The organism is Ramlibacter sp. GS1-15, from assembly GCF_057785015.1.
Genome location: NZ_JBYNTU010000001.1, coordinates 3,359,744 through 3,469,400, shown reverse-complemented (window position 1 = coordinate 3,469,400; position 109,657 = coordinate 3,359,744). Strand labels below are relative to the sequence as shown.

Genomic DNA, 109,657 nt, shown 5'->3' with positions numbered 1-109,657 from the left:
CGCACGCGGATGAAGCTGCCGGGCACCGTGCCGCCGAAGGTCCAGAAGGTGTAGCTCACGCCTTCGGAGATCGGCATCTCCTTCTCGACCACCTCGAGGTCGACGATCACCTTCGCCGGGTAGCTGCGGTTGACCGGCGGCGGCACATGCGGCGGGCTCGTGAGCACGGCCTTGATCGGCTTGCCCCGCGGCGGGCCGAAGTCCCCGGCGAGCTTCGGTGTCGCGGCGAAGGCGATGAGCGGCGCGGCGAGCGCCGCAAGGAGCAAGGCGTGGACGGTTCTCATGGCAGGTCCTTGGGGAAGTGAAGGTGCATCTGGTGCGCACCTTATTCCGCCAATGAGCTGCCGGATTTGCGCTATATCAACGTTGTGCTGACACGAGCAGGCGGCGGCCCATCGTGATCACGCAGGCGCTGACCACGACCGGAACGACCGAGAGCTGCACGAGCATGTCCGGAACGGCGACGGCGAGCAGCGCCGCCGGCAGCAGGACGGCGCCGATGTACCTTCCCACGGGGTCGTACGTCGGCGCCCGGCCCGAAGTCGCGACGAAGACGACGAAGCACGCGAGGATCGCGACCGTCGGCACCCAGCCCAGGGCGGCGGACAGACCGGCGTATGCGGCGACAATCACCGCCAGGTCCGCGACAACATCGAACCATGCGCCTGCTGTCGAAGGCGTTCCGAAGCGGCGCACCAGCGCGCCGTCGCACGAGTCGGACAGCATTGCTGCGGCGACGAGAACGGCCGCAAGGTTCATCCGCGCGTCGACGATGGCCTGGTAGACCAGCGGCGCACTCAACGCGCGCGACAGCGTCATCGCGTGCCCGGCCGACGCAAGCAGGCGGCGCACGGCGGGATGGCGCTGCATGCCAGCCCCTCCTTCAATCCGGCGCGAGCGCGATCTGCAGCGCGGCGTCGCGTGCCATCGCGGCGGCGCGCTCCGTGTTCGTCCCGGGGTAGCTCCTGGGCGATTCGTTCGGCCGGCTCGACGTGTAGCCGTAGCGGCCCAGCACGCGGCCGTGCAGCGCGGCGACTTCATCGGCCGTCTTCGCCATCGCCGGCCCGGCTTCTTCGGCGGCGGTGAAGACCAGGACCACGGGCTTGTTGCGGAAGTCGCCCACGCGGGCCACGTACGCCGAAAGCGGAGTCGCGGCTCTCTCCAGGTAGACCGGCGTCCCCAGCACGACCAGCGCGTAGGCGGATACGTCGGCCGGCGCTTGCCGGCTCGCAGTCGTCACGTCCACGCGCCAGCCGGCGCGGGCCAGGCCATCCGCGAACGAGCCCGTGACCTGCTTCGGGAATCCGCTCAGCCCGGGGTGATAGACGAGCAACGCGCGGCCGCGCTGGCCCGTCGGGTTCAAGGTCGTCACGGCCGAGGCGACTTCGCGGGAAGCCGCCCACCACGTCACGCCCAACGAAACGACAGCGAGGACGATCACCGCTGCCGCAACCGATGCCCATCTGGTGATACGCATGGCACCTCCTGGACCTGCCTCGATGAGAGCAATCTAGGCCGCACACGGTGCGGTGCGATTGATCTTGATCAATGCGCGAGGCGCGCCGGCGGGCTATCAAATCCTTAATGAAGCTCGCAAGCGGAGGCACAGCATGCACACGATCGATGAAGCCGCATCCGAGTTCCTCGCCCAGAAGCGCCTCGCCGTGACCGGCGTGTCGCGGCATCCGCGGGACCACGGATCCAACACCGTCTTCAAGCGACTGCGCGACCGCGGCTACCAGGTGTTCGCGGTCAACCCGAATGCCGACGAGGTCGAGGGCACCCGCAGTTACCACGACCTGCACAGCATCCCCGGCGGTGTCGACGCCGTCATCATCGCCACCGCACCCGACAAGGCGGAGGGCACGATGCGCGAATGCGAGGAGCTGGGCATCAGGCGCGTGTGGATGCACCGGGCCTGGGGCCACGGCAGCGTCAGCCCCGAAGCTGCGGCCTACGGGCGCGAACACGGCATCACCGTGATCGACGGGGGCTGCCCGCTCATGTTCGACCCGGCGTCGGACATCGGGCACAAGGTGATGCGCAGGGTCTTCGGCGGCCACGTGCCGAAGACAGTTTGAACCGCAGAACGGAGGTGTGTCATGAGCTACCTCGAACTGCACGCTCATCTGAAGATCCGGCCCGGTCAGCTGGAAGGGTTCAAGGCCCAGGCCGCCGAGATCCTGCGGATCACGCGTGAGCTGGACGCGAAGACCTTGCGCTACGACTGGTTCATCAACGAGGAGGGCACCGAGTGCGAGGTCCACGAGGCCTACGTCGACGAGGAAGGGCTGTTCGAGCACAACGCGCATGTGATGGACGCGCGGGCGAAGCTCTTCGGGAAGTACGCATTCGACCACCGCATGACCGCGTTCGGCGAAGTGTCGCCGCGCCTGCGGGAACTCGCCAACCGGCACGCGGGAGGGATCGCCGTGTATCCGTTCCTGCAGGGCCTCGACGAGCAGGCGACCGCCTGGCGCGGCGAGCCCTGGGCCGCAGGAGCAACGTCGCCATGACACGCCGCCAGCTTGCCTGCGGCCTCATCCTCGTCGTCGAGGCCGCCTATGTCGTCTGGGGTGCGATGGCGGCAGCCATGCCCGAGGTCCTGCCGGGGCCCGGCGGCAAGGCGATCCTGCCTGCCGGCTATGAGGGTTACTCCGGCGGCTCCTGGCCGCAGCTGCTGAACAGCTCGCCGATGACGGCCGCCTACATCGTCGTGCTTTACCGGATGTACGGCATCTACTGTGTGCTGTTCGGCCTGATGGCCGGGGCCATCGCGGCCACCGCTTTTCGCGCCGGCGAACGCTGGGCATGGTGGACGCTGCTCGTGGGCAACACGATCGCACTCGTGTCTGCGATGCGCTACGACTGGATCGTGAATGCCATCGGGCCGTTCGAGCTGACCGAGTACCTGGGGCTCCTGATGGTCTACGCGGCCCTGGCCCTGACAGCCCCCATGGGGACGCTCAAGCAAGCAGCGCGTTCACCCGCTTGACGTAAGCCGCCGGGTCGTCGGGCAGCCCGCCCTCGGCCAGCAAGGCCTGGTCGAACAGGATGTGCGCGAGGTCGTCGAAGTGCGCCTCGTCGCCCTCGAGCCTCTTGACGAGCGCGTGGCCTGCGTTGATCTCGAGCACCGGCTTGACCTCCGGCGCCTTCTGGCCGGCCTGCTTCAACATCCGCGCGAGCTGCATGCTCATGCCGCCTTCGGTCACCACCAGGCATGCGGGTGAATCCACGAGGCGCGAAGTCACGCGCACGTCCTGTGCCTTGTCCTTCAGCGCAGCCTTCAGCTTCTCGAGCACCGGCTTGAAGGTTTCGGCCGCTTCCTCTGCGGCCTTCTTCTCGGCCTCATCCTGCAACTTGCCGAGATCCACCTGCCCCTTGGCCACCGACTGCAGCGGTGTGCCGTCGAATTCGGCGAGGTAGTTCAGCGCCCATTCGTCGACGCGGTCCGTCATGAACAGCACCTCGAGCCCCTTCTTGCGGAAGATCTCCAGCTGCGGGCTGTTCTTCGCCGCGGCGAGCGTCTCGGCGGTGATGTAGTAGATCGCCTCCTGGCCTTCCTTCATGCGCGCCTTGTAGTCGGCCAGCGACACGCTCACCGTGTCCGACTGGGTCGAGGCGAAGCGCAGCAGCTTGGCGATGCGGTCCTTGTTGGCGAAGTCCTCGCCCAGGCCTTCCTTCAGCACGGCGCCGAACTCGGCGTAGAACCGGTCGAATTTCGACCGGTCCTCGGCCTTCGCCAGGTCCTCCAGCATCGCCAGCACGCGCTTCGTCGAGCCCTCGCGGATCGCCTTCACGTCGCGGCTTTCCTGCAGCAGCTCGCGGCTGACGTTCAGCGGCAGGTCGGCCGAGTCGATGACGCCGCGCACGAAGCGCAGGTACACCGGCATCAGCGCCTGCGCATCGTCCATGATGAAGACGCGTCGCACGTACAGCTTCACGCCCGCGGCCTTGTCGCGGTTCCAGAGGTCGAACGGCGCCTTGGCCGGGATGTACAGCAGCTGCGTGTACTCGCTGGCCCCTTCGACGCGGTTGTGCGACCAGGCGAGCGGCGGCTCCCAGTCGTGGCTGATCTGCTTGTAGAACTCCTGGTATTGCTCGTCGGTGATGTCCTTCCGGGGCCGCGTCCACAGCGCGCTCGCCTGGTTGACGCGCTCCCATTCGCCGGTGAGGACCATCTCGCCGGGCTGGCCGTCCTGGCCTTCCTTCCATTCCTCCTTGCGCATCAGGATCGGCAGGGAGATGTGGTCGGAGTAGCGGGAGATGATCTCCTTGAGCTTCCACGTGGACAGGAACTCCGTCGCGTCCTCGCGCAGGTGCAGCGTGACGCTGGTGCCGCGCGCGGGTTTCGTGATCGTCTCGACTTCGAACTCGCCGGTGCCGCCGCTGGTCCAGCGCACGCCTTCCCCGGCCGGCAGGCCGGCGCGGCGCGATTCCACGACGACCTTGTCGGCGACGATGAACGCGGAATAGAAGCCGACGCCGAACTGGCCGATCAGCTGCGCGTCCTGTTTCTGGTCGCCCGACAGGCGCTGCATGAACTCGCGCGTGCCGCTCTTGGCGATGGTGCCCAGGTTCTCCACGGCCTCGATCTGCGACAGGCCGATGCCGTTGTCGCTCACGGTGAGCGTCCTGGCGTCCTTGTCGAACGCGATGCGCACTTCGAGGTTGGGCTGGTCCTCGTACAGTGCGTTGTTGTCGAGCGCCTCGAAGCGCAGCTTGTCGCAGGCATCCGACGCGTTGGACACCAGCTCGCGCAGGAAGATCTCCTTGTTGGAGTACAGGGAGTGGGTGACGAGGTGCAGCAGCTGCGCGACCTCGGCCTGGAAGGAAAGCTTCTGTTTCTGGCTCATTTTGTCGTGGGTGGGAAGGCGAATGAACCGCAATTTTCGGGCAAGCGGCGAAATTTCAAGTCGGCGCGCCGGCGTGACAAAGTGGCGGCGCGGCCGACTTTCGGCGCCGCCGCGGCCCGCGCTTCCCGCGCCTTGCTACATTAGCTGCATGAGCACCGACCTTTCGCCCCTGGGCGATCCCGCGGCCGAAACGCGCGCGGCCCCTGCCGCCACTCCCGGCGAAGGGCAGACGCTCACCTTGTCGCTGCGGATCGGCCGCCTGGCCGGTGCGGAGACCATGGCCGGCCGCCTGTCGCTGCGGGCTACCGAGGCGCCTCTGCCCGGCCTGCAGCACGTGCGCGTCGTGCCGGCGCCGGACGCGGCGCCGCTCACGATCACCTTTTTCTAGTTCAGGCGACTTCGATGCGCGCGATGAGGCCGCTGCGGTCGCTGCGGTTGCGCAGCACCACGCGCAAGCCGCAACGCTGCGCGGCCGACTGCGCAATCGCCAGGCCCAGCCCGCTGCCGCGCGCCGTGCTGCCCGGCACGCGGAAAAAGCGGTCGAACACGCGATCGAGCAGCTCGGGCGGGATGCCCGGCCCGGTGTCGACCACCTCGATCGCCGGGTTGCCGCCTTCCTGCGTCACGCGCACATCCACCACGCCGCCTTCGGGCGTGTAGCGCAGCGCGTTTTCGACCAGGTTGTCCAGCACGCTGCGCAGGTCGCCGGGCGCGCAGCGCAGCCTGGCGGGCGGCCCGGCCGTGTCGCCGGTCACGCCCAGGTCGATATTGCGCTGGTCCGCCAGCGCGATCAGCGCACTGATGCTCTCACGCACCTGCGCATGCAGGTCCACGGTGGTCGATGCCTCGGGCGCCACGGACTCCTGCCGTGTCATCTTGAGCATCTGGTCCACCAGCCGGGTGGCGCGCTGCACGCCGCCTTCGAGCTGCGCGAAGCTCTGCTGGCAACTCTCGCGGGGCACTTCGCGCCGCAGGTTCTCCAGTTGCAGCGACAAGGCCGTGAGCGGCGTGCGCAACTCGTGTGCGGCGTCCTGGACGAAGCGGCGCTTGGCGTCGTAGGTGTCTCGCAAGCGCGTGAGCAGGTTGTTGAAGGAGCCCACCAGCGGCTTGATCTCGTACGGCACGCGATCGAGCGGCAGCTCCTTCAGGGTATGGAAGTCCAGCGACTCGGCCTGCTTGCCGATTCCCTGCACCGCGACCGACACGGCGCGCGCCACGCTCCACAGCACGAAAATCGCCAGCGGCAGCAGGATCAACACCGGCACCGCGGACGCAATGGCTTGTTCGGCGGCCAGGTGCTGACGGAAGCTGGCGCACTGGATCACCTGCACACGATGGCCGGAACTGCCGGCCTCGGTCGTGTACACGCGCCAGGCCTTGCCGCCCAGGATGATGTGGGAGAAACCGGGCTGCGCCTGCAGCGGCGCCGCCAGCTGCGGCCACGAGGTGTTCAGCAGGCTGCCTTGCCGGTCCCAGACCTGCACGACGTACATGCCCCACTTCTCGATGCGCTCCTGCGACAGCGGCGGCGGCATCAGGCTGCCGTCGTTGCTGGCGAGGGACTGCCCGAGCTGCTCCATCTGGGTGTCCATGAACTCGTTGACCATGCGCCCGTGGCTGAAGTACGAGAAGCAGGCGGAGCTCACCCCGACCAGCAGGAACAGCGGCACCAGCCACAGGAGCAGGGCGCGGCGCAGCGAGCACATGCGCCCCATCGGGAAGATATGGAGGCGCCAGCGTTGGCCTTCCTGCGCGCGAACGGGCAGGGGGCCGAGTGTGGTTCCGGCGGATTTCATCATGAGCCGACCGCCGAAGGCGCCGAGATGCGCCAGCCGAGGCCGCGCACGTTGCGGATCGTGTCCTGGCCCAGCTTGCGGCGCATGCCGTGGATCAGGACGTCCACCGCGTTGCTGGAGACTTCCTCGCCCCAGCCGTAAATGCGGTTCTCGAGCTGTTCGCGCGAGAGGATCGCGCCCGGCCGCTCGAGCAATGCGTGCAGCAACGCGAACTCGCGCGCCGACAACTGCGAGCGCTCGCCGCTGACGATCACTTCGCGCGTCGTCAGGTCCAGCTGCAGCTCGGGCGAGCCGATCAGCGAATGCGCCGCGCCGTCGCGACGGCGGATCACCGCCCGCATGCGCGCCAGAAGTTCGCGGAATTCGTAGGGCTTGACCAGGTAATCGTCGGCGCCGATGTCCAGGCCCGTGATGCGGTCGTCGATGCCGTCGCGCGCCGTGAGCACGACGACCGGCGTGTGGTCGCCGGTTTCGCGCGCCTTGCGCAGCACCTCGATGCCGTCACGTTTGGGCAGGCCCAGGTCGAGCAGCACGCAGGCGTAGTCGCCGTCGCCCAGCGCGCTTTGGGCGAGCAGGCCGTCCTTGACCCAGTCGACCGACCAGCCGCTCGCCCCCAGAGCCTGCTTCAGGCTCTGGCCGATCATTTCGTCGTCTTCGACCAGGAGGACACGCATACGCCGATTTTCATCGCAATCGATAGCCGGCGTCCCAGCGCGCTTCGCGCAGCCGGCGATGCAGCAGGACCCCACCGGCGACGAGCGCGGCCGACAGGCCCAGCGCCGCGATGGCGAGCGGCGCCGTGAGCGCCATGCCCAGCGCCACCACGCCGGCCAGCACGAGGGCGGCGAGGGTGCAAAGCATGAGCAAGGCGAAGGCCAGGATCTGCGAGCGCGGGCTGTACATGGTCGTTCCCCGGGGTGTTCGATGGAATGCCCGCAGTTTAGGGATGGACATTTAGGCCGGAATTAGCGGACTAGAACTTTTCTCCGGACCCGAGATAGCGCCACTGCCCCAGCGGCAGCTGCCCGAGCGTGACCCGGCCGATGCGCACGCGCTTGAGGCCGACCACCTTCAGGCCCACGAGCTCGCACATGCGGCGGATCTGGCGCTTCTTGCCTTCGGTCAGCACGAAGCGCAGCTGCTCGGGGTTCTGCCACTCGACCTGCGCCGGCTTGAGCGGCCGGCCGTCGAGCGCCAGGCCATGGCGCAGGCGCGCGAGCTGCGCGGACGGCAGGGCGGCCTGCACGTTGGCCGCGATGTCGCCGTACTGCACGCGCACGAGGTATTCCTTCTCGACGCCGCTGTCCTCGCCGATCAACTGGCGCGCGATGCGGCCGTCCTGCGTCAGCACGAGCAGGCCGGTGGAGTCGATGTCCAGGCGCCCCGCGGGCGCGAGACCTCGCAGCTGGGCGGGTGCAAAGCGCAGCCGGCTCGCGTCACCCTTCCAGTGGCTGCGGGGAGAGATGAGCGTCACGGCCGGCTGGTAGCCCTCCTCGGCCTGGCCGCTGACATAGCCGATCGGCTTGTGCAGCAGGATCGTGACCTGCTGCTGTTGCTGTCCTTGCGCGCGGCGGTCGACCTCGATGCGGGCCTGAGGGGCGACCTGCATGCCCATCGCCGCGACCTCGCCGTCCACGCGCACCCAGCCGCGCGCGATCCAGTCGTCGGCTTCGCGGCGCGAGCACAGGCCGAGTTCGGCCATGCGCTTGTTCAGTCGGGTGGTGGGCGAATCGGGCAAGGTGCGGCTCGAAGGATGAGGCGGACGAGAGCCGGATTGTCGCCGCTGGACGTCCGCGCGGGGCCCTCGACGGCAAGGGCCCATGTCCGACAGACGTCAGGTGCACCGGACCGATACTGGGTGGAAGCTTTGGAGGAACACCTATGGCTATGCACCAGATCAAAGACGTGATGAGCCGCGACGTGCAGGTGATCAGCCCTGACGCGACGCTGGCCGATGCGGCGCGCTGCATGCGCGACGGCGATTTCGGGATGATGCCCGTGGGCGAAAACGACCGGATGGTCGGCGCGATTTCCGATCGCGATATCGCCGTGCGCGGGATTGCGGAAGGTTGCGACGGCAGCACCAAGGTGCGCGACGTGATGTCGCAGGGCATCTGCTGGGCCTACGAAGACGACCCGGTGGAACGCGCAGCGGAACTCATGAGCCAGAACCAGGTGCGGCGCCTGCCCATCGTCAACCGCGACAAGCGGCTGGTCGGCATCGTCGCGCTGGGCGATCTCGCCGTGAAGGAGCGGGAGACCCAGCCCGCGGCCCAGGCCCTGTCGGAAATCTCCGAGCCGGCCTGAGCCCGGATGCATACCGATCCCCCGCCGCAGCCGATGCCGCCTTTGGGACCGGAGCCCGAACCACCGGGCCCGGTGCCCACATCGCCGCCGATCAAGGAGCCGGGTCCAGCGCATCCGCCCGAACGGGTGGAGGGTTACTGACGAGCGCTCGAGCGCAGCGCCTCGAATTGCAGGATGCGGACGCCGCCGTACTCGACGCGGATCGTGCCCTGCGCCTCGAGTGTCGCGAGCGCCTCGTTCACGCGCTGCCTTGACAGCCCCACGAGGTAGGCCAATTCCTGCTGCGTGATCCGCAGCACGTTCCCCACGCCCGGAAACAGCACCGGATTGAACAGCGCCGCCAGGCTGCGCGCCACGCGCAGGTCGGGGTTGTTCATGCGGTCGATCTCGCGCGCCGCGATGAACTGGCCCAGCCGCTCGTTGAGCTGGTCCATGATGAAGCGGTTGAACCCGATCGAGTGGTCGAGCAGCCAGTGGAAGGTGTCCACGGGCAGGCCCGCGACCACGCTCTTGCGCAGCGCCTGGATGTTGTAGCGGTAGGCCTCGCGCTTCAGCGCCGTGCCTTCGCCGAACCAGCCGCCGGGCGGCAGGCCGCTGAAGGTCACGCTGTGGCCTTGCGCCGTGTCGCTGCTCATCTTCAGCAGGCCTTCGATCACGCCGAACCAGTAGGTGACCGGCCGGCCGACGCGGCACACGTAATCGCCCGGCTGGGCATCGCCCACCTTGATGTGGCTGGCGGCGGCGTGGTACTCCTCGGGCCGCAGCAATTTCAGCCACGGGATGCCCTCGAGTTCGTCGCGCGTCGGGTCGCGCCGGCGCTGGTGCAAGGTGAGGTCGTGGGCCATCGAATGGATCTGGTTCGGGGACGCCCTACTGGGACATTCCCTAGGAATGTCGTCGCAAAGACAACATGGCGTCAAAGCCGATCCTACATTCGCGGCAATCGGAAGCCAAGCACCATGCAGACGACATTTCCCGCCCTGCTTCTCGCGCACGCCGAACAGCGGCCGGATGACGCCGCCATGCGCGAGAAGGAATACGGCATCTGGCAGACCATCACCTGGTCGCGGATGGCGCAGCTGGTCGAGGCCCTCGCCTGCGGTCTGCATGAGGCGGGCCTGAAGCGCGGCGAGCACATCGTCGTGATCGGCGCGAACCGGCCGCGCCTGTACGCGACGATGCTGGCCGCACAGTCGCTCGGCGCGGTCCCCGTGCCGCTGTACCAGGATGCGGTGGCGGCCGAGTGCGTCTTCCCGATCAACAACGCCGAGGTGCGCTTCGCGCTGGCGGAGGACCAGGAGCAGGTCGACAAGCTGCTCGAAATCCGCCCGCAATGCCCGCAGCTCGCGACGATCTTCTACGACGACCCGCGCGGGCTGCGCAACTACAGCGAAGCGGGCCTGCAGTCCCTCGACGCGCTCGCCGCGTCGGGCCAGGTGTTCGCGGAGGTGCACCCCGACCTGTTCGGCACCGAAGTGGCGATGGGCCAGGCGGACGACGTGGCGGCGATGTTCTTCACCTCGGGCACGACGGGCAACCCCAAGGGCGTGGTGCACACCCACCGCACACTGCTCGATCGCGCGCGCGCCGGCGCGGAATTCGACCAGCTCACGCACGAGGAAGAGGTGCTGGCTTACCTGCCGCCCGCGTGGATCGGCCAGAACATCTTCAGCTACGCGCAGTGGCTGGCCTGCGGCTACGTGGTGAACTGCCCCGAATCGGCAGGCACCGTCGCGATCGACCTGAAGGAGATCGGGCCCACCTACTACTTCGCGCCGCCGCGGATCTTCGAGGGCCTGCTCACCACCGTCATGATCCGCATGGAGGACGCTGGCTGGATCAAGCGCACCATGTTCCGCAAGTTCATGGACATCGCCAGGCGCGTCGGCCCGGCGCTGCGTGACTGCAAGCCCGTGGGCTTCATCGACCGCGTGAAGTACGCGATCGGCGACATCCTCGTGTACGGGCCGCTGCGCAACAACCTGGGCTTCTCGCGCGTGCGCGTGGCCTACACGGCGGGCGAGGCGATCGGGCCGGACCTGTTCACCTTCTACCGCTCGATCGGCGTGAACCTGAAGCAGCTGTACGGCTCCACGGAGACGGCGGTGTTCGTCTGCCTGCAGCCGGACGACCAGGTGAAGGCCGACACCTGCGGCGTGCCGATCCGGGGCGTCGAGCTGAAGGTCAGCGACACCGGCGAGGTGCTGGTGCGCTCGCCCGGCCTGCTCAAGGAGTACTACAAGAACCCCGCGGCCACGGCCGAGGCGCTCACGGCCGACGGCTGGTTCCACACCAACGACGCCGGCTTCATCGACGCGCAGGGGCACCTGAAGATCATCGACCGCGTGAAGGACGTCGGCCGCATCCAGGGCGGGCCGAACAACGGCGCGATGTTCGCGCCCAAGTACGTCGAGAACAAGCTGAAGTTCTTCCCGTACATCAAGGAAGCGGTGGCTTACGGCGACGGGCGCGAGCGCGTGTGCGTGATGGTCAACATCGACTTCGAGGCGGTGGGCAACTGGGCCGAGCGGCGCAACCTGCCGTACGCCGGCTACACCGACCTCGCGCAGAAACCCGAGGTGTACGCCCTCGTCAAGGACTGCGTCGAGAAGGTCAACGCCGATCTGGCGGCCGACGAGCGCCTCGCGGGCTCGCAGGTCAGCCGCTTCCTCGTGCTGCACAAGGAGCTCGACGCCGACGACGGCGAGCTCACGCGCACCAACAAGGTCCGCCGCGGCTTCATCGCCGAGAAATACCAGGCGCTGGTCGATGCGCTGTATGGCGGCAAGTCCGAGCAGTACATCGAGACGCAGGTGAAGTTCGAGGACGGGCGCACCGGCGTCGTGTCCGCGACGCTGAAGATCGTGGACACCAAGGTGTTCGACCCCGTGAAGGCCGCCGCATGAACGCATTCCTGAACGCGGAGTCCGCCGAGGTCGCCGAGTCGCTGCGGATGCCGGCCGAAACCCCGGCGGCGCCGGCGCGCCGGATCGGCGAGGTCCTGCTGCACGTGGACAACATCTCGCTGTCCTTCGGCGGCGTCAAGGCGCTCACCGACATCTCCTTCGACGTGCGCGAGCACGAGATCCGCGCCATCATCGGCCCCAACGGCGCCGGCAAGAGCTCGATGCTCAACTGCATCAACGGCGTGTACCAGCCGCAGGAAGGATCGATCACCTTCCAGGGCAAGACCTTCAAGCACATGAACCCGCGCCAGGTCGCCGAGATGGGCGTGGCGCGCACCTTCCAGAACCTGGCCCTGTTCAAGGGCATGAGCGTGCTGGACAACATCATGACCGGCCGCAACCTGCGCATCCGCAGCAACCTGCTGCTGCAGGCGCTGCGCATCGGGCCGGCGGAAAGGGAGGAGATCCGCCACCGCGAGTTCGTCGAGCGGATCATCGACTTCCTGGAGATCCAGGCCTTTCGCAAGGTGCCCGTGGGCCAGCTGCCCTACGGCCTGCAAAAGCGCGTCGACCTGGGGCGGGCGCTCGCGATGGAGCCGAAGCTGCTGCTGCTGGACGAGCCGATGGCCGGCATGAACGTGGAGGAAAAGCAGGACATGTGCCGCTTCGTGCTGGACGTGAACGACGAGTTCGGCACGACGGTGGTCCTCATCGAGCACGACATGGGGGTCGTGATGGACATCAGCGACCGCGTCGTCGTGCTGGACTACGGCAAGAAGATCGGCGACGGCCCGCCGGATGACGTGCGGCGCAATCCGGACGTGATCAAGGCCTACCTCGGAACCTCGCACTAAGGACACGCGATGGGCTTCTTCCTCGAAACGCTGATCGGCGGCCTGATGACGGGCATGCTTTACGCCCTGGTGGCGCTCGGCTTCGTGCTGATCTTCAAGGCCTCGGGCGTGTTCAATTTCGCGCAGGGCGCGATGGTGCTGTTCGCGGCGCTCGCGATGGCGCGGCTGTCGGAGTGGATCCCGCAGTGGACCGGCATCGACATCAAGATCGTCGCGGACCTGCTCGCCTTCGTCGCGGCCGGCGCGATCATGTTCGTCGTGGCGTGGATCGTGGAAAAGCTGGTGCTGCGCCACCTCGTCAACCAGGAAGGCGCGACGCTGCTGATGGCGACGCTGGGCATCGCCTACTTCCTCGAAGGCGTGGGCCAGTCGATCTTCGGCAGCAGCATCTACAAGATCGACATCGGCATGCCCAAGGACCCGGTGTTCATCCTGGAAAACACCTTCCAGGGCGGCGTGCTGGTGAACAAGGAAGACCTGTACGCGGCGCTGATCGCCGCCGTGCTGGTCGCGGCGCTGAGCCTGTTCTTCCAGAAGACCGGCACCGGCCGCGCGCTGCGCGCGGTGGCCGACGACCACCAGGCCGCGCAGTCGATCGGTATCCCGCTCAACCGCATCTGGGTGATCGTGTGGTGCGTGGCAGGCGTCGTGGCGCTGGTCGCCGGGGTCATCTGGGGGTCCAAGCTGGGCGTGCAGTTCTCGCTGACGACGGTCGCCCTGCGCGCGCTGCCGGTGGTGATCCTGGGCGGCCTGACGTCGGTGCCCGGCGCGATCATCGGCGGGCTGATCATCGGGGTGGGCGAGAAGCTGTCGGAGGTCTACATCGGCCCGATGGTCGGCGGCGGCATCGAGATCTGGTTCGCCTACGTGCTCGCGCTCGGGTTCCTGCTGGTGAGGCCCCAGGGCCTGTTCGGCGAAAAGATCATCGATCGGGTCTGACCATGTTTTATCGCGAAAACGGCCAGTTCAAGACCAGCTACCGCGCCGACCAGCAGATCTTCCCGATCCTGCAGGACCGCGTCGCCATCGTCCTGCTCATCGCCGCGGCCTTCGTGCTGGTGCCGGCGGTGGCGAGCGACTACCTGTTCCGCGCGATCCTGATCCCGTTCCTGATCATGGCGCTGGCGGCGCTGGGCGTGAACATCCTGGTCGGCTACTGCGGGCAGATCTCGCTGGGCTCCGGCGCCTTCATGGCCGTGGGCGCCTACGGGGCCTACAACTTCTTCGTGCGCGTGCCCGGCATGCCGCTGGTCGCCGCGCTCGTGCTGGGCGGCCTGTGCGCGACGCTGTTCGGCATCGTCTTCGGCCTGCCGAGCCTGCGCGTCAAGGGCCTGTACCTCGCGGTCGCCACGCTGGCAGCGCAGTTCTTCGCCGACTGGATGTTCCTGCGCATCAAGTGGCTCACCAACGATTCGCCCTCGGGCTCGGTGTCCGTCAACGGCCTGCAGGTCTTCGGCTGGCCGGTCGAAGGCGCGATCAACAAGTACTGGTTCTGCCTGGCCATCCTGTGCGTGGTGGCGCTGCTCGCCAAGAACCTCGTGCGCAGCGCGATCGGGCGCGAGTGGATGGCGATGCGCGACATGGATGTCGCCGCCGAAGTGATCGGCATCCGGCCCGTGTACGCCAAGCTCAGCGCGTTCGCCGTGAGCTCCTTCATCGTCGGTCTGGCCGGCGGGCTGTGGGCGTTCGTCTACCTGGGCGCGTGGGAGCCGGCGGCGTTCAACGTCGACGTGTCGTTCCGCCTGCTGTTCATGGTGATCATCGGCGGGCTGGGCTCGATCATGGGTGCGTTCTTCGGCGCGGCCTTCATCGTCGTGCTGCCGATCTTCCTGAACCAGTTCCTGCCGGCCGTGGCGGGCGCCTTCGGCGTGAACGTGTCGACGGAAACGGCCTCGCACGCCGAGCTGATCGTCTTCGGCGCGCTGATCGTGTGGTTCCTCGTCGTCGAGCCGCACGGCCTGGCGAAACTTTGGTCCACAGGCAAGCAGAAGCTGCGGCTGTGGCCGTTCCCGCATTGAGGCGGCCTTTGCTCGCAATCCCCGATGCGCGCCTCACCGCTTTCCCCCTTTACTGAGCGCCTCGCTTTCATTCATCCAACCAGGAGACATCCATGAAGCTACGCACCACGCTACTCGCGCTCGCCGGCCTGGCGACCGCGGCCGCGTTCGCGCCCGGCGCGGCCTTCGCGCAGGCGAAGGAGCAGTTCTTTCCCTTGCTGTCGTACCGCACCGGGCCGTACGCGCCGAACGGCACGCCCTGGGCCAACGGCAAGCAGGACTACCTGAAGATGATCAACGCGCGCGACGGCGGCGTGAACGGCGTCAAGCTCACCTGGGAAGAGTGCGAAACCGGCTATGCGACGGACCGCGGCGTGGAGTGCTACGAGCGCCTCAAGAGCCACCCGGGGGTGACGCTGTTCGATCCGCAGGCGACCGGCATCACGTTCGCCCTCACCGAGAAGGTCGACAAGGACAAGATCCCGCTGGTCACGCTGGGCTACGGCCTGTCGGTCTCGCAGGACGGCAACGCGTTCAAGTGGAACTTCCCGCTCATGGGCAGCTACTGGACCGGCGCGGACATCATCATCCAGGCGATCGCCAAGCGCGAAGGCGGTTTCGACAAGCTCAAGGGCAAGAAGATCGCGCTGGTCTACCACGACTCGCCCTTCGGCAAGGAGCCGATCCCGCTGCTGCAGGAGCGCTCGCGCACGCACGGCTTCCAGCTCGACCTGATCCCGGTCACCGCGCCCGGCGTGGAGCAGAAGGCGGCCTGGCTGCAGGTGCGCCAGCAGCGTCCCGACTACGTGCTGCTGTGGGGCTGGGGCGTGATGAACTCCACCGCGCTGAAGGAGGCGCAGGCCACCGGCTACCCGCGCGACAAGATGTACGGCGTGTGGTGGTCGGGCGCCGAGCCCGATGTCAAGGACGTCGGCGAAGGCGCGAAGGGCTACAACGCGCTGGCGCTGAACTCCGCCGGCCAGCATCCGAAGGTGATCCAGGACATCCTGAAGTACGTGCACGACAAGGGCCAGGGCACCGGTCCGCGCGACGAGGTGGGCTCCGTGCTGTACACGCGCGGCGTGATCATCCAGGCGCTGGGTGTCGAGGCCGTGCGCCGCGCGCAGGAGCGCTTCGGCAAGGGCAAGGTGATGACGTCCGAGCAGGTGCGCTGGGGCCTGGAGAACCTCGCGCTCGACCAGAAGCGCCTGCAGCAGCTGGGGCTGGAGGAGGTCATGAAGCCGATCAGCACCTCGTGCGCCGACCACATGGGTTCGACCACGGCGCGCATCGAGACCTGGGACGGCAAGAAGTGGGTGGTCCACCCCGAGTACTACACGGCCGACGAGGCGATCATCAAGCCGATGGTCAAGACCGGCGCGGACAAGTACCTCGCCGACAAGAAGCTGCAGCGCCGCCCGGCGAGCGAGTGCGGCAACGCCTGACGCGCGTTCCCGTGATGGCGGGCGGCGCCCGCCATCTTCGCAAGCGCTGCGCGCAGCGCTTGCGAAGAGGCCAGCATGGACCAGAGAAACATCGTACTGAACGTCAACGGCATCGAGGTCATCTACAACCACGTGATCCTCGTGCTCAAGGGTGTGTCGCTGAAGGTCGCCGAAGGGCAGATCGTCGCGCTGCTGGGCGGCAACGGCGCCGGCAAGACGACCACCTTGCGCGCCGTGTCGAACCTGCTCAAGGGCGAGCGCGGCGAAGTGACCAAGGGCTCGATCGAGCTGCGCGGCGAGCGCATCGAGAACCTCACGCCGGCCGAGCTCGTGCAGCGCGGCGTGGTGCAGGTGATGGAAGGGCGCCACTGCTTCGCGCACCTCACGATCGAGGAGAACCTGCTCACCGGCGCCTACACGCGCGGCGACAAGGGCGAGGTCGCGGCCAACCTCGAGAAGGTCTACGCCTATTTCCCGCGCCTGAAGACGCGCCGCACTTCGCAGGCCGCCTACACCTCGGGGGGCGAGCAGCAGATGTGCGCCATCGGCCGCGCGCTGATGGCCAACCCGTCGATGGTGCTGCTGGACGAACCCTCGATGGGCCTGGCGCCGCAGATCGTCGAGGAAGTGTTCGAGATCGTGAAGGACCTGAACGCGAAGGAGAAGGTGACCTTCCTGCTGGCCGAGCAGAACACCAACATGGCCCTGAAGTATGGCGACTACGGCTACATCATGGAGAGCGGCCGGGTGGTGATGGACGGGCCCGCCGCGGACCTCGCGAACAATGAGGACGTGAAGGAGTTCTACCTCGGTGTCGGCGGCTCCGAGCGCAAGTCCTTCCGTGAAGTCAAGAGCTACAAGCGCCGCAAGCGCTGGCTGGCGTAAGCAGGAAACCGGATGACCCATTTCGACACGCTCGAAACGCGCGATCCCGCGCAGCGCGAGGCGCAGCTGATGGCGGCGCTGCCGCAGCAGGTGGCGCATGCGAAGAAGAACAGCGCGGCGTTTGCCGAATTGCTGGCGGGCATCGATCCCGCGGGCGTCACCTCGCGCGCGGCACTGGCGAAGCTGCCGGTGATCCGCAAGCACGAATTGCTCGAGCGCCAGCAGGCGCAGCGCGCGCGCGACCCGTTCGGCGGCTTCTCCACGCTGGTGCGCGGGCCGGGAATGCGCCGCGCCTACGCCTCGCCGGGGCCGATCTACGAACCCGAAGGCATGGCCCGCGACTACTGGCGCTGCGCGCGCGGCCTGTTCGCCGCGGGCTTTCGCGCCGGCGACCTGGTGCACAACGCGTTCAGCTACCACATGACGCCCGGCGCCTTCATCATGGAATCGGGGGCCTTCGCGGTCGGCTGCACCGTGTTCCCCGCCGGCGTCGGCCAGACCGAGCAGCAACTGGAGGCCATCGCCGAACTCAGGCCGGACGCCTACACCGGCACGCCCAGCTTCCTGCGCATCCTGCTGGAGAAGGCGAAGGACGCGGGCACCGACATCTCGAGCATGCGCAAGGCGATGACGGGCGGCGAGGCGCTGCCGCCCACGCTCACCACCTGGTTCGCCCAGCACGGGATCGATGTCTACCAGAGCTACGCGACGGCCGACCTCGGCCTCATCGCCTACGAGACCTCCGCGCGCCAGGGGCTCGTGGTCGACGAGGGCGTGATCGTCGAGATCGTGCGGCCCGGCACGGGCGACCCGGTGGCCGAGGGCGAAGTGGGCGAGGTGGTGGTCACCACGTTCAATCCCGATTACCCGCTGGTGCGCTTCGGCACCGGCGACCTCTCGGCGATCCTGCCGGGCACCTGTCCGACCGGCCGCACCAATGCGCGCATCAAGGGCTGGATGGGTCGCGCCGACCAGACCACCAAGATCCGCGGCATGTTCGTGCACCCGGGCCAGGTGGCCGACATCGCGCGGCGCTTCCCTGAAGTGCTGAAGGCGCGCCTGGTCGTGAGCGGCGAGATGGCCAACGACATCATGACGCTCAAGGTCGAGGCGCGCGGCGCGGCGCAGGACCTGGCTCCCCGCATCGGCGATGCGGTCCGTGAAGTGACCAAATTGCGCGGCGACGTCGTGCTGGTCGAGCCGGGCAGCCTGCCCAACGACGGCAAGGTCATCGAGGACGCCCGCAGCTACAAGTAGCCGCTACGTAATTCCCGCGATGGGCGCGGCGCGTCCGGGCCGTACCATGTTCGCATTGCTTAACGTAGGTGCGACCATGAACAACATCCTGAAGCCGATCGCCGCCGCGATCGCGTTCGCGGCACTCGCCGCCCATGCGGCGGACTTCCCGTCGAAGCCCATCACCATCGTCGTGCCCTTCGCGGCCGGCGGCCCCACGGACCGCGTGGCGCGCGACCTGGCCGAGGCCATGCGCAAGCCCCTGGGCGGCGTGAGCATCATCGTGGACAACGCCGCGGGGGCCGGCGGCTCGATCGGCGCGAACAAGGTCGCGAAGTCGACCGCGGACGGCTACACGCTGCTGCTGCACCACATCGGCATGGCCACCATGCCCACGCTCGTGCGCAACATCCCGTTCAAGGTGGAGAGCGACTTCGAGTACCTCGGCATGGTCAACGACGTGCCGATGACGCTGCTCGGCCGTCCCTCGCTGCCGGCCGACGACTTCAAGCAGCTCTCGACCTGGATCTCGCAGAACAAGGGCAAGATCAACCTCGGCAATGCCGGCGTGGGCTCGGCCTCGCACCTGTGCGGCCTGCTGTTCCAGTCGGCGATGAAGGTCGACATGACGCCCGTGCCGTACAAGGGCACCGGCCCGGCCATGACGGACCTGATCGGCGGCCAGATCGACCTGATGTGCGACCAGTCCACCAACACCACGCCGCACATCGAGGCGAAGAAGGTGAAGGCCTTCGGCGTGACGACCGCCAAGCGCCTCACGACCCCGGCGCTCAAGGACCTGCCGACGTTGCAGGAAGTGGGCCTGAAGGGCTTCACCGTGACGATCTGGCACGGCCTGTATGCGCCCAAGGGCACGCCCCCGGACGTGCAGAAGAAACTGAACGACGCGCTGAAGGCCGCCCTGAAGGACCCGGACTTCATCAAGCGCCAGGAAGGGCTGGGCGCCGTGGTCGTCAACGACAAGCGCATGGAGCCGGCCGAGCACAAGAAGTTCGTGCAGTCCGAGATCGCCAAGTGGAGCCCGATCATCAAGGCGGCGGGCGTGTACGCCGACTGACGACGCTTTTTCGCTAGAGTGGCGGGACAAGCTTCCAACAGGAGACATCCCGTGAGCCGTCCCGCCCTGTCCCGCCGCGAGCTGCTCGCGGCGCTCGCCGCCTCCGTCGCCGCACCGGCCTTCGCGCAATCGAGCTGGCCGACGAAGCCCGTGCGCATCGTCGTGCCGTTCGCGGCCGGTGGCACCACCGACATCCTCGCCCGCGCGATCGCGCCCGAGCTGTCGAAGGCCTTCGGCCAGCAGTTCATCGTCGACAACCGCGCAGGGGCGGGCGGCAACGTCGGCGCGGAGATCGTCGCGCACTCCCCGCCCGACGGCTACACGCTGCTGATGGGCACCGTCGGCACGCACGGCATCAACCGGGCGCTGTACGCCAAGCTGCCTTACGACCCGATCAAGGATTTCGCGCCGATCACGATGGTGGCCGGCGTGCCCAACGTGATGGAGATGCCCACCGAGAGGGCGAAGCAGCTGGGCATCAACAACGTGCGGGACTTCATCCGGTACGCGAAGGAACACCCCGGCAAGTTGAACATGGCCTCGAGCGGCAACGGCACCTCGATCCACCTCGCGGGCGAGCTGTTCAAGAGCATGTCGGGCACCTACCTGGTCCACTTCCCGTACCGGGGATCGGGGCCGGCGCTGATGGACATGGTCTCGGGCACGATGGACGTGATGTTCGACAACCTGCCGTCGTCGCTGCCGCACATCAAGGCCGGCAAGCTCAAGGCGCTGGCAGTGACGAGCCGCCAGCGCTCGGCCGCTCTTCCCGATGTGCCGACCGTCGAGGAAGCCGCGGGCCTGAAAGGCTACGACGCCACCTCCTGGTTCGGCCTGCTGGCGCCCGCCGGCACGCCGGCCGACATCGTGAACCGCATCCAGCAGGAAGTCGCGAAGTCGCTGGCCACGCCCGCCGTGAAGGACAAGCTGCTGTCGCAAGGCGCGATCCCCAGCGGCGACACGCCGGCGGAGTTCGCGAAGCACATCGCCGCCGAGCACGTGAAGTGGGCGAAGGTGGTGAAGGAGTCGGGCGCGAAGGTGGATTGACCGTTGTTCAGCGGCCGTCTATCAGGCGAGCGAAGTCGACGGACCGGAAGCGCTCCAGGACGAAGTCCACGAAGACCCTCGTCTTGGCGGCCAGCATCCTCTTGCTTGGATAGTAGAGCGAGAGCGGGCCCGCATCGCTGTACCAGCCGGGCAGGAGCCGGACGAGTTCGCCGGACCGGATGGAGCCGAATGCGAATGGCATCGGCAGCAGTGCAACGCCGAGGCCCTGTCGTGCCGCCTGCGCGACCGCTTCGGGATCGCTGAGGATGATTCGCGGCTCGCACTGGATCGTTTGTTCGGTCGAACGACGCGACCCCAGCGTCCACGGCCGCACGCGGCCTGTGGGCGTGGAGCGCCGCATGATGCATTCGAAGGACGCAAGATCCTGCGGCGTGCGCGGCGCCGTGCGCCCCGCCATGTAGCCTGGCGATGCCACGGCGACGATATGAACCGGCCCCAGTTCGCGTGCGACGACGCCGGCCGCCATCGGAAAGCCGCCCCCGATCGCGGCATCGAATCCTTCGCCGACGATATCGACCTGCCGGTTGTCGAAATGCCAGTCGGGCACCACCCGTGGATACCGGGAGAGGAACTCCCCGAGCAGCGGTACCAGGAAGTTGCGGCCGAACGCGTGCCCCATGCTGATCTTCAAGGTGCCGGCCGGAACCTCGTCGACACCACTGCCGGCAGCCACGGCCATCTGCAGCGATTCGAGCGGGCCATTGACCTGCCCCAGGAAGTGCTCGCCCTTCTCCGTGAGAGACAGGCGCCGCGTGCTGCGATGAAAGAGGCGCGCGCCCAGCTCCGCCTCGAGACGCGAGACGTTCTTGCTCACCCCTGCGGGCGTCAAGCCAAGAACCCGCGCCGCAGCCGAGAAGCTGCCGTGTTCCGCCGTCTGGACGAACGAGATCAGGTGCTGCAGGTGCGCCATGGCTCCATCTTAAACCGCCGGTTGAAGCTGATTTTGCTGCTTCCGGGATGGTCATTGCGCTGTTGCCCACCGATACTGGCTCGAACACGTCACGAGGTTTTCATGCGCACCTTCACACATCTTCTCTTCGCATCCCTGATCGGACTGGCCGTGCCCGCCATTTCCTCGGCACAGGACTGGGGATTCCCGGGCTTCGCCGTGCGCGAAGCCGCAGTCAACGGCGTCACCATCCACACGCGCTCGGGCGGCTCGGGGCCCGCAGTCATCCTGCTGCACGGCTACGGGGAAACCGGTGACATGTGGGGCCCCCTGGCGGCTGACCTTGCGCGGGACCACACGGTGATCGTCCCGGACTTGCGCGGGCTCGGCCTGTCGTCGAAGCCGGCGGGCGGCTTCGACAAGAAAACCCAGGCAGCCGATGTGGACGCGCTGCTCACCGCCATGAATGTGAAACAGGCCGACGTCGTCGCGCACGACATCGGCAACATGGTGGCGTTCCAGTTCGCCGCGCAGCATCCGGACCGGGTCCGGCGGCTCGTACTGATCGATGCACCGGTGCCCGGGGTCGGCCCGTGGGAAGAGATCCTGAAGAACCCGCTGCTCTGGCATTTCCGGTTCGGCGGGCCGGACATGGAGCGTCTGGTGGCCGGCCGCGAGCGCATTTACCTGGATCGGTTCTGGAACGAGTTTTCGGCGTCGCCGGATCGTTTCAGCGAGGCGGCCCGGCGTCACTACGCGGCGCTCTATGCGCTCCCCGGAGCCATGCACTCAGGCTTCGCGCAGTTCGCCGCGTTCGACCAGGACGCCATCGACAACCGCGAGTTCCTGGCTCGCGGCCGGCTGAAGATGCCCGTCCTCGCGGTCGGTGGGGAAAGATCGTTCGGCCCGATGATGGCGACGGTCATGCGTGCCGCGGGCGACGACGTGACCGAAGGCATCGTTCCGGATTCGGGGCACTGGATCATGGAAGAGAACCCGCGCGCCACGGTCCGGCTGGTCCGAGAGTTTCTTTCGCGGTGAGGCGTCCATGAACGCGACATCCATGGCATCGCGCGAGGAAACCTTCGAAGGCGTGGGCGGCCTGAACATCTTCTTGCGCGTGTGGAGACCGGCCGGACCCGCCCGGGGCGTCATCGTCATCGTGCACGGGTTCAACGCGCACAGCGGCCACTATGCGTGGGCGGCGGAGCAGTTCACGGCGCGCGGTCTCGCCGTCTACGCGCTGGATCTGCGTGGCCGCGGCAAATCCGACGGCGAGCGGTTCTACGTCGAGCAGTTCGGGGACTATGTGGGCGACGTGGCCTCGCTCGTGCGCCTGGCCAAATCGCGGGAAGCGGCGCTGCCGGTCTTCCTGCTGGGCCACAGCGCGGGGGGTGTCGTCGCGTGCCTCTACGCCATCGAGCACCAGTCGGAACTCGCCGGACTGATCTGCGAGAGCTTCGCCTTCCAGGTGCCGGCGCCGGACTTCGCCCTCGCCGTCCTGAAGGGCCTCAGCCACCTCGCGCCGCATGCTCATGTGCTGCGCCTGAAGAACGAAGACTTTTCGCGCGACCCGGAGGTCGTGGCGGCGATGAATGCCGATCCCTTGATCGCGAACGAGGTGCAACCGACGAAGACGGTCGCGGAAATGGTGCGTGCCGACGAGCGGCTGAAGAGGGACTTCCCGTCGATCCGGTTGCCTGTCCTGATTCTTCACGGCACGGAGGATCACGCCGCGAAGCCGGACGGAAGCCGCTTCTTCCTGGACCACGCGGGCTCCGCGGACAAGACGCTGAAGCTCTACGAAGGCCATTATCACGACCTTCTGCGCGATCTCGGCAAGGAGGGCGTCATGGACGACATCACCGACTGGATCTCCGGGCGCCTGCCCGGTGGGCTCGAGCCGCGCAAGCCAGAAGGCGCGTGAACTTCCCGCCGTTGGCAGTCATTGGCCGACTGCTTGGCTAAGCCGAAGACCAGGTCACCAGCGCGCAGGCCGCCGCAGCGGCGATCGCGCGCACGCCCCCGAGCGCCACGCGATCCGGCTGACGCGCCCAGGCGTCACTCAGGACGAGTGCGGCGCCCACGGCGCCGGCCGCCAGCACCAGCTCGATGCGCGCCGCCGGCAACGCCAGCGCGCAGCCGCGCGCCACGATGCAGATCACCGCGCATGCCGGGCCATGGCTGCACAGGAGCTGGATCATCTTGCCCACCCGTGACCGGCGCGGCCGCGATCAGAAGCGATGCGCGTACCGCACCTGCACCAAGTTCTCGCCCGGGTTCGGCTTCTTGATGTCGGCGTTCGAGAAATGCTCGTAGCCGACGGAGATCTCGTCCGCCTGGTTGGGCCCGAAGCGGCGGCCGACCGCGATGCGGTCGCCGAAGTTGAACGTGGTGGAGAACTTGCGCGAGTCGTTGTGGTACATCGGCGTGATCGCGTTGGCGCCGATGCCGGCTTCGGCGAACCATCCTGCGGAGATGCCGCCCGGGTACAGGCGCAGGACCGGCGTGACGCCGAACTGGTTGAAACCGCGGTCGTCGGGGCGGCCGCGCGTGCGCCAGCGGGCGGCGTCCAATTCGGTGTAGCCGGTCAAGGTGCCGATCTCGAACTCATGCTGCCACCGCCAGTCCCAGGTGAGGCCGACGGTGGCCGATTCGACGTGGCTCCAGGAGCCGCCCTGCACGAACACGCTGCTGGGCCGCAAGCCCGGTTCGAAGGCAAACGATGACGATGAAGCGGCGAGGGCCATCGCCGCGATGGCGCAAGAAGTGAGTGTCTTCATTGGAATCAATGGCGCATCGGCACGATGCCAAAGCGCGTCACGTCGTCGGACTGGGCCAGTTCCTGCGCGAGCTGCGCCGGCGACGTCGCCCGGGACCGGTCGAGCGCGACGACGCAAAGCCGCCAGACCGGATGGTTGTCGTAGAAGCTGAAACTGATGCTGCCCGGCATCACGCGGTAGCCGTGAGCGCGCGCGATGTCCTCGATTTCGGCGAGCTGCGGGTTCGCGCGGCGCTGGAAGGTCAGCGTGACGTCGAAACTGGCGCGACCCGGAAGGCTCCTTTCGATCTGGTGGACCAGCGTCATCGACAGCATGCACAGCACCGCCAGCAGCAGCGCCGAGGCGTACAGGCCCACGCCAAGCAGCACGCCGACCGCAGAGGCGGCCCAGATCGAGGCCGCCGTCGTGAGGCCGCTGATGTTCAGGCCATCCTTGACGATCACGCCCGCGCACAGGAAGCCGATGCCCGTGACCACGCCCTGCACGACGCGGGTCGCGTCGGGGATGCCGTTGTTCGCGGCGCCGCCGTACCACAGCGGCGCATAACCGACGAAGATCGTGAGCGCGGTGGATGCCATGCACACGAGTCCGTACGTGCGCATGCCCGCGGCGCGGCCGTTGAACGATCTTTCGTAGCCCACGGCCATGCCGAGCAGCAATGCGCCGACGAGGTTCAGGCCGATGAAGGCGTTGGCAGCGAGGAAGTCGCCGCTCCAGTACATGGCGAGCGAGCGGGCGGTCATCATGGCTGCGGCTCCTCGATGGCATCGGTCTCGACCGCAGCGGTGCTCGCATCCAACCCGAGGCTGCGACGCAGCCGCTGGAACTCGGGCGAGGCGCGCAGCTGCTCGCGGCCGGCCTCCTGCAGGGCGCGCGAATCCGCCGGCAGGATCTCGAACGCGGTCGGCACGTGCATCAGCCGCCGGCGCCGCCCGGCGTCGGGCACGTCGCGCAAGCGCACGTTGATGACGAAGATGTCCGCGTCGGACGCGAACGGGCTGCCTTCGCGGCCGCGCGCCTGCCGCAGTTCCTCGGCCGCGCGCCTGGCGGTGTCCTTCACGATCTCGGTGGTCTCTTCGGTCCAGCGCGAGCCCGCGCCGAAGATCATGGAATCGAGCACCTGGATCGTGCCGGGCACGCGATCGCTCTGGTCGATCCTGTCGGCCGTGTCGCGCTCCGAATTCACCACGATCAGCACGATGCGATGCACGGAGCCCGGCGGCAGCGTATGGAAGCTCTCGTGTAGCGAGCCGCTCGCGATCGTGTGGTCGACCAGGCCGCGCACGCCGAGGTTGTCCGCCAGGCCGCCGTCCACGAGGTGGATGTACGGGCGCTCCTGCGCGTTGCGGTAGCTCTCCGCGATCATGCGCAACAGGCGGGCCGACAGGTTGCGATGCGCCTGCGATTCGCCGCGGGTGCGGGTCGCGCTCGGACAGCTGCCGCCGTAGTTGCGCACCGTCATCGGGCTCAGGAGCAAAGGCACCGATGACGATGCGGCCACGGCAAAACTCAGGGGCACCGAATCGAGGTCCGAGCAGATCAGCGCGAACTGCTCGGGCGTGAATTCGAAGGGCGCACCGGTCGTGAGGTCCGTCGCGGTGACGAGCAGGCGCGGCCACGGGCGGCGCCGGCGCAGCTCGCCGAAGGTCGTGCCGCGATACACATGCTCCAGACGCTTTTCGAGCACGTTGGCGCGTCCGTACCAAGGCGAGCCCAGGTCGTACAGCGTCGCGGGCGCCAGGGCCTGCCGAATGAGGCCGGTCTGGAAGTTCACGAGCAGGAAGTCCTGCTCGAAGTGGTCGAAGGTCTCGTCGCCGAAGGCGGCGTAGTAGCTCGCGAGGATGCTGCCGCCCGACACGCCGCTGACGAGCCCGATCTCGTCGAGAAGCGTCGTCTCGCGGCCGTCGATCTCGAAGTGCGTGGCCTTCAGCTCCTGCAGCACGCCCAGGCCGAAGGCCGCCGCCCGCGCGCCGCCACCGGACAGCGTCACGGCAGCAACGATGGGGCGCGGCGCGGGCGAGATCACCGGCTCGTCCGCGACGGGCGCATCGGGCGGCATGGGCTGGTTCAGCCACGGATGGGTGGTGGAGCACGCGGCCAGCGTGATCGCCACGAGGGTGACGGCTGCGCGTCGCAAGAGGCGAATCATGGGGCAGCGCTCCTGGCGCGCCGGCGCCACCACCGCCACGCGACACATCCGGCCAGCAGGCAAGCCAGCCCGGCGAGGAGATGCGAATGGATGCGATCGAGCGTGGCGAGCACGACGTCGATCCGGCCGCGCAGCAGCACGCCCGCGACGAGAAGCGGCGCGCTGTAGAGCACGGCGCCGATGGAGGTGAGCGTGAGGAACCGGCTGGTCTTCATGCCCCATGCACCGGCGAGCGGCGGGGCCACGAGCGTCACGCCGGGAAGGAAGTGGCCGAACACGAGCGTCGACGGTCCCCACCGGACGAAATCCCGCTCGGCACGCGTGACGTGCTTGTCGGCGGCCAGCGAGAACCGGCGCAGCACATCGAGGACGGCCGCGCCGCGGCGGCGGCCGGCGATGAACCATGCGAGGTTCGTGACCAGCGTCATGACGACCATCGCGGCCAGGAACGCGGCGAAGTGGGCGCCGCTCCCGATGCCGCGTGCGGCGAGGAACATGGCCACCGGGGTGATCGGCAAGGGCACGCCGCTCTCGTGCAGCAGGGTGGCCAGCGCAAGCAGCCCCAGTGCGGCCGGACCGTGGATCGACGCGAGTGCGTCCATGCTCTTGCCTCGCCGATCAAGCCGCGGTCGCGGCGAGCGCGCCGGGGGTCGCAGGCGCGGGCTCGCGCTTGACCTTGAACCACGCCGCGTACAGCGCCGGCACGAAGAAGATCGTGAGCACCGTGGCGATGGTCAGGCCGCCCATGATGGCGAGCGCCATCGGGCCCCAGAACACGCTGCGCGTGAGAGGGATCATCGCCAGCACCGTCGCGGCCGCGGTCAGCACCACGGGGCGCGTCCGGTGCAACGCGGCATCGACGATCGCGTTCCACATGTCGCGACCCTCTTCCATCTCGGTGCGCACCTGGTCGATCAGGATCACCGAGTTGCGCATGATCATCCCGCCCAGCGCGATGATGCCCAGGATCGCGACGAAGCCCAGCGGCGCGCGGAACACCAGCAGTGCGGCGACCACGCCGATCAGGCCAAGCGGCGCGGTGAGGAACACCATCGCCATCGTCGAGAAGCTTTGCAGCTGCAGCATGAGGATCAGCAGGATCGTGAGGACCATCACCGGCGCGACGGCGGCGAGCGCCTGGTTCGCCGTGTCGCTTTCTTCCACCGCGCCACCGACGTCGACGCGGTAGCCGGCGGGCAGCGCGGCCCGGATGTCCTTGAGCAGCGGATCGATCTCCTTCGTCACCGACACGGCCTGCTCGCCGTCCTTGACGTCGGCGCGCACCGTGATCGCCATGTCGCGGTTGCGGCGCCACAGCACCGGCTCCTCGAGCTCGTACCTGATCTTCGCGACTTCCGCGAGCGGCACGACACTGCCCGTGCGCGTGTAGATGTTCACGTCCTTGATCGTGTCGATATCCAGGCGCTCCTTCGGCACCGCGCGCGCAACGATGTCCACGAGGTTCTCGTGCTCGCGCAGCTGGGACAGCGTTGCGCCGTTCATCACAGTCTGTGTCACGACGTTCACGTCGGCGGGCGTGAGGCCCAGCATGCGCGCCTTGTCCTGGTCGAGCTCGACCTTCATCGTGCGCACGGGGTCGTTCCAGTCGAGCTGCACGTCGCGCACCTTGGAGCTCGATGCCATCACGTGCTCGACCTGACGCGCGATCTCGCGGACCTTTTGCGTATCGGGACCGACGACGCGGAACTGCACCGGGTAGCCGACGGCAGGCCCCATCTCCAGTCGCGTGATGCGAACCCAGGCTTGCGGGAATTCCTTGTCCATCGCCGCCATCAGCTTGGTGCGCACGCGCTCGCGCGCTTCCATGTCCTTGGTCATCAGGATGAACTGCGCATAACCCGGGTTCGGCAGCTCGGGCGACAGCGCGAGGTAGAAGCGCGGTGCGCCCGCGCCGGTGTACGCGGTGAAGAACTTGATGTCCTCTTCCTGCTTCAGGATCGCTTCCATGCGCCTGACCTGCTCGCTGGTGGCCTGGAAGGACGAGCCTTCCTTCATGCGCAGGTCGAGGATCAGCTCCGGGCGCTCGCTGTTCGGGAAGAACTGCTGCGGCACGAACTTCATGCCGGCCAGCGCGAGCACGAGCGCGCCTGCCGTCGCGGCGATGATGAGCCAGCGCTTTTCGAGCGCGAAATCGATCCAGCCGCGCAGCTTGCGATAGAACGGCGTGCCGTAGGGATCGGCGCCGTGGTGATGCTGGCCGAAATCCTTGGGCAGCATCTTCACCGCCAGATAGGGGGTGATGATGCCCGAGCACACCCACGAGAACACGACGGCGATGCCGACGATCCAGAAGATGCCGCCCGCATATTCGGCGGTCGTGGAATGCGCGAAGCCGATCGGCATGAAGCCGGCGACGGTGATGAGCGCGCCGGACAGCCGGGGCATCGCGGTGGCGGAATACGAGAACGCAGCCGCCTTGACGCGGTCCCAGCCGCCTTCCATCTTCACCACCATCATCTCGATGGCGATGATCGCGTCGTCCACAAGCAGGCCCAGCGCGATGATGAGCGAGCCGAGGGAAATCCGCTCCAGATTCCATCCCATCGCGAGCATCACCATCGCGACCACGCCGAGCACCAGCGGCACCGAGATCGCGACGATCAGGCCCGTGCGCAAACCCAGGCTCACGAGGCTCACCGCGAGCACGATCACCAGCGCTTCCATCAGTGAGCGCTCGAACTCCCACACGGAGTCCTTCACGGTGGTGGGCTGGTCGGCGACGCGTTCAAGCTCGACGCCGTGGGGCAATTCGGCCCGCACTTTCGCCACCGTCTCGTCGACGGTCTTGCCCAGCTCCACGACGTTGCCGTCGTCGGCCATCACGAGGCCGAGCATCAGCACGTCCTGGCCGTTGTGGCGAATCGTGTAGAGCGGCGGATCCTGGAAGCCGCGCGTCACCGTGGCGATGTCGCCGAGCTTGATCGTGCGGCCGCCGGCGGCGATCGGCACGTTCCGGATGTCATCCAGGTTCTTGAATTCGCCGCTCACGCGCACGAACACCCGATCGGACTTCGTGTCTATCGAGCCGCCGGGCATCATCGCGTTCTGGCTCTTCAGACTTTCGGCAATCGCGAGCGGCGTGACGCCCAGCGCGGCGAGCCGCTGGTTGGAGAACTCGACGTAGACCTTCTGGTCCTGTTTGCCCAGCAGGTCGACCTTCTTCACGTAAGGCGCCTTCAGCAGCCGGCGCTTGATGTCCTCGGAGATGTCGGAGAGTTCCGCGTGTCCGATCCCATCACCCTTGACGGCGTAGAGCAGCGAATACACGTCGCCGAATTCGTCGTTGAAGATCGGCCCGACGACGCCTTCCGGAAGCTCCATCTTCAAGTCCGAGACTTTCTTGCGCGCCTGGTACCACGCTTCCTGCTGGTCCTTGTGCGACGTGCCGCCCTTCACGGTGATGGTCATGCCGCCATAGCCCTGGCGCGAGAAGCTCACCACCTTCTCGAAATGATCGAGCTGCTCGAACTTTTTCTCCATGCGATTGAGCACTTCGTCCTGGATCTGCTGCGCGCTCGCGCCGGGCCAGATCACCGTAGCGGTCATCGAGGGCACGGAGAACTTCGGGTCCTCGAGTTGGCCCAGCTTGCTGAAGCTGAAGATGCCGGCGATCGAGATCACGATGATCAGGAACAGCACCACGGCGCGGTGCTCGAGCGCCCATTCGGTGAGGTTGAACGATTTCATTTCGCGGCCACCTTCTCGTTGGCCGGGGCGGACGCGGCCGCCGCCGGGAGCGCGACCTGCAGGCCGGGCGCCATCTTGTGCACGCCGGCGGTCACGATCACCGTGCCTGCCGGCAGGCCGGAGACGAGCACGTCGTCGTTGCGATAGCCGCCCACCGTCACGCGCGCGAGTTCGACCGTTGCCGCCTGTTCGCCGCTCTTGCGCCGCACCACCCACACGGCGGGCTGCCCACCGCTTTGCGTGATCGCCGCGGTCGGGATCGCGGCGACCTGCGACTGCGCGGCCGCCCGTTCCGCAACCAGCGTGGCCGTCGCGCCGAGCGGGAGCTTGCGCGCCTGCGCGGGCTTCAGCCGCGCCTGGTAGGTGCGCGTCTGTGCGGCGGCCTGCGGCGAGAGTTCGCGCAGGATCACATCGAACGTTTCGTCCGGTGCGCTCGCGAGCGTCGCCTTGTATCCCGCCTTCTTGAACGACGCGACCTGGTCTTCCGGCACGTCGACCACGATCTCGGGCTCGCCCTCGGCGGCGATCGACACCACCGGCTGGCCTTCGGCGACCACCTGGCCCGCTTCGAACTTCACCGCCGTCACGACACCGGTGCGCGACGCGCGCAGCACCGTGTACTTCAGGCGGTTGCGCGCGAGATCGAGCTGCTTCGCCGCCGCTTCCGCGTTCGCGGACGTGCTGTGCGCCGCCGTGCGGGCCTTCTCGTCATCGGACTCGCTCACCGAGCCGTCCTTACGGAGCGCTTCCAGGCGCTTGTGGTCCGACTCGGCCTGGCGGGCCTGCGATGCCGCGGCAGTGGCTGCTTGCTGGGCGGCGTCGGCGGCGAGCTTGTAGTCGCTGTCGTCGATGACCGCGAGCACGTCGCCCTCATGGACGACCTGGCCGACGTCGACCTTGCGCTGCGCGATCTTGCCGCCGACCCGGAACGCCTCGTCCACCTCGTGGCGCGAGCGTACGACGCCCGCGTACCGGTTGGTCTCGTGCACGCCGTCGTAGCGCAGCTCGACCGTGCGAACGGGTCGCAGCGGCTCGGCCGGCGGGGCTTTCGTACCGCAGGCCGCCAGCAGGGCCGCCAGGGGGATGGCCAACATGGCCTGGGTGTGTGTGGGTTTCAAGGTCGACTCCTCGTCGGCAATCAATGGGTTTGGGAATGGGGTTCGAAGTCCTGCCAGCCGCCGCCGAGCGCCTTGAACAGGCGCACGCTGGCGAGCTGCAGTTGGGTCTCGCTCTCGTTGGCGCCGAGGCGAACGGCCAGGCGCGTGCGCTGCGCGTCCAGCAGCGGCAAGAGATCGATCTGTCCGCGGTCGTACAACGATTGCGCGCGGCCGAGCGCCGAGTCGGCCGACGCGGCAGCCAGGCGCAGCGAGTCGGCGCGCTGGCGTTCGTCCTGCAGGGTGACCAGCGAGTTCTCGACATCCTCGAGCGCGCGAACGATGCCGTCCTCGTAGCGCGCGAGCGCTTCGCGCTGGTTGGCTTCGGCGACCTCGTTGATCGCCTTCGTGCGGCCCGCATTGAAGATCGGCATCGTCAGCAGCGCCGAGGCGTTGGTGAAGCGTGCCTGGCCGATGTTCGTGCCGTTCAGCTCCAGCGAGTCGCGGCCGAACATCGCGCCGAGGAACAGGCGGGGGAACCATTCGGCGGCGGCCTGCTGACGGCGGAAGTTGGAGGCTTCGAGCTGCGCCTTCAGCGCGAGCAGGTCGGGCCGGCGCTCGAGCAGGGATGCGGGTTGGCCTGCGCGCGCCGGCGGCACGACGACGTCACCGTTCCGAGGCACGATCGTCGCCGCATTGGCCGCCTGGTCGCCGATCAGCACCGCGATGCGATGGCGCGAGACCGCGGCCAGCGTCTGCAGCGGCGGGATCGCGGCGTCGGCCTGCAGCGCCGCGGTCAGGGCCCGCTCGACGTCGAACGGCGTGGCCAGGCCCGCGCGCTGGCGCGCCTGCACGAGGCGCAAGGACTCGTGCTGCGCGGCGGCGATCGCGCGCACCGTCTCGAGCTGCCGCTGCGCGCCGATGAGCGTGAAGTAGTTCGTCGCGACGTCGCTCACGACGAGCAGTCGCACGCCCCGCGCGCTGTCGGCCGCGGCTTCCGCCTCGGCCTTCGCTGCGGCCGCACCCGCGCGCACGCGGCCCGTGATGTCGACCTCCCACGACACGTCCAGGCCGATGCCCTCGCGCCGCACGTCCGGGCTTTGTGCCTTGAACGCGGGGCTTCGGCCCGTGTCGCTGTACTGGCCCAGCCCCGATACGCCTACGGTGGGCAGCAGCGCCGAGCGGCTGATGGTCTCGCCGGCACGCGCCGCACGCACGCGCTCCAGCGCCATCTTCACGTCGCGGTTCTCGCTCGCGGCGCGGCGCACGAGCTGCGACAGGACGGGGTCGTCGAAGCTGTCCCACCACGCGACCTCGGGTTCCTGTTGAGCGGTGTCGGTCACAGAGGCGAAGTTCGCCGGAATGTCGACGGAGGACTGCAGTCGTGGCGTGGAGCAGCCGGCGAGCATCAATGCGATCGCGCCGGCGAGCGCCGTCGCGACAAGGGGAGAAGGTTTGCATCTCATGGGTGGTTCCTCAAATGCGGTCGCGCGCCGCAAACGCGCTTTCGGGTGCGCACGCGATGAACGCCTGCATCGGCAGCAAGTCGAGGGCAACGCGTTGGAGCGCGGCTTCGTGCCGGGCGGCTGCATCCAGCGTCGGCCAGGCGGGCGGACTCTCGAGCGGCGCGTCGGGCGTCCGCCCCTCGTCGGCGGGCTCGCCATCGGCTTGCGGCACGAACAGGAAGCACGTGTCCGAATCACCTTCGTCCGCGGGCAAGGTGACTGGCTCCTGCGCGTGCGCGAGCAGCGCCACCGGCAGGAGTGAGCACAGGAAAAGCTTCTTCATGGGATTTCCTTCGGGGGCAGATCGGCTGGGGATTCGGGGGAGCCGGGTAGCGCAGTGCCCGCGTGGCTGGAGAGCCACCCGAGCAACTCGTCGCTGCTGGTGAAATCGATGCTGTCGCCGCTCGACACGTGCTCGATCCGCCCGGCCAGGCGGCCGGCCTGGGGCAGCGCGTCACGGTGAAGCCGCAGCACGTAGCGGCCGGCGGCGGGGTAGATCGGATGGGGGTTCAGGATCATGTTCGGCAGTGTGGGCAAACGGGCCGTGCAAGTCGTCCTGCGGCGGTCCCGATTCGGTCCCGGTTCGGTCTCATGCGCTCAGCGCGCGGGCGCACTGCTCGCGTAGCACCCGCTTGTTGGGCTTGCCCACACTTGTCTTTGCGATCGCGTCGACGACCAGCACGTGTTCCGGGACGGCGTATTTCGAGATCCGCCCGGCACGCACGAACGCTTCGAGGTGATCGCGGATGCCTTCGGTGTCCACGCTCTGTCCGGCGCGCGGCACGACGAAGGCAACGGGCCGCTCGCCCCAGCGCGTGTCGGCGATACCCACGACCGCGACTTCGCCGACGGCTGGATGGCGCGAAACGAGGTCCTCGATCTCCAGCGAGGACACCCATTCGCCGCCCGTCTTGATCACGTCCTTCAGGCGGTCCGTGATGCGCAGGTATCCCTGCTCGTCGATGCAGGCCACGTCGTTGGTGTGCAGCCAGCCGCCGCGCCACAGCCGCTCCGATTGTTCGGGATCGTCGACGTAGCCCGCGGTCAGCCACGGGGCTCGCACGACCACCTCGCCGACGGACTTGCCGTCGTGCGGCAGCTCGCGCATCTGTTCGTCCATGATGCGCAGGTCCGCCAACGGGATCGGCATGCCCGCGAACGTGCGCACTTCGAGCGCGCGTTCGGCATTCGCGGCCAGCGGCGTCTTGACCTGCGCGACGGCGAGCACCGGGCAGGTCTCGGACATGCCGTAGCCCGCGAACACGTCGATGCCACGCTCGACGGCCATGCGCGCAAGCCCCTGGGGTAGCGCCGACCCGCCGACGATCACCTTCAGGCCTCGCAGGTCCACATCGGCCGACGCCGGGTGCGTGAGCAGCATGTGAAGCAGCGTCGGCACACCGTGCGAGACCGTGACCTTTTCGCGCCGGATGAGCGCAAGGAGCGCGTCCGGCGCGTAGCGTCCGGGATAGACCTGCTTCAGGCCCATCAGCGTCGCGACGTACGGCATGCCCCAGGCGTGCACGTGGAACATCGGCGTCATCGGCATGTACACGTCGTCGCGATGGACATGTCCCTGGCTGGGCGCGCTGCCGAGCATCGCCATCGCGGCCAGCGTGTGGAGCACGAGCTGCCGGTGGCTGAACGACACGCCCTTCGGCAGTCCCGTCGTGCCCGTCGTGTAGAACGTGGTGGCCGTCGAGTTCTCGTCCCAGTCGGGGAATTCGAAATCGGGCGCGGCCGAGTCCATCAGGCGCTCGTATTCGTCGACGAAACCGCGCGGGACTTCCAGCGCCGCGCCGTCGGCGATCAGGACGAAGGTGTCCACCGTTTCGAGCTGCGGCATCAACTGCGTGACGACCGGCAGGAAATCGGCGTGCACGAGCAGCGTCCTCGCGCCCGAGTGGTTGAGCGTGTAGGCGATCTGCTCCGGCGACAGGCGTACGTTCACCGTCATCAGGACGGCGCCCATCATCGGGACCGCGAAGTACGCCTCGAGGTAGCGATGGCTGTCCCAGTCCATCACGGCCACGGTTTCACCGGCCTGCACGCCCATGCGGTGCAGGCTCGTGGCCAGGCGCCCGATGCGCTCGCGAAACTCGCGGTACGTATAGCGATGGGCGTCGCGGTAGACGATCTCCTGTCCGGGGTTGGTCGCCAGGGGGGTCAGGAGCAACTGTTTCAGCAGCAACGACGAGGTCTCGTGCTGCGCGATGGAGTGAGGTTTGGACGTCATGGACCGCAGTCTCGGCAGAGTGCCTGCTGCAGTCGTCCCGTGGCGGTCCCGAATCGGTCCCGGATCGGTATCGCCGTGCGCCCGCGAATACTCAGTTCCCGCAACGTCGTGCCCGTGTCCACCGGCACGACGTTGCCGGAGAGGGACCGTGGCGCGTGTCCGACGAACACGCGATCCACTCCGCGAACGGTGATGCCATGCGCAAGCTCGCGTTCGGCGAGTACGCAAGAAATGGTGGCTTCACTCCGGCTCTCGAGCGCCGAGACCAGCTCGAGCCAATGCGCGTGCCCAGGCGGCAGCGAATGGACGATGCCCGCAGTGCCTGTTCGCGTCGGAATCTCCAGCATCAGCGGCAGAGTCCGCAGGGCATCCTGGGCCGCAGCCAGCTGCCGGTCCGACAGCTTCGCCGCCCAGGCGAATGCCCCGCCGGGAAGCTTCGCGATCATCCGGATTTCCACCGGATCGAGCTGCGCGAACTCATGATCGCGGCGGCTGCGTACCGCGTGCACGAAAGGTACTGCCAGGAACTCGCATGCCGGCAGCGGACCGCATGCGGGATCGACCAGGTCGCCGACGCAGATCAGGCGGTCGCTCGCTTCGTCGAAGTCGATTCGATGCATGGCCTGGGCCAAGGCGTCGAACCTGCCCCGGACGGGGCCGGCCAGGAAATCCCGCCCGCGCGGGTTCGGCGGCAGGCGGCCGACCAGGCGGTCAGCCAGGACACTGCCGTATTCACCGTCTGGCCCGAGCGGTGCACCGAGCAGTTGGGGAATCGATCGTGCAGAGATGTTCATGCGTTTGACGTGTTGACGCCGACAACGAGCGTCGATGACCGCTCGCCGCTGGCAAAATGGCCGATGTCACAAGGCGGAATCGAATGAGGTTTGAGCATCACGGACGCCAGTCTCGGCATGGCACGCCTGCAAGTCGTCCCGTGGCGGTCCCGGTTCGGTCCGCGTCCGGTCTCGGTCGCGCGGCGATATGACCGGAACCGATCAGCTTCGCGCCCGCTTCGGCCCGTTCCGGCTGGACGAAGCCGAGGCCTTGCTCGAGCGTGACGGCCAGGCCGTCGAAATCCCGCCACGCGCTTTCCAGGTGCTGTGCGAACTCGCGCGACGGCCGGGCCAGCTCGTGACCAAGGACGCGCTGCTCGACGCGGTGTGGGGCCACCGGTACATCAACGAGTCCGCGCTCAAGAACATCGTGAGCCAGCTGCGGCAGGCGCTGGGCGACGACGCGCGCGAGTCGCAGTTCATCGAGACCGCGCCGCGCCGCGGCTACCGCTTCATCGCGCCGCTGGGCGAGACGGCCGTGCGCGCCGCGACGGTCGAAGCCCCGGAGGCGGCAAGGCCCGCGAACCAGGATCAGGAGCAAGGGGTCGTCGTCGGCCGCAGCCACGCCCTCGCCCGGCTGGACTCGGCCTGGGCAGCCGCGCGGCGCGGCCAGCGGCAACTCGTGTTCGTGCTCGGCGATGCCGGCGTCGGCAAGAGCACCCTGATCGAACGCTTCGTGGCCGAATCGGGCGCGCGTGTCGCGTTCGGGCAGTGCATCGAGCACTACGGCAGCGGCGAGCCCTACATGCCGGTCCTCGAAGCGTTGAACGCCCTGTGCCGCAGCACGGGCGGCGACGTCGTGGTGAATGCGATGCGCGAGGTCGCCCCCACGTGGCTGCTGCAGATGCCATGGTTCGTCAGCGACGAGGACCGGCGCACTCTCCAGCGCGAAGCAGCCGGCGCGACGCAGGACCGCATGCTGCGCGAGTTCGGCGAGCTGGTCGACCGCCTGCCAGCGGACTGGCCGGTGCTGGTCGTGCTGGAGGACCTGCACTGGAGCGACCACGCGACGGTACAGCTGCTCGGCTACCTGGCGCACCGCCGCGGGCCGGCGCCCTTCATGGTGCTCGGCACCCTGCGTCCGACGGAGCTGGTCCTCGAGGAACATCCCCTCGCGGGATTGAGGCAGCAGTTGCGCGCGCGACGCCTGATCGTCGATATCGACCTCGAGTCCCTGTCCGAGGCCGACATCGGCACCTACCTCGCCGCGCGGTTCGGGGCCGGAGTGCCGGACGGTTTCGTGCGGTCACTGCACGCGCACACGTCGGGTCTGCCGCTGTTCGTCGTCAATGTGGTCGACGAACTGGAGAACTCGGGCCTGCTGCGGCGTGAGGCCGGTGGCTGGCGCTTTCCCGAAGCGAACGCGCTGCCGGTGCCGCGCAGCGTGCGGGACCTGATCGAAACGCAGATTGCCCGCCTGCCGCCGGAGCACCAGCGCATGCTCGGGGCCGCGAGCGTGAGCGGCGTGGAGTTCCTCCACGTACCGCTCGCGGACGTGCTGGGCCTGGCGGCGGATTCGTTGCTCCCGATGCTGGACGGCACGGCACGGCGCGTCCCCTGGTTGCGTGCCGCGGGCGCGAAATCCCTGGTCGACGGCCGCATCGCCTCTCGTTATACGTTCGGCCACTCGATGTACCGGCAGGTCCTGTACGAACGGCTGGCAGCGGCGCAGCGGCTGCAATGGCACCGGCAATGGGCGGCTGCACTCGCTTCGGCCTACGGCGCGGCCAGCGGCGAAATCGCCGCGGAACTTGCGTTGCATTTCGAACGCGGCGAGCTCGCGCCGGCCGCTGCGGAGCAACTCGCCATCGTGTCGGCACGCGCGCTGGAACGCGGTGCAGCCTACGAGTCGGTCGCGGCGGCACGTCGTGCGCTCGAGCTCGCCAGCGGGCGGCTGCCGAAGGCGCAGGAGCTCGAACTGCGCGTGCTCGAAGGTGTTGCGCTGACGCGGCTGCACGTCGTGGCGGATCCGGAAGTCACCGCTGCCTTCGATCGCGCGCTCGCCTTGCGCGCCGAGGGCGCGCCGGCATGGCCGCGCGCGTTGCAAGGCGCCTGGTGGGGCTACTACGCGCGCGGCGAGATCGGGCAGGCGCGGTCGCTCGCGATGCAGATGCTCGCGCTGGCCGTCCCCGGCGATGCGGGGCTGCGCCTGGCCGCGCACAACGCCATGGGCCTGGTGCACATGCTGGTCGGCGACCTCGCGCCGGCGCGCGCCGAGCTCGAGGCAGCGCTCGAGATCCATGCACGGGAAGGCATGTCCCTGCCGCCCACGCAATTCGTCCAGGCCCCGCAGGTGGAGGCCACCTGCGCGCTCGCCCTCGTCTGCTGGCTCGGTGGCGAGCCGCGGCGCGCGCGCGAACTGGCGCGCCAGGCGGCCGAGCTTGCCGCGGCCGACCGGCACGCGTTGAGCGAAGTCACCGCGCTGTCGACCGGCGCGATCCTGCACGCGCTCGCGCGCGAGTTCGACACGGTCCTGGAGCTCACGCAGCGGCTGTCCGGCGTGATCGAGGAACACGCCTTGCCCACGGTGCCGACCGATTTCGCGTGGCTGCACGGGCGCGCCATGGTGGCGCGTGGTCAAGTCGAGGAAGGACTGCAGCTGATGCGAGCGGCCGCGGCCAGCGCCGAGAAGGTCGGCATGCGCTTCGGGCTGTGTGGCTACCACACGCACCATGTATCGGCCTGCCTTGCGGCCGGTCTCGCCGACGAGGCCCGCGCGTCGGCCGATGCCGGCATCGCACTCGCCGAGCGCCTCGGTGGCCACCTCGTGCTGCCGTCACTGCTGCGCCAGCGTGCGGAAATGCTGACCGAGGACGGTGACCACGAAGGCGCCGCCGCCGCCCTCCAGCGGGCGATCGTCACGGCCCGCACGACCGGCTCCGCGTATTTCGAATTGCTCGCGCTGGCGACCGCGCAGCGGCTGCACAGCCCGCTGGCCGATCGCGCGCGGTTTGCCGAACTGCTCGCGTTGTACGAAGGCGATCCCGCTCCGCACCTCGCCGAGGTGCGCAGGGCCTGAGCGCCGGTACCGAACCGGGACCGAAACGGGACGACTGCCGCGTGCGCCGCCGGGACACTGGCGGCATGAAAAGAATTTCTCCTCTCCTCCTGCTGGCCGCCGCGGCCGGTCCCTCACTCGCCCAGGCGGGTGCACCCACCGGATCGACCCTCGTCGAGAGCGCGCACGTGCGTTCGTCCACGCCGGTCTATTCCGAAGTGCAGGTGCCACGCACGGAATGCACGACGCAAACCGTGGCGGCGGAAAGGCCTGCTCCAGACTCGAAGCCGAACATGCTCGGCGCCGGCATCGGCGCGGTGGCCGGTGGCCTGCTCGGCCACACCGTGGGCGGCGGCAACGGCCGGGCCGCGACGACGGCCGTGGGCGCCGTCGCGGGCGCGCTGGTCGGTAACGAGCTTGCGAACCGCAGTGCGACCACCCAATCTCCGCAGGCGCCGGCCGAAGTGAGGGACTGCAAGACGGTGCATGAGACGCAAACGCGGCTGATGGGCTATCGCGTGCGCTACGAATACGGCGGCCGCGAATTCGAGGCCATGGTGCGCGACAGCCCCGGCAAGACGATCCCGGTGCGCGTGTCGGTGGTGCCGGTGGACGCGCGGTGATCATGGACCACCGCCACTCGCATCTCGCAGGGTTCGCGCTCGCGGGCGCCTTGTTGCTGGCCGGCGCCGGCGCGGCCCATGCCGAGAGTCACGATCCTCTGGAGCCGGTCAATCGCGGCGTGAACCAGTTCAACTACAACGCCGACAAGGTCACGCTCAGGCCAGCCGCCCAGGCGTACGAGAAGGGCGTGCCGGCCGTGGTGCGCACGGGCGTGTCGAATTTCTTCGGCAATCTCGGGGATGCCTGGTCGGCGGTGAACAGCTTGCTGCAACTCAAGGTGCCCGAGGCCGCACAGGATGCGACACGGTTCGCGTTCAACACGGTGTTTGGTCTGGGCGGCGTGCTCGACATCGCCGGCGAAGGCGGCCTGGAGCGACACAAAGCGGATTTCGGCACGACGCTCGCGCATTGGGGCGTGCCGGCCGGCCCGTATATCGAGCTGCCCGTGCTCGGACCGTCGACGCTGCGCGACGCGCTCGCGCTGCCTGTCGACCTGGCCGGCAATCCTGTCAAGTACGTCTCTCCCGCGGTGGACCGGAATGCGCTGCTCGCAGCACGCGCCGTCGATACACGCGCCCGGGTCCTGCCCATCGAGCCGATGTTGGACTCGGCGATGGACCGCTACACGCTCACTCGGGACATGTACCTGCAGCACCGGCAGGCCGAGGTCTCGAATGGGGCAGAAGCCGACATCCAGTCTGACGTCCAGTCCGCGGACCCGCCGCAGGGCCCGTGACATATGGTCAAATAGCGGCTCATTTGTACACTTGTGTTCAATGTCATCCCCATGTCATCCCATCGTCTGCGTTCCTCCCATCGACGCATCCACTCCGCCGCGATCAAGCTTTTCGCCGAGACAGGCGCCACGCAACTGGCCGTCAGTGAACTCGCCGCCGCCGCCGGCGTGGCGCGCGGCACGATCTACAACAACTTCAGCGACGGGAGCGGGCTGTTCGACGAGGTCGCCGGCCGGCTGGTGATGGAGATGAGTGAGCGCATGGCGCTCGTGTTCGCGACGGTGGACGACCCCGCCGAACGCCTGGCGTACGGCGTGCGCTGGTACGCCCAGCGCGCGCACGAGGAGCCGGACTGGGGCCGTTTCGTCACGCGGTTCGCCTACAGCTGTGCGCCGCTGCGGCGCATGTGGGAAGGCGGGCCTGGAGAGAACCTGAGGCTCGGGATCGACAAGCGGCGTTATGCGCTGCGGCGCGGACAGATGCGCGCTGCGCTCGGCATGGTGGTCGGCGGCGTGCTCAGCGGGATGGCCGCGGTGCTCGACGGCGATGCCACGTGGCGCGTGGCGGGCTGCGACACCGCCGAATTGCTGTTGGCAGGTCTCGGCGTGGAACGCAGGGAAGCGCGCGCCATCGCGGTGCTGCCGCTGCCTGCGTTGCCTCCGCTTTCTTGAAGGAACCCCACCATGTCCCGAATTGCCCTGCTGGGCGCGACCGGATCGCTCGGCTCCCATGTGGCTCGTCTGGCCGTCGAGACGGATCACGAGTTGTCCGTTTTCGTTCGCACCCCCTCCAAGCTCGCACCGAAGGTTGCGTCGGCCGCGGACATCAGTACCGGCGACCTGTTGCTGGCGCCGAAGGCGCAGCTTGCCCAGTTCATCGCCGATCATGACGCGTTGATCAGCTGTGCCGGCCTGGTGAGCGAGGGCGTGCTCTTCGTCGACCTTGTCGATCGCGTCGTGTCGGCGGTCGAAGCCCTGCCCACTCACCGGCAACCCAAGGTGTGCTGGTTCCTCGCCGGTGCGGGCCTGCTCGACATCGATGCGTCGTGGCGGTGCGGTATCGATTTGCCCAAAGTCGGCAGGACGTACTGGCCGCACAGGGACAACTTCATCCGTCTGCAGCATTCGATGATCAACTGGCGACTGCTTTGTCCGGGGCCCATGGTTCCGGGCGAGCCGGTCGGGCTCGAGCGACTTCGTGTGTCGATCGACCACCTTCCCACACCCATGCCAGGCTGGACCGTTCACCTGCCCGGCGCGCTCGTGCTGCCATTCTTCGCCGCGCGCATTCCCGAGATGATCATCCCGTACGCGGATGCCGCTGCCTTCATGCTGGCCAACCTCGCGCCGGAAGGACCGATGGTGCGCAAGCGCATCGGACTCGCACTGCCGGCGGGCATGAAGGGAACCAAGAAGCACTGGGTCGCGCAGCCGAGCGCGCGATCGTGACGCCGGGCGGCGTTCACTGCTCCGCCTGCGCGACGTTTCCCCGTTGCATCGTCGGCGAGATCGGCCCAGGTGCCGCAAGCAAGCTGAAGCCGCACATCGTTTCGACAAGGCTCCACCGGGGCGACCTGCTGTCCGAGGAAGGCTCGACGTCCGAGGCGACGCGGTCGATCAAACTGGGCAATGCCTTCGTCATGCGCCGCGGAACCACCGGCGAGTTCAAACCGGTGGCCATCATCGGCCGCGGCGCGCCGGTCGCGCTGCTCGGTTTTTTCGGCCTGCGCAACCAGACAACGGTCATCGCGGCCGGGCCGGTCCTCGTCTGCGACGTTCCGCACAAGCGCGTGCGGGAATGCGCGCTCGCGGAACCTGCGATCGATCGCCGGCTGATCGAGCTCGCGGCGCGGGCCACCGGCAACATCGCCGACTGGTCCGCTGGCGTACGTGAGACCGGTGCCGTCAACCAGCTCGCCCATGTCCTTCTCCTGCTTCAACGCAGCGAAGGCAGCGCGGTCGTCGAGCTTCCGCAGCACCAGGACATCGCCGACCTGCTCGGCGCACGGCGCGAGACGATCGCTCGCGCGTTTTCGGCGCTCGAAACGGAAGGCGCCCTGCGTCGCATCGGTGGGCGCCGGTACGAACTCGCGGCCGAGCGCCTGGGCGAACGGCTCGGCCATTTCGCACAGTCGCCTGGCTCCGCCCGCGACTGAGGCCTGCGCACTCGCGTGCGCGATCCGTCACTTTCGGTGCGGATTCGCGCTTTCGCGGCGGCTTCTTCTATGAAACCCTTGATACATCCGCTTGCACCAAGCGGTCATTGAGGTTAACGGAAGAAGGCGCAATGGGGGCAATGCCAGGTTCATTGATGCGGCTGCTCGACGGTGTCGTGCGGGGCGGCCTGCCGTCGATCCTCGTGGTCGATGGGCGGGGCACCGTTTCAGTCTATCCGCAGCAGCACTGCTACGTGACGGACGTGCAGGACTGGGACGGCGTCTACGGCGCCTCGTGCGACGACATCCAGGTGCGGCCTTCGACGTGGGGGTCACCACCCGATGACGCGCAGCCGCTGGAAGAATTGCAATGGCGGCTGGCCTACCACGACGCGCAGCGGGACGGCAATCTCGACGGACACGCGCTTTTGCACCTGAAATCCTGGCCGAACCTCACGCGGCTTCCACAGGAACTTGTCGTGCCCGTCACGCGCGTCTGCGCGCTGCTGTGGCGCAAGCCGACGGTCGGCTACCTCGTCGCGCGCGTGCTCGACCTCCCGGCCGACCAGGTGGCAAATGTCTTGCGCGTCCTGCAGAGGTTCGGGCACGTCACGTGTCCGGCGGTGATCGCAGCGGGTGCAACCGCAAGCGCCGCACTATCAGAGGATGCCGAGCCGCCGGCGGCGCCGGCCGGTGCCGCAACGATCGCTTCGCGCTTCCTGCAGCGCTTGCTGCGCCTTCAGGCCGCCTGATATGGAGTGGGCCATCCTGTTCGCCGGCCCCGTCGGCGCCGGCAAGACGCAAGCCATCCGCACGGCGAGCGACATCGACGTCGTCGCGACGGAAGCGGCCGCGACCGACGAGACGGCGCTCCTGAAGCGCCACACCACGGTCGCCATGGACATGGGGGTGATGAGCCTGGACGCGGGCGATCGCATCCGCCTGCTCGGCGCCCCGGGGCAGGACCGTTTCGATTTCATGTGGGACATCCTCCTGGAGCAGGCGCGCGGCCTCGTGCTGCTCATCGATCACAGCCGCCCCAGCGCGTTGGAGGACCTGCGCTTCTACGCCAACCGGCTCGTGCCGGGCGAGTCTTCGCGCTGGGTGCCCTGGATCGTGGGAGTGACGCACATCGATGAGTCGGGGAGCGCCGACCTGCGCGCCTATCGCGATTTGCTCGACGCGTCGCCCCGCCCCGCGGGCATCGGCCCCGTGCCGGTGCTGGAGGTCGACGCGCGCGATCGCCGCGATGTGCGCACGTTGCTGCTCGGGCTGGCCGCCATGCTCGATGTCGCGCAACGGATTCCCCTGCGCGGGGTCGCGTGCGGCACGGCCCGATGACCCCGCCGCCGGTCCTCGAGCTGCGCGGGTTCGGCGTGGCTTACGGCGCGCGCGTCGTGCTCGACGCCGTCGACCTCGACGTGCCCGCCAGCGGGTGCACCGTGCTGCTGGGCCCCAGCGGCACGGGCAAGTCCACGCTGCTGCGCACGATCGCTGGCCACAACGCCGCGAACCCCGAGGTGCGGACATGGGGCAGCTGCCGCTACGCCGCAGCGGCATGCGAAGGTGATCACCGGCCCTCGCTGGTCGCGCAGAACTCGCGCCTGCTCGTCTCGAACGTGCTGGAAAACCTCGTCTTCCGTTTGCCGGGGCGCAGCGCGCTCACGCGACGCAGGCAGATCGATGCCGTGAAGCCGCTGGTCGAGGAATGCGGTCAGCTGGGGCTGCTCGAGGAATTGAATACGCCGGTCGTCGAAAGGCCGCTCGCGCAGCAGCGCGCGATCGCGATCCTGCGCGAAGCGATCGCCGCGCCCGAGTTGCTCCTGGTCGATGAACCCACGGCCGGTCTCGCACCGGCGGAAGCGCAGGGGCTCGTCCAGCTGATCGGGGCCCTGTCGCGCAAGCGTGCGCTTCTGGTCGTGCTGCACAACCTGCAGGAGGCCCGGCAACTCGCGAGCCATATCGCGCTGATCGCGGGCGGCCGGCTGCAGGAATCCGGCGAGCCGCGCGCGTTCTTCGAGCATCCCAGCTCGGAGAGCGGGCGCCTGTTTCTCGCGACGGGGTCGTGTCCGGAGCCCGCGCGCATCTCCGTGCCGCAGGGGGAAGCGCCCGGATCCGCTCCGAGTGCGGCCTGTGGCCCGCGCGGTTTCGCCTGGCTGCTGCCCGGGCGTCTTGCCGGCACGCCCTGGCCCGGCCTCATTCACGGGGTCGACTACGACCTGCAACTGCTCTGCGGCGTCGGTGTGACGCAGCTCGTGTCGCTCACCGAAGAACGTTTCGATCCCGGCTGGGCTGCCGCACACGGGATCGGCTGCCGCGCCTATCCGATGCCCGACATGCACGCGCCTAGCATGCCGCAGGCGCTGGCGATGTGCCGTGAGATCGACGCGATGCTCGCCGCGGGCGAAGTCGTCGCGGTGCATTGCCGTGCCGGCATGGGGCGCACCGGCACCGTGCTCGCCGCCTATTGGCTGTGGCGCGCCGCGGGAAGCCTCGACGCCCTGCGGGCACTCGAGGACGTGCGCCGCATCGAAGCGGGCTGGGTGCAATCGCCCGCGCAGGTGCGCTTTCTCGAGGAGTTCGCGCGGCACCTCGCAGCCGGCGCCATCGGAACAACGAGAGAGACGCGATGACCCCGCAGATCGACGACGCCTGGGCGCACCGTGCACGCGGATTGTTGCGCACCCTGCACGCCACGTCCGACTGCGTGCGCTCCAGCGGCGTATTCACCTACGACGGCTTGATTCAGGCGTGCGTGCTGGCGCCGGGCGTCGACGGCGACCGCTTCGGCGCGATGTGCGCGTCGCTGCTGGCGCTGTCGTCGCGGGCCGCGAAAGAAGTGGAACGCGGTCCGCTGCGGCAGGTGATCCTCGACGGCGAACTGGGCCCCATGCTGCTCACGCGCGCGGGAGACGCCGGCTGTCTCGCGGTCGCCGCCGACCCGACCCGAACGCTGGGCAAGTTGATCCTGGACACGCGCCACACGGCCGCCGCGATTGCCGCGCTCGGGCCGAGGGCTGCGCCATGAGTGACTGGCTGGATGTATCGCTCGCATCGACGCACGCGCATTGTCCCGGCCTGCTCGGCGCCCTCGTCGCGACGAAGGAGGGACTGCCTCTTGCGTCGACCGGCGCCCTCGCGGGCGACGCTCCCGCAGCCGCGTCCCTGCAGGTGGTGGACAGCGTCGACGGCGCGCTCGCGCCGGCCGGCGCGGGCTGCACCGAGGTGCTGGTCTGGACACCGGCGGCCCTGTGGGGCATCGCCCGCCTGCCCTCGCGGCACGTGCTGATGCTCCACGCATCGCCCGAATGCAGGGCGGCGCAGCTGCGCCTCGCCCTCGGCCGGCTGCGCCTCGACCTGGGCGGCCCGCTAGCGAATCTCGCCGGCGAAGCCGGCCCGCCACAGTCGCCGGAGGCGGTTCCATCCGGCAGCGATTCCAACGATGAAAGAGGAAATCACATGAGCAATCTGGACAACATGCTGCAGAAGGCGGTCACCGCGGTGCCCGACTGTGTTGCGGCCGGCTACGTCGATCTGGGCTCGGGCATGCTCCTGGGGATCAAGTCGGTCGACTCGCATCCGCGCGAAGTGATCGAGCTGCTCGCGGCGGCGACCACGGACCTGTTCCAGGGATCGAACGTCGTCGCGATCGAGAAGATGTTCCGATCCGCACGCGGCGTGGCCGAGGACGGCAAACACTACTTCCAGGAGATCATCGTCAACAGCGACAACCTGATCCATGTGTTCCTGCGCGGGCGCAAGCAGCAGCAGATCGCGACCTTCGTGTGCCGCAAGGGCGCGAACCTGGGGATGGTGCTGACCAAGGCGCGCATGCTGATGCCGGAACTGGAATCCGCGCTCTGATCGACGGGGGAAGGTAGCCAACGCGCACGCCGCGGCGTAATCTCGGCCCATGAAGCCGATCCAGGAAGCGACGACGCGCGCGCTGCTGCTGCGCTGCGCCGTTCGCGTTGCCGCGGCGCACACGGTGAACGACGAAGCGGTCGCGCGCGTGATCGCGATGGCGGAAGTCGCACCCGCCGATTTCCGCGATCAGTTCGGCAGTCCCGATGCACTCTGGCAGGCAGCCGCCGACAGCCTGAGCAACGAATTCATCGCGATCATCGAGTCCACCTCAGGCGATTTCGTCGATCCCGCCAAACGCATTGCCGGCGGCGTGCGGATGTACCTGCACCTCGCTCGCGAGTGCTCCGTGTTCGCGAAAATCGTCGCGCATCGCGGCATCGATGTCGCCGGTGCAGCGAGCCTCATCCACAGCCACCTTCCGGGTCATATTGCTTCGGGAACGCACTCGGCGCGTTTCGCCGATGCGCCGACGGAAGCGGCGATCGACCTCATCGCCGGCGCGACACTCGCCGCACTGACACGCATCGCCAGCGGCACGGCGCCGGCCGACCACCCCGAAAACGTGGCGCTCGCGATCCTCAAAGGCCTCGGTGTTCCGGGCTTGCAGGCCAGGCGGCTGGTCAAGACCGAATTGCCATCGTTCCAGCCCGCCATCGGCGGCATGCTGGAACTGGCCTGCTCGCTTCACTGACAGAGGCGCCCGCGAGACGTCGCGGCGCCGTCCTTAACGGCTGCTTCTGGCCGAAAGCAGGCGCCCGGGTGTCGTCAGACTCGATCCGGTGCGCTCAACGATCCGACCGCTCGACGATGACCTCGCTCAACTGGGCCACCGGCACGATGTCGGTGTAGTTGGCGATGTCGCCCCGTATCTCGGCGCTGTGCTCCTGGCTGGCGGCCAGGTAGGCTTCGGCCGAATCACAGTAGAACGCGCACATCGCCACGAACGCGGGCGGTGTACCGGGCGCCCTGCCGGACAGGCCTTTTTCGACGGTGTAGTAGGCGCAGGCGCTGCCCAGCCTCGCCTTCACCATCGGCATGTGCCGGTCGCGGTAGTAGGCGTGGTCGAAACGCGCGCCCTCGGTGTACGGGTACATCACGGTGACCTTGATCATGCGGTTTTCCTTGCCATTGCCGTCCTCGCCCACTGCGCCTGGAAAGAACCAGTCACCCAGCGCACGCACGGCTCGCGGTTATCTGACTCCGCCCGCCTGGGCCGCCTTGACTGCATCCAGGACCTGCACGAACAGCTCATCGCACTCCACCCGCAGCGATTCAAGCCTGGCCTTCAGTTCCACGGGCTCCTGGCCTTTGCCATGGGCGAAATCGTCGAGCGCCGCTTCCAGGGCTTTGCTGGTGTCCTGCAGGAGCTGCCGCCTGTCGCGCCAGGCACCGAAGGCCTGCTCGACGCGCATGTTCAGTGGGTGCATCGGGTGCGGAGCATACTCAACTAGACCGGTGACGACAACGCCGACTGACCAGCGCGCGTCGCGGCCGTGGTACCCGACGCTGCCTGCTGCGTGGTTCGTGTGCCGGACGCACGCCGCGGGAGGCGAACGGTGAAGGTCGTTCCTGCGTCTTCTGCGGATTCGACTCCGACATCGCCGCCGTGGGCGCGGGCGATTTCCCTCACGATGTAAAGGCCCAGGCCCAGGCCCAGGCCCGACGAGCCCTCGTCCCTGTCCGTCGACTGCATCGCGGGCCGCATGGTCGGATCGAACAGGCTGGGCATGGCCTCGGGAGCGATCGGCGGCCCCTCGTTGTGCACCTCGAGGCGGACTTCCTGCCCGGCCCCGACGAGCCCGATCGTGATTGCACCGTTCTCCTTTCCGTGCTGTATGGCATTCGCGACGAGATTGGAGACGAGCTGGCCCAGCCTGTGCGCGTCCCATTCACCGCCAAGATCGCCCTCGCAGTGCACGCGCAGCACGTGCTCCGGCTGGAACGCTTCGAGCTCGTCGACCACCTGCCGGCAGACTCGCCCGAAGTCGGCGGCGGCCGGCTCGATCGGCAGACCGCCCCCCAGCCGCGTGCGCGTGAAGTCGAGCAAGTCCTGGACCATCTCGCGCATACGCCTGGTACTCGACTGGATGCGAGCTGCGGCCTCGGTCTGCGCCTGCGTCAGTCCTTTCGAGCGCAGCAAGTATTCCGTCGACAGGCGCGCCGCGCTGAGTGGGGTGCGCAGATCGTGCCCCAGCACGTCCAGCAGCAAGTTGCGCGATTCCTCGACCCGTTCGACATACGAGGCGGTCGACTCGCCGATCGCCTGGTCGATGGCCTCGTTGAACCGGACCAGTTCCTCGAGCGTGTCCATGTCCGCGCCCCGCAGCCGATCGGTCCATCTGCGCAGCACGCTGGCTCGCAGGGCACGGTACTCGGCCAACATCTCGTTGAGCGAAAAGCCCTGGCGGAAGCGCTGGTCGGCGTCCCTTCGGGCCATCTGCGTGAGTTTCGGCGCGTTCTCCGGGCGATTGCCTCGTGACTTTTCGTGCTGTTCGCCGCCGCTCTGCGCGCTGTCCATGTCCTGCGCGATCGCCCGCAGCAGCACCTTGGCCGCGCCACGCAGGTCCTCGGGCGGCAACTCCCTGGCCGGCGGCAGATTCGTCTGCGCGAACTCCGCCCATTCTTCGACAATCTCGTCGACATTTCGCCGGATGAAGCCGGCGAGGCAGGTTTGTCGAGGGTTCATGCCGCGCACTCCACATCCAAGAATATGCGCAGTCCGGGCAGGTGTACAGGCCGGCAGGCTCAGGCTGATGCATACGCCGATGCGACCTCGAGGCTGCCGGCAAACTCATCCGGAGAGCGCGCTTTCAGCCGTGGATCTTCTCGCCTCGGGCCAGCATCTCCACCAGCGCTTCAATCCGCCTCGAACGCGTCTCCGGTCGCTTCGCAGTCTGAATCCGCCACAGGACGGCATAGCGGTTCGCGCCATCCAGCTGAGCGAAGAAGCTTCGGGCCTCGGGCCGTGCATCGAGGGCTGTCTGCAGGTCGGGCGGCACGACTGCCGTCCGTGCACCGTCGTAAGCCGCGTGCCATCGCCCGTAGCCTTTGGCCCGGACGATCTCCGCGATTCCACTGGGCTGCATCCGACCCGATTGGATCAAGGCCTCCGCTTTTTCGCGATTGGCCTTCGACCACAGGCTGCCCGCACGCCTGGGCGTGAAGCGCTGCAGCCAGTGCTGCTCGTCAAGACCCTTCTTCTGCCCGTCGATCCACCCGTAGCAAAGCGCGATTTCCACGGCCTGTGGATAGGTGACCGTCGGTTCCTCGGCACCAGCCTTGGCAATCAGTAGCCAGACGCCACCGGAAGATGCATGGTTCTTGCGCAGCCAGGCCTCGAACGCGCGGGCGGTCGCAAAGCGAAGTGGCTCCGGCTTCGAGACCGTTCCATCAGCCATGACCGCAGTGTACGTATCGCAGTTGGGCGGGAGAAAGTCGTCCTTCCATGTCGAGAACCTGGGCCGCCGTTCGTCGTGAGCGGGAGGCGCGCCCATCCGGGCCGCACGCCCCTTTGAAAGGACCACCGATGAAACTCCTGCTGACTTCCGCGGGTGTCAAGAACGCAGGCATTCACAAGGCGCTGCTCGAGTTGCTGGGCAAACCGATCGCCGAATGCGATGCGCTTTGCATCCCCACGGCCGGTTACGGCCATCCGCGCGGATCGCCGGCCGGTGCGTGGCGTTTCGTCAGCGGCCGGGAGCCGCGATGCCCGATGGTCGAACTCGGGTGGAAATCCCTGGGCCTGCTCGAGCTCACGGCGCTGCCGCACATCTCCCGGGAGCGATGGACGACGTGGGTGCGCAGCGCCGACATACTGCTGGTCAACGGCGGTGACGCTGTTTTCCTGGCCCATTGGATGCGGCAATCCGGCTTGGCCGACCTGTTGCCGTCGCTGCGCGACAAGGTCTGGATGGGACTGAGCGCCGGAAGCATGGCGCTGACACCGCGCGTGGGCGACGCCTTCGTGGAAATGAAGCCCTCCATCACCGGCGATGACAGGGGCCTGGGCATCGTCGACTTCTCCATCTTCCCTCATCTGGACTTCCCGGACTTTCCGGAGAACGCCATGCCTTATGCGGAGCGTTGGGCCGCAGGGCTGGGAAACCCGTCTTACGCGATCGACGACCAGACCGCGATCCAGGTCGTGAACGGCACGGTCAAGGTGATCTCCGAAGGGAACTGGAGATACTTTGGCTGACGCCGGCGTGAATCGCTGCTTTCGATCCTAGGCGAGCGCGACGATGTCCGTCAGGCCCATGTCGATGCCCGCCTGCGAGAGCAGCGTCGTGATTTGGCCGCGATGGTGCGTCTGGTGATTGAACAAGTGGGTCATCGCCTGCCAGGCGGCGTGCTCGCGGGGCGCGCCTTTGGTGTTGGTGTACCGGATGGTCCGCATCGGGAAATCCTGCGGCATGTCACGCACCCACGCCTCCACCGCGATGTCGAGCGCGCGTCGAGCTGTCCGCAGCTGCGCCCAATCCTCGTGAATGATGGTGTCGTGGACCGCTCCTAGCGGCAGCTCCAGCAGCTCGGGAGCCAGCGCGGGAAAGGCAACTCCCTGCGCGGCGAAGCGCCGCAGCCACAGTCGATCAGCCCACAGAAGGTGATTCAGCGAACCGGCAATGGACCGGAAGAACGCCCCGCGATCGCGACGTCGCTCCGCATCCGGAAGCCGCTCGCAGGCGTCGTAGAGGCGTTCGTTGAACCAGCGGTTGTACCTGGCGAGGAGCCGGTAATTCGAGAGGAAGGCGTCGTCACACTTGTCCATGCTGCGATCACACGCCCCAGACGATTTCCTTTTTTTCCCTCTCGCAGCGCTTCAGCATGTCGATGAACGGCAGCGCGCGCTGGCGCAGCGAAACGCCCTCGAAGCGCGGCGCTACCTGTCCCTTGGCGATGGCTTCCTCGACCGCGGCTTTCTGCTCGATCTCCTCCTGCGCGATCGCCTTCTCGAGCGCGGCGATCGCGCCGGGCATCTCCTCGGGCAGGATGATGCCCTTGGCGCCCGGGTCCTTGCCGATGATCTCCAGCACGCGCCGGCCATTGGGCTGCAGCATGATCAGGTCGCCCGCGGCCTTCGATTTGAACTTGTAGAGCATTGCTAGCGCTGGTCGCGGTACATGTACTCGCGGTTGAAGGGGTAGCTCGATTGTGCGCCGTGCAGGTTGCCGGACTCGAGCTGGCCGTCGGGCCGGATCGCCAGCACCTGGTGCAGGCTGATCCAGCCGCGCTCGAAACTCATGGCGCAGCCGGCCAGGTACAGGCGATAGGCCCGCAGCACCTTGCCCGCGTCGCGCGCCACGCCGGTCGTTTCCAGCACGCGCTGGGCCTCGCCGAGCCGGTCTTCCAGCGCGTCCGACCAGGCCCACAGCGTGCGCGCGTAGTGCGGGCGCAGGTTCTCGACATCGACCATCTCCAGGCCGCTGACCGCGAGCTCGCGCAGCACGTGGCTCACGTGCAGCAGCTCGCCGCCCGGGAAGATGTACTTCTCGATGAAGTTGCCCATGCCGGCACCGAGCTGCCCCGGTTCGAGGTTGCCGGAGGTGATGCCATGGTTCATCGCGAGGCCGCCGGGTTTCAGCAGCGAGCGCATCTTGGCGAAGTAGGCCACCATGTTCGCCTGGCCGACATGCTCGAACATGCCGACCGACGCGATCTTGTCGAAGCTGCCGTTGCCTTCCAGGTCGCGGTAGTCGCGCAGCTCCATCCGCACGCGCCCCTTGAGCCCCTTGTCCTCGATCAGCCGGTTCACGTGGGCGTGCTGGTTCTTCGAGAGGGTGATGCCGGTCGCATCGACGCCGTAGTTCTCGGCGGCCCACAGCAGCAGGCCGCCCCAGCCGGCACCGATGTCCAGGAACTTCTCGCCCGGCTGCAGCATGAGCTTGCGGCAGATGTGGTCGAGCTTGGCTTCCTGCGCCTCGCCGAGCGGCATCTGCACGTCGCGGTAGTACGCGCAGGAATAGACGCGGCGCGGATCCAGCCAGAGCGCGTAGAAGTCGTCGGAGACGTCGTAATGGAACTGGATCTGCTGCGCGTCCTTCTGCGGCGTGTGCAGCGCCAGCGACTTCGCGCGCCGCATCATCTGGGTCCACCAGCCGGTGTCGCTGTTGACGGGCTCGCCGGGCAGCAGCTGCGCGGCGACGGCCATGACGTCGCGCATGCGGCCCTCGAGCTGCACGCGGTCCTCGACGATGTCCTCGGCAATGCGGCCGATCTGCCCGGCCGCGAGCGTCGCCATGCTCGACCAGTCGTTGAACGTGAGCGTGACGGCCGGGGCGGCTGAGCCCACGCGCTGGCCGCCCGGCAGCTTGAACGCGACCGGCACGGACAGTTCGGCCAGCTGCGATTCGATCTTGCGCACCAAAGGTTCCATGGTTCCTTTCCGGCAAAAAGCTCCCCTTAGGGTAGCGCATGCCGAGAAACCCGTGTTGACACCGATTGATTGAGGCCTAAACTATTTAGGGTTCGCAGAATCAACGTGAAGGACCGGCCGATGGACATGGAAGCGCGCGCGCACAGCGAGCACCCCGAGGCGCTGCGCCTGTGGCTGCGGCTGCTCACCTGCACCCAGATCGTCGAAAAGCAGGTGCGCAGCAACCTGCGCGAGCGCTTCGACACCACGTTGCCCCGCTTCGACCTGATGGCGCAGCTCGAGCGCGCGCCCGAGGGCCTGAAGATGAACGAGCTCTCGCGCCGCATGATGGTCACGGGCGGCAACGTCACCGGCATCACCGACCAGCTCGCGGCCGAGGGGCTGGTGGACCGGGTGGACGTGGAAGGCGACCGGCGCGCCTACCGCGTGCGCCTCACGCCCAAGGGCCGCAAGCTCTTCCATGACATGGCGCACCAGCACGAGCGCTGGATCGTGGACGCCTTTGCCGCGCTGTCCGACAAGGAGATCGCGACCCTGCACAAGTTGCTGGGCAAGGTGAAGGACCATGCCCGTTCGCATTCGGAGGCTGCTGAATGAGCGCACAGGTCGACCGCTTCGTGCACGAGCGGCTGCCGCCGCAGGACCAGTGGCCGACGCTGCGTTACGACCGGCCCGAGCTGCAGTTCCCGCCGCAAGTGAACGTGGTCGAGGAGCTGCTCGACAAGGCGGCGCAAAAGGGGTGGGGCGCGCGGCCGCTATTGCGCTCGTCCAGGATCGTGCTGACCTACGAGGACGTGCGCGACCGCGTCGACCGCATCGGCCGCGTGCTCACGGAAGACCTGGGCCTGGTGCCGGGCAACCGGGTGCTGCTGCGCGGCGGCAATTCGATCGGACTCGCGCTGGCGTGGCTCGCCGTCGTGAAGGCCGGCCTGGTGGCGGTCGCGACCATGCCGCTGCTGCGCGCACGCGAGCTGGGCGACATCATCGACAAGGCGCAGCCGACCCTGGCGCTGTGCGACATCAAGCTGCTGGAGGAGCTGGAACTCGCGCGCCGGGAGCGGCCCGTGCTCGCGACGGTCGTGCCCTTCAACGCGCCGACCGAACCCGGCTCGCTGGCGGTGCGCTCGGCCCGGAAGGAGGGCGGTGTCGCGGCCTGCCCCACCTCGGCCGACGACATCGCGATGATGGCGTTCACCTCCGGCACCACGGGCAAGCCGAAGGCGGCGGTGCACACGCACCGCGACATCCTCGCCGCCTGCGAAGCCTGGCCGCGCCACGTGCTGCGCGCCACGCCCGAGGACATCGTGGTCGGCTCTCCGCCGCTCGCGTTCACCTTCGGCCTGGGCGGCCTGCTGGTGTTCCCGATGTGGGCCGGCTGCAGCGTGTACTTCCCCGATGCGCCGTACACGCCGGAGACGATGGTCAAGACCATCAAGGATGTCGGCGCGACCATCTGCTACACCGCGCCGACCTTCTACCGCGCCATGGCGCCGTTCGCCAGGCAGAACGGTGTCGGCGCCTTGCGCATCAGCGTGAGCGCGGGCGAGGGCCTGCCGGACGCGACGCGCCAGCTGTGGAAGCAGGCGAGCGGCATCGAGATCACCGACGGCATCGGCGCGACCGAGATGTTCCACATCTTCATCTCGTCGCCGCCCGAAGAGGTGAAGCGCGGCGCGATCGGCAAGGTGGTGCCGGGCTATGAAGCGAAGGTGGTGGACGACGAGGGCAACGAAGTGCCGCGCGGCACGATCGGCAAGCTGGCTGTGATCGGGCCGACCGGCTGCAAGTACCTCGATGACGCGCGCCAGGCCCATTACGTGAAGAACGGCTGGAACTACCCGGGCGACGCGTTCGTGCAGGACGAGGAGGGCTACTTCGTCTACCAGGCGCGCGCCGACGACATGATCATCACGGCCGGCTACAACGTCGGCGGTCCCGAGGTCGAGGACGCGCTGCTGCGCCATCCGGCCGTGGCCGAATGCGGCGTGATCGGCAAGCCCGACGAGGAACGCGGCATGATCGTCAAGGCCTTCGTCGTGCTCAAGCCCGGCAACGAGGCCGACGCCGCCATGGTCAGGGCCTTGCAGGAGCACGTGAAGTCGACCATCGCGCCCTACAAGTACCCGCGCGAGATCGAGTTCGTGCAGGCGCTGCCGCGCACCGAAACCGGCAAGCTGCAGCGGTTCAGGCTGCGGCAGCTCTGAGCGGCGGCGGGACATAATCCCGCCATGCCCGCCTATTCCTTCGAAGCGCTCGATCCGCAAGGCGAGACCCGCCGCGGGGTGATGGAGGCCGACACGGCCAAGGCGGTGCGCGGCCTGCTGCGGGCGCAATCGCTGGTGCCGCTGCAGGTGCAGCCGGTCGCGGGGGCCGCCAATGACGCGGGGGCGGCTCTCGGGCAGCGGCTCTTCAGCCGGTCCGTCTTCACCAGCACGGGCCTGGCGATCTGGACGCGGCAGCTGGCGGGCCTGGTCACCTCGGGCCTGCCGCTCGAGCGGGCGCTCACGGCGCTGACCGAAGAATCCGAGGACGAGCGCGAGCGCAACCTGGTGGCCGCGCTGCGCTCCGAAGTCAACGCCGGCTCGACCTTCGCCAAGGCCCTGTCGCGGTTCCCGCGCGAATTTCCCGAGATCTACATCGCGGTGGTCGGTGCCGGCGAGCAGAGCGGCAGCCTGGGCATCGTGCTGGAGCGCCTGGCCGACGACCTCGAGGAGCGGCAGGCGCTCAATGCGCGCCTGCTCGGTGCGGCGCTCTATCCGGCGATCGTCACGGTGGTCGCGATCGTGATCGTGCTCTTCCTGGTGGCCTATGTCGTGCCGCAGGTCGCGAACGTGTTTGCCGGCACCAAGCGCGCGCTGCCGTTCCTGACGGTGGCGATGCTCGCGATCGGCAACGGCGTGCGGCAGTGGGGCTGGCTGCTGGTGCTGCTGCTGGTGGCCGGCTTCGTGGCGCTGCGCCTGGCCCTGCGCAACCCGGCGACGCGCGAGCGTTTCGATGCCGCCTGGCTGCGGCTTCCGGTGATCGGGCGGCTCGCGCGCGGCTACAACGCCGCGCGCTTTGCCAGCACGCTCGCGATGCTGGCCGGCGCCGGCGTGCCGATCCTGCGCGCGCTGCAGGCCGCGGCCGAGACACTCGGCAACCGCGCGATGCGCGCCGATGCGATGGACGCGCTGGTGCTGGTGCGCGAGGGCGCGCCGCTCGCTTCCGCCATGGCGCAGAAGAAGCGCTTCCCGGGCCTGATCCCGATGTTCGCGCGCCTGGGCGAGCAGACCGGCCAGCTCGCCACCATGCTGCAGCGCGCGGCCAACCAGCTCGGCGCCGAGGTGCAGCGGCGCGCGATGCAACTGGCCACGGTGCTCGAGCCCTTGCTGATCGTCAGCATGGGCTTCGTCGTGATGCTGATCGTGCTCGCGGTCCTCTTGCCGATCATCCAGCTCAACCAGTTCGCGAAGTGAAGCGTTAGAGCACCATGGCCGTGACCCTCGACGACAAGCTGGTGGTGGCGATCTCCTCGCGGGCCCTCTTCAACTTCGAGGAGGAGAACGCGATCTTCGAATCGGGCGACCCCCAGTCGTACATGAAATTGCAGCTGGAGCGTCTGGACGTGCCCGCGCGGCCCGGCATCGCCTATTCGCTGATCAGGAAGCTGCTCGCCTTCAACGACGACAAGGTCCAGCGCGTCGAGGTGGTGATCCTGTCGCGCAACGACCCGGTCTCGGGCATGCGGGTGTTCCGCTCGGGCGCGGCCAACGAAATCAAGCTGGTGCGCGGCGTCTTCACGCAAGGCCGCTCGCCCTTCCGCTACCTGCGACCGCTCGGCGCGAAGCTGTTCCTCTCGGCCAACGCCGACGATGTGCGCGAGGCCCTGGCGGCCGGTTTTCCCGCCGCGCGCGTGCTGATGGAATCCGTGCTCGCCGGCGACAACTACCCGGACGAAGTGCGCATCGCCTTCGATGGCGACGCGGTGATCTTCTCCGACGAGGCGGAGCGCGTGTTCCAGAAGGATGGGCTCGACGCCTTCCAGCAACATGAGCTCAGTCACGCGCTGCAGCCGCTGCGCGAAGGGCCGTTCACGCCTTTCCTGGCGGCGCTGCACCGGCTGCAGCAGGCGGGCAGTGCGCCGATGCGCATCCGCACCGCGCTCGTGACGGCGCGCAGCGCGCCGGCGCACGAGCGCGCGATCCGCACGCTGATGTCCTGGAACATCCGCGTGGACGAGGCGATGTTCCTCGGCGGCCTGCCCAAGGGCGAGTTCCTGCGCGAGTTCGAGCCCGACTTCTTCTTCGACGACCAGACCGGCCACGTCGACCATGCCGCACGCCATGTGCCTTCCGGCCACGTCGCGGCCGGCATCGCGAATCTGAAGCACTGAGCGCGCGCGGCTTGCGGCCGCCCCGATTTCGGCTATGGTGAATCCACACCCGCGGAGGCAGCCATGCAGGACTCTCTCGGCAATGCGGTCACCACCTCGTCTCACGAGGCCTTGCGCCTGATCGATTCGGCCATCGACCTCCATGCGCGGGCCTGGCCCGGCGCGCTGGAAGCGGCGGAGAGTGCGACGCAGGAAGACCCGGACCTGGCGCTCGGCCACGCGCTGAAGTCGCTCATCCACATCGTCTGGGGACGCCGCGAGGCCTCGAATGCCGCGATGGTGCGGGCGCTGGACCTTGCCCACCGGACTTCCCCACGGGAGCGTTCGCTGATCGAGCTTCTCGACCATGTGGTCCACGGGCGTTCGCATGCAGGGCTGGCGTGGCTGCTCATGCACGTTCGCCAGTATCCGGGCGACCTGCTCGCACTGACCACGGGAATGGGCGCGTACGGGCTGTTCGCGTTCAGCGGCCGGGCCGACCACAACGAACTGCGCTTGCACCTGCTCGATGAACTCGAGCCCCACTACCCGCGTGACTACCCCTGGCTGCTCGCGTACCGCGGTTGGGCACGCATCGAACTCGGCGCCGTCGACGAAGGCTTGTGGATGGCCCGGCAAGCGATCGGCGTGCGCCCGCAGAACGCGCACAACGCCCACATCCTGGCCCACGGCTGGCACGAAGCACGGCGTGGGGCGGAGTACCTCGAGTTCCTGTCCGGGTGGCTGCCCGCCTATCCGGATGACGCCTTGATGTGGGGCCACCTGCAGTGGCACGCGGCACTGGCGGAACTGGCGCTGGGCCGCGACGAGGCCGCCCTCCGACGCTGCCTCGGGCCGGTGATGTCCTATCTCGAACGGGGTGCGCCTTTCATGGGACTGGCGGATGGGGCGTCGCTGTTGTGGCGGCTCGGCCTGCGCGGGATGCGCGAGCTGCCCTGGGCGTGTGTGAGCCGGCATGCCTCGAACGATTTTCCCAATGGATCGAATCCGTTCGGCGAGATCCATCTCGCCATGCTGGCGGCTGCCCGGCGCGACCGGGCCGCGCTGGACGAGCGCCGCAAGCGCCTGGAGCGACTGGCCGGCGAAGGAAACCTCGGCGCCCGGCCCGCGCTCGCCTGGGTCGCGGGCCTGAAGGCACTCCTCGAGGACGACACGCGCGAGGCCGAGCTGGACCTCGCGGCGTGCGAAGCCGAGGCCGTGCGTTTCGGCGGCAGCGGGGCGCAGCGCGGGATCATTGCGCTGACACGGCAGGCGAAGCGAGTCCCGGCAGCCTGACCTGCGGCTACGATGGCCGCTCCTGACCCGGGGGCCGCCATGCCGAAAGAACACAAGTTCGCCGCCTTCGCCACCGCCACCCGCCGCACCTGGGCGCTCGCGGTGCCGTACTTCTCCTCCGAGGACAAGTGGAAGGCGCGCGGCATGCTCGCCGCGATCGTCGTCCTGAACCTCGCGGCGGTCTACATGCTGGTGCTGCTCAACGAGTGGAACCGCACCTTCTACGACGCGCTGCAGAACAAGGACCAGGCGGTGTTCTGGCAGCAGCTCACGCGCTGGGCGGTGCTGGTGCTCATCTACCTCGTGATCGCCGTCTACAAGTTCTACGTGCGCCAGCTGCTGGAGATCCGCTGGCGCGCATGGATGACGGCGCACTACCTGCAGCGCTGGCTGGCGAACAAGGCGTTCTACCAGCTGGAGCTCGCGCGCTTCGGCAAGGAGGGCGCGCCGCCGGACAACCCCGACCAGCGCATCCAGGAGGACCTGCAGCTGTTCACGCAGGACACGCTGTTCCTGGGCGCGGGCCTGCTCGATTCCGTGGTGACGCTGGTGAGTTTCATCGGCATCCTGTGGGGCCTGTCGGGCGCGTTCTCCTTTGCCCTCGGCGGGCACGAATGGACCATTCCCGGCTTCATGGTGTGGGCCGCCATCGCCTACGCGCTGGTGGGCAGCGTGCTCACGAACTACATCGGCCGGCCGCAGATCGCGTTGAACTTCAACCAGCAGCGGCTCGAAGCGGACTTCCGCCACCACCTCGTGCGCGTGCGCGAGTACAGCGAGGCGATCGCGCTCGACAAGGGCGAGAAGGTGGAGCGCGAACATCTCGACCTGCGCTTCTCGCGCGTGCTGGCGAATTACCTGCAGCTCATCCGCAAGCAGAAGAACCTGATCTGGTTCACGGTGTCCTTCGGCCAGGCCTCCAGCGTTTTCCCCCTGATCGTTGCGGCGCCGCGCTACTTCTCCGGCGCGATCCAGCTTGGCGAGTTGATGCAGATCGCCCAGGCCTTCAGCCAGGTCTCCGACGCGCTCTCCTGGTTCGTCGACAACTACCCGCGCTTTGCCGCCTGGCGCGCCACCGTGGACCGTCTCACCACGTTCGAGGCAAGCCTGCAGAAGACCGCGGCGGAGGGCGCGCCCGAACAGCGCGTGGAAGGCCGCGAGCTCGCGGCGCGGGACCTCACCGTCGCGCTGCCCGATGGCCGCGTCCTGCTCGAAGGCGTGAACGTGCTGGCGCAGCCGGGCGAGACTGTGCTGCTGCGCGGGCCTTCGGGCAGCGGCAAGTCGTCCTTGCTGCGCGCGTTGGCGGGCATCTGGCCGTTCGCGCGCGGGCGCGTGGAGATGCCGCGCGACGCCATGACCGTGCCGCAGAACCCGTACTTCCCCGACGGCAGCCTGCGCGCCGCACTCGCGTACCCCGAGCCGGCGTCGGCGTACGGCGACGAGCAGCTGCGCAAGGCGCTGGAGGACGCGCTGCTGCCGCAACTCGTGGCGCGCCTGGACGACGAGGACGCCTGGACCCAGAAGCTGTCGGGCGGCGAGCGCCAGCGGCTGGCCCTGGCCCGCGTGTTCCTCAAGCAGCCCACGTGGGTGCTGGCCGACGAAGCGACGAGCGCGCTCGACGAGCCCGCCGAGCGCACGCTGTACGAGCGGCTGCTCGCGCTCGTGAAGACGCAAGGCGGCGGCCTGGTCTCGATCACGCATCGCCCGGCGCTGGAGCGCTTCCACGAAAAGCACTGGGAGCTCGTGCCGGCGCGGGGGACGGCGGCCGGGCAGCTCCAGGCGCGGTAGCGCCCACTGTCCTGTACCAAAGTCGTAGGACCGGCGTACGCAGGTCCAATGGCCGGGCGCGCCCGTCGTGCGTAACCTGCGTCCAGCATCGTGGGAATCACTTCAAATGCCGGCAACACCGCTCGTCGCGATCATCGACGACGACCCCTCCATTCGCGACACCACCCGGGACCTGCTCGAGTCGGCGCGCCTGCAGGCCGCGACCTTCGCGTCGGCGGAAGCCTTCCTCGACGCGGCGCAGCAGGCGGGCGTCGCGTGCGTGGTGGCGGACATGTGCATGCCCGGCATGAGCGGCCTCGCGCTGCATGAGCATCTCGTCGCGGCGGGCCGGCGGCTGCCGGTCATCCTGATGACGGCCTATCCCGACGAGCCGGCCCGCGTGCGCGCGCTCAAGGCCGGCGTGGTGGCTTACCTGACCAAGCCGTTCGGCGACGACGAACTGCTCGGCTGCATCGAGGCCGCGGTGGCCACAGCCTGACACCGCCGGGCCTGGAGAGTGACTATGCCTGTTTCCCTGAATGAGTCCCGCGCCGCCATCGCGGTGCTTCCCGTGACGCCGGAGATGGCGTGGACGGTGCCGCAGCTGCTCAAGCGCTGCCGGCTCGTGGCGCCGGGCATCGTCACGACGACGGGCGTGCTGCGCGGCGTGATCAGGATGCCGGAGCACGACGAGCGGTTCGTCAAGGCGCTCACCGATTCGGGCTTCCTGTCGTGCGACAGGGCGATCGGGCAGGTGCGCTGGAAGCTGGACATCGACGAGATGATGGCGATGTACCGCAGTGCCGCGGGCGCGCAGGTGCCGGCGCATTGCCGCTCGCTGCTGCTGCGCGAGCGCACCAACGAGCCCTTCGACTGGGAGGTCGTGCTCGCCGAGCTGCGGGCGCTCAATTCATCGCTGCCCGAACTCCTCACGATCGAGCTGCTGGAGCAGCTCTATACCCGGCTTCACGCGCTCCATGTCCGCAGCGTGCAGGCCGCCCGGAGCTGGCTGGCATTCCAGGGAGCACACCATGCATGAGGGCGACGCGCAAGCCGGGGGCCTGCGGATCCTGGTCGTCGACGACAACCACGACAGCGCGGCCACCTTGGCCGAACTGCTCCGGCTCGCCGGCCACCGCACCAGCACGGCCCACAACGGCCTGGACGCGATCCGCGCCGCCGTTCGCACGCGCTTCGACGCCGTTCTGCTCGACCTCGGGATGCCGATCATGGACGGGTTCGAGGCGGCTTCCATGCTGGGGCAACTCGAGCCCGCGCCCGTGCTGATCGCCTGTTCCGCCTGGGACGATCCGGACACCCGCCGGCGAACCGCCGAGCTCGGCTTTTTCGCCCACCTGCGAAAGCCCGTGCCCTTCGACATGCTGAAAGCGACGCTGCGGCGGCTCATTGGGTGACCTCCGGCACGCGCCGCAACGCGTCGCCCATGCGAACCAGCTCGGGCAGGGACTTCGCCCGCATCTTGCGCATGATCTGCCCGCGGTGGACCTTGACGGTCACCTCGCTCACACCCAGCTCGTCGGCGACCTGCTTGTTCAGCCGCCCCCGGATCACGAGGGCCATCACTTCGCGCTCGCGCGGGGTGAGGGCGTCGTAGCGCTGCTTCAGCTCCTGCAGCACGGCCGCCTCGCGCCGCTGCATGCGATCGCGTTCGATCGCCGCGTTCACGGCGTCGAGCAGATCCTGGTCGCGGAAGGGCTTGGTGAGGAACTCCATGGCCCCGGCCTTGATGGCGCGCACGGACATCGGGATGTCGCCGTGCCCGGTGACGAAGATGACGGGGATGGATACGCCCGCCCGTGCGAGCTCCTGCTGGAAGGCCAGGCCGCTCGAGCCCGGCAGGCGGACGTCGAGCACCAGGCAGGCCGCCGCGTCCGGCCGGTGCGCGTCCAGGAACTCTCCGGGTGACGCGAACCCGCGGGCCTGGAGGCCGATCGAGGCGATGAGGTCCTGGATGGCCTCGCGCATCGAGCGGTCGTCGTCGACGATGTAGACCACGGGCCGGTCGCTGGACATTCACGCCTCCGGCGGGCGCCGGGGCAGCACGACCCGGAAAGTGGCGCCACGCGGCACGTTGGGCGTCACCGACAGGCGCCCGCCATGCGCCTCGACGATCGAGCGGCTGATCGACAGGCCCATGCCGATGCCTTCGTCCTTGGTCGTGTAGAAGGCCTCGAAGAGCCGGTCGGCATGCTCGGGGGCTATGCCGGGACCCGAGTCGCGCACTTCCACGGCAACGGCGCTGCCGCCGTCGCGCGTGCTCGTCACGGCCAGCTCGCGCACAGGCGTGCCGCTGCCGTCCATCACCTCGATCGCATTGACCAGGAGGTTCAGGACCACCTGCTGCAGCTGGACCCGGTCGCCCTCGATGGCCGGCAGGTCCGGCGCGAGCGAGGTGTGCAGCGCAATGGCCTTGCGCCGCATTTCGTCGCGCGTGAGCGCGATCACCTCGAGGATCGCCTTGTTGACGTCCACGCGGTCCCGCCGCGGCGCCTGGCGGTTCACCAGGGCGCGGATGCGGTCGACGACCTGACCCGCCCGCCGGCCGTCGGCGGTGATGCGTTGCAGCGCCGACCGCGCCTTCTCGATCTCGGGCGGCTGCGCCGCCAGCCAGCGGGCACCGGCAGCGGCGCTCGTGATCATGGCGCCCAGCGGCTGGTTGACCTCGTGCGCGATCGAGGCGGCGAGCACGCCCAGCGTCGTCACGCGGTTCACCCGCGCCAGCGCGGCCTCGGCATCGCGCAGCGCCTCGGACGCGAGCATGTGGTCGGTGAGGTCGCGCGTGATCGCCAGGGCCGCTTCGACCTGCTCGGAGCCCAGCCGCAGCGGCGCATAGATCACCGAGTAGTAGAAGCGGCCGCGCGCGTTGGTGAACCAGTCGGCGAACGACACCTGCTCGCCCGCGAAGCAGCGATCCAGGCGCGGCTTGAGCACCTGCTCGAAGACCTGCTCGCCGAACAGGTCGCGCACACGCAGGCCGATGATCCGTTCGGCCGGCATGTTCCAGTTGCTTTCATACACCGGGTTCACGCGCTGGTAGCGGTAGTCGCGGCCGATGATGACCATGCCGTCCGGCGCCGTCTCGAAAAGGTGGCGGGTCAGCTGTTGCGCCCGCCGGCGCTCGGTGATGTCCATGATGCTCACGAGCGTGCTGGCGGCCTTCGCGCCGCGCGGCGGGAAGGCGACGGCGAGCAGCACCGACAGCCGCTCGCCGCCCAGCGTGCGCATCGCGGTCTCGCCCTGGAACGATGTCCGGCCGTCGGCCAGGGCGATCAGCTGCTCGGCGAGGACCGCTTCGGCCTCCGGCACGAACAGGTCGGGCAGCGCGCCCTGCAGCTGCTCCTTCGATGTCGCGCCGAACAGCCGCAGCGTCGCATCGTTGACGTCGCGGACTCGGATCAGCGGGATCGCGTGGCGAACGAACTCCGGGTGCGCGGCGATGTAGCCGCGGAAGTCGCTCACGCCGCACTGGCGCAGCGCGTCGATCGCCGCCTCGATGCGGGAGAAGTCCGCCTCCCAGATCGAGACGTTGGCCTCCTGGAAGATGCGGCGGTGGCGCAGCGCGCTCGCACGCAGTTCCTCCTGCGCGTGCCGCAGCTCCGTGACGTCCTGCACGGTGCCGAAGGCGCGCGGGCTGCCTTCAGGCGCATCGCGTGTCGCCTCGCCGCGGCTGTGCACGATGCGCACTTCTCCATTGGGGCGCACGACCCGGAACTCCAGCTCGAATCGCCCGTTGCCGTTCCCCGCAGCCTCGATGGCGTCGACCAGCGTCGAGCGGTCGTCCGGATGCACGAGTTCGAGGATCCGTCCCTGCCAGGATGGAAGCTGATGCTGATCGAGACCATAGATGCGGCAGGCCTCGTCCGAGAGGACGAGGCGCTGCTCGCGCAGGTCGGCTTCGAAGTAACCCATGTGGCCGATGCGCTGGGCCTCCTCGAGTTTTCGCTCGCTCTCGCGCTGGCTACGGAACATGAGAAGGCTGGTGAGCGCATCGTCGAGGCGGCGGCCGATCTCCTCGAACAGGCGCCGCTCCTGCTCGCTCCACGTGCGCGCGTGGGAACACTGGTGTACGCCGAACAGGTAGGCGCGGTCGACCTTCGGCCGCACGGCCATCACCATCTGCGAGCGCACGCCGAAGCGATCGGCGACCGGTCGCGGCACCTGCAATTCGTGGCCGGGACCGAACAGCACGGCACCGTCGCAGCCGCGGGCCGCGCGGAACACGGTGGCGGTGCCGTCGCTGGTAGGTACCTCCGTCCCCAGGGCGAATGCTCCGGGGAATTGCGCGCGCGTGTGTTCCATGACGGCCCGCCACGCCGGCGTCTCGGGGTCGCAGGGATAGACCAGCCAGGCGCGGTCGCAGGCGAAGATCTCCAGCACCGCATCGAGCACGTTGCTCAACATGTGCTCGAGGTCGTTGGTGCCGGTCATCACGCGGTTGATGCGGTCCATGCTCTCCAGGAACCACAGGTGCGCGGCGCGCTCTTCGTCGGCCACCTTGCGATCGTGGATGTCGGTGTGCACGCCGTACCACTTCAGGACCTTGCCGTGCTCGTCGCGCAGCGGCACGACCCGGCCGAGGAACCAGCGGTACTCGCCGTCGTGGCGGCGCAGCCGCACCTCTTCCTCGAAGGGCTCGCCGGTGTCGATGCTGTGCCGGCGCGCGGCCTGGTAGCGCGCAGCGTCCTCGGGATGGATCGCGGCTTGCGAATTGACGCCGTCGGCCCCGAGCCCGGTGTACTCGAGCCAGCGCCGGTTGCCGATGGCATTTCGGCCGCGGGCGTCGGTGACGAAGGCCATGGCCGGCATGGTCTCGACGATGTCGCGCAGCTCCTTCTCGCGCTGGCGCAGCGTCTCCTCCGAGCGCTTGCGTTGCGTGATGTTCCGGCCGACGCCCCGGTAGCCGACGAAGTTGCCGGCATCGTCGAACACCGGCAGCCCGGAGACCGACACGTAGCGCTTGCCGCCGCTGGGTGTCGGGCGCGCGAGCTCGAAATCGCGGAAGGGCAGATGGGCGTCGAGCGTCTCGCGGTGCTTGCGCCAGGCCTCCTCGTCCGGCTCCAGGTAGGGCACTTCCCAGCGCGTCTTGCCCAGCTCGCTGCCGGGGGCGGGCCATTCCGACGTGTCGCTGCCGTCGAATTCCTGCCGCACGAAGCGATGCTGGCTGTCCGTTTCCCAGTACACGTCGAACGAGAACTGCACGAGGGTGCGGAAGCGCTCCTCGCTGTCGCGCAGCGCCTCTTCGGCGTGCTTGCGTTCGGTCACGTCCTCGCAGGCCACCAGCAGGACGGGCCGGCTCCTGAGCATGACGGCATTCGCCGTTTCGCGCACCCAGAGGACCTGGCCGTCCTTGCGCACCTTGCGCGCCTCCCAGCGGAAGGTGCGGCCCGGCTGGGACAAGCAGTCCGTCGCGTTCTGCTGCACGAAGGGGCGGTCGGCCTCGCAGAAGACATCCAGCACCGGCCGGCCGACGAGCTCGGCCACTTCGTAGCCCAGCTGCTGCGCGCCGAAGCGGTTCACCGACACGATGGCACCGGCCTCATCGATGATGAAGTACATGGTCGGGTTCGCCTCGAAGGCGACGCGCCACAACTCCTCGAGCTCAGGTGGGCCCTCCGCCGGGCGCACGAGGCGACCTGCCCGTGCGCTGGGCGGGCCCGGCGCGTACGACAGCGCCTCCTGCTGTACTGTGGTGGCCACGGTCGGCCTCCAATCGCTCTGCGGAAAGCCGTGTCGGCATTGTGCTCCGCAGGCCCGGCCTTGTCACCGGAAGGGACCGCCGTCAGCCTGACTCAGCAGTCCCTGTGTGCGGCCGCAGGCCCGGCGTGTCCATCGTCGCGCGCATCACGCATCCGGTCGTGGAGTTCGTGCAGAAGATCTCGCGATTTCCTGCACCCCCGAAAGCCAGGTTCGTGATCGATTCGCCCGGCGCGCCGCGCAGTACCTCGACCGGTTCGGCGCGTCCGTTGAGCACCCACACGTACGCGAGCCCCGGATTCGCGACGAGCAGGCGACCCGCGGTGTCCATGGCCAGGCCGTCGGGCCCGCTCGGGCCATAGGACGTGAAGAATTGCCCGGCCTTGCTCACGCTGCCGTCCGCCAGCAACGGCATGCGCCAGACGCAATTGCCGCGCGTCACCGCCACGAAGAGAAAGCGTTCGTCCGGCGACAGCACGATGCCGTTCGGGCTGGGCACGTTGGACAGCAGCATGTCGAGCCGGCCGCCCGGCGCGAGGCGATACACGCGCCCGCTCGGGTCGTGCAGTCCCGTCTGGCCCTGGTCGGTGAAATACAGGTTGCCGCGGCTGTCGAACGTGAGGTCGTTCACGCCCTTGAAGCGTTCGCTGTTGCGCCGCTCGAGGAAGGGCTTCACCTGGCCCGTGCGCACGTCGAGCAGGACGAGCCCGTTGCGGTAGTCGGTGACGAGCAGTTCGTGGCGCGAGTGGAACTTCATGCCGTTCGGCTCGCCGTCCCATTCGCCGACCAGTTCCCATTCGCCGCGCGCGTCGATCCGGAACACGCGTCCCCACGGGATGTCGGTCACGTACAGGCGGCCCGCGTCGTCGAACACGGGTCCTTCGAGGAACGAGTCGGCGAGCCGGCCCCCCTGGTTCGCGTCGGCCCACGCGCTGCGCCGGCCGGTGCGGCGGAACCGCGCAGGCATCGAGGAGAACACCTCGAGCTCGCGAACCACGGGCGGATTCAACAGGAACATCGCACGATTATTGGCGTTCGAACGAGGCGGTGGCGGCCACCTTGCCCCAGGCGGCGGTGCTCTCCTTGAGCATCCTGCCGAACTCGGCAGCGCCGACTTCGCGCGGCTGGGCGCCCAGGCCTTCGGTGAATTTCACCATGTCGGGCGTTGCCATGGCGGTGGCCACTTCCTTCTGGAGCCGCTCGATCACCGCCGGCGGCGTGCCCTTCGGGGCCCACAGGCCCGTCCAGTTCACCACGCCATCCCATTTCACACCGGCTTCGCGGAAGGTCGGCACGTCCGGCAGCGCCGCGAGCCTTTTGTCGCCGCTGATCGCGAGCAGGCGCATCTTGCCGCCGCGCACCTGGCCCATCAGGCCGGTGGTCGATGCCATCTGCATGTCGATCGTGTGGGCCAGGATCGCTTGCGTTGCTTCCGCGGCGCCTTTGAAGGGCACGTGCATGAACTTGACGCCCGCCGCCGCGCCCAGTGCTTCGGCGGCGAAATGAGGCGTGGTCCCCGCGCCGCCCGAGCCGTAGGTGACCTTGGCAGGGTGCGCCGCCGCTTCATCGATCAGTTGCTTGACGGTCTTGAAGCGCGAATCCGCATTGACGGCCAAGCCCATCGGCGCGAAGACGAAGGCCGCGACGGCAACGAGGTCACGCTCGTGATCGAAGGGCAGCTTCTTGAAGATGTGGGGCAGCAGCGAATACGTGGTGTCGTTCGCCATCAGCGTGTAGCCGTCCGGCTCCGACCGAGCGACTTGCTGCGCGCCGATGGTGCCGGTCGCTCCGGCGCGGTTCTCGACGATGAAGGTCTGGCCGGTCTGCTGGCTGAGCTTTTCGGCCATCTTGCGCGTGACGACGTCGACGGCGCCGCCGGGGCCATAAGGCACCACGATGCGGACCACCTTCGACGGCCAGGGTTGCTCGGCATGGGCGGCGGCAAGGACGGCGCAGGACGCAACCAGCGCGATGAGCAATCTGGACATGAATGTCTCCGGAACCTAAGCGATGGACGCAGGCGCGACGCCTTCGACGACACTGCGCGCATTGCGGACCGCGGCGAGGCCCATGTTGACGTAGGCGTCGCTCGTGACGCCGCCGATGTGAGGGCTCAAGATCGCGTTCGGCGCGCCCTGGAAGGGATGGCCCGGGGTCATCGGCTCGGCGGCGAAGCTGTCCAGGCCAGCCGCGAAGACCTGTCCGCTGCGCAGCGCGTCGAGCAGTGCGGTCTCATCGACCAGGCCGCCGCGCGCGGTGTTCACGACGATCACGCCGCGCTTGCATTTCGCGAGCGTCGCCGCGTTCAGCAGGTGGCGGTTGTCCGCGGTGAGCGGGCAGTGCAGCGAGATCGCGTCGGACTCGCGCCAGAGTGTCTCCAGCTCGACCTGCTGCACGAACTGAGGCACTTGCGACGCGTACGGGTCATAGCCGATCACGCGCATCTCCATCGCCGCGGCCATGCGCGCGAAACGCAACCCGATCGCGCCCAGGCCCACCAGGCCCACGGTTCGGCCGTTCAGCTCGATGCTCTTGTGCATGGCCTTGTCCCAGTGGCCTGCGCGCATGCGCGCGTCCAGCTGGGGCACGGACTTCGCGCAGGCCAGCAGCAGCGCCATCGCGTGTTCCGCCACGGCCGCCGCGTTGGCGCCGGCGGCGGCCTTCACCTCGACGCCGCGCGCGCGTGCGGCCTGCTGGTCGATCGTGTCGGTCCCGCTGCCGTGCTTGGAGATCACGCGCAGCGACGGCGCTGCGGCGATGGCGTCGGCGCCGACCTTGCCGTAGCGCACGATGATCGCCACCGGGTCGAAGCGCCGGCACAAGGCGACGATGTCCTCCTCGCCGGGCGTCTTGCCGGCATACACGACCTCGTAATCGCGCAGCAGCGCGAGCGCTTGCGGCGCGAGGTCCGCAGCGGTGACCAGGACGACCGGTTTGCTCACAGGGTCTCGCCTTCCCCGAGCACGCCCGCGGTGCGCAGCGCGCCGGTGAGCCACTTCGCGGCCGTGTCGCCCTTCTTGATCGCTTCGACGCGCGCGGCTTCGTCGGCGACCTTCTTCGCGGCCAGCGGCAGCAGGCCGGCGATCTTCTCGCGCTCGACGACGACGACGCCGTCCGCATCGCCGATCACGAAGTCGCCCGGGCGCACCGTGACGCCGCCGACGGAGACCGGATGGCCGATGCGGCCGGGAACGTTCTTGGTCGGGCCGTTGGGGTTGGAGCCGGCGGCGAACACCGGGTAGCCCAGCTCCTCGATCTCGAGCGTGTCGCGCACCGCGCCGTCGATCACGACCCCGGCGATGCCCAGCTGCTTGCAGGCCGTGATCATGATGGTGCCCATGAGGGCGGCGCCGAGGTCGCCCTTGCCATCGACGACGAGCACGTCGCCGGGCTTGGCGAGCGACATGGCGGCGTGGATCATCAGGTTGTCGCCGGGGCGCACTTCCACCGTGAAGGCGGAGCCGGCGAATTTCATGCTCGGGCGCACGGCGCGGATGCGTCCGTTCAAGGCGCCGCGGCGGCCGGCGACGTCGGCGAGGATCGCGGCCTGGTAGCCGGCGGCCTCCCGCACGATGCCGGCGGGAACGCGTTCGAAGTGGGTGATGATGTCGGGGTTCATGAGGTGTCCTGTTTTCCTGTTCAATCCAGCTTGGCGCCCGAGTCCTTGACGACCTGGCCCCATTTCGCGATGTCGGTGCGGATCAGCGCGCCGAACTGTTCGGGCGTGCTGGCCGCGAGGTCGACGCCTTGCTCGCTCAGCTTCTTCTTCAGTTCGGGCGATTGCAGGGCCTTGGCGACTTCCGCGTTCACGCGCGTCACGACCTCGGGCGGCAGCTTCGCCGGGCCCAGCACGCCGAACCAGGTCACGGCTTCGAAGCCCTTGTAGCCGGACTCGGCGATCGTCGGAACTTCCGGAAGATCGTTCACCCGCCTGGCCGACGTGACGGCCAGCGCGCGCAGCTTGCCGGTGCGGATGTGGCCGATCAGCGTGGGGATCGACGACATGTACAGCTGCACCGAGCCGCCGATCACGTCCATCACGCCCTGCGAGGCGCCCTTGTACGGGATGTGCGTGAGCTTGATGCCTGCTTCCTTCTGGAACATCTCGGTCGCCAGGTGCGCGACGGTCCCGTTGCCGGAGGTCGCGAAGTTGATCGCGCCGGGCTTGGCCCGGGCGGCCTTCACGACGTCGGCCACGGTCTTGTACGGCGAGTTGGTCGCGACCACCAGCGCCAGCGGCGAGCTGCCGATCAGCGACACGGGCGTCAGGTCCTTCACCGGGTCGTAGGGCAGCTTGCTATACAGCGTGGGGTTGATGGCGAGATTGCTGGTCTGGCCGATCACGAGCGTGTAGCCGTCCGGCGCCGACTTGGCGGCGGCGTCGATGCCGATGTTGCCGCCCGAACCGGCCTTGTTCTCCACGACGAAGTTCCACTTCGTGGTGGCCGTGATCTGGTGCGCCACTTCGCGGGCGATGATGTCCGTGCCGCCACCGGCCGGGAACGGGACGATCAGGTGGATCGGCTTCGAGGGCCAGGTGTCCGCGTGGGCGGCCGCAGCCAGTGTGAGGGCGAGGGCTGCCGCCAGGGCAGCGCGCCGCGTGAGCAAGTTCATCGAATCTGTCTCCTGTATGCCGGCCGCGAATGGCCGATCTCGCCACTGTAGGCGCGTGTTGCACGGCGTACAATGACGTTTCGCAGAATGAACCATGGTCCGGGATACGAAATCGTCCGGTGAAGATGCCGGCGGCGTCACCGCCGTCACGCGGGCGCTGGCCCTGATGGAATGTTTCCAGGTGGGCGAAGCCTCGCTGCCCCTGGCCGAGCTCAGCCGCCGCTGCGGCATGCACAAGACCACCGTCCTGCGCCTGGCGCGGACGCTGGCGATGTCGCAGTACATGGTGCAGACCGAGGACGGGCAGTGGCGCCTCGGGCCGGCCACGGGCTGGCTGGGCACGCGCTACCAGGCGGCATTCGACGTCAACAACGTCGTCGAGCCGACTCTGCACGAGCTCGTGAAGGCGAGCGGGGAGAGCGCATCCTTCTACGTGCGCGAAGGCGACATCCGCTCCTGCATCGCCCGCGTGGAAGGGCCGCGCTCGGTGCGCCACCACGTGCGCATCGGCGAGCGCCTGCCCCTGAACAAGGGGGCGCCGGGCCGCGTGATCCTCGCGTTCTCGGGGGCGAAGGGCGAGATCTATGAGGAAATTCGCCAGCGCGGCTATCACATTTCCATGGGCGAGCGCGAGGCCGATGTGTCCAGCGTCGCGGCGCCGGTGTTCGGGCTGAACTGGCGCCTGCTCGGCTCGGTCTGCATCTCCGGCCCGAGTTCGCGCCTGACCACGGCCCGCCTGGAGAGCCTCGCGAAGATCGTGATCCGCGCGGCGAACCAGCTGTCTTACGGCATCGCCGGTGCGAAGTCGACCCAGACGCCCGCGGTCGTATCGAAGTGGCATCCATGAGGCGGCGGCGCGAGCCGCGGGATGCCCCACGATAATCTCCACGAATTGCTTTGCGATGGAGCCGGCATGAAGTGCGCATTGGTGGGATCACGTTACTTTGGCGCTTTGGTGTTCGAGACGCTGCGCCATGAGGAGGGCATCGAGTTCACGAGCGTGGTCGCACCCGCGGCCGATGACCGCCTCGCGCTGGCCGCGACGGCCGCCGGCTACGCGGTTCACGTGCTCGAGAACCCCAAGCTGGTGCCGGCGGAAGCCATCGCGCCGGGCACCGACCTGATCGTGGCTGCGCACACGCACGCGCGCGTGAGCAACGAGGCCCTGGCGCGATCGCGCCTCGGCGGCATCGGCTACCACCCGTCGCTGCTGCCGCGCCACCGGGGCATCGCCGCGGTGGAGTGGACCATCATGGAAGGTGACCCGATCGCGGGCGGCTCGGTGTACCACCTGGCCGACGGCTGGGACGCCGGCGCCATCGCCGCGCAGGACTGGTGCTTCGTCGCCAAGGGCGAGACCGCCCGTGACTTGTGGGAACGCGCGCTGGCGCCTATGGGCCTGCGCTTGCTGTCGCAGGTCGTGCAGTATGCGCGCCAGCACGGCAGCTTGCCGGCTTATCCGCAGGACCCGCGCTTTGCCACCAAGGCGCCGATGATCCGCAAGCCCGTGGTCCACGCCGAGGGCGAGGCGCCCGCCGCGATCTCGCTGGTGGTCACGATCATGGGCCGCGACCGGCCGGGCATCGTCAGTTCGCTCGCGGATTGCGCGCAACGCTTCGGTGCCAATTGGGCGGCCAGCCGCATGGCACGTGCGGCCGGCGAGTTCGCCGGCATGGTCCAGTTCGATGTGCCGCGCGAAAACGCCGACAAGCTGGCGGAGTCGCTGCGCGGTCTCGAATCCGGCGGCTTGCAGGTCGTGATCGCGAAGAGCGGCGCCGCGCCGGTGCCGGCGTCGATGCGTGCGTTCGATCTCGAACTCGTCGGCGACGACCAGATCGGGATCGTCAGCCGCCTCACGCGCATGCTGGCGCAACGCGGCATCAGCATCGCGAACCTGCATACCGAGATCGTCGGTGGCGGATCGGGCAAGCCGACCTTCAAGATCGGCGCGCAGCTGCTCGTTCCCGCTGCGATCCCGGTGGATGCGTTGCGGCAGGAACTGGACGGGCTCGCCAGCGAAATGGCCGTGGATATCGGCCTGGGCGAGCGCGCGGCCTAAGCCGGCAGGCGCCTCGCCTCGCGCCGCGCGATCCACAGCGTCGAGGCGCAGATCACCGCGCCGCCGACCAGCGTCGACTGGCTCGGCATGTCGCCGAACGCCAGCCATCCGAGCAAGGTGGCCCACACCAGGTCCAGGAACTTCACCGACTGGGTCGCCGAGATGTCGGCCACGCTGAACGAGCGCGTGAGCATGTAGTGGCCGAGGCTGCCGAGGCAGCCGCAGGTGGCGAATGCGAGCAGTTGCAAGGCCGTGGGCGTGGTCCAGTGCGTCACGCCCAGCGGCAGGCTGAGCAGCGCCACCGAGATCGCCTGCCACACGACGATGACCTCCGGCCGTTCGTATTTCGTCAGGCTCTTGGTGATCAGGTAGGAGAGCGCGAACACCGGTGCCGAGCCGAGCATCACCAGCGTGTACCAGCCGCCGCCGCCCGTCAGTTTGGGCGCGACCACGATCAGCACGCCGGCGAAGCCGATGCCTGCGGCCAGCCAGCGCTCCCAGCGCATGCGCTCACCGAACATCCAGGCGGCGCCCAGCATGATGAAGATCGGGCCGGTGAAGCCGATGGCGGTGGTGTCGGCGATGGTGATGTAGGGCAGCGCTGCGAACCAGAGCAGCAGGCCCACGGTGTGCACGCCGCCGCGCACGAACTGGCCGGCGATGCTGTGCGGGATGTAGCTGCGCCAGCCCGCGCGCAGCACGAAGGGCAGCATCACGGCCAGGCCGAACGCGTAGCGCAGGAACTGGGTCTCGAAGGTGCCGACCTGCGCGGTGAGCTTGCGCATGATCGTGTTGAGCAGCGCGAAGGTCAGGCCCGACGCGGCGGACCAGATGAGTCCGCGCACCGTCGGCGGCAGGCGCGAGATGCGCCATTGCGCCACGGCCGCCTGCCGCACCATCGCATGCCGCTTGCGCACCCCACCGCCCGAAACTGCCACGGTCCGTCTCCTTGCGGGACGACTATAGCCCAGAGCGTTAGCATGCTACGAAAGAGCTAGGGAGCAGTCGCGCAGGCGTCTGCAGGGGTCTTGCATCCGGCTTAGGATAGTGTCGTCTTCAGGGCGGGGTGCAATTCCCCACCGGCGGTAGGCGGCTCGAAAGGGCCGTGAGCCCGCGAGCGCGTTCAGTTGAACGGTCAGCAGATCCAGGCAAGAGCTGGAGCCGACGGTCACAGTCCGGATGAAAGAAGATATGCGTTGCGGCGTGCTTGATTGGGGTCAGAGTCCAATCAAGCTTGACCTGCTGCGCAGGTCTTTGATCGCATCGCATTGCGATGTGCTTAATTGGTCTCTGCCCCCAATTGAGCTGCCTTGAAGCGTTTTTGTTCAACAACAGGAGCGTTTCATGACGACGACGATTTCCCAGTCCGTTCTTGCCTTGACCCCGATGCCGGAGGTCATCGCGCAGGTCGCGGCCGGCCGGCCGGTGCTCGTGCTCGATGACGCGGCGCGCGAGAACGAGGCCGACCTCATATGCGCCGCCGATCGCATCACGCCCGCCGTGATGGCGATGATGATCCGCGAAGGCAGCGGCATCGTGTGCCTGTGCATCACGCGCGAGAAGGCGAGCGAGCTGAAGCTGCGGCCGATGGTCGAGGTGAACCGCTCGCGCTTCGCCACCGCGTTCACGCAATCGATCGAAGCGGCGCACGGCGTGACGACCGGCGTCTCGGCGGCCGATCGCGTGCAGACCATCCAGTGCGCGCTGCGCTCGACGCTGGAGCGCAGCGAGATCGTCAGCCCCGGCCACGTGTTCCCGCTGGTCGCGAAACCGGGCGGCACGATCGAGCGCGACGGCCACACCGAAGCGGCGATCGACCTGCCCCGGCTCGCCGGCCTGCCGCCCGCGGGCGTGCTGTGCGAGCTGATGAACCCGGATGGCACGATGGCCCGCGGCGAGCAGGTGCGCGCCTTCGCCGAAAGACACGGCCTGGCGTGCACCACGGTGCAGGCGATCGCTCAGTGGCGGCGCCTCAAGCGCCTTTGAACTCGGGCTTGCGCTTGGCGAGGAAGGCGTCCATGCCTTCCTTCTGGTCGCGCGTGGCGAAGAGCGAGTGGAAGATGCGGCGCTCGAACATCACGCCGTCCGACAGCCCGCCTTCGAAGGCGCGGTTCACCGCTTCCTTGGCCGCCATCGCCGCCAGGCGCGGCATGTCGGCGATCGTGAGCGCGGCGGCGAGCGCCTCGTCCATCAATTTGCCCTGCGGCACGATGCGGCTCACCAGGCCGGCGCGCTCGGCTTCCTGCGCGTCCATCATGCGCGCGGTCAGCACGAGGTCCATCGCCTTCGACTTGCCCAATGCGCGCGGCAGGCGCTGCGTGCCGCCGGCGCCGGGGATGATGCCGATCTTGATCTCGGGCTGGCCGAACTTCGCGTTGTCGGCGGCGATGATGAAGTCGCACATCATCGCCAGCTCGCAGCCGCCGCCCAATGCGAAGCCGCTCACGGCCGCGATCACCGGCTTGCGGATCGAGCGGATGGTTTCCCAGTTGCGCGTGATGAAGTCGCGCTGGTAGACGTCGGCGAATTCGTACTTCGCCATCGCGCTGATGTCGGCGCCGGCCGCGAAGGCCTTCTCGCTGCCGGTCACGATGATGCAGCCGATCGCATCCTGGGCATCGAACGCCTTCAGCGCCGCGCCCAGCTCGTCCATGAGCTGGTCGTTCAGTGCGTTCAATTGCTTGGGGCGGTTGAGCGTGATCACGCCGACCTTGCCGCCTTCGGTGCGGACTTCGATCGCTTCGTAGGCCATGTCTGTTCTCCTTCGGCAAGGACTATACCGAAGGGAAATCCATTAGCCGACCAATCGGTCGGGCAATGGTAAAGTGGCCGCCGGTACAGGAGACGACGATGACCGAACCGAACGTGCTGTACGAGGCGCGCGACAGCGTGGCGCTCGTGACGCTCCATCGCCCGCAGGCCCTGAACAGCTTCACGCGCGCGATGCACGAGGAGCTGTGGGGCGTGCTCGATCGCATCGAGGCCGACAAGGCGATCCGCGCGATGGTGCTCACCGGCGCGGGCCGGGGCTTCTGCGCCGGCGCGGACCTCGCGGAGTTCGATTTCGCGCCGGGGCCGGACCTGGCAAAGCGGGCGGACCCGGGGCCCATCATCGAGAAAGCCTTCAATCCCACGGTGCGCAAGCTGCAGGCGCTGCGCGTGCCCACCATCGCCGCGATCAACGGCAGCGCGGCCGGCGCGGGCGTGTCGATCGCGCTGGGTTGCGACATGGCGCTGGCCGCCTCCAACGCGAGCTTCACGCTGGCCTTCAGCAAGATCGGCCTGGTGCCCGATGCCGGCGGAACCTGGTTCCTGGTCAAGAAGCTGGGCTTGGCGCGGGCGATGGGCGCGGCGATGCTGAGCGACAAGATCGCCGCGCAGGACGCGAAGGAATGGGGATTGATCTGGGACGTCGTGCCCGAGGGCCAGGACTGCGTAGCCGCGGCGATGACGCTCGCGCAGCGGCTTGCCGCCATGCCGACCCGGGCGCTGGTCGAAACGCGCAAGCTGCTGCGCGCCGCAGCGACCAACGAGCTCGACAAGCAGCTCGACCTCGAACGCGACACGCAATCGGCGCTGGGCCGCACGCACGACTACATCGAAGGCGTGATGGCGTTCCGCGAGAAGCGCGCGCCCCGGTTCAAGGGCGAGTGATGGTGACACCCGAGCAGCTCGCCACGCGCGTCGGCGAAGCGATGTTCGCGGCCGACCGCGCCAGCCGCGAATTCATGAAGATGGAGCTGCTGAGCTGCACGCCGGGCCGCGCCGTGATGCGCATGGCCGTGCGCCGGGAGATGCTCAACGGACACGAGATCTGCCACGGCGGCTTCATCTTCACGCTGGCGGATTCGACCTTCGCCTTCGCCTGCAACAGCCACAACAAGGTGACGGTGGCCGCCGGCTGCAGCATCGAGTTCCTCAAGCCCGGCAAGCTGGGTGACGTGCTCACCTGCGAGGGCGTCGAGCAGGTGCTGCAGGGCCGCCACGGCATCTACGACATGAAGGTGACCAACCAGCACGGCGAAGTCGTCGCGATGTTCCGCGGCAAGAGCGCCCACATCCAGGGCCATGTGATTCCGCAGGAGGGCGCGCCATGACCATGATCCATCGGCAGTTCGAACTCGAGCCGATCGAGAAGGCCTCGGTCGACGAATTGCGCGCGCTGCAGTTCAAGCGCCTGCAGTCCACGCTCGCCCACGCCTACGCGAATTCGCCCGTGTACCGCAAGAAGTTCGACGCCGCCGGCGTGCATCCGGATGACTGCCGCACGCTCGCCGACCTCGCGAAATTCCCGTTCACGACCAAGCAGGACCTGCGCGACCACTATCCGTTCGGCATGTTCGCGGTGCCGCGCGAGCAGTGCGTGCGCATCCACGCGTCGAGCGGCACGACCGGCAAGCCGACGGTGGTCGGCTACACGAGGAACGACATCGACACCTGGTCGACCGTGATGGCGCGCAGCATCCGCGCCTCCGGCGCGATGCCCGGCGACCTCGTGCATGTGAGTTACGGCTACGGCCTGTTCACCGGCGGGCTCGGCGCGCATTACGGCGCGGAGCGGCTCGGGCTGACGGTGGTGCCGTTCGGCGGCGGGCAGACCGAGCGGCAGGTGCAATTGATCAACGACTTCCGCCCGGACATCATCATGGTCACGCCCAGCTACATGCTGGCGATCGCCGACGAGTTCGAGCGCCAGGGCCTGAACCCGCGCGAGTCGTCGCTGCGCATCGGCATCTTCGGCGCCGAGCCCTGGACCAACGACATGCGCCATGCGATCGAGCAGCGCATGAACATGGACGCGGTGGACATCTACGGCCTGTCCGAAGTGATGGGCCCCGGCGTCGCCAACGAGTGCATCGAGACCAAGGACGGCCCGACGATCTGGGAAGACCACTTCTATCCGGAGATCATCGATCCGGAGACCGGCCGGCCCGTGGCCGAAGGCGAGCTGGGCGAGCTCGTGTTCACCAGCCTCACCAAAGAGGCGCTGCCGATCATCCGCTACCGCACGCGCGACCTGACGCGCCTTCTGCCCGGCACGGCGCGCACGATGCGCCGCATGGAGAAGATCACCGGCCGCAGCGACGACATGATGATCGTGCGCGGGGTCAATGTCTTTCCGACGCAGATCGAGGAGCTGATCTGCAAGCGCCTGGAGCTCGCGCCGCATTACGTGTGCATCCTCACGCGCGACGGCCCGATGGACGAGTTGACCGTCGCCGTGGAGACGCGGCCCGGCGTGGCGCCCGACAGTGACGAAGCGCGCACCGCCGCGGGACAGCTCGCGCACGAAATCAAGGTTTACGTCGGCACGACGGCGCACATCGAGGTGCGGGCGCCGGGCGGCGTGGAGCGGAGCTTGGGCAAGGCCAAGCGTGTCATCGACCAGCGGAAGCTATAGTTTCGAACAATGAAGACATCCTCCTTTTTCCCGATCGCCTGCGGCGCGCTGGCCGCCGCGTTATGCCTGCCGGCCGCGGCGCAGGACACCACGAAGAAGATCCTCACGCGCGAGGAACTGCGCGCGTGCATGGACTCCGAAGCGCAACTGCCGGGCCGCAAGCAGGCCATCGAGGAGCGCGTGGCCAAGCATGGCCAGGAAGTCGAGGCAATCCGTGCCGAGGCCGTCCAGCTCAATGAGGAGCAGAAGAAGGTGGCCGACGATCCGCCGAACTCGCCGCGCCGCCCGCGTGTCGAGCGCCGCTGGCGCGAGCACGAGGCACGCCTGAAGGCCGCGCAGGAAAGCGGCAATGTACTCGCGAAGGATCGCGATGCGCTCGGCAAGGACGTCGCCGCCTACAACCAGGGCTGCACGGGCGTCTCCTACGACCGCGCCGACCGCGAGGCGATCCTGAAGGAGCGCGAGGCGGCCGGCAAGAAGTAGGGCCTGTTAACAGGCCCTAACCGACCGCCCCGCGTCCGACGCGCATCACAGGCGCACCACTCCGCTGATCGTTCCCACCAGTTCGCCATTGATGTAGAGCGCGCCTTCGGGTGCGCCGCCGTCGCGGTGCATGGCGTGGAATTCCACCGTGTGCACGCTCGCCTCGATCAGTTCGGCCGCCGCCGCGAAGGCCTCGGCCTGCGCGCTCTCGGCCAGGCGCGTCGCGCGCGTCTCCAGCAGCTCGCTCGCGCGGCGCAGCATCGCGGCAACCAGGTTCAATAAGGTGGCCGACAAGGGCGGGGCCGTTTCACCCGCGGCCCAGGGCATCGTTCGCGTCATTGCAATCTCTCCTTTTGCTTTTCTCTCGGGTATCTCCTGGAGGGCCAAAAACAACACGGCCCGGGGGTCTGTCGAACCACCGGGCCGCGCAACGCGCTTCGCTGGGACTGCTTTAGCGAGGCGGGGGCGCGGCGCCCGGGGGGTTGAGTGCACGCGATGCCGATGCGGCGCGAACCCGATGCGACGGCAGTGCGGCCGTCGGCATGGCGACGGCGGCGGGCTGCGGGATCGAGAACGCGATGGACATGGATGGCGGGCGGGTTGATCGGAAGGGCGTCATCGGGGCCTCGCGGCGCCGACTTGCGCAAATGATAAACGACTGATTATCTTGCGCAAGCTGGATTTATCGCCAGCCCGCGCACGGCGTCGCGCGGCCGCGACATGGATGGGCGCGTTCAGCGCTTCTTCTTGAGCGGGGCGACGCCTTGCTGCGACCGCTGCCACAGGCTGCGGCCGTCGTCCGCGGGCGGGGGGGCTTTCGCCGGCGCAGTACTGGGTGCCGGGGTGCCGGGGACCAGCACTTCGCCCAGCAGGTCCAGCAGGCGGGTGCGGGCCCGCTCCGGGTGACGGCGGTAGTACGTGAGCACGAGGCCGACGATGAAGCGCTCGTCGTCATCGCGCGGCGTGTGGCTTTCCGCCGGCGGGGTCGCGACAGACGGCGCTGCCGGCGTCGCGCGCGCACTCGCAGCTGACGCGCCGCCCGTCTCGTGCGGCACGTCCATCCAGCCGTGCGGCTTGTGCGACAGCTGCTCGAACTGGCGCGCCAGCCGCTCGCCGATCTGGCGCGAGCGGCTCTTGATCTGGCTCCAGTAACTCGGCTGGATCTGGAGGCGCTCGGCGAAGCGGCGCTCCAGGCCGCGCAGGGTGGCGGCATCCGGGTCCTTGACCGTGTTGCGGACGAATTCGTCGAACAGCGCCAGTGCGTTGTCCAGGCGGATCGACGCGACGTCGCGCGGTCTGTCATGCATGGACGGCAATGATAAAGCTTCGTTGACCAGCGCGGTCAACCAGTCCTAGCGCTGTTCGATCCGGTCCACCAGGATGTCGACCCAGGATTCCGTCCCCTGGCTGATGCGGATGCGCACGGGCAGGTACTGCAGCGTCGGCGCGAGCCAGATCTCGGCCGTGATGTTGCCGCGCATCTTCTCGATCGGCCGCGGCTTCAGGTGGTACGCCTCGATCGTGCCGAGCTGTGACGTGCGCAGCGGCTCGCGGTCGATGATGTCGTAGGTCCACAGGTCGACACCGCCCGGCCGCGCGAGCCAGATCGTCGTGGTGCCGCCGACGACAAGCTGCTCCTTGCCGGTCGAGAAGCGATGGCTCAACTCGACGAACTGGCTCGCGGTGTCCTGCACGCCGGGCGGCTTGGGCACGGTGCGGCCGTCATTGAGCACGACGCTGTCCGGCCCGAGCTGCACGAGGCGCGTGCGGCCGGGCGTCGATTCCTGGTAGGCCCGCGGTGCGAGCGAATCGCCCGCCAGTTCGCCCTGGCTCAGGAACTGGTAGCCCAGGATGCCCAGGTCCAGTTCAACGCGGGTCTCGTAGCGCTCCTTCTGGCGCAGCCACTGCACGCGGGCACTGCCCGCGAGTTCGCCACGGTACCAGCCCGTCAGGCGATACGACAGGCGCGTGTCCGCCGGCCAGCTGTCGACGCTCGCAGTCGCAGTCGCCGATGCGGCGGGTTGGGGTGCCGAGGCCGGCGCCAAGGCCGGTGCCGACGCGGGCGCCGACGCGGCCGCCGCCGGAACTTCGAAGTCCGAGGCCGCGACTTCGGGCGCGGAGGCCGCCGCTTCCGGGGCCGAGGCAGGCCTGGCCGCGGGCTTCGCCGCAGGTTGGGCCGCCGGCCTGCGCACGGCCGCAAGCAACTCGCGCTTCTTCGCCGGGGGCGGCGCAGGCTTCGCTTCGGGTGGCGGCGCAGCCTCGGGCTTGAGCAGCCGCGTGAACATGGGCGTCGCCATCGGCTTGATCGGTGGCGGGTTGTCGAGCGCTTCGTCCATCCACTGCAGCACCCAGGCATGCAGCGCGATCACCAGCGCGGCGAGCGCCGCGAAGCGGATCGACGGCCGGACCGTCAGGCGTGGGCGGCCAGCCACAATTGCGCCCGCGCCGCTTCGCGCAGCACCAGCCGCCATGTGGTCACGGACGGCAGGGCCAGCTCGAGCCTCAGGAGGCGGCGGTCGCGCGCGACCAGCGCCGTCAGCTTGCGACGCGGGCCGGCGTAGAGCGCCAGGTCGTCGACCTTCGCGAGCCGCCAGGCCTGGCCCGCGACCTCGATGCCGATCCACTCGTCGCCGGCTGCCATGCCCGCCTGTTCGGCCGCGCCGTCGCGCAGCACGTTCTTCAGCACGATGGTGCCGCCTGTCTCGGCTGCACGGATGCCCAGGCGCTGCTGCCATTGCGCGGCGTCCTCGAGCACCTGGATGCCTTGCGTGGCCAGCAGGTCGGCCAGCGGCAGCTCCTTGGTGCCATGTACCCACGCCGCGATCTCGCGCGTGAACGTGCGGCCCCCGAGCTCCTTCAGCACGGCGGCGAAGTCACCTTCGGTCATCGGCCCGGCCATGCAGCGCGCCCACAGCGCGCGCATCGCATCGTCGAGCGAGGCGTGACCTTCCGAACGCAGCGTGAGGTCGAAGCACAGGGCCACCAGCGCGCCCTTGGTGTAGTAGCTGATCGTCGCGTTGGGCGTGTTCTCGTCGGTGCGGTAGTACTTCACCCAGGCGTCGAAACTCGCCTGCGCCACCGACTGGACCTCGCGCCCCGGCGCCTGCAGCACCTGGTTGATGGTCTTGTTCAGCAGCTTGACGTAGGTCGCGTCGTCGATCACGCCGGCGCGGCGCAGCAGCAGGTCGTCGTAGTAGCTCGTGAAGCCTTCGAAGAACCACAGCAGCTGCGTGTAGTTCTCGCGCGTGTAGTCGTAGTGCGCGAACTCCGCGGGCCGCAGCCGCTTGACGTTCCAGGTGTGGAAGTACTCGTGGCTGATCAGGCCCAGCAGCGTGACGTAGCCGTCGGTCTGGCGTGCATCGCCGATGCGCGGCAGGTCGCGCCGCGCGCCGATCAGCGCGGTGGAGTTGCGGTGTTCCAGCCCGCCGTAGCCGTCGTCCACGGCGTTGAGCATGAACAGGTAGTACTTGAAAGGCGGGCGCTTGCGGTCGTGCCAGAAGCGGATCTCGGCCTCGCAGATCTTCTGCACGTCGGCCAGCAGCCGGTCGCCGTCGAACGAGGCCGGCGCGCCCGCGATCACCATGCGATGCGGAACACCCCCTGCCTTGAATTCGGCGTCCCAGAATTCGCCCATCTCCACCGGGCAATCGGCGAGTTCGTCGTAGTCCGTCGCGAGGTACACCCCGAAGCCGCGCTTGTTGATGCGGTAGGCGGCCAGTCCCGTGGCCGCCTTCCATTGCGGCTTGTCGTCCACCGGCGCGAGTTCGAGCGAGTGGACCATGTGCTCCTGGTCGTGCACGCGCAGGCACAGGCTGGTCGCATTGAAGAAGGCCCGCTGCGTGTCGAGCCAGGCCGTGCGCACCGAGTTGTCGAAGGCGTAGACCTCGTACGTGAGCACGAGCGGGCTGCTGGGCACGCAATCGATTTCCCAGCTGCACTTGTCGAGTTGCCTGACGGCGACGGCGCGCTCGTCCTGCTTGGCCGCAAGGCGCTGCAGCTGCTTCGAAAATTCGCGCACGAGGTAGCTGCCCGGGATCCACACCGGCAGCGAGACCTGCTGCTGCGCGGCGGGCTGCGCGATCGCGAGGGTGATGCGGAACAGGTGGGCGTGCAGGCTCGCCGCTTCGACGCGGTAATGCACGCTCGCCACGCGGGATGCCGGACTCACTGCTTTTCGGAGAGGAGCTTCTCGACGTCCTGCGCCGACACGGCGCCCGGCACGCGCCGGCCGTCGGCGAGGATCATGGTCGGCGTGCCCGTCAGCTTGTACTTCTGCCCGAACTCCACGTTGCGCGCGACCGCGGCGGTGTCGCACTTCGCGTCGGGTGCGGCCTTGTTGCGCAGCATCCAGTCCATCCAGGCGGCGCCGCGGTCCTTCGCGCACCACAGGTTGCGCGACTTGTCGTTCGAATCGGGCCCGAGGATCGGGTAGAGGAACATGTAGACCGTCACGTTGTCGACCTTCTGCAGGTCGCGCTCGAAGTGCTTGCAGTACGGGCAGTTCGGGTCCTCGAAGATCGCGACCTTGCGCTTGCCGTTGCCGCGCACGATGGTGAACGCGTCCTTCAGCGGCAGCGCGTCGAACGGCACCGCCAGCAGCTTCTCCTGCCGCTCCTCGGTCAGGTTGCGCCTCTGTTTCGCGTCGATCATGGAGCCGTGGATCAGGAAATTGCCCTCGGCGTCGGCGTAGTACAGGTCCATGCCGACGCGGACCTCGTAGACGCCCGGCATCGGCGTCTTGCTCACCTCGTCGATCTTGCCCATCATCGGCAGCCGCTCGCCGAGGTTCTTCCTGATCTTCTCGACGTCCTGCGCACCCGCGGCGAACACGACGCCCAGCGCCACCACGGCCGCGACGGCGGCATTCCGGATCGATCTCATCGCACTTCCACTTTCAAGATTCAGAGCTTGCCCATCGCCTGTCGCATGAACCAGGCCTTCAGCGGCCCGCTGCGGTCCACGCCCGTCAGGCCCCAGTTGCGCAGGAGCCCCCAAGGGCCGTCCTCGCGCGCGAATAACTGCTGCAGGCCGTCGGTGACGGCGCCCATGGCCAGCACGTCGCCCTTGCGGGCACGTTCGTAGCGGCGCAGCAGTTTGACGTCACCCACGCCGCGCCAGGGCTCCCGCTCGTGCAGCACGCGTGCCAGTTCGCCGGCGTCCGCCAGCCCCAGGTTCAGTCCCTGCCCGGCGAGCGGATGCACGTTGTGCGCCGCGTCTCCGGCCAGCACCCAGCCCGGCCCGCACCAGCGATCCGCCAGCGCCCGCTGCAGGGGCCAGGCCGCGCGCTCGCTGGCGAGCGTCATCTTCCCGAGCGCCCCATGGCACGCATGCTCCACCTGCGCGCAGAAATCCTGCGCCTGCGCCGAGAGTAGCGTGCCCGCGCGCGGCGCCATCACCGACCAGACGAGCGCGACGCTGGAGCCGCCCAGCGGCAGCAGCGCGAGGATCTCGCCGTTCGCGAACCACTGGCGCGCGACGTTGTCGTGCGGTTTTTCGCAGTCCAGGCGCGCGGCGATCGCGTGGTGCGGGTAGGGCGTCACATCGAACTGCACGCCGAACTCCGCCCGCGAGCTGCTCGCGCGCCCCTCGGTGACGATGGTCAGTGAAGACGGCTGCGGCGCGTCTATCCATTCGACCTGCGGCGCGTAACGCAACGCGTCTTCCAGGCGCGCCAGCAGCGCGCCGACGTCGACGATCCACGCCAGCGCGGGCACGCCGGGGTCGCCGGCGCGGAACACCAGCTCGCCGCCTTCGTCACCATGCACTTCCATGCGGGCGACCGGCGTCGCGTGCCGTTCATCGGGCCAGCCGCGCACGCGCTCCAGCAGCTCGCGCGAGGCGGCGTTCAGGGCGTAGGCGCGCACGTCGCTGTTCGCGCCGGAAGCGGGCGCCGGCTGGCGCACCAGCCCGACGCGCAGCCGCTCGCGTGCGAGCAGGAGGGCGAGCGTGCGGCCGACGATGCCGGCGCCACGGATGCAGACATCGAGGGCCATCAGTGCCGCCAATTGTAGGAGGCGGGCACAATCCGCACCCATGAGCAGCACCGAACCCGATGTCCGCACTCGCATCGCGCGGCTATTCGTCTACCCCGTGAAATCCTGCGCCGGCGTCGAGTTGCAGGAAGCCGTGCTCACCGAAACGGGCCTGGACCTCGATCGCGCCTGGATGGTGGTCGACGAGGGCAACGAGTTCCTCAGCCAGCGCGACGAGCCGCGCATGGCTCTTGTCAAGGTCCAGCTGAAGCACACGGAGGTGGTGCTGCGCGCGCCCGGCATGCTGGCGCTGCACCTCGCGATCGAGGCGGTGGACTCGCCGCGGCGGGTGCGTGTGTGGGACGACGAGGTCGAGGCCTGGGACATGGGGTCGGTGGCGGCGCAGTGGTTCACCGATTTCCTGAAGCGCCCGTGCCGGCTGGTGCGCTTCGATCCCGAAGTGCGGCGCGTTTCCAGCCCGAAATGGACGGGGGGCGTCGAAGCGCTGAACCAGTTCAGCGACGGCTTCCCGCTGCTCGTGACGAGCGAAGGCTCGATCGCGGAACTCAATCGCCGCCTGGCCGCGGCGGGCCATGCGCCGGTGGGCATCGAGCGCTTCCGGCCGAACATCGTGCTCGCCGGGCTCGAGGCGCATGACGAGGACAGGTTGGCCGCCATCCGCATCGCGGCCGACCGCGACGTGGTGCTCGAGCCCGTGAAGCCGTGCACGCGCTGCACGATTCCCGATGTCGATCCGGCGACCGGCGTCGCTTCGCCCGAAGTCGGGGCGATGCTGCGCAGCTATCGCAGCAACGAGGAGATGAATGGTGCGATCACCTTCGCGATGAACGCCATCGTGCTCGAAGGCATCGACGCGATGCTGCGCGTCGGCCAGGACGTCACGGCGAACTGGGCCTTCGACTGATCGAGACGACCGAGCCCGTCGGCGGGACGCTGTCAAGCAAGGCCGAATCGGATTCGGGTTCGGCGGGCTGGGTCTCCCGCGCATCGACGAAGCGGATCGGCCGGCGCGTGCGCGGCGACATGCTCATGAGCAGTTCATCGAGGGCCATGGTCAGCTCCTCGGCCTCGCCCATGCGTTCATCGAGCAGCACGGCGGCGATGTGGAACTGCAGCGTGACCTCGGGTTTGAGGCCCTTAAGCGGCATCAGCCCGGCGGCGATCAGGCGCGCGGCGCGGTCCGTCACCGCGATGCGCGAGGTGACGCCTTCCAGGATCAGGCCGAAGCGCGCCTCGCCGATGCGGCTCACGGTGTCGACGTCGCGCAGCAGGCGGCGCAGCTTGATCACGCTGCGCAACAGGCTCTGTTCGGCCACGGCCGTGCCGAACCGCGTCTTGATCGCCGGGTAATTCACCAGGTCGATGAAGACGATCGCCGCGTTGTCGGGGTCGCGCTTGTAGCGCGCGATCACCTGGCGCAGGCGGTCGCGGAACAGGTGCGCGGCCAGCAGGCCCGTGAGCGCGTCCTGCGTCGACAGCGCCAGTTCGCGGATCTGCGCGCCATGGCGCTCGCGCGACCGGATGTTGAGGGCGACCAGCAGCAGTGGCACCTCGACGGCCATCGCGACCACGATGGCGTACTGGGTGCCGAAGGACACCGGCAGCCAGCCCGCCATCCGCGACACGCTCAACAGGACGGCCATGGCCAGCGGCGCGTAGGCGGCCAGCACCCAGGCGCCGACCTCGTCGGATCGCCGGCAGGCCTCGAAGGCGACCCACATGTTGATCAGCACGACCGCGACGGTGTAGACGCCCGTGACGGTCAGGCCCGCGCCCTTGGGCATGGCCGGGAACAGGCCCGCGAGCGCGATGCCCGCGAAACCGATGCCCAGCACCAGCTTGTCGACCAGGTGATGGCGACCCGAGATGCCGATCAGGTTGCGCACGAAGAGGATCGCGGCCGCGCCGGCGAGCAAGGCCAGCATCGCCTGCGGCGCGTCCCACAGCGCGCCGAAGCCGGGCCACAGCAGGTGGGCCGCCGCGCCGGTGTAGGCCGCCGCGCTCAGCGTGGTGATCAGGGCGTAGCCCGCATACCAGCCATACACCCCATCGCGGTACACGAACGCCTGCGCCACGCACGCGATGATCAGCAGCAGCAGGGCGCCGAACGTGGTGCCGAGGCCGAGGTACTCGACCTGGATGCGCTCGTCGAAGGCGGATTCGGTGAGGATCTGCACCGGGAAATTCGCCGGCGTGAAGTGGCGGATGCGCGCATAGACGTCGCGCACCTGGCCGGGCGGCAGTTCGAGCCTGAAGTGCGGATAGCGCCCCGGCTCGGCCCAGCCGGCGACTGCGATGGTGTCGCCCGCGGTTTGCCCGACCCATTGGCCGCGATCGTTCTGCTGGTAGAGCGTCACGCTGTCGAGGGTCGGCATCGGGAACGTCATGACCCAGCCGTTCTCCACCCCCCGGGCGCGGGAGAGCCGCCAGTGGATCCACAGCTGGCCTTGTTCCCCGAGCGAATGAATCTGGTCGCTGTGGCCCCGCACGAACTGCACGCCTGCGCCGCCCTGCGCGACGCGCTCGATGGGGACCGTGCCCTGCGGGTCGAACCAGACGGCGCCGGCTTCCATCCCGTCGACGTGCATCTGGGGATCGACCAGCTGCACCGTCGCAGGCGCCGCGGACCCGGCGCCCGACGCCGCGCAGCACACCAGCACGAGCGATGCCGCCAGGACGCGCCAGAGGCTTCGCATACACTTTCCGGCTTGTCTTTGGAATACGGCCATGAGCTTGAAGTGCGGGATTGTAGGTTTGCCGAACGTTGGAAAGTCCACGCTTTTCAATGCCTTGACCAAGGCCGGGATTGCCGCCGAAAACTATCCCTTCTGCACGATCGAACCCAACGTGGGGATCGTGGAACTGCCCGACCCGCGGCTCGCGCAGCTGGCGGAGATCGTCAAGCCCGAGCGCATCGTGCCAGCCATTGTCGAGTTTGTCGACATCGCGGGCCTGGTGGCCGGTGCGAGCAAGGGCGAGGGCCTGGGCAACCAGTTCCTCGCGCACATCCGCGAGACCGACGCCGTCATCAACGTGGTGCGCTGCTTCGACGACCCGAACGTGGTGCACGTGGCGGGCCGCGTCGACCCGGTGGCCGACATCGAGGTGATCCAGACCGAGCTGTGCCTGGCCGATCTCGGCACGGTGGACAAGAGCCTGGCGCGTTATTCGAAGGCGGCGAAATCGGGCAACGACAAGGAAGCCGCGAAGCTCGTTCAGGTGCTCACCAAGGTGCAGGCGCACCTGAACGAAGGCAAGCCGGTGCGCACGCTGCCACTCAATGACGAGGAACGCGCGCTGCTCAAGCCCTTGTTCCTCATCACGGCCAAGCCCGCGATGTTCGTCGGCAACGTCGACGAGAACGGCTTCGACGACAACCCGTACCTGGACAAGCTGCGCGAGTACGCGGCGAAGCAGAACGCACCGGTGGTCGTGATCTGCGCCAAACTCGAAGCCGAGATGGCCGACATGAGCGAGGAGGACAAGAAGATGTTCCTCGCCGAGATCGGGCAGGACGAGCCGGGCCTCAATCGGCTGATCCGCGCCGCCTTCCGGCTGCTCGGCCTGCAGACCTATTTCACGGCGGGCGTGAAGGAAGTGCGTGCCTGGACGATCCACGTCGGCGACACCGCCCCGCAGGCCGCGGGCGTGATCCACACCGATTTCGAGCGCGGCTTCATCCGCGCCCAGACCATCGCCTTCGACGACTTCATCGCCCACAAGGGCGAGCAGGGCGCCAAGGATGCGGGCCGGATGCGCAGCGAAGGCAAGGAGTACGTCGTCAAGGACGGCGACGTGCTGAACTTCCTCTTCAACGTGTAGGGAAGATGTAGACCAGCGCATACGTGTAGACCACGTAGCGGATCAACTTGCCCAGCGCCATGTAGAAGGTGCATTGCCAGAACGGCAGGCGCAGCCATCCGGCGACGGCGCACAGCGGATCGCCGATCACCGGCAGCCACGCGAGCAGGCAGGCCTTGGGGCCCAGGCGTTCGAGCCAGTCGAGCGCCTTGGCGTGCCACTTCGAATGCGCGTACTTGTCGGCGATCTTGTGCGCGCCATATCCCATCCACCAATCCAGCACGCCTCCCAGCGTGTTGCCCGCGGTCGCGACGACGATGGCGCTCCAGAACAGTTCGGGGTTCAGGCGCAGCAGGCCGTACAGCGCCGGCTCCGACGCGACCGGCAGCAGCGTGGCCGAGATGAACGACGCGATGAAGAGCGTCGCGAGGCCGTAGCGCGGCAGCGCCAGCAGGTTCAGTAGCGGAGCCAGCCAGTCCATGCGGCGCAGATGATGCACTGAAAATTTCAAGCATCGCGAACACGCACGCACATACGCAGTTTTTTATTTCAGCCCATGGGATGGGGCGGGCATACAATCGTGCCTCATTTTTCAGCAGCCCGCCTTTCCACCCGCATGAACATCGGCCCGCATTCCCTGGCGAACAACCTGTTCGTCGCGCCGATGGCGGGCGTCACGGACCGGCCGTTCCGCATGCTGTGCCGCGCGCTCGGCGCGGGCCATGCGGTGAGCGAAATGGTGACCTCGCGCAAGGAGTTGTGGACGAGCCTCAAGACCTCGCGCCGTGCCGACCATGAAGGTGAGCCGGGCCCGATCGCGGTGCAGATCGCGGGCACCGACGCGCCGATGATGGCCGAGGCGGCCGTGTACAACGTCGAACGCGGCGCGCAGATCATCGACATCAACATGGGTTGCCCCGCCAAGAAGGTGTGCAACAAGTGGGCGGGCTCGGCGCTGATGCAGGACGAGCCGCTGGCCATCGCGATCGCGTCGGCGGTCGTGCAGGCGTGCGCGCCGCATGGCGTGCCGGTCACGCTCAAGATGCGCACGGGCTGGTCGCAGTCGCACAAGAACGCCGTCGCGCTGGCGCGTGCCTTCGAGAGCGCCGGCGTGCAGATGCTCACGGTGCACGGCCGAACGCGCGAACAAGGCTATGGCGGCCAGGCGGAGTACGACACCATCGCGGCGGTGAAGGCCGCGGTGCGAATCCCCGTGGTCGCGAACGGCGACATCACCACGCCCGGGAAAGCGCGCGATGTCCTCGCGTACACGAAGGCGGATGCGATCATGATCGGCCGCGCCGCGCAGGGGCGGCCCTGGATCTTCCGCGAGGTCGCGCACTTCCTCGGGACCGGCACGCATCTCGCGCCGCCGCTCGTCGCCGAGGTGAAGCGCCTGCTGCTCGACCACCTGCAGGACCATTACGCCCTGTATGGCGACTACACGGGCGTGCGCAGCGCGCGCAAGCACATCGGCTGGTACGTCAAGGTCTTGCCGGGCGCCGAGGCGTTCCGCGCGCGGATGAACACGATCGAGGATGGCGCGCTGCAGTTGCGCGCCGTCGCGGATTACTTCGACGAACTCGCGCTGGCCGGCGATCGCATGCCGGCAGCGGCGCAGGGGTGCGACAACGAAGAACAGGCAGCGGAGACTGTGGAATGAGCAAGAAGCACATCGAGGAGTGCGTGCGCGCGAGCCTGGAGGGCTACTTCAAGGACCTGCGCGGCACGGAACCGGACGGGATGTACGAGATGCTGGTGAAGGTGGTGGAAAAACCGCTGCTGGAGGTGGTGATGGCCAAGGCCGACCACAACCAGTCCAAGGCCGCCGAGTGGCTGGGCCTCAACCGCAACACGCTGCGCAAGAAACTGGTCGAGCACCGGCTGCTCAAGTGAAGAACATGAACGCACTGATCTCCGTTTCCGACAAGACCGGCATCGTCGAGCTCGCGCAGGCGCTGCACGCGCTGGGCGTGAAGCTGGTCTCCACCGGCGGCACCGCCAAATTGCTCGCCGACAAGGGCCTGCCCGTCACCGAGGTGGCGGAAGTCACCGGCTTTCCCGAGATGCTCGACGGCCGCGTGAAGACGCTGCACCCGAAGGTGCACGGCGGCCTGCTGGCGCGCCGCGACGTGCCGGCGCACATGCAGGCGCTGAAGGACCACGGCATCGCCACCATCGACCTGCTGGTGGTGAACCTCTATCCGTTCGAGGCGACGGTGGCCCGGCCCGGCTGCACCCTGGAGGATGCGATCGAGAACATCGACATCGGCGGGCCGGCGATGGTGCGCTCGGCGGCGAAGAACTGGAAGGACGTCGGCGTGCTCACCGATGCATCGCAGTACGCGCCGGTGATCGGGGAACTCAAGGCGAAGGGCAAGCTGTCGGACAGGACACGTTTCGCACTCGCGGTCGCGGCGTTCAACCGCATCAGCGACTACGACGGCGCGATCAGCGATTACCTGTCTTCCATCCAGGAAGATGGCTCGCGCAGCCTGTTCCCCGGCCAGGCCAATGGCCGCTTCGTGAAGCTGCAGGACCTGCGCTACGGCGAGAACCCGCACCAGCAGGCCGCGTTCTACCGCGACCTGCATCCGGCGCCGGGCTCGCTGGTGACGGCCAGGCAGCTGCAGGGAAAGGAGCTCTCCTACAACAACATCGCCGATGCCGACGCCGCGTGGGAGTGCGTCAAGAGCTTCGACGCGCCGGCCTGCGTGATCGTCAAGCACGCCAACCCGTGCGGGGTGGCCGTGGGCAAGGACCCGCTCGAGTCGTATTCGAAGGCTTTCCAGACCGACCCGACGTCGGCCTTCGGCGGCATCATCGCCTTCAACCGCCCGGTCGATGCCGCGGCGGCGCAGTCCGTGAGCAAGCAGTTCGTCGAGGTGCTGATGGCCCCGGGCTTTTCCGCCGAGGCGCTCGAGGTGTTCAAGGCCAAGCAGAACGTGCGCGTGCTGGAGATCGCGTTGCCCAAGGGGGGCGACAGCCGCAACGCCATGGACCTCAAGCGCGTGAGTTCCGGCATCCTCATGCAGACGGCCGACAACCACGAGCTGAAGCTCGCGGACCTCAAGGTCGTGACCAGGAAGCAGCCGACGCAGGAAGAACTGCAGGACCTGCTGTTCGCCTGGACCGTGGCGAAGTACGTGAAGTCCAACGCGATCGTCTTCTGCAAGGGCGGCATGACGATGGGCGTCGGGGCCGGGCAGATGAGCCGGCTCGATTCGGCGCGCATCGCCAGCATCAAGGCGCAGCACGCGAAGCTGTCCCTGCAGGGGACGGTGGTCGCGAGCGACGCGTTCTTCCCGTTCCGCGACGGCCTGGACGTGGTGGTGGATGCGGGCGCGACCTGCGTCATCCAGCCGGGCGGCTCGATGCGCGACCAGGAAGTGATAGACGCCGCCGACGAGCGCGGCGTCGCGATGGTGTTTTCAGGCGTGCGCCACTTCAGGCACTAGAGCGAGGACGCGAAGACCTCGCGCGCCGCCGCGATGGTCTGCTCGATGTCCGCCTCGGTGTGCGCGCTGCTCACGAACCCGGCCTCGTACAGCGCCGGGGCGATGTACACGCCGCGGTCCAGCAGCCCATGGAACAGCGCGTTGAAGCGCTGCGGGTCGCTTTTCATCACCTGCGAATAGTTCTGCGGCAGCTGCGGAAGCAGGAAGAAGCCGAACATCCCGCCTTCGCAGTCGGCGCTGAAAGGCACGCCGGATCCGGCCGCGGCCGACTTCAAACCGTTCACGAGTGTGGCGGTCTTGGCTGCAAGAGTGCCAAAAAATCCCGTGCGGGCGATCTGTTGCAAAGTCGCGAGTCCGCACGCCGTGGCGACCGGATTGCCCGACAGCGTGCCGGCCTGGTAGACCGGGCCAAGGGGCGCGAGCTGCTCCATGATCGCGCGCGGCCCGCCGAACGCGGCCAGCGGCATGCCGCCGCCGATCACCTTGCCGAGCACGGTGAGGTCGGGCGCGAAGCCGGGGATCGCCCTGGCGTACACGCTTTGCGCGCCGCCCAGCGCGACGCGGAATCCCGTCATCACCTCGTCCAGGACCAGCAGCGCGCCGTGCTGCGTGCACAGCTCGCGGCAGCGGCGCATGAACGGCAGCGAGGCGCGCACGAAATTCATGTTGCCGGCTATCGGCTCGATGACGACGCAGGCGAGATCGCGGCCGTGCAACGCGAAGGCTTCCTCGAGCTGCTGCACGTTGTTGTACTCGAGCACGATCGTGTGCTGCACCACCTCGGCCGGCACGCCCGCGCTGGTCGGGTTGCCGAACGTGGCGAGGCCGGAGCCGGCCTTCACCAGCAGCGCATCCGCGTGGCCGTGGTAGCAGCCTTCGAACTTGACGATCTTCGTGCGGCCGGTAGCGCCGCGGGCGAGGCGGATCGCGCTCATCGCCGCCTCGGTGCCGGAGCTCACGAGCCGCACCATCTCGACCGAGGGCACGTGTTTCACGATCTCCTCGGCGAGCTCGACCTCGCGCTCGGTCGGAGCACCGAACGAGAAGCCGTCGCGTGCGGCCTTCTGCACCGCCTCGAGCACTTCGGGGTGGCCGTGGCCGAGGATCATCGGGCCCCAGGAGCCGATGTAGTCGATGTAGCGCGTGCCGTTGGCGTCCCAGAAGTAGGCGCCTTGCGCGCGCGCCACGAAGCGCGGCGTGCCGCCGACGGCACGGAAGGCGCGCACGGGCGAGTTCACGCCGCCCGGGATCAGCGCGCGGGCGCGCTCGAAGAGTTGCTGGTTCTTGTCAGTGTTTGGTGTCATGGGCGGGCATGTCCAGGACCTGCAGGGCCTGGGCTTCTTCCTGCGTGAGTTCGCCCGCGTCCTCGCCCTCGGGCTGCGCCCAGAACAGGCGGTCCGGCACGACGTTGCCCATGCCCGGGCGGAAGCCCGCGTCGAGGCAGCGGTCGAGGTAGGAGAGCGATTCGGTCGCGGCGGCGGCAAGGTCCGAGCCGCTGGCGACCAGCGCCGCGAGCGCGGCGGAGAGCGTGTCGCCGGCGCCGGAGAACACCGCCTCGAAGCGCTCGAACTTCTCGCTCGCGAGCACGGCCTGCGGCGTGGCGAGCACGTTGTCGATGAACTGGTCGGGCAGCGGCACGCCCGTCACCAGCGTGTAGGGCACACCCATGTCGGCAGCGGCCTTGGCGATGTCGCGCGCGCCCGGCGCGCGCTCGCCGCTCCAGTCCGGCAGCAGCCAGCGCCACAGCGTGCTGTGGTTTCCCACCAACACGGTGGTCTGGGGAAGCATCAGTTCGCGAAAGGCGTCGAGGTACAGGTCGATCTGCGATTCATCCCACCACGCGAGGTTCGGCATGTAGGCGATGACGGGCACTTCCGCATAGTCGGCCGCGATCTCGGCGATGGTGCTGATCGCCTCGGGCGTGCCGACGAAGCCCACCTTGAACACCTGCGCGGGCACGTCCTCCAGGATGGCGCGCGCCTGCTCGGCGACCGCGTCCTCGTCGAGTGCGAAATGGTCGAACACTTCGGCGGTGTCGCGCGCATAGGCGCCTGTTACAACCGGCAGTGCATGCGCGCCGACGGATGCGATCGCCGTGATGTCCGCCGCGATGCCTCCGGCGCCGCTCGGGTCGCTGGCGTTGAACACGATCACGCATGCGGGATCGGTGTCCTGCGCACCTTGCTCGTCGTCGTTTTCCGGGGGATTGGGGTTTGTCATAAGCGGGGTTCTTTTACCCGCCGGCACCAGTGGCGCAGCTCTTGCGAAGGCCCTCGATACAATCGTTGCATTCTATTCGAAGGCCCTTTAAGCTGTGACCGAGACGAGTACCAAAACCTGGATGTGTCTGATTTGCGGGTGGATCTACGACGAAGCCGCCGGAGCCCCTGATCATGGCATCGCCCCGGGAACGCCCTGGTCCGAAGTTCCGATGAACTGGACCTGTCCCGAGTGCGGTGCCCGCAAGGAAGATTTCGAGATGGTGCAGATTTAAGGAGGGTGGCACCGGGAATATCTTGGGCTGATGCCGCCACCGATGCAGTTACAAATATGAGGAGCAGCGTCAAGTGAGCACGACTGGCTTGAAGGTGCTGGTGATCGACGACAGCAACACCATCCGGCGCAGTGCTGAGATCTTCCTGAAACAGGGCGGTCACGACGTGCTGCTCGCCGAAGACGGATTCGATGCGCTGGCCAAGGTCAACGATTACCAGCCCGACCTGATCTTCTGCGACATCCTGATGCCGCGCCTGGACGGCTACCAGACCTGCGCGATCATCAAGCGCAACGCGAAATTCGCGAACACGCCGGTGGTGATGCTGTCCTCGAAGGACGGCGTGTTCGACAAGGCCCGCGGCCGCATGGTCGGCTCGCAGGATTACCTCACCAAACCGTTTACGAAGGACCAGTTGCTGCAGACGGTGCAGCAGTTTGGCGCCGCGCAGGCCCAATAAGGAGTGATGTCATGGCAATACAAAAAATTCTCGTTGTGGACGATTCGAAGACCGAACTGATGTTCATGACGGACCTTCTGCAGAAGAGCGGATTCAAGGTGAAGACGGCGGAGAACGCGGAGGACACGTTCAAGCGCCTGGCGGAGGAAAAGCCCGACCTGATCCTGATGGACGTCGTGATGCCCGGCCAGAACGGCTTCCAGCTCACGCGCGCCATCACGCGCGACCCGCTGTATGCGGACGTGCCGATCATTATGTGCACGAGCAAGAACCAGGAAACGGACCGGGTGTGGGGAATGCGCCAGGGCGCGCGCGACTACATCACGAAGCCCGTCGACGCCGACGAGCTGATGGCCAAGATCAAGGCGCTCGGCTGACGCGCCCGCGCCAAGAACAAGAAGCATGGCCAACCGCGAAGCGCTGCGAGAGCTCCAGGCGCGCCTGGCGAACCGGCTCCAGGCCGCGCGCACGGAAGGCGTCCAGGCCTCGTGGCTGGCCGTCGAATCCGGCGGCAGGAAATACCTGTTCCCGCTCGCGCAGTCGGGCGAGATCTTTCCGTTCGCCAGTGCGCAGCCGGTGCCGTACACGCAGGCATGGTTCCTGGGTGTGGCGAACCTGCGCGGCGGCCTGTACGGCGTCGTGGATCTGACGAGTTTCGTGGGCGGGCAGGCGCCTGCCCAGCGCTCCGACGCGACCCGGGCCGAGTCGCGCCTGGTCGCGCTGAACTCCTCGCTCGAGATCAATTGCGCACTGCTGATCGACCGGCTCGCCGGCCTGCGCAACATGGACGCGTTTTCCACTTCCAGCGCGCGCCCCGAGGGTGCGCCGGACTACTTCGGCAGCGGCTACACCGACGCTGCCGGCGCCTACTGGCAGGAGATCGACCTGCAGGCGCTCGCCCAACAACCCCAGTTCCTGAGCATCGGCGCCTAGGCGCCCATTGACAGCAAGGCACGCACCATGTCCGTCGTTGAGAAACTCTCCAAACTGTTCTCCAAGAAGTCCGAGGAACCGCAGGCGGAAACGAGCGGCGACTTGAGCCTGGGAACGCCCGACGCCTCGCTGGACCCGATGGCCGGCTCGCCGGCCGATCCGGACAGCGTGGGCGACGATTCGATCCTCTCACCCGAGGAGGCCCAGAAGGACCTGATCTCGGTGCCGGTGCTCGGGCGCCGCTCGGTGGTCGTCCACCAGCGCATCCTGTTCACCTTGCTGGCGACCTCGCTGGTCGTGCTCGGTGCGGTGGCGTTCTTCGCGGTGAACCAGGCCAACCGCGTCGCGCAGCAGGTGGCCGGTACCGGCAACTCGCTGATGCAGTCGCAGCGCCTCGCCAAGTCCGTGTCCCAGGCGCTGGTGGGTTCGCCGCAGGCGTTCCCGGACGTGAAGGAAGCATCCGACGTGCTGGCCAAGCAGGTTCGCGCGCTGAAGGCCGGTGACGAGTCGCTCAACCTGCAGCCGGTGTCCGAAGTGCTGCAGGAAGACGTCGACAAGATCTCGCCGCTGATGGAACGCGCCGAGAAGAACGCCGGCACCGTCATGGGCCAGCAGAAGATCCTGACGCAGGTGGGCTCGGCCCTTCGCACCATCAACCGCCAGTCGTCGGACCTGCTGGAAATCGCCGAGACGGTGTCGTCGCTCAAGCTGCAGCAGAACGCGCCGCCGGCCGAGATCTCCGCCGCCGGCCAGCTGGTGATGCTGACGCAGCGTATCGGCAAGTCGGCCAACGAATTCCTGACGATGGAAGGCGTGTCGCCCGAGGCGGTGTTCCTGCTGGGCAAGGACTTGAACTCGTTCAAGGAAATCGCGCAGGGCCTGCTCGACGGCAGCCCCGAGTTGCGCCTGCAGGGCACCAAGGACGCGCAGACGCGCGAGCGCCTCGACGCGCTGCTCAAGCTGTACGAACAGACCCGCACGCAGGCCGGCGCCATCCTGGGCAACCTGCAGGGCCTGGTGTCCGCGCGCGAAGCGCAGGCGGCGATCATCGCGGACTCCGAGCCGCTGCGTAAGTCGCTGGAGGACCTGCAGGGCAAGCTGCAGGCGCAGACGGGCCTGGGCGCCGGCGCCCTGGCTACCCTCGCCGTGTCGGCCCTGTTCGCCATCCTTTGCTCGGTCGGCCTGGCCTTCGTGCAGCTGCAGGACAGCCGCAAGCGGCAGCTGGTCGCGGAACAGCAGCGGCTGGAAGCCGAGCGCCAGGAGCAGGAAGCCAAGCGCGTGAACGACGCGAACCAGGCGGCCATTCTGCGGCTGATGAACGAGCTGCAGACGGTGGCTGAAGGCGACCTGACGCAGGAAGCGACCGTGACCGAGGACATCACGGGCGCCATCGCGGACTCGGTGAACTACACGGTGGAAGAACTGCGGCAGCTGGTGGGCAGCGTGCAGAGCACGGTGACGAAGGTGGCGGCCACGACGGCGCAGGTGGAATCGACCTCCACCGAGCTGCTGGCGGCTTCCACCGAGCAGCTGCGCGAGATCCGCGAAACCGGCCAGTCGGTGCTCGACATGGCGACCCGAATCAACCATGTGTCCGGCCAGGCGAACGAATCGGCCCAGGTGGCGCGCCAGTCGCTGGCCGCCGCCGAGCAGGGCCTCACCGCCGTGCAGAACGCGATCGGCGGCATGAACTCGATCCGTGACCAGATCCAGGAAACCTCCAAGCGGATCAAGCGGCTGGGCGAGTCGTCGCAGGAGATCGGTGAAATCACGGAGCTGATCTCGGACATTACCGAACAGACGAACGTGCTGGCCCTGAACGCCGCCATCCAGGCCGCGTCGGCCGGTGAAGCGGGACGAGGCTTCTCGGTGGTGGCGGAAGAAGTGCAGCGCCTGGCCGAACGCTCCGCCGACGCCACGCGCCAGATCTCGGCGCTGGTGCGCGCGATTCAGACCGACACGCAGGACGCGGTCGCGGCCATGGAACGCTCCACGCAGGGTGTGGTGGAAGGGGCCAAGCTGTCCGACAACGCGGGTACGGCGCTCACCCAGATCGACCAGGTGTCGCGCCGGCTTGCCGAGCTGATCGAGACCATCTCGAAGACCGCGGCCAGGGAAGCCGAATCGGCCAACGTCGTGGCCGGCAACATCCAGCACATCTTCGCCGTGACGGAGCAGACCGGCGAAGGTACCCGCTCGACGGCGCAGCAGGTGCGCGAGCTGACCCGGATGGCCGAGGAACTGCGCCAGTCGGTGGCCCGATTCAAGATTGCGTGACGCAGTGACCTTGCCGCGCCGCGGCGAGGTCACGCGCGCGGCGCATCAGAGGAAAGCACGATGGAAGCAGGACACGACCTAGACCTGGCCACCAACGACCTGGGGCCCTTGGCCTGGGTGCTGGACGAGCTGCGCAAGTCGCTCGAATCCGCATCGGCGGCGCTGCGACGCTTCGTGCGCGACACGGCGCTCGCACGCGGGACCGACATGGCCGGCGTCGACGGCGGCCAGCTGCGCATCGCGCGGCAGCAGTTGCACCAGGCCGTCGGCGCACTGGAGATGGTGGGCCTCGCCGCCCCCGCGCACATGCTGCGCTCGATGGAAGCCGCGGTGCATCGCTTCGTCGAAAAGCCCGAGATGTGCGACGAGCAGTCGGCCGCGAAGGTCGAGCGCGCGGGCTTCGCCCTCACCGAATACCTGGAAGCCGTGCTGCTGGGCAAGGCCGCGTCGTCGGTCGCGCTGTTCCCGCAGTACCGCGCCGTGCAGGAGCTGGCCGGCGCCGACCGCGTGCACCCGGCCGACCTCTGGTCGCTCGAGTGGCGCTGGGCCGAGCCGAAGACGCCGCGGGCGCGGCACTCGGTCGTGTACGACCCGGCGGTGCGGTCCAGGTTGGACCAGGGGGTGCTCAAGCTGGTGAAGTCGGGCGATGCCGAGGCGGCGCGCGGCCTCGCGGACCTGAGCCTGTCGCTCGCGTCCACCCAGCCGGCCCGGCAGCCGAAGGTGTTCTGGAAGATTTGCGCCGCCTATTTCGAGGCGGTGGGCGCGGGCCTGCTGCCGCTGGACATCTACGTCAAGCGCGCGGGCTCGCGCATCCTGCTGCAGTACGCGTCGCTGGCCAAGGGCGAGATGGGCGTGTCGGATCGCCTGGCGCAGGACCTGGTGTTCTTCTGCGCGCAGGCGGTGCCGCCGGATGCGTCCGCCACGCCCGCGCTGGCGGCCGTGCGCGAGGCCTGGGGCCTGGCGCGCTTCACGCCGGTCGACTACCAGACGCCGCAGTACGGCCGCTTCGATCCGATGCTGCTGTCGCAGGCGCGCAAGCGCGTCGCGGCGGCGAAGGAAACCTGGTCGACGCTGTCGGGCGGTGACGCGAGCAAGCTCAAGGCGGTGGCCGACCAGTTCCACCTCGTGAGCGATGCGCTCGCCAAGCTGCATCCGAAGGGCACGGCGCTCTCGCAGGCGCTGAGCGGCATCGTGGACACGGTGGTGCGCACGGCGCGCCCGCCGAGCGCCGAGGTCGCGATGGAGGTCGCCACCGCGATCCTGTATCTCGAGGCGAGCTTCGAGGACCTCGACACCTCGGATGCCCACCTCGCCGAGCGCACCGCGAAGCTCGCTGCCCGCCTCGACCAGGCGCGACAGGGCGCGCAACCGGCGCCGCTCGAGCACTGGATGGAGGAGCTGTACCGCCGCGTCAGCGACCGCCAGACCATGGGCAGCGTCGTGGGCGAATTGCGCGGCACCCTGGGCGAGCTCGAGAAGCAGCTGGACCAGTATTTCCGCAACCTCGCGGACAAGGCACCGCTGGCCGACGTGCCGAACCACCTCGCGCAGATGCGCGGCGTGCTCTCCGTGCTGGGCCTGGACCAGGCCGCGCATGCCGTGCAGCGCATGCGTGAGGCCGTCGAGGAAATCATCGTCACCGAGGTCGACGAGGACCGCGCACGGGCCGCGGGCACCTTCGAGAAGCTGGGGAACAACCTCGGCGCGCTCGGCTTCCTCATCGACATGCTCAATTACCAGCCGTCGCTGGCCAAGAAGCTGTTCGTCTACGACGACACGACCGGCGAGCTGCGCCCGCTGATGGGACGTGTCGCGCATCCGCAGGAAATGGAAGCGGCGGAATCGGACATGGCCGCCCTCAGCGAACAGGTCGACGCGGTGGCCAGCAACCTGGCACCGCTGGAAACGCCGCAGGAGCTCGGCGAGAAGCTCGATCGCCTGGCCGCTCAAGCCGTGCTGGCCGAAAAGCCCGCGATCGCGAATTCCGTGCGCGAGGCCGCCGCCGCCGTCGCCCAGGATCCCTCCAGCACGACGGCCGTGCTCACGCAACTGGCTGCCGCCGTCAAGCCCGCGGCACCGCTCGTCGCGCCCCCGCCGACCGAACCCGACATCGAGGAAGACGAGCTGCTGGGTATCTTCCTGGAGGAAGCGCGCGAAGTGGTGGCCAACGGCCTGGCCGCGATCGACGCGCTGGCGGCGCAGCCGAGCGACATCGCCGAGCTCACCACACTGCGCCGCGCGTTCCACACGCTCAAGGGCAGCTCGCGCATGGTGGGCCTCAACGAATTCGGCGAGGCGGGCTGGGCCATGGAGCAGGTGCTGAACACCTGGCTCGCCGACCAGAAGCCCGCGCACGACGAATTGCGCGTGCTCGCGCGCGAGGCCATGCAGGGCTTCGCGCGGTGGGTGGAGGACATCGCCGGCCGCCGAGCCGACGCGTGGAAGGCCAGCTTCTTCCGCGGCCCGGCCGACGCGATGCGCACGGAAGGCCGGCTGGTGCCGCTCACGTTGCCGGGCGAACAGGCGGCGGTCGAGGACATCGAGACGATCGAGGTGGTGGAAGCCGCAGCCATGCCCGAGCTGGCGCCCGAGCCGTTGATCGAGATCCCGGCCGCGCCCGCCGAACCCGCCGCGGTCGAATCCATCGAGGCGATCGAGCTTTCTTTCGACGAGCCGCTGTCGTTCGGGACCACGCAGGTGATCCGCGGCGAGCCGCCCCTGGTCGCCGAGATTTCCGCGGCCGAACTGCCGCCCGATTTCGATTTCTCGCCGACCAGCCCCCAGTCGCTGCGCGACGAGGTGCCCCTGCCGGTGCCGGAGCCGCTGGAAATCGACGGCATCGACTTTGCGAGCCTCTCGGCTGTGTCCGGTCTGGCGCCCATGCAAGCCGAGCCGGAAACGACGGAGCCCGCCGCCGAGAGCGACGAGCAGGTGAAGGTGATCGGCAGCCTGCGGATCGGCATCCCGCTCTACAACGTCTACCTGAACGAGGCGGACGAGTGGTCGCGCCGCCTTGCGACCGAGCTGGCCGAATGGGCGCTGGAATTGCACCAGCCCGTGCCGGACACGCCGGTGGGCCTGGCGCACGCGCTGGCCGGCAGCTCCGCCACCGTCGGCTTCCAGAGCCTGTCGGAAATCGCGCGCGCGCTGGAGAATGCGCTCGAATACACTCAGCGCCTCGCGTGGGCCACGCCGCAACACGGCAAGGCCTTCACCGAAGCGGCCGAGGAGATCCGGCGCCTGTTGCACCAGTTCGCCGCCGGCTTCCTGAAAGATCCCAACCCCGCGGTGCTGGAGGGGCTGGAGGCACTGAAGACGCTCGACATTCCCGAGCGCGCCGAAGCGACCGATTCGCGCTCGCCGCCGGACATCGAGGCGTTCGAGTTGGACATGCCGCAACTGGCGGTGCCCGAGCCCGAACCTGCACCTGCACCTGCACCTGCACCCGCGGCCGTGGTGGCCGCCAAGGCGCAGCCGGTGGCGCCCGTGCAGCCGCTCGCCCAACCCGTCGTCAGCCGGCCGGTGCCCGCCCGACCGGTGGAGGTCATCGAAGGGGAAGAGGACATCGACGTCGCCGACGCGGTCGACCCGGACCTGTTCCCGATCTTCGAGGAGGAGGCGCAGGAGCTGCTGCCCCAGCTGGGCGGCGCGCTGCGCCAGTGGTCGGCGCGTCCCGACAACCGCGGCGCACGCGACGAGGTGCTGCGTGCACTGCACACGCTCAAGGGCAGTGCACGGCTGGCGGGCGCGTTGCGCCTGGGCGAACTCGCGCACCGCATGGAGTCGCACGTCGAGTCGCTCGGCACCGAGTCGGCGACGGGCGCGGACATCGACCCGATCGTCCATCGCTTCGACGGCATCCAGTCGAATTTCGATGCCCTGTGCGCGCGCATCGCCGCGGGCGAGCAGGCGGCTCCGCTGGAGACCGCGCCGGAGCCGATCGCGCCGGCGCCAGTGGCCCCCGTGGCGGAGGCCTTCGTACAGGTCGAGGCACGGCAACTGGCGGCCATGCAGGCGCCGCAACGCGCCCTCATTGCGCAACCGGCCGGCACTCAGGTCGTCGCGCCGCGCGCGCAGGCCGGCCAGGCCGTGCGCGTGCGCTCGCAGCTGCTCGACCGCCTGGTGAACCAGGCCGGCGAGGTGATGATCACGCGTTCGCGCCTGGAGCAGGAGCTGCGGCAATTGCGCGGCGCGCTGACGGACCTCACCGGCAACCTCGACCGCCTGCGCAACCAGCTGCGCGACATCGAGCTGCAGGCCGAAACCCAGATGCAGTCGCGCCTCGCGCAGGCGCAGGAACTCGGGGCGGCGTTCGACCCGCTCGAGTTCGACCGCTTCACGCGCGTGCAGGAACTCACCCGCATGATGGCCGAGTCGGTGAACGACGTGGCCACCGTGCAGCGCAATATCCAGCGCACGGTGGAAGCGACCGAAGACGACCTGGTCGCGCAGGCGCGCCAGACGCGCGAGTTGCAGCGCGACCTGCTGCGCACGCGCATGGTGGAGTTCGAAGGCATCTCCGACCGCCTCTATCGCGTGGTGCGCCTCGCGTCGAAGGAGACCGGCAAGCAGGTCAAGCTGGACATCACCGGCGGCTCGATCGAAATGGACCGCGGCGTGCTGGACCGCATGACGCCCGCCTTCGAACACCTGCTGCGCAACTGCGTGGCGCACGGCATCGAGGACCCGGCGGCGCGGACGGCCGCGGGCAAGGACGCGTCGGGCACCATCGTGATCAACCTGCACCAGGAAGGCAACGACGTCTCGGTCGAGTTCCGGGACGACGGCGCCGGCCTGAACCTCGCGCGCATCCGCGAGAAGGCGCGCGAGCAGGGCCTCATCGCGGCGGGCCACGACGTGTCGGATGGCGAAGCCGCGCAGCTGATCTTCATGCCCGGCTTCTCGACCGCCTCGCAGGTAACCGAACTGGCCGGCCGCGGCATCGGCATGGACGTGGTGCGCGCCGAAGTGAACGCGCTGGGCGGCCGGATCGAGACGGCGACGACCCCCGGCCAGGGCACGAGCTTCAAGCTGGTGCTGCCGCTGACCACCGCCGTGACGCAGGTCGTGATGATCCGCGCGGGCAATCTTTCCATCGGCGTGCCTGCGAACCTGGTCGAGATCGTGCGCCGTGCCCCCGCCAAGGAGGTCGAGCTGGCCTACAACGGCGGCAGCTACGATTTCGGCGGCGAGCCGTTGCCGTTCTTCTGGTCCGGCGCTCTGCTGCAGTCGTCCACGCGCAGCACCGAACCGGTGGGCAAGACGCTGCCCGTGGTGATCTTCCGAAGCGCCGCGCAGCGCATCGCCGTGCACGTCGACGAAATCCTGGGCAACCAGGAAGTGGTGGTGAAGAACCTCGGGCCGCAGCTGGCGCGCCTGCCGGGCCTGGCCGGCATGACGCTGCTCGCGTCCGGCGCGGTGGTGCTGATTTACAACCCGGTGGCGCTGTCCACCGTGTACGGCGAGCAGGCGCGCGCGCTCAGCGCCGACCACGCGCAGCCCGAGGTGATCGAGAAGCGCGCGGCCGAACCGGCCAAGCCGCTGATGCCCGCGGCGCCGCAGGTGCCGCTGGTGCTGGTGGTGGACGATTCGATCACGGTGCGGCGCGTGACGCAGCGCCTGCTGCAGCGCGAGGGTTACCGCGTCGCGCTGGCCGCCGACGGCCTGCAGGCGATCGAGCGGCTGGCGGAAGAGCGGCCGGCCGTCGTGCTGTCCGACATCGAGATGCCGCGCATGGACGGGTTCGACCTCGCGCGCAACATCCGGGGCGATGCGGCCACCAAGGACCTGCCCATCATCATGATCACCTCGCGCATCGCGGAAAAACACCGCGAGCACGCGAAGGAACTGGGCGTGGACCACTACCTCGGCAAACCCTACTCCGAAGAGGAGTTGCTGTCGCTCGTAAAGCACTACTGCACGCAGCCTGCGATGGTGTAGACAGGCCCACCCCCGAAGCGCCTGCGGCGCCTCCCCCTCAAGGGGGCGCTGCCAGCGGCCCGGCAAAGCCGGTTCCGCGGCTGCCCCGAAGGAGCCTTAAAATACGTGCATGCCTTCCGATGCTGCAGCTGACTCGATCAACCTGACGCATCACTTCCTGATCGCGATGCCGGGCTTGCAGGACGAGTCGTTCGCCCGCAGCGTCGTGTACCTGTGCGAGCACAGCCCGCGCGGCGCGCTGGGGCTGGTCATCAACAAGCCCAGCGACATCAACCTGCGCCACCTGTTCGACAAGGTGGACCTGCCGCTCTCCCGTGACGACCTCGCCGGCACCCCGGTGTTCCAGGGCGGCCCGGTCCAGGTCGAGCGCGGTTTCGTGCTGCACGAGGCCGTGTTCAAGGGCGGGGAGGCCGAGCCGCAGGAGACGGTGTACGCGTCCACGATGACGATCCCCGGCGGCCTGGAGATGACCACGTCCAAGGATGTGCTCGAGGCGATCTCCACCGGCGCCGGCCCGCGCAAGGTGCTGGTTTCGCTCGGCTACTCGGCCTGGGGCGAGGGCCAGCTCGAATCCGAGCTCGCCGAGAACAGCTGGCTGACCGTCGGTGCTGACGTGTCGGTCATCTTCGACACGCCGGTCGACCAGCGCTACGAGAAGGCGCTGTCGCTGCTCGGCCTGCAGCCGTGGATGCTCACCACGGAGGCGGGGCACGCATGATGGGGCGACCCATCGACATTCCCCCGCACTTCACCACCTTTTTAGCTTTCGATTTCGGCGCGAGGCGCACCGGCGTGGCCGTGGGCAACCGCATGCTGCGCACCGCCACGCCGCAGCCGACCATCCGCGCGGACTCGACCGACGCCCGGCTGGCCGCCGCGCAGGCGCGGGTGCGCGAATGGCAGCCCGATGCGCTGGTCGTGGGCGTGCCCTTCCACCCCGACGGCGCCAGCCACGACAATACGGCCCGCGCGCGCAAGTTCGCCCGCCAGCTCGCCGCGCGGGTGAAGCTGCCCGTCTACGAGGTGGACGAGCGCTACAGCACGACGGAAGCGCTGGGCGGCGGCGCGGCCGACGCCGATGCGGGCGCGGCGTGCATCATCCTCGAACAGTTCCTCAGGAGCCTGCCATGAAACTCACCCTCGACGCCGAAGCGCTCTACCAGGAGCTCGTGCGCGGCGTGCAGCAGCTCGGCGCCGGCCAGGCCAGGCTGGTGGGCATCACCTCCGGCGGCGCGTGGCTGGCCGAGCGGCTGCAACACGACTTGAAGCTCGCGGGCAAGGCGGGCGTGATCTCCTCGGCGATGCACCGCGACGACTTCGCGAAGCGCGGCCTCTCGGGTGCGGGCCAGCAGACACAACTCGATTTCGACGTCAACGACGCGCACATCATCCTGCTCGATGACGTGCTCTACACCGGGCGCACCATCCGCGCGGTGCTCAACGAGCTGTTCGACTACGGGCGTCCCGCCAGCGTGAAGCTGGCCGTGCTGGTGGACCGCGGCGGGCGCGAGCTGCCGGTGCAGGCCGATTACGCCGCCGCCCGCGTGGCCCTGCCGGCCACGCAATCGCTCGCTCTCGCACGGGGCGACCACGGCAAGTTCAGTTTCAAGGTGGAAGGAGAAGCGAGCTGATGCTCCACAAGAAGAATCCGCAACTGAACCGCAACGGCGAGCTGATCCACTTGCTGTCGGTGGAAGGCCTGCCGCGCGACATCGTCACGCACATCCTCGACACGGCGTCGAGCTTCGTGAGCGTCAGCGACCGCGAGGTGAAGAAAGTACCGCTGCTGCGCGGCAAGAGCGTGTTCAACCTGTTCTTCGAGAACTCGACCCGCACGCGCACGACCTTCGAGATCGCCGCGACGCGCCTGTCGGCCGACGTGATCAACCTCGACATCGCGCGCTCGTCGGCGACCAAGGGCGAATCGCTGCTCGACACCATCGCCAACCTCTCGGCGATGGCCGCCGACCTGTTCGTCGTGCGGCACAGCGAATCGGGCGCGCCCTACCTGATCGCGCAGCATGTCGCGCCGCACGTGCACGTGATCAATGCCGGCGACGGCCGCCACGCGCACCCCACGCAGGGGCTGCTCGACATGTACACCATTCGCCACTACAAGAAGGACTTCGCCAACCTCACGGTGGCGATCGTCGGCGACGTGCTGCACTCCCGGGTCGCGCGGTCCGACATCCACGCGCTCACCACGCTCGGCTGCGCCGAAGTGCGCGTGGTCGGGCCCAAGACGCTGGTGCCGGGCGACATGGCGCAGATGGGCGTGCGCGTGTGCCATACGCTGGAAGAGGGCATCAAGGGCTGCGACGTGGTGATCATGCTGCGGCTGCAGAACGAGCGCATGAGCGGGGCGCTGCTGCCGAGCTCGCAGGAGTTCTTCAAGAGCTTCGGGCTCACGCCGGAAAAGCTGCAGCTGGCCAAGCCCGACGCGATCGTGATGCACCCGGGGCCGATCAACCGGGGCGTGGAAATCGATTCGGCCGTGGTGGACGGCAAGCAGAGCGTGATCCTGCCGCAGGTCACCTTCGGCATCGCGGTGCGCATGGCCGTGATGAGCATCGTCGCGGGCAACGAGGCATAACGACATGAAGATCCTCATCCGAAACGGCCGCGTCGTCGACCCGGCTTCCAGACTCGATCGGGTCGCCGACATCGCGGTCGCCGCGGGGCGCATCGTCTCGATCGGCGACGTCAACGGCTTCACCGCGGCCAAGACCATCGAGGCCAAGGGCTGCATCGTCGCGCCGGGGCTGGTCGACCTGTCGGTGCGCCTGCGCGAACCGGGCTACGAACACGAGGGCATGCTCGAAAGCGAGATGGCCGCGGCCGTCGCGGGCGGCGTGACGAGCCTCGTGTGCCCGCCCGACACCGACCCGGTGCTCGACGAGCCGGGCCTGGTGGAGATGCTCAAGTTCCGCGCCGAGAAATTGCACCAGGCGCGCGTGTTCCCGCTGGGCGCGCTCACGCGCAAGCTCGAAGGCGAGATCCTCACCGAGATGGTCGAACTCACCGAGGCCGGCTGCGTCGGCTTCAGCCAGGCGGAAGTGCCGCTGGCGAACACGCAGGTGATGCAACGCGCCTTCCAGTACGCGGCGACCTTCGGCTACACGGTGTGGCTGCGCCCCCAGGAGCTGCACCTCGGGCGCGGCGTTGCCGCCAGCGGCTCTTTGGCGACGCGCCTGGGCCTGCCGGGCGTGCCGGTCGCGGCGGAGACGATCGCGCTGCATACGATCTTCGAGCTGGTGAAGGTCACCGGCGCGCGCGTGCACCTGTGCCGGCTGTCGAGTGCCGACGGCGTGCAGCTCGTGCGCCAGGCCAAGGAGCAGAAGCTGCCCGTCACCTGCGACGTCAGCATCAACTCGCTGCACCTGACCGACCACGACATCGGGTTCTTCGACAGCCGTGCGCGCCTGAACCCGCCGCTGCGCCAGCAGCGCGACCGCGACGCGTTGCGCGCCGGCCTGGCCGACGGCACCATCGACGCGCTCGTGTCCGACCACACGCCGGTCGACGAGGACGCCAAGACCTTGCCGTTCGGCGAGGCGGAGCCCGGCGCGACCGGGCTCGAGCTGCTGCTCGCCCTCGCGCTGCGCTGGGGGGAGGAGAGCCGCGCGGGTCTCATGCGGTCCCTCGCCGTCATCACGCACGCACCGGCCAGGGTGCTGGGCGCCTCGCTCGGCACCTTGCAGGCGAGCCTCGGGCAGCTGGCGGCCGGCGGCGTCGCCGACCTGTGCGTGTTCGACCCGCAAGCCGAGTGGGCGGTCACGCCCGGCCACCTGCGCAGCCAGGGCAAGCACACGCCTTTCTCTGCCTGGCCGATGCGCGGGCGCGTGCGCTGCACGATCGCGGCCGGCCAGCTGGCCTACGAGGGACCGGGCGCTGCCTGAGTCGATGTCCGCCTTGCGCGCCACGTCGCGGCTGCTGTCGGCGCTGGGTCACGCGCTGGGCGGCTGGTGGACCATCCGGTTCACGTTCCCGCGCCTCACCCAGGCCGAACGCGATGCTCGCGTGCAGCAATGGGCGCGGCAGATGCTCGGGGTGCTCGGCATCGAGCTGCGGCTGAGCGGATCGCCGCCCGCGCACGGCCCGATGCTGCTCGTCGCGAACCATATCTCCTGGCTGGACATCCTCGTGATGCACGCGGCGCGGCACTGCCGTTTCGTGTCGAAATCGGACGTGAAGCACTGGCCGCTGATCGGCACGCTCGCGACGGGCGCGGGCACGCTGTACGTCGAGCGCGAGTCGCGGCGCGATGCCATGCGCGTGGTGCACCACATGGCCGATGCGCTGCGCGCGGGCGACGTGCTGGCGGTCTTCCCCGAAGGCACGACCACCGACGGCCGCACGCTGCTGCCGTTCCACGCCAACATGCTGCAGGCGGCAATCTCCACGGACGCGCCGGCGCAACCGGTCGCGCTGTCGTTCGTCGATGCGGCCTCGGGCCGGGCCAGCGGCGCAGCGAACTACGTCGACGACGATACGCTGGTCGGCTCGCTCTGGCGCACGCTGAGCGCGCCGCCGCTCGCGGCCGTGGTGGCCTTCGGCGAGCCGCAACACGCGCACGGCCGTGACCGCCGCACGTGGGCGGCGGCGCTGCGCGAAGCCGTCATGCAGTTGCGCGGCTGAGCCGCAGCCGGCTCAGGGCTCGTCGTTCCACTCGGCGCGGGTCGGTGCCGGCGGTTTCCTGAACACGACTTCCCCCGTGGGCACGTGCACCACACGGATCTCACCCGACGGGCGGGTGAAGCTCTTGGCCGCCAGGCTGACCGCGAGCGCGCGATCGCTGAAGAAATATTCCTGTGCGCCCGGCTGCGGCAGGAAGCGGCCGGCGATCGGTTGGTTGCTTTCGACTCGGAATTCGGCGGATGCCATGGATGCCCCTTCGTGTTGCTTCTGTTTTCTTGTTCTGGACTGCTGTTCGAGTTCCTGCAGGCCCCAAAGGTTATCGGGCGTGAAAGGCATGTCTGTAGGAAGCCGCTGACGCGCCTTGTCAGCGATGCGCACTGTCGGGAAGCACAGCGAGGCGCCGACTACAATGACCGCCGGCCGCCGTAGTTCAATGGATAGAACGAGCGCCTCCTAAGCGCTAGATGTGGGTTCGATTCCCGCCGGGGGCGCCAACCACCGGAAACAAAAAAGCCGCAGGGCGAACCTGCGGCTTGTGCGATGCGGCGAATGCCGCGTGCGATCAGATCACGCCGACGGCGTGGAAGGTCGCGATCTGGTCCTTCGTGTAGCCCAGTTCGGCGAGCACTTCGTCGCTGTGCTGGCCCAGCAGGGGCGATGCGGTGACTTCCGGCTTGAGGTCCGAGAACTTGATCGGGCTGCCGATAGTCCAGTACTTGCCGCGCACCGGGTGGTCGACTTCCACGATCGAGCCGCTCTTGCGCAGCGACTCGTCGCGCAGCAGTTCCTTCATCGACAGCACCGGGGCGCACGGGATGTCGTACTTGCGGAAGATGTCCACCGCTTCGTACTTGGTCTTGTCCTTGATGAAGTCCTCGATGGTCGCGAAGATCTCGTTGATGTGCGGCTGGCGCGCCTTGGCCGTGGTGTAGGCCGGGTCGGTCTTCCACTCGGGCTTGCCCAGCGCGTCGCAGATCGGCTCCCACGCGTGGCCTTGCACGGTGAAGTAGATGTACGCGTTGGGGTCGGTCTCCCAGCCCTTGCACTTCAGGATCCAGCCCGGCTGGCCGCCGCCGCCGGCATTGCCGCCGCGCGGGGTGACCTTGTCCTTGAACGCGTCCATCTCGTGCGGGTACTGGGGGTACTCTTCGAGGTAGCCGACCTTCTCCAGGCGCTGCTGGTCGCGCATCTTCACGCGGCACAGGTTCAGCACGGCGTCCTGCATCGAGACGGCGACCTTCTGGCCCTTGCCGGTCTTCTGGCGGCCGATGTAGGCCGTGAGGATGCCGATGGCCAGGTGCATGCCGGTATTGGAGTCACCGAGCGCGGCCGCGGAGATCGTGGGCTCGGAGTTCTCGCCCTTCCACCAGCCGGTGGTCGAGGCGGCGCCGCCGGCGCACTGGGCGACGTTCTCGTAGACCTTCAGGTCCTCGTAGTGGTGGCCTTCGCTGAAGCCCTTGACCGAGGCCAGGATCATGCCGGGGTTGAGCTGCTGGATGCGCTCCCACGTGAAGCCCATGCGATCGAGCGCGCCGGGGCCGAAGTTCTCGACCATCACGTCGGACTCCTTGATCAGCTTCTCGAGCACCTTCTTGCCG

General features: G+C 68.4%; 112 protein-coding genes, 1 tRNA gene and 1 riboswitch (2 of these 114 cut by a window edge). Of the genes, 63 read left to right on the top strand and 50 right to left on the bottom strand.

Going from position 1 to position 109,657, the window contains the following annotated elements; genetic code table 11:
* The 3 genes from nirK to AC3EF3_RS17385 form a co-directional block, all read right to left on the bottom strand.
* Positions 1–284: the 5' end (the start) of a copper-containing nitrite reductase gene (nirK, locus tag AC3EF3_RS17395; RefSeq protein ID WP_488533402.1), read on the bottom strand. Its footprint begins 1,183 nt before the window's first position; the window shows 284 of its 1,467 coding nt (coding positions 1–284); its start codon is at positions 282–284; its stop codon lies off the left edge, out of view.
* 76 nt (positions 285–360) lie between these two features.
* On the bottom strand, positions 361–870 hold the full coding sequence (locus AC3EF3_RS17390; RefSeq protein ID WP_488533401.1) for a CDP-alcohol phosphatidyltransferase family protein: 510 nt from the start codon (positions 868–870) through the stop codon (positions 361–363).
* A 13-nt stretch (positions 871–883) separates the two neighbouring features.
* Complete coding sequence (locus AC3EF3_RS17385; protein WP_488533400.1) at positions 884–1,477, bottom strand: flavodoxin family protein; 594 nt, start codon at positions 1,475–1,477, stop codon at positions 884–886.
* A gap of 133 nt (positions 1,478–1,610) precedes the next feature.
* Here AC3EF3_RS17385 and AC3EF3_RS17380 point away from each other — a divergent pair, with 133 nt between their 5' ends.
* The 3 genes from AC3EF3_RS17380 to AC3EF3_RS17370 are packed head-to-tail and all read left to right on the top strand — an operon-like array spanning position 1,611 to position 2,995.
* The gene (locus AC3EF3_RS17380) at positions 1,611–2,081 is read left to right on the top strand and encodes a CoA-binding protein (RefSeq protein WP_488533399.1); all 471 of its coding nucleotides are present in this window, start codon (positions 1,611–1,613) and stop codon (positions 2,079–2,081) included.
* A 21-nt stretch (positions 2,082–2,102) separates the two neighbouring features.
* The gene (locus tag AC3EF3_RS17375) at positions 2,103–2,516 is read left to right on the top strand and encodes a putative quinol monooxygenase (protein ID WP_488533398.1); all 414 of its coding nucleotides are present in this window, start codon (positions 2,103–2,105) and stop codon (positions 2,514–2,516) included.
* Positions 2,513–2,995 (top strand): hypothetical protein, encoded by a 483-nt coding sequence (locus AC3EF3_RS17370; RefSeq protein WP_488533397.1) that lies wholly within the window; start codon positions 2,513–2,515, stop codon positions 2,993–2,995. The genes AC3EF3_RS17375 and AC3EF3_RS17370 overlap by 4 nt, the downstream gene beginning before the upstream one ends.
* Here AC3EF3_RS17370 and htpG read toward each other — a convergent pair.
* Positions 2,967–4,856 (bottom strand): molecular chaperone HtpG, encoded by a 1,890-nt coding sequence (gene htpG / locus AC3EF3_RS17365; RefSeq protein WP_488533396.1) that lies wholly within the window; start codon positions 4,854–4,856, stop codon positions 2,967–2,969. The two genes, AC3EF3_RS17370 and htpG, sit on opposite strands and share 29 nt — an antisense overlap.
* A gap of 148 nt (positions 4,857–5,004) precedes the next feature.
* Between htpG and AC3EF3_RS17360 the strand changes: the two genes are divergently transcribed.
* Positions 5,005–5,244 carry a hypothetical protein gene (locus AC3EF3_RS17360; RefSeq protein WP_488533395.1) on the top strand — a complete coding sequence of 80 codons (240 nt, stop codon included), beginning with the start codon at positions 5,005–5,007 and terminating at the stop codon, positions 5,242–5,244.
* A 1-nt stretch (position 5,245) separates the two neighbouring features.
* Here the strand turns inward: AC3EF3_RS17360 and AC3EF3_RS17355 are convergent, their stop codons facing one another.
* The 4 genes from AC3EF3_RS17355 to AC3EF3_RS17340 form a co-directional block, all read right to left on the bottom strand.
* Entirely contained in the window at positions 5,246–6,655 is a 1,410-nt protein-coding gene (locus tag AC3EF3_RS17355) for a sensor histidine kinase (protein WP_488533394.1), read from the bottom strand.
* The gene (locus tag AC3EF3_RS17350; protein ID WP_488533393.1) at positions 6,652–7,326 is read right to left on the bottom strand and encodes a response regulator; all 675 of its coding nucleotides are present in this window, start codon (positions 7,324–7,326) and stop codon (positions 6,652–6,654) included. Before AC3EF3_RS17350 ends, AC3EF3_RS17355 begins: the two co-directional genes overlap by 4 nt.
* Before the next feature lie 10 nt (positions 7,327–7,336).
* Positions 7,337–7,555 (bottom strand): hypothetical protein, encoded by a 219-nt coding sequence (locus AC3EF3_RS17345; protein ID WP_488533392.1) that lies wholly within the window; start codon positions 7,553–7,555, stop codon positions 7,337–7,339.
* 70 nt (positions 7,556–7,625) lie between these two features.
* Complete coding sequence (locus AC3EF3_RS17340; protein WP_488533391.1) at positions 7,626–8,390, bottom strand: pseudouridine synthase; 765 nt, start codon at positions 8,388–8,390, stop codon at positions 7,626–7,628.
* 149 nt (positions 8,391–8,539) lie between these two features.
* On the opposite strand from AC3EF3_RS17340, the gene AC3EF3_RS17335 reads away from it, so the two are divergent.
* Entirely contained in the window at positions 8,540–8,959 is a 420-nt protein-coding gene (locus AC3EF3_RS17335; RefSeq protein WP_488533390.1) for a CBS domain-containing protein, read from the top strand.
* Positions 8,960–9,093: 134 nt separating this feature from the next.
* Here AC3EF3_RS17335 and AC3EF3_RS17330 read toward each other — a convergent pair whose 3' ends face one another.
* Entirely contained in the window at positions 9,094–9,804 is a 711-nt protein-coding gene (locus AC3EF3_RS17330) for a Crp/Fnr family transcriptional regulator (protein WP_488533389.1), read from the bottom strand.
* 114 nt (positions 9,805–9,918) lie between these two features.
* On the opposite strand from AC3EF3_RS17330, the gene AC3EF3_RS17325 reads away from it, so the two are divergent.
* The 9 genes from AC3EF3_RS17325 to AC3EF3_RS17285 all read left to right on the top strand — a co-directional run bounded on the left by AC3EF3_RS17325 (position 9,919) and on the right by AC3EF3_RS17285 (position 20,407).
* Positions 9,919–11,865: an AMP-dependent synthetase/ligase gene (locus tag AC3EF3_RS17325; RefSeq protein WP_488533388.1), complete on the top strand. Its 1,947-nt coding sequence runs from the start codon at positions 9,919–9,921 to the stop codon at positions 11,863–11,865.
* A 47-nt stretch (positions 11,866–11,912) separates the two neighbouring features.
* Positions 11,913–12,719, top strand: a complete 807-nt coding sequence (locus AC3EF3_RS17320; RefSeq protein ID WP_488533820.1) for an ABC transporter ATP-binding protein — start codon at positions 11,913–11,915, stop codon at positions 12,717–12,719.
* 9 nt (positions 12,720–12,728) lie between these two features.
* Positions 12,729–13,658, top strand: a complete 930-nt coding sequence (locus tag AC3EF3_RS17315; RefSeq protein WP_488533387.1) for a branched-chain amino acid ABC transporter permease — start codon at positions 12,729–12,731, stop codon at positions 13,656–13,658.
* 2 nt (positions 13,659–13,660) lie between these two features.
* Entirely contained in the window at positions 13,661–14,737 is a 1,077-nt protein-coding gene (locus AC3EF3_RS17310; RefSeq protein ID WP_488533386.1) for a branched-chain amino acid ABC transporter permease, read from the top strand.
* Positions 14,738–14,829: 92 nt separating this feature from the next.
* Entirely contained in the window at positions 14,830–16,161 is a 1,332-nt protein-coding gene (locus AC3EF3_RS17305; RefSeq protein ID WP_488533385.1) for an ABC transporter substrate-binding protein, read from the top strand.
* Between the two features lie 75 nt (positions 16,162–16,236).
* The gene (locus AC3EF3_RS17300) at positions 16,237–17,046 is read left to right on the top strand and encodes an ABC transporter ATP-binding protein (RefSeq protein ID WP_488533384.1); all 810 of its coding nucleotides are present in this window, start codon (positions 16,237–16,239) and stop codon (positions 17,044–17,046) included.
* Between the two features lie 12 nt (positions 17,047–17,058).
* Positions 17,059–18,303: a phenylacetate--CoA ligase family protein gene (locus AC3EF3_RS17295; protein WP_488533383.1), complete on the top strand. Its 1,245-nt coding sequence runs from the start codon at positions 17,059–17,061 to the stop codon at positions 18,301–18,303.
* A gap of 76 nt (positions 18,304–18,379) precedes the next feature.
* Entirely contained in the window at positions 18,380–19,360 is a 981-nt protein-coding gene (locus tag AC3EF3_RS17290; protein WP_488533382.1) for a tripartite tricarboxylate transporter substrate-binding protein, read from the top strand.
* A 51-nt stretch (positions 19,361–19,411) separates the two neighbouring features.
* Positions 19,412–20,407: a Bug family tripartite tricarboxylate transporter substrate binding protein gene (locus tag AC3EF3_RS17285; RefSeq protein WP_488533381.1), complete on the top strand. Its 996-nt coding sequence runs from the start codon at positions 19,412–19,414 to the stop codon at positions 20,405–20,407.
* Between the two features lie 7 nt (positions 20,408–20,414).
* Here the strand turns inward: AC3EF3_RS17285 and AC3EF3_RS17280 are convergent, their stop codons facing one another.
* The gene (locus tag AC3EF3_RS17280; RefSeq protein ID WP_488533380.1) at positions 20,415–21,338 is read right to left on the bottom strand and encodes a LysR substrate-binding domain-containing protein; all 924 of its coding nucleotides are present in this window, start codon (positions 21,336–21,338) and stop codon (positions 20,415–20,417) included.
* A gap of 102 nt (positions 21,339–21,440) precedes the next feature.
* On the opposite strand from AC3EF3_RS17280, the gene AC3EF3_RS17275 reads away from it, so the two are divergent.
* Both AC3EF3_RS17275 and AC3EF3_RS17270 read left to right on the top strand, forming a co-directional pair.
* Positions 21,441–22,358, top strand: a complete 918-nt coding sequence (locus AC3EF3_RS17275) for an alpha/beta fold hydrolase (protein WP_488533379.1) — start codon at positions 21,441–21,443, stop codon at positions 22,356–22,358.
* Between the two features lie 7 nt (positions 22,359–22,365).
* Positions 22,366–23,244 (top strand): alpha/beta hydrolase, encoded by an 879-nt coding sequence (locus AC3EF3_RS17270; protein WP_488533378.1) that lies wholly within the window; start codon positions 22,366–22,368, stop codon positions 23,242–23,244.
* Positions 23,245–23,281: 37 nt separating this feature from the next.
* On the opposite strand, the gene AC3EF3_RS17265 is transcribed toward AC3EF3_RS17270, so the two are convergent.
* The 12 genes from AC3EF3_RS17265 to AC3EF3_RS17210 all read right to left on the bottom strand — a co-directional run bounded on the left by AC3EF3_RS17265 (position 23,282) and on the right by AC3EF3_RS17210 (position 35,586).
* Positions 23,282–23,521: a hypothetical protein gene (locus AC3EF3_RS17265; RefSeq protein WP_488533377.1), complete on the bottom strand. Its 240-nt coding sequence runs from the start codon at positions 23,519–23,521 to the stop codon at positions 23,282–23,284.
* Positions 23,522–23,551: 30 nt separating this feature from the next.
* Complete coding sequence (locus tag AC3EF3_RS17260) at positions 23,552–24,100, bottom strand: acyloxyacyl hydrolase (RefSeq protein WP_488533376.1); 549 nt, start codon at positions 24,098–24,100, stop codon at positions 23,552–23,554.
* A 5-nt stretch (positions 24,101–24,105) separates the two neighbouring features.
* Positions 24,106–24,846 carry an MgtC/SapB family protein gene (locus AC3EF3_RS17255; RefSeq protein ID WP_488533375.1) on the bottom strand — a complete coding sequence of 247 codons (741 nt, stop codon included), beginning with the start codon at positions 24,844–24,846 and terminating at the stop codon, positions 24,106–24,108.
* Entirely contained in the window at positions 24,843–26,249 is a 1,407-nt protein-coding gene (locus tag AC3EF3_RS17250; RefSeq protein ID WP_488533374.1) for a patatin-like phospholipase family protein, read from the bottom strand. The genes AC3EF3_RS17255 and AC3EF3_RS17250 overlap by 4 nt, the downstream gene beginning before the upstream one ends.
* The gene (locus AC3EF3_RS17245; RefSeq protein WP_488533373.1) at positions 26,246–26,851 is read right to left on the bottom strand and encodes a DedA family protein; all 606 of its coding nucleotides are present in this window, start codon (positions 26,849–26,851) and stop codon (positions 26,246–26,248) included. Before AC3EF3_RS17245 ends, AC3EF3_RS17250 begins: the two co-directional genes overlap by 4 nt.
* Before the next feature lie 16 nt (positions 26,852–26,867).
* On the bottom strand, positions 26,868–29,957 hold the full coding sequence (locus tag AC3EF3_RS17240) for an efflux RND transporter permease subunit (RefSeq protein ID WP_488533372.1): 3,090 nt from the start codon (positions 29,955–29,957) through the stop codon (positions 26,868–26,870).
* Entirely contained in the window at positions 29,954–31,075 is a 1,122-nt protein-coding gene (locus tag AC3EF3_RS17235) for an efflux RND transporter periplasmic adaptor subunit (RefSeq protein WP_488533371.1), read from the bottom strand. Before AC3EF3_RS17235 ends, AC3EF3_RS17240 begins: the two co-directional genes overlap by 4 nt.
* A 20-nt stretch (positions 31,076–31,095) precedes the next feature.
* Positions 31,096–32,517, bottom strand: a complete 1,422-nt coding sequence (locus AC3EF3_RS17230; protein ID WP_488533370.1) for an efflux transporter outer membrane subunit — start codon at positions 32,515–32,517, stop codon at positions 31,096–31,098.
* Positions 32,518–32,527: 10 nt separating this feature from the next.
* The gene (locus AC3EF3_RS17225) at positions 32,528–32,839 is read right to left on the bottom strand and encodes a hypothetical protein (RefSeq protein ID WP_488533369.1); all 312 of its coding nucleotides are present in this window, start codon (positions 32,837–32,839) and stop codon (positions 32,528–32,530) included.
* Positions 32,836–33,075, bottom strand: a complete 240-nt coding sequence (locus tag AC3EF3_RS17220) for a hypothetical protein (RefSeq protein ID WP_488533368.1) — start codon at positions 33,073–33,075, stop codon at positions 32,836–32,838. The genes AC3EF3_RS17225 and AC3EF3_RS17220 overlap by 4 nt, the downstream gene beginning before the upstream one ends.
* A 70-nt stretch (positions 33,076–33,145) precedes the next feature.
* Positions 33,146–34,792 carry a fatty acid--CoA ligase gene (locus AC3EF3_RS17215; protein WP_488533367.1) on the bottom strand — a complete coding sequence of 549 codons (1,647 nt, stop codon included), beginning with the start codon at positions 34,790–34,792 and terminating at the stop codon, positions 33,146–33,148.
* Positions 34,789–35,586 (bottom strand): metallophosphoesterase family protein, encoded by a 798-nt coding sequence (locus tag AC3EF3_RS17210; protein WP_488533366.1) that lies wholly within the window; start codon positions 35,584–35,586, stop codon positions 34,789–34,791. The genes AC3EF3_RS17215 and AC3EF3_RS17210 overlap by 4 nt, the downstream gene beginning before the upstream one ends.
* A 187-nt stretch (positions 35,587–35,773) precedes the next feature.
* Between AC3EF3_RS17210 and AC3EF3_RS17205 the strand changes: the two genes are divergently transcribed.
* The 12 genes from AC3EF3_RS17205 to AC3EF3_RS17150 all read left to right on the top strand — a co-directional run bounded on the left by AC3EF3_RS17205 (position 35,774) and on the right by AC3EF3_RS17150 (position 46,697).
* The gene (locus AC3EF3_RS17205; protein WP_488533365.1) at positions 35,774–38,644 is read left to right on the top strand and encodes an ATP-binding protein; all 2,871 of its coding nucleotides are present in this window, start codon (positions 35,774–35,776) and stop codon (positions 38,642–38,644) included.
* A 65-nt stretch (positions 38,645–38,709) separates the two neighbouring features.
* Positions 38,710–39,246, top strand: a complete 537-nt coding sequence (locus AC3EF3_RS17200; RefSeq protein ID WP_488533364.1) for a glycine zipper 2TM domain-containing protein — start codon at positions 38,710–38,712, stop codon at positions 39,244–39,246.
* A 2-nt stretch (positions 39,247–39,248) separates the two neighbouring features.
* The gene (locus AC3EF3_RS17195) at positions 39,249–39,983 is read left to right on the top strand and encodes an MlaA family lipoprotein (RefSeq protein ID WP_488533363.1); all 735 of its coding nucleotides are present in this window, start codon (positions 39,249–39,251) and stop codon (positions 39,981–39,983) included.
* Between the two features lie 51 nt (positions 39,984–40,034).
* The gene (locus AC3EF3_RS17190) at positions 40,035–40,655 is read left to right on the top strand and encodes a TetR/AcrR family transcriptional regulator (RefSeq protein WP_488533362.1); all 621 of its coding nucleotides are present in this window, start codon (positions 40,035–40,037) and stop codon (positions 40,653–40,655) included.
* A gap of 12 nt (positions 40,656–40,667) precedes the next feature.
* Positions 40,668–41,432 carry an NAD(P)-dependent oxidoreductase gene (locus AC3EF3_RS17185; protein WP_488533361.1) on the top strand — a complete coding sequence of 255 codons (765 nt, stop codon included), beginning with the start codon at positions 40,668–40,670 and terminating at the stop codon, positions 41,430–41,432.
* Complete coding sequence (locus AC3EF3_RS17180; RefSeq protein WP_488533360.1) at positions 41,429–42,139, top strand: Crp/Fnr family transcriptional regulator; 711 nt, start codon at positions 41,429–41,431, stop codon at positions 42,137–42,139. The genes AC3EF3_RS17185 and AC3EF3_RS17180 overlap by 4 nt, the downstream gene beginning before the upstream one ends.
* Before the next feature lie 155 nt (positions 42,140–42,294).
* Positions 42,295–42,891 carry a hypothetical protein gene (locus AC3EF3_RS17175; protein ID WP_488533359.1) on the top strand — a complete coding sequence of 199 codons (597 nt, stop codon included), beginning with the start codon at positions 42,295–42,297 and terminating at the stop codon, positions 42,889–42,891.
* Between the two features lies 1 nt (position 42,892).
* Positions 42,893–43,480: a GTP-binding protein gene (locus tag AC3EF3_RS17170; protein WP_488533358.1), complete on the top strand. Its 588-nt coding sequence runs from the start codon at positions 42,893–42,895 to the stop codon at positions 43,478–43,480.
* The gene (locus AC3EF3_RS17165; protein WP_488533357.1) at positions 43,477–44,772 is read left to right on the top strand and encodes a phosphatase domain-containing putative toxin; all 1,296 of its coding nucleotides are present in this window, start codon (positions 43,477–43,479) and stop codon (positions 44,770–44,772) included. Before AC3EF3_RS17170 ends, AC3EF3_RS17165 begins: the two co-directional genes overlap by 4 nt.
* Complete coding sequence (locus AC3EF3_RS17160; RefSeq protein WP_488533356.1) at positions 44,769–45,167, top strand: roadblock/LC7 domain-containing protein; 399 nt, start codon at positions 44,769–44,771, stop codon at positions 45,165–45,167. The genes AC3EF3_RS17165 and AC3EF3_RS17160 overlap by 4 nt, the downstream gene beginning before the upstream one ends.
* Positions 45,164–46,003, top strand: coding sequence for a roadblock/LC7 domain-containing protein (locus tag AC3EF3_RS17155; RefSeq protein WP_488533355.1), 840 nt, complete (start codon positions 45,164–45,166; stop codon positions 46,001–46,003). Before AC3EF3_RS17160 ends, AC3EF3_RS17155 begins: the two co-directional genes overlap by 4 nt.
* 49 nt (positions 46,004–46,052) lie before the next feature.
* On the top strand, positions 46,053–46,697 hold the full coding sequence (locus tag AC3EF3_RS17150; RefSeq protein WP_488533354.1) for a TetR/AcrR family transcriptional regulator: 645 nt from the start codon (positions 46,053–46,055) through the stop codon (positions 46,695–46,697).
* Positions 46,698–46,791: 94 nt separating this feature from the next.
* On the opposite strand, the gene AC3EF3_RS17145 is transcribed toward AC3EF3_RS17150, so the two are convergent.
* The 4 genes from AC3EF3_RS17145 to AC3EF3_RS17130 all read right to left on the bottom strand — a co-directional run bounded on the left by AC3EF3_RS17145 (position 46,792) and on the right by AC3EF3_RS17130 (position 49,404).
* Complete coding sequence (locus AC3EF3_RS17145; RefSeq protein ID WP_488533353.1) at positions 46,792–47,118, bottom strand: EthD family reductase; 327 nt, start codon at positions 47,116–47,118, stop codon at positions 46,792–46,794.
* 78 nt (positions 47,119–47,196) lie between these two features.
* On the bottom strand, positions 47,197–47,418 hold the full coding sequence (locus AC3EF3_RS17140; protein WP_488533352.1) for a hypothetical protein: 222 nt from the start codon (positions 47,416–47,418) through the stop codon (positions 47,197–47,199).
* Positions 47,419–47,453: 35 nt separating this feature from the next.
* Positions 47,454–48,692: an ATP-binding protein gene (locus tag AC3EF3_RS17135; protein WP_488533351.1), complete on the bottom strand. Its 1,239-nt coding sequence runs from the start codon at positions 48,690–48,692 to the stop codon at positions 47,454–47,456.
* Between the two features lie 124 nt (positions 48,693–48,816).
* Positions 48,817–49,404: a YdeI/OmpD-associated family protein gene (locus AC3EF3_RS17130; protein WP_488533350.1), complete on the bottom strand. Its 588-nt coding sequence runs from the start codon at positions 49,402–49,404 to the stop codon at positions 48,817–48,819.
* 128 nt (positions 49,405–49,532) lie between these two features.
* Here AC3EF3_RS17130 and AC3EF3_RS17125 point away from each other — a divergent pair, with 128 nt between their 5' ends.
* Complete coding sequence (locus tag AC3EF3_RS17125; protein WP_488533349.1) at positions 49,533–50,204, top strand: Type 1 glutamine amidotransferase-like domain-containing protein; 672 nt, start codon at positions 49,533–49,535, stop codon at positions 50,202–50,204.
* Positions 50,205–50,231: 27 nt separating this feature from the next.
* Here AC3EF3_RS17125 and AC3EF3_RS17120 read toward each other — a convergent pair whose 3' ends face one another.
* From AC3EF3_RS17120 to AC3EF3_RS17110, 3 genes are read right to left on the bottom strand one after another with little or no spacing between them, the layout of a single operon-like run.
* Positions 50,232–50,774, bottom strand: coding sequence for a DinB family protein (locus AC3EF3_RS17120; RefSeq protein WP_488533348.1), 543 nt, complete (start codon positions 50,772–50,774; stop codon positions 50,232–50,234).
* A 7-nt stretch (positions 50,775–50,781) separates the two neighbouring features.
* Complete coding sequence (locus AC3EF3_RS17115; RefSeq protein WP_488533347.1) at positions 50,782–51,105, bottom strand: DUF1840 domain-containing protein; 324 nt, start codon at positions 51,103–51,105, stop codon at positions 50,782–50,784.
* Positions 51,106–51,107: 2 nt separating this feature from the next.
* The gene (locus AC3EF3_RS17110) at positions 51,108–52,379 is read right to left on the bottom strand and encodes a class I SAM-dependent methyltransferase (protein WP_488533346.1); all 1,272 of its coding nucleotides are present in this window, start codon (positions 52,377–52,379) and stop codon (positions 51,108–51,110) included.
* Between the two features lie 120 nt (positions 52,380–52,499).
* Between AC3EF3_RS17110 and AC3EF3_RS17105 the strand changes: the two genes are divergently transcribed.
* The 9 genes from AC3EF3_RS17105 (at position 52,500) to AC3EF3_RS17065 (ending at position 61,208) form a co-directional block, all read left to right on the top strand.
* Entirely contained in the window at positions 52,500–52,976 is a 477-nt protein-coding gene (locus AC3EF3_RS17105) for a MarR family winged helix-turn-helix transcriptional regulator (protein WP_488533345.1), read from the top strand.
* Entirely contained in the window at positions 52,973–54,583 is a 1,611-nt protein-coding gene (locus AC3EF3_RS17100; RefSeq protein ID WP_488533344.1) for an AMP-binding protein, read from the top strand. The genes AC3EF3_RS17105 and AC3EF3_RS17100 overlap by 4 nt, the downstream gene beginning before the upstream one ends.
* Positions 54,584–54,607: 24 nt before the next feature.
* Positions 54,608–55,834, top strand: a complete 1,227-nt coding sequence (gene gspF, locus AC3EF3_RS17095) for a type II secretion system inner membrane protein GspF (RefSeq protein WP_488533343.1) — start codon at positions 54,608–54,610, stop codon at positions 55,832–55,834.
* Between the two features lie 14 nt (positions 55,835–55,848).
* Entirely contained in the window at positions 55,849–56,751 is a 903-nt protein-coding gene (locus AC3EF3_RS17090; RefSeq protein ID WP_488533342.1) for a 5'-nucleotidase, read from the top strand.
* A 63-nt stretch (positions 56,752–56,814) separates the two neighbouring features.
* On the top strand, positions 56,815–58,026 hold the full coding sequence (locus AC3EF3_RS17085; RefSeq protein ID WP_488533341.1) for a tetratricopeptide repeat protein: 1,212 nt from the start codon (positions 56,815–56,817) through the stop codon (positions 58,024–58,026).
* A gap of 39 nt (positions 58,027–58,065) precedes the next feature.
* Complete coding sequence (locus tag AC3EF3_RS17080) at positions 58,066–59,814, top strand: ABC transporter ATP-binding protein/permease (RefSeq protein ID WP_488533340.1); 1,749 nt, start codon at positions 58,066–58,068, stop codon at positions 59,812–59,814.
* Positions 59,815–59,920: 106 nt separating this feature from the next.
* Entirely contained in the window at positions 59,921–60,292 is a 372-nt protein-coding gene (locus tag AC3EF3_RS17075) for a response regulator transcription factor (RefSeq protein ID WP_488533339.1), read from the top strand.
* Between the two features lie 24 nt (positions 60,293–60,316).
* Positions 60,317–60,832 (top strand): hypothetical protein, encoded by a 516-nt coding sequence (locus tag AC3EF3_RS17070; protein ID WP_488533338.1) that lies wholly within the window; start codon positions 60,317–60,319, stop codon positions 60,830–60,832.
* The gene (locus AC3EF3_RS17065) at positions 60,825–61,208 is read left to right on the top strand and encodes a response regulator (protein WP_488533337.1); all 384 of its coding nucleotides are present in this window, start codon (positions 60,825–60,827) and stop codon (positions 61,206–61,208) included. The genes AC3EF3_RS17070 and AC3EF3_RS17065 overlap by 8 nt, the downstream gene beginning before the upstream one ends.
* Here the strand turns inward: AC3EF3_RS17065 and AC3EF3_RS17060 are convergent.
* The 7 genes from AC3EF3_RS17060 to AC3EF3_RS17030 all read right to left on the bottom strand — a co-directional run bounded on the left by AC3EF3_RS17060 (position 61,198) and on the right by AC3EF3_RS17030 (position 70,122).
* Positions 61,198–61,827 (bottom strand): response regulator transcription factor, encoded by a 630-nt coding sequence (locus AC3EF3_RS17060; protein ID WP_488533336.1) that lies wholly within the window; start codon positions 61,825–61,827, stop codon positions 61,198–61,200. The two genes, AC3EF3_RS17065 and AC3EF3_RS17060, sit on opposite strands and share 11 nt — an antisense overlap.
* Complete coding sequence (locus AC3EF3_RS17055; protein ID WP_488533335.1) at positions 61,828–65,511, bottom strand: PAS domain S-box protein; 3,684 nt, start codon at positions 65,509–65,511, stop codon at positions 61,828–61,830. It lies immediately after the preceding gene.
* Between the two features lie 82 nt (positions 65,512–65,593).
* Positions 65,594–66,526: an SMP-30/gluconolactonase/LRE family protein gene (locus AC3EF3_RS17050; protein WP_488533334.1), complete on the bottom strand. Its 933-nt coding sequence runs from the start codon at positions 66,524–66,526 to the stop codon at positions 65,594–65,596.
* Positions 66,527–66,533: 7 nt separating this feature from the next.
* Positions 66,534–67,496, bottom strand: a complete 963-nt coding sequence (locus tag AC3EF3_RS17045) for a Bug family tripartite tricarboxylate transporter substrate binding protein (RefSeq protein WP_488533333.1) — start codon at positions 67,494–67,496, stop codon at positions 66,534–66,536.
* A 15-nt stretch (positions 67,497–67,511) separates the two neighbouring features.
* Positions 67,512–68,450, bottom strand: coding sequence for a hydroxyacid dehydrogenase (locus AC3EF3_RS17040; RefSeq protein WP_488533332.1), 939 nt, complete (start codon positions 68,448–68,450; stop codon positions 67,512–67,514).
* Positions 68,447–69,127 carry an RraA family protein gene (locus AC3EF3_RS17035; protein ID WP_488533331.1) on the bottom strand — a complete coding sequence of 227 codons (681 nt, stop codon included), beginning with the start codon at positions 69,125–69,127 and terminating at the stop codon, positions 68,447–68,449. Before AC3EF3_RS17035 ends, AC3EF3_RS17040 begins: the two co-directional genes overlap by 4 nt.
* Before the next feature lie 20 nt (positions 69,128–69,147).
* Positions 69,148–70,122, bottom strand: coding sequence for a tripartite tricarboxylate transporter substrate binding protein (locus AC3EF3_RS17030; protein WP_488533330.1), 975 nt, complete (start codon positions 70,120–70,122; stop codon positions 69,148–69,150).
* 94 nt (positions 70,123–70,216) lie between these two features.
* Here AC3EF3_RS17030 and AC3EF3_RS17025 point away from each other — a divergent pair, with 94 nt between their 5' ends.
* A complete protein-coding gene (locus AC3EF3_RS17025) occupies positions 70,217–70,969 on the top strand; it encodes an IclR family transcriptional regulator (RefSeq protein ID WP_488533329.1) in 753 nt (250 codons plus the stop codon).
* Positions 70,970–71,035: 66 nt separating this feature from the next.
* Positions 71,036–72,181: an ACT domain-containing protein gene (locus tag AC3EF3_RS17020; RefSeq protein WP_488533328.1), complete on the top strand. Its 1,146-nt coding sequence runs from the start codon at positions 71,036–71,038 to the stop codon at positions 72,179–72,181.
* On the opposite strand, the gene AC3EF3_RS17015 is transcribed toward AC3EF3_RS17020, so the two are convergent.
* Complete coding sequence (locus AC3EF3_RS17015) at positions 72,178–73,119, bottom strand: DMT family transporter (RefSeq protein WP_488533327.1); 942 nt, start codon at positions 73,117–73,119, stop codon at positions 72,178–72,180. The genes AC3EF3_RS17020 and AC3EF3_RS17015 overlap by 4 nt on opposite strands.
* 110 nt (positions 73,120–73,229) lie before the next feature.
* Positions 73,230–73,376, top strand: a riboswitch (FMN riboswitch).
* Between the two features lie 149 nt (positions 73,377–73,525).
* On the opposite strand from AC3EF3_RS17015, the gene ribB reads away from it, so the two are divergent.
* The gene (gene ribB / locus AC3EF3_RS17010) at positions 73,526–74,167 is read left to right on the top strand and encodes a 3,4-dihydroxy-2-butanone-4-phosphate synthase (protein WP_488533326.1); all 642 of its coding nucleotides are present in this window, start codon (positions 73,526–73,528) and stop codon (positions 74,165–74,167) included.
* Here ribB and AC3EF3_RS17005 read toward each other — a convergent pair.
* On the bottom strand, positions 74,154–74,933 hold the full coding sequence (locus AC3EF3_RS17005; protein WP_488533325.1) for an enoyl-CoA hydratase: 780 nt from the start codon (positions 74,931–74,933) through the stop codon (positions 74,154–74,156). The two genes, ribB and AC3EF3_RS17005, sit on opposite strands and share 14 nt — an antisense overlap.
* 98 nt (positions 74,934–75,031) lie before the next feature.
* On the opposite strand from AC3EF3_RS17005, the gene AC3EF3_RS17000 reads away from it, so the two are divergent.
* From AC3EF3_RS17000 to AC3EF3_RS16985, 4 genes are read left to right on the top strand one after another with little or no spacing between them, the layout of a single operon-like run.
* Positions 75,032–75,835: an enoyl-CoA hydratase-related protein gene (locus AC3EF3_RS17000; protein WP_488533324.1), complete on the top strand. Its 804-nt coding sequence runs from the start codon at positions 75,032–75,034 to the stop codon at positions 75,833–75,835.
* Positions 75,835–76,278: a hydroxyphenylacetyl-CoA thioesterase PaaI gene (gene paaI / locus AC3EF3_RS16995; RefSeq protein ID WP_488533323.1), complete on the top strand. Its 444-nt coding sequence runs from the start codon at positions 75,835–75,837 to the stop codon at positions 76,276–76,278. The genes AC3EF3_RS17000 and paaI overlap by 1 nt, the downstream gene beginning before the upstream one ends.
* Before the next feature lie 2 nt (positions 76,279–76,280).
* Positions 76,281–77,582: a phenylacetate--CoA ligase PaaK gene (gene paaK, locus AC3EF3_RS16990; RefSeq protein WP_488533819.1), complete on the top strand. Its 1,302-nt coding sequence runs from the start codon at positions 76,281–76,283 to the stop codon at positions 77,580–77,582.
* Positions 77,583–77,591: 9 nt separating this feature from the next.
* The gene (locus AC3EF3_RS16985) at positions 77,592–78,065 is read left to right on the top strand and encodes a hypothetical protein (RefSeq protein WP_488533322.1); all 474 of its coding nucleotides are present in this window, start codon (positions 77,592–77,594) and stop codon (positions 78,063–78,065) included.
* A 45-nt stretch (positions 78,066–78,110) separates the two neighbouring features.
* Here AC3EF3_RS16985 and AC3EF3_RS16980 read toward each other — a convergent pair whose 3' ends face one another.
* The 6 genes from AC3EF3_RS16980 to AC3EF3_RS16955 all read right to left on the bottom strand — a co-directional run bounded on the left by AC3EF3_RS16980 (position 78,111) and on the right by AC3EF3_RS16955 (position 84,058).
* Positions 78,111–78,404 (bottom strand): hypothetical protein, encoded by a 294-nt coding sequence (locus AC3EF3_RS16980; RefSeq protein WP_488533321.1) that lies wholly within the window; start codon positions 78,402–78,404, stop codon positions 78,111–78,113.
* Positions 78,405–78,799: 395 nt separating this feature from the next.
* Positions 78,800–79,372 (bottom strand): hypothetical protein, encoded by a 573-nt coding sequence (locus AC3EF3_RS16975; protein ID WP_488533320.1) that lies wholly within the window; start codon positions 79,370–79,372, stop codon positions 78,800–78,802.
* 45 nt (positions 79,373–79,417) lie between these two features.
* The gene (locus AC3EF3_RS16970) at positions 79,418–80,497 is read right to left on the bottom strand and encodes a DUF3108 domain-containing protein (protein WP_488533319.1); all 1,080 of its coding nucleotides are present in this window, start codon (positions 80,495–80,497) and stop codon (positions 79,418–79,420) included.
* Entirely contained in the window at positions 80,476–82,233 is a 1,758-nt protein-coding gene (locus tag AC3EF3_RS16965) for a M61 family metallopeptidase (RefSeq protein WP_488533318.1), read from the bottom strand. The genes AC3EF3_RS16970 and AC3EF3_RS16965 overlap by 22 nt, the downstream gene beginning before the upstream one ends.
* Positions 82,230–82,946 carry a DsbC family protein gene (locus AC3EF3_RS16960; RefSeq protein ID WP_488533317.1) on the bottom strand — a complete coding sequence of 239 codons (717 nt, stop codon included), beginning with the start codon at positions 82,944–82,946 and terminating at the stop codon, positions 82,230–82,232. Before AC3EF3_RS16960 ends, AC3EF3_RS16965 begins: the two co-directional genes overlap by 4 nt.
* Positions 82,947–82,966: 20 nt before the next feature.
* A complete protein-coding gene (locus AC3EF3_RS16955) occupies positions 82,967–84,058 on the bottom strand; it encodes an FAD-dependent monooxygenase (protein ID WP_488533316.1) in 1,092 nt (363 codons plus the stop codon).
* A gap of 40 nt (positions 84,059–84,098) precedes the next feature.
* Between AC3EF3_RS16955 and AC3EF3_RS16950 the strand changes: the two genes are divergently transcribed.
* Entirely contained in the window at positions 84,099–84,962 is an 864-nt protein-coding gene (locus tag AC3EF3_RS16950) for an MOSC domain-containing protein (protein WP_488533315.1), read from the top strand.
* Here AC3EF3_RS16950 and AC3EF3_RS16945 read toward each other — a convergent pair.
* Positions 84,937–86,754, bottom strand: a complete 1,818-nt coding sequence (locus AC3EF3_RS16945) for a sensor domain-containing diguanylate cyclase (RefSeq protein ID WP_488533314.1) — start codon at positions 86,752–86,754, stop codon at positions 84,937–84,939. The genes AC3EF3_RS16950 and AC3EF3_RS16945 overlap by 26 nt on opposite strands.
* A gap of 31 nt (positions 86,755–86,785) precedes the next feature.
* On the opposite strand from AC3EF3_RS16945, the gene ychF reads away from it, so the two are divergent.
* Positions 86,786–87,880 carry a redox-regulated ATPase YchF gene (gene ychF / locus AC3EF3_RS16940; protein ID WP_488533313.1) on the top strand — a complete coding sequence of 365 codons (1,095 nt, stop codon included), beginning with the start codon at positions 86,786–86,788 and terminating at the stop codon, positions 87,878–87,880.
* On the opposite strand, the gene AC3EF3_RS16935 is transcribed toward ychF, so the two are convergent.
* Complete coding sequence (locus tag AC3EF3_RS16935; protein WP_488533312.1) at positions 87,870–88,340, bottom strand: YqaA family protein; 471 nt, start codon at positions 88,338–88,340, stop codon at positions 87,870–87,872. The two genes, ychF and AC3EF3_RS16935, sit on opposite strands and share 11 nt — an antisense overlap.
* A 135-nt stretch (positions 88,341–88,475) precedes the next feature.
* Here AC3EF3_RS16935 and dusB point away from each other — a divergent pair, with 135 nt between their 5' ends.
* Genes dusB through purH form a run of 3 tightly spaced genes read left to right on the top strand, consistent with a single transcriptional unit; the run spans position 88,476 to position 91,317 of the window.
* Positions 88,476–89,522, top strand: a complete 1,047-nt coding sequence (gene dusB / locus AC3EF3_RS16930; protein WP_488533311.1) for a tRNA dihydrouridine synthase DusB — start codon at positions 88,476–88,478, stop codon at positions 89,520–89,522.
* Positions 89,519–89,755 carry a Fis family transcriptional regulator gene (locus AC3EF3_RS16925; protein ID WP_488533310.1) on the top strand — a complete coding sequence of 79 codons (237 nt, stop codon included), beginning with the start codon at positions 89,519–89,521 and terminating at the stop codon, positions 89,753–89,755. The genes dusB and AC3EF3_RS16925 overlap by 4 nt, the downstream gene beginning before the upstream one ends.
* Positions 89,756–89,760: 5 nt before the next feature.
* Positions 89,761–91,317 carry a bifunctional phosphoribosylaminoimidazolecarboxamide formyltransferase/IMP cyclohydrolase gene (gene purH, locus AC3EF3_RS16920; protein ID WP_488533309.1) on the top strand — a complete coding sequence of 519 codons (1,557 nt, stop codon included), beginning with the start codon at positions 89,761–89,763 and terminating at the stop codon, positions 91,315–91,317.
* Here the strand turns inward: purH and hemL are convergent.
* Positions 91,314–92,621, bottom strand: coding sequence for a glutamate-1-semialdehyde 2,1-aminomutase (gene hemL, locus AC3EF3_RS16915; RefSeq protein ID WP_488533308.1), 1,308 nt, complete (start codon positions 92,619–92,621; stop codon positions 91,314–91,316). The genes purH and hemL overlap by 4 nt on opposite strands.
* A complete protein-coding gene (gene thiD / locus AC3EF3_RS16910; RefSeq protein ID WP_488533307.1) occupies positions 92,605–93,537 on the bottom strand; it encodes a bifunctional hydroxymethylpyrimidine kinase/phosphomethylpyrimidine kinase in 933 nt (310 codons plus the stop codon). The genes hemL and thiD overlap by 17 nt, the downstream gene beginning before the upstream one ends.
* 121 nt (positions 93,538–93,658) lie before the next feature.
* Here thiD and AC3EF3_RS16905 point away from each other — a divergent pair, with 121 nt between their 5' ends.
* The 12 genes from AC3EF3_RS16905 to AC3EF3_RS16850 all read left to right on the top strand — a co-directional run bounded on the left by AC3EF3_RS16905 (position 93,659) and on the right by AC3EF3_RS16850 (position 108,059).
* A complete protein-coding gene (locus AC3EF3_RS16905) occupies positions 93,659–93,811 on the top strand; it encodes a rubredoxin (RefSeq protein WP_488533818.1) in 153 nt (50 codons plus the stop codon).
* A gap of 73 nt (positions 93,812–93,884) precedes the next feature.
* Complete coding sequence (locus tag AC3EF3_RS16900) at positions 93,885–94,271, top strand: response regulator (RefSeq protein ID WP_488533306.1); 387 nt, start codon at positions 93,885–93,887, stop codon at positions 94,269–94,271.
* Between the two features lie 11 nt (positions 94,272–94,282).
* Entirely contained in the window at positions 94,283–94,648 is a 366-nt protein-coding gene (locus AC3EF3_RS16895) for a response regulator transcription factor (RefSeq protein ID WP_488533305.1), read from the top strand.
* 25 nt (positions 94,649–94,673) lie between these two features.
* On the top strand, positions 94,674–95,204 hold the full coding sequence (locus tag AC3EF3_RS16890; protein WP_488533304.1) for a chemotaxis protein CheW: 531 nt from the start codon (positions 94,674–94,676) through the stop codon (positions 95,202–95,204).
* Positions 95,205–95,231: 27 nt separating this feature from the next.
* The gene (locus AC3EF3_RS16885; protein WP_488533303.1) at positions 95,232–97,481 is read left to right on the top strand and encodes a methyl-accepting chemotaxis protein; all 2,250 of its coding nucleotides are present in this window, start codon (positions 95,232–95,234) and stop codon (positions 97,479–97,481) included.
* A 60-nt stretch (positions 97,482–97,541) separates the two neighbouring features.
* Positions 97,542–103,421, top strand: coding sequence for an Hpt domain-containing protein (locus tag AC3EF3_RS16880; protein WP_488533302.1), 5,880 nt, complete (start codon positions 97,542–97,544; stop codon positions 103,419–103,421).
* Between the two features lie 109 nt (positions 103,422–103,530).
* A complete protein-coding gene (locus AC3EF3_RS16875) occupies positions 103,531–104,139 on the top strand; it encodes a YqgE/AlgH family protein (protein WP_488533301.1) in 609 nt (202 codons plus the stop codon).
* Positions 104,136–104,552 carry a Holliday junction resolvase RuvX gene (ruvX, locus tag AC3EF3_RS16870; RefSeq protein WP_488533300.1) on the top strand — a complete coding sequence of 139 codons (417 nt, stop codon included), beginning with the start codon at positions 104,136–104,138 and terminating at the stop codon, positions 104,550–104,552. The genes AC3EF3_RS16875 and ruvX overlap by 4 nt, the downstream gene beginning before the upstream one ends.
* Positions 104,549–105,052 (top strand): bifunctional pyr operon transcriptional regulator/uracil phosphoribosyltransferase PyrR, encoded by a 504-nt coding sequence (pyrR, locus tag AC3EF3_RS16865; RefSeq protein ID WP_488533299.1) that lies wholly within the window; start codon positions 104,549–104,551, stop codon positions 105,050–105,052. Before ruvX ends, pyrR begins: the two co-directional genes overlap by 4 nt.
* Positions 105,052–106,014 (top strand): aspartate carbamoyltransferase catalytic subunit, encoded by a 963-nt coding sequence (locus tag AC3EF3_RS16860; protein ID WP_488533298.1) that lies wholly within the window; start codon positions 105,052–105,054, stop codon positions 106,012–106,014. The genes pyrR and AC3EF3_RS16860 overlap by 1 nt, the downstream gene beginning before the upstream one ends.
* A 4-nt stretch (positions 106,015–106,018) precedes the next feature.
* On the top strand, positions 106,019–107,320 hold the full coding sequence (locus AC3EF3_RS16855) for a dihydroorotase (RefSeq protein ID WP_488533297.1): 1,302 nt from the start codon (positions 106,019–106,021) through the stop codon (positions 107,318–107,320).
* A 4-nt stretch (positions 107,321–107,324) separates the two neighbouring features.
* Positions 107,325–108,059 carry a lysophospholipid acyltransferase family protein gene (locus AC3EF3_RS16850; protein WP_488533296.1) on the top strand — a complete coding sequence of 245 codons (735 nt, stop codon included), beginning with the start codon at positions 107,325–107,327 and terminating at the stop codon, positions 108,057–108,059.
* 12 nt (positions 108,060–108,071) lie between these two features.
* Here AC3EF3_RS16850 and AC3EF3_RS16845 read toward each other — a convergent pair whose 3' ends face one another.
* A complete protein-coding gene (locus tag AC3EF3_RS16845) occupies positions 108,072–108,395 on the bottom strand; it encodes a hypothetical protein (RefSeq protein ID WP_488533295.1) in 324 nt (107 codons plus the stop codon).
* 83 nt (positions 108,396–108,478) lie between these two features.
* Between AC3EF3_RS16845 and AC3EF3_RS16840 the strand changes: the two genes are divergently transcribed.
* Positions 108,479–108,553, top strand: a tRNA-Arg gene (locus tag AC3EF3_RS16840).
* A gap of 68 nt (positions 108,554–108,621) precedes the next feature.
* Here AC3EF3_RS16840 and frc read toward each other — a convergent pair.
* A protein-coding gene (gene frc / locus AC3EF3_RS16835) for a formyl-CoA transferase (protein WP_488533294.1) crosses the window boundary here: on the bottom strand, positions 108,622–109,657 show its 3' portion. 233 nt of this gene lie beyond the right edge of the window; 1,036 of the gene's 1,269 nt are visible here — the last part of the coding sequence; its start codon lies off the right edge, out of view; the stop codon is at positions 108,622–108,624.

Bases quoted from the DNA above. Each gene is read 5' to 3' on its own strand.
- AC3EF3_RS17390 (WP_488533401.1), bottom strand. From the start codon at position 870: ATGCAGCGCCATCCCGCCGTGCGCCGCCTGCTTGCGTCGGCCGGGCAC.
- AC3EF3_RS17385 (WP_488533400.1), bottom strand. From the start codon at position 1,477: ATGCGTATCACCAGATGGGCATCGGTTGCGGCAGCGGTGATCGTCCTC.
- AC3EF3_RS17380 (WP_488533399.1), top strand. From the start codon at position 1,611: ATGCACACGATCGATGAAGCCGCATCCGAGTTCCTCGCCCAGAAGCGC.
- AC3EF3_RS17375 (WP_488533398.1), top strand. From the start codon at position 2,103: ATGAGCTACCTCGAACTGCACGCTCATCTGAAGATCCGGCCCGGTCAG.
- AC3EF3_RS17370 (WP_488533397.1), top strand. From the start codon at position 2,513: ATGACACGCCGCCAGCTTGCCTGCGGCCTCATCCTCGTCGTCGAGGCC.
- htpG (WP_488533396.1), bottom strand. From the start codon at position 4,856: ATGAGCCAGAAACAGAAGCTTTCCTTCCAGGCCGAGGTCGCGCAGCTG.
- AC3EF3_RS17360 (WP_488533395.1), top strand. From the start codon at position 5,005: ATGAGCACCGACCTTTCGCCCCTGGGCGATCCCGCGGCCGAAACGCGC.
- AC3EF3_RS17355 (WP_488533394.1), bottom strand. From the start codon at position 6,655: ATGATGAAATCCGCCGGAACCACACTCGGCCCCCTGCCCGTTCGCGCG.
- AC3EF3_RS17350 (WP_488533393.1), bottom strand. From the start codon at position 7,326: ATGCGTGTCCTCCTGGTCGAAGACGACGAAATGATCGGCCAGAGCCTG.
- AC3EF3_RS17345 (WP_488533392.1), bottom strand. From the start codon at position 7,555: ATGTACAGCCCGCGCTCGCAGATCCTGGCCTTCGCCTTGCTCATGCTT.
- AC3EF3_RS17335 (WP_488533390.1), top strand. From the start codon at position 8,540: ATGCACCAGATCAAAGACGTGATGAGCCGCGACGTGCAGGTGATCAGC.
- AC3EF3_RS17330 (WP_488533389.1), bottom strand. From the start codon at position 9,804: ATGGCCCACGACCTCACCTTGCACCAGCGCCGGCGCGACCCGACGCGC.
- AC3EF3_RS17325 (WP_488533388.1), top strand. From the start codon at position 9,919: ATGCAGACGACATTTCCCGCCCTGCTTCTCGCGCACGCCGAACAGCGG.
- AC3EF3_RS17320 (WP_488533820.1), top strand. From the start codon at position 11,913: ATGCCGGCCGAAACCCCGGCGGCGCCGGCGCGCCGGATCGGCGAGGTC.
- AC3EF3_RS17315 (WP_488533387.1), top strand. From the start codon at position 12,729: ATGGGCTTCTTCCTCGAAACGCTGATCGGCGGCCTGATGACGGGCATG.
- AC3EF3_RS17310 (WP_488533386.1), top strand. From the start codon at position 13,661: ATGTTTTATCGCGAAAACGGCCAGTTCAAGACCAGCTACCGCGCCGAC.
- AC3EF3_RS17305 (WP_488533385.1), top strand. From the start codon at position 14,830: ATGAAGCTACGCACCACGCTACTCGCGCTCGCCGGCCTGGCGACCGCG.
- AC3EF3_RS17300 (WP_488533384.1), top strand. From the start codon at position 16,237: ATGGACCAGAGAAACATCGTACTGAACGTCAACGGCATCGAGGTCATC.
- AC3EF3_RS17295 (WP_488533383.1), top strand. From the start codon at position 17,059: ATGACCCATTTCGACACGCTCGAAACGCGCGATCCCGCGCAGCGCGAG.
- AC3EF3_RS17290 (WP_488533382.1), top strand. From the start codon at position 18,380: ATGAACAACATCCTGAAGCCGATCGCCGCCGCGATCGCGTTCGCGGCA.
- AC3EF3_RS17280 (WP_488533380.1), bottom strand. From the start codon at position 21,338: ATGGCGCACCTGCAGCACCTGATCTCGTTCGTCCAGACGGCGGAACAC.
- AC3EF3_RS17275 (WP_488533379.1), top strand. From the start codon at position 21,441: ATGCGCACCTTCACACATCTTCTCTTCGCATCCCTGATCGGACTGGCC.
- AC3EF3_RS17270 (WP_488533378.1), top strand. From the start codon at position 22,366: ATGAACGCGACATCCATGGCATCGCGCGAGGAAACCTTCGAAGGCGTG.
- AC3EF3_RS17265 (WP_488533377.1), bottom strand. From the start codon at position 23,521: ATGATCCAGCTCCTGTGCAGCCATGGCCCGGCATGCGCGGTGATCTGC.
- AC3EF3_RS17260 (WP_488533376.1), bottom strand. From the start codon at position 24,100: ATGAAGACACTCACTTCTTGCGCCATCGCGGCGATGGCCCTCGCCGCT.
- AC3EF3_RS17255 (WP_488533375.1), bottom strand. From the start codon at position 24,846: ATGATGACCGCCCGCTCGCTCGCCATGTACTGGAGCGGCGACTTCCTC.
- AC3EF3_RS17250 (WP_488533374.1), bottom strand. From the start codon at position 26,249: ATGATTCGCCTCTTGCGACGCGCAGCCGTCACCCTCGTGGCGATCACG.
- AC3EF3_RS17245 (WP_488533373.1), bottom strand. From the start codon at position 26,851: ATGGACGCACTCGCGTCGATCCACGGTCCGGCCGCACTGGGGCTGCTT.
- AC3EF3_RS17240 (WP_488533372.1), bottom strand. From the start codon at position 29,957: ATGAAATCGTTCAACCTCACCGAATGGGCGCTCGAGCACCGCGCCGTG.
- AC3EF3_RS17230 (WP_488533370.1), bottom strand. From the start codon at position 32,517: ATGAGATGCAAACCTTCTCCCCTTGTCGCGACGGCGCTCGCCGGCGCG.
- AC3EF3_RS17225 (WP_488533369.1), bottom strand. From the start codon at position 32,839: ATGAAGAAGCTTTTCCTGTGCTCACTCCTGCCGGTGGCGCTGCTCGCG.
- AC3EF3_RS17220 (WP_488533368.1), bottom strand. From the start codon at position 33,075: ATGATCCTGAACCCCCATCCGATCTACCCCGCCGCCGGCCGCTACGTG.
- AC3EF3_RS17215 (WP_488533367.1), bottom strand. From the start codon at position 34,792: ATGACGTCCAAACCTCACTCCATCGCGCAGCACGAGACCTCGTCGTTG.
- AC3EF3_RS17210 (WP_488533366.1), bottom strand. From the start codon at position 35,586: ATGAACATCTCTGCACGATCGATTCCCCAACTGCTCGGTGCACCGCTC.
- AC3EF3_RS17205 (WP_488533365.1), top strand. From the start codon at position 35,774: ATGACCGGAACCGATCAGCTTCGCGCCCGCTTCGGCCCGTTCCGGCTG.
- AC3EF3_RS17200 (WP_488533364.1), top strand. From the start codon at position 38,710: ATGAAAAGAATTTCTCCTCTCCTCCTGCTGGCCGCCGCGGCCGGTCCC.
- AC3EF3_RS17195 (WP_488533363.1), top strand. From the start codon at position 39,249: ATGGACCACCGCCACTCGCATCTCGCAGGGTTCGCGCTCGCGGGCGCC.
- AC3EF3_RS17190 (WP_488533362.1), top strand. From the start codon at position 40,035: ATGTCATCCCATCGTCTGCGTTCCTCCCATCGACGCATCCACTCCGCC.
- AC3EF3_RS17185 (WP_488533361.1), top strand. From the start codon at position 40,668: ATGTCCCGAATTGCCCTGCTGGGCGCGACCGGATCGCTCGGCTCCCAT.
- AC3EF3_RS17175 (WP_488533359.1), top strand. From the start codon at position 42,295: ATGCGGCTGCTCGACGGTGTCGTGCGGGGCGGCCTGCCGTCGATCCTC.
- AC3EF3_RS17170 (WP_488533358.1), top strand. From the start codon at position 42,893: ATGGAGTGGGCCATCCTGTTCGCCGGCCCCGTCGGCGCCGGCAAGACG.
- AC3EF3_RS17165 (WP_488533357.1), top strand. From the start codon at position 43,477: ATGACCCCGCCGCCGGTCCTCGAGCTGCGCGGGTTCGGCGTGGCTTAC.
- AC3EF3_RS17160 (WP_488533356.1), top strand. From the start codon at position 44,769: ATGACCCCGCAGATCGACGACGCCTGGGCGCACCGTGCACGCGGATTG.
- AC3EF3_RS17155 (WP_488533355.1), top strand. From the start codon at position 45,164: ATGAGTGACTGGCTGGATGTATCGCTCGCATCGACGCACGCGCATTGT.
- AC3EF3_RS17150 (WP_488533354.1), top strand. From the start codon at position 46,053: ATGAAGCCGATCCAGGAAGCGACGACGCGCGCGCTGCTGCTGCGCTGC.
- AC3EF3_RS17145 (WP_488533353.1), bottom strand. From the start codon at position 47,118: ATGATCAAGGTCACCGTGATGTACCCGTACACCGAGGGCGCGCGTTTC.
- AC3EF3_RS17140 (WP_488533352.1), bottom strand. From the start codon at position 47,418: ATGCGCGTCGAGCAGGCCTTCGGTGCCTGGCGCGACAGGCGGCAGCTC.
- AC3EF3_RS17135 (WP_488533351.1), bottom strand. From the start codon at position 48,692: ATGAACCCTCGACAAACCTGCCTCGCCGGCTTCATCCGGCGAAATGTC.
- AC3EF3_RS17130 (WP_488533350.1), bottom strand. From the start codon at position 49,404: ATGGCTGATGGAACGGTCTCGAAGCCGGAGCCACTTCGCTTTGCGACC.
- AC3EF3_RS17125 (WP_488533349.1), top strand. From the start codon at position 49,533: ATGAAACTCCTGCTGACTTCCGCGGGTGTCAAGAACGCAGGCATTCAC.
- AC3EF3_RS17120 (WP_488533348.1), bottom strand. From the start codon at position 50,774: ATGGACAAGTGTGACGACGCCTTCCTCTCGAATTACCGGCTCCTCGCC.
- AC3EF3_RS17115 (WP_488533347.1), bottom strand. From the start codon at position 51,105: ATGCTCTACAAGTTCAAATCGAAGGCCGCGGGCGACCTGATCATGCTG.
- AC3EF3_RS17110 (WP_488533346.1), bottom strand. From the start codon at position 52,379: ATGGAACCTTTGGTGCGCAAGATCGAATCGCAGCTGGCCGAACTGTCC.
- AC3EF3_RS17105 (WP_488533345.1), top strand. From the start codon at position 52,500: ATGGACATGGAAGCGCGCGCGCACAGCGAGCACCCCGAGGCGCTGCGC.
- AC3EF3_RS17100 (WP_488533344.1), top strand. From the start codon at position 52,973: ATGAGCGCACAGGTCGACCGCTTCGTGCACGAGCGGCTGCCGCCGCAG.
- gspF (WP_488533343.1), top strand. From the start codon at position 54,608: ATGCCCGCCTATTCCTTCGAAGCGCTCGATCCGCAAGGCGAGACCCGC.
- AC3EF3_RS17090 (WP_488533342.1), top strand. From the start codon at position 55,849: ATGGCCGTGACCCTCGACGACAAGCTGGTGGTGGCGATCTCCTCGCGG.
- AC3EF3_RS17085 (WP_488533341.1), top strand. From the start codon at position 56,815: ATGCAGGACTCTCTCGGCAATGCGGTCACCACCTCGTCTCACGAGGCC.
- AC3EF3_RS17080 (WP_488533340.1), top strand. From the start codon at position 58,066: ATGCCGAAAGAACACAAGTTCGCCGCCTTCGCCACCGCCACCCGCCGC.
- AC3EF3_RS17075 (WP_488533339.1), top strand. From the start codon at position 59,921: ATGCCGGCAACACCGCTCGTCGCGATCATCGACGACGACCCCTCCATT.
- AC3EF3_RS17070 (WP_488533338.1), top strand. From the start codon at position 60,317: ATGCCTGTTTCCCTGAATGAGTCCCGCGCCGCCATCGCGGTGCTTCCC.
- AC3EF3_RS17065 (WP_488533337.1), top strand. From the start codon at position 60,825: ATGCATGAGGGCGACGCGCAAGCCGGGGGCCTGCGGATCCTGGTCGTC.
- AC3EF3_RS17060 (WP_488533336.1), bottom strand. From the start codon at position 61,827: ATGTCCAGCGACCGGCCCGTGGTCTACATCGTCGACGACGACCGCTCG.
- AC3EF3_RS17050 (WP_488533334.1), bottom strand. From the start codon at position 66,526: ATGTTCCTGTTGAATCCGCCCGTGGTTCGCGAGCTCGAGGTGTTCTCC.
- AC3EF3_RS17045 (WP_488533333.1), bottom strand. From the start codon at position 67,496: ATGTCCAGATTGCTCATCGCGCTGGTTGCGTCCTGCGCCGTCCTTGCC.
- AC3EF3_RS17035 (WP_488533331.1), bottom strand. From the start codon at position 69,127: ATGAACCCCGACATCATCACCCACTTCGAACGCGTTCCCGCCGGCATC.
- AC3EF3_RS17030 (WP_488533330.1), bottom strand. From the start codon at position 70,122: ATGAACTTGCTCACGCGGCGCGCTGCCCTGGCGGCAGCCCTCGCCCTC.
- AC3EF3_RS17025 (WP_488533329.1), top strand. From the start codon at position 70,217: ATGGTCCGGGATACGAAATCGTCCGGTGAAGATGCCGGCGGCGTCACC.
- AC3EF3_RS17020 (WP_488533328.1), top strand. From the start codon at position 71,036: ATGAAGTGCGCATTGGTGGGATCACGTTACTTTGGCGCTTTGGTGTTC.
- ribB (WP_488533326.1), top strand. From the start codon at position 73,526: ATGACGACGACGATTTCCCAGTCCGTTCTTGCCTTGACCCCGATGCCG.
- AC3EF3_RS17005 (WP_488533325.1), bottom strand. From the start codon at position 74,933: ATGGCCTACGAAGCGATCGAAGTCCGCACCGAAGGCGGCAAGGTCGGC.
- AC3EF3_RS17000 (WP_488533324.1), top strand. From the start codon at position 75,032: ATGACCGAACCGAACGTGCTGTACGAGGCGCGCGACAGCGTGGCGCTC.
- paaI (WP_488533323.1), top strand. From the start codon at position 75,835: ATGGTGACACCCGAGCAGCTCGCCACGCGCGTCGGCGAAGCGATGTTC.
- paaK (WP_488533819.1), top strand. From the start codon at position 76,281: ATGATCCATCGGCAGTTCGAACTCGAGCCGATCGAGAAGGCCTCGGTC.
- AC3EF3_RS16985 (WP_488533322.1), top strand. From the start codon at position 77,592: ATGAAGACATCCTCCTTTTTCCCGATCGCCTGCGGCGCGCTGGCCGCC.
- AC3EF3_RS16980 (WP_488533321.1), bottom strand. From the start codon at position 78,404: ATGACGCGAACGATGCCCTGGGCCGCGGGTGAAACGGCCCCGCCCTTG.
- AC3EF3_RS16975 (WP_488533320.1), bottom strand. From the start codon at position 79,372: ATGCATGACAGACCGCGCGACGTCGCGTCGATCCGCCTGGACAACGCA.
- AC3EF3_RS16960 (WP_488533317.1), bottom strand. From the start codon at position 82,946: ATGAGATCGATCCGGAATGCCGCCGTCGCGGCCGTGGTGGCGCTGGGC.
- AC3EF3_RS16955 (WP_488533316.1), bottom strand. From the start codon at position 84,058: ATGGCCCTCGATGTCTGCATCCGTGGCGCCGGCATCGTCGGCCGCACG.
- AC3EF3_RS16950 (WP_488533315.1), top strand. From the start codon at position 84,099: ATGAGCAGCACCGAACCCGATGTCCGCACTCGCATCGCGCGGCTATTC.
- AC3EF3_RS16945 (WP_488533314.1), bottom strand. From the start codon at position 86,754: ATGCGAAGCCTCTGGCGCGTCCTGGCGGCATCGCTCGTGCTGGTGTGC.
- ychF (WP_488533313.1), top strand. From the start codon at position 86,786: ATGAGCTTGAAGTGCGGGATTGTAGGTTTGCCGAACGTTGGAAAGTCC.
- AC3EF3_RS16935 (WP_488533312.1), bottom strand. From the start codon at position 88,340: ATGGACTGGCTGGCTCCGCTACTGAACCTGCTGGCGCTGCCGCGCTAC.
- dusB (WP_488533311.1), top strand. From the start codon at position 88,476: ATGAACATCGGCCCGCATTCCCTGGCGAACAACCTGTTCGTCGCGCCG.
- AC3EF3_RS16925 (WP_488533310.1), top strand. From the start codon at position 89,519: ATGAGCAAGAAGCACATCGAGGAGTGCGTGCGCGCGAGCCTGGAGGGC.
- purH (WP_488533309.1), top strand. From the start codon at position 89,761: ATGAACGCACTGATCTCCGTTTCCGACAAGACCGGCATCGTCGAGCTC.
- hemL (WP_488533308.1), bottom strand. From the start codon at position 92,621: ATGACACCAAACACTGACAAGAACCAGCAACTCTTCGAGCGCGCCCGC.
- thiD (WP_488533307.1), bottom strand. From the start codon at position 93,537: ATGACAAACCCCAATCCCCCGGAAAACGACGACGAGCAAGGTGCGCAG.
- AC3EF3_RS16905 (WP_488533818.1), top strand. From the start codon at position 93,659: ATGTGTCTGATTTGCGGGTGGATCTACGACGAAGCCGCCGGAGCCCCT.
- AC3EF3_RS16895 (WP_488533305.1), top strand. From the start codon at position 94,283: ATGGCAATACAAAAAATTCTCGTTGTGGACGATTCGAAGACCGAACTG.
- AC3EF3_RS16890 (WP_488533304.1), top strand. From the start codon at position 94,674: ATGGCCAACCGCGAAGCGCTGCGAGAGCTCCAGGCGCGCCTGGCGAAC.
- AC3EF3_RS16885 (WP_488533303.1), top strand. From the start codon at position 95,232: ATGTCCGTCGTTGAGAAACTCTCCAAACTGTTCTCCAAGAAGTCCGAG.
- AC3EF3_RS16880 (WP_488533302.1), top strand. From the start codon at position 97,542: ATGGAAGCAGGACACGACCTAGACCTGGCCACCAACGACCTGGGGCCC.
- AC3EF3_RS16875 (WP_488533301.1), top strand. From the start codon at position 103,531: ATGCCTTCCGATGCTGCAGCTGACTCGATCAACCTGACGCATCACTTC.
- ruvX (WP_488533300.1), top strand. From the start codon at position 104,136: ATGATGGGGCGACCCATCGACATTCCCCCGCACTTCACCACCTTTTTA.
- pyrR (WP_488533299.1), top strand. From the start codon at position 104,549: ATGAAACTCACCCTCGACGCCGAAGCGCTCTACCAGGAGCTCGTGCGC.
- AC3EF3_RS16860 (WP_488533298.1), top strand. From the start codon at position 105,052: ATGCTCCACAAGAAGAATCCGCAACTGAACCGCAACGGCGAGCTGATC.
- AC3EF3_RS16855 (WP_488533297.1), top strand. From the start codon at position 106,019: ATGAAGATCCTCATCCGAAACGGCCGCGTCGTCGACCCGGCTTCCAGA.
- AC3EF3_RS16850 (WP_488533296.1), top strand. From the start codon at position 107,325: ATGTCCGCCTTGCGCGCCACGTCGCGGCTGCTGTCGGCGCTGGGTCAC.
- AC3EF3_RS16845 (WP_488533295.1), bottom strand. From the start codon at position 108,395: ATGCCTTTCACGCCCGATAACCTTTGGGGCCTGCAGGAACTCGAACAG.